The 110,572-nt window shown below is 70.3% G+C and carries 105 protein-coding genes and 1 other RNA gene (2 of these 106 running past the window's edge); 26 read left to right on the forward strand and 80 right to left on the reverse strand.

The window, feature by feature from the left end; all coding sequences use genetic code 11:
- The 4 genes from AC1RN5_RS11270 to AC1RN5_RS11285 all read right to left on the reverse strand — a co-directional run.
- On the reverse strand, positions 1-457 hold the 5' portion of the coding sequence (locus AC1RN5_RS11270) for a cell division protein FtsQ/DivIB (protein WP_421930943.1). It extends 455 nt beyond the left edge of the window; the window shows 457 of its 912 coding nt (coding positions 1-457); its start codon is at positions 455-457; its stop codon lies beyond the left edge, outside the window.
- Positions 405-1,370 (reverse strand): D-alanine--D-alanine ligase, encoded by a 966-nt coding sequence (locus AC1RN5_RS11275; protein WP_421930942.1) that lies wholly within the window; start codon positions 1,368-1,370, stop codon positions 405-407. The genes AC1RN5_RS11270 and AC1RN5_RS11275 overlap by 53 nt, the downstream gene beginning before the upstream one ends.
- Positions 1,367-2,746: a M20/M25/M40 family metallo-hydrolase gene (locus AC1RN5_RS11280; RefSeq protein WP_493041236.1), complete on the reverse strand. Its 1,380-nt coding sequence runs from the start codon at positions 2,744-2,746 to the stop codon at positions 1,367-1,369. Before AC1RN5_RS11280 ends, AC1RN5_RS11275 begins: the two co-directional genes overlap by 4 nt.
- 189 nt (positions 2,747-2,935) lie before the next feature.
- Positions 2,936-4,096 carry a hypothetical protein gene (locus tag AC1RN5_RS11285; protein WP_493041237.1) on the reverse strand — a complete coding sequence of 387 codons (1,161 nt, stop codon included), beginning with the start codon at positions 4,094-4,096 and terminating at the stop codon, positions 2,936-2,938.
- A 199-nt stretch (positions 4,097-4,295) separates the two neighbouring features.
- On the opposite strand from AC1RN5_RS11285, the gene AC1RN5_RS11290 reads away from it, so the two are divergent.
- Complete coding sequence (locus tag AC1RN5_RS11290) at positions 4,296-5,690, forward strand: FkbM family methyltransferase (RefSeq protein ID WP_493041238.1); 1,395 nt, start codon at positions 4,296-4,298, stop codon at positions 5,688-5,690.
- 53 nt (positions 5,691-5,743) lie between these two features.
- Here the strand turns inward: AC1RN5_RS11290 and AC1RN5_RS11295 are convergent, their stop codons facing one another.
- From AC1RN5_RS11295 to AC1RN5_RS11430, 28 genes are all read right to left on the reverse strand, one after another.
- Positions 5,744-7,138, reverse strand: a complete 1,395-nt coding sequence (locus AC1RN5_RS11295) for an FkbM family methyltransferase (protein WP_493041239.1) — start codon at positions 7,136-7,138, stop codon at positions 5,744-5,746.
- A gap of 267 nt (positions 7,139-7,405) precedes the next feature.
- Positions 7,406-8,179, reverse strand: a complete 774-nt coding sequence (locus AC1RN5_RS11300) for an SDR family NAD(P)-dependent oxidoreductase (RefSeq protein ID WP_493041240.1) — start codon at positions 8,177-8,179, stop codon at positions 7,406-7,408.
- Between the two features lie 50 nt (positions 8,180-8,229).
- Positions 8,230-9,012, reverse strand: coding sequence for an SDR family NAD(P)-dependent oxidoreductase (locus AC1RN5_RS11305; protein ID WP_493041241.1), 783 nt, complete (start codon positions 9,010-9,012; stop codon positions 8,230-8,232).
- Between the two features lie 340 nt (positions 9,013-9,352).
- Positions 9,353-11,158: an acyclic terpene utilization AtuA family protein gene (locus AC1RN5_RS11310; protein ID WP_493041242.1), complete on the reverse strand. Its 1,806-nt coding sequence runs from the start codon at positions 11,156-11,158 to the stop codon at positions 9,353-9,355.
- A gap of 85 nt (positions 11,159-11,243) precedes the next feature.
- On the reverse strand, positions 11,244-11,807 hold the full coding sequence (locus AC1RN5_RS11315; RefSeq protein ID WP_493041243.1) for a histidine phosphatase family protein: 564 nt from the start codon (positions 11,805-11,807) through the stop codon (positions 11,244-11,246).
- Entirely contained in the window at positions 11,777-12,682 is a 906-nt protein-coding gene (murB, locus tag AC1RN5_RS11320; RefSeq protein ID WP_493041244.1) for a UDP-N-acetylmuramate dehydrogenase, read from the reverse strand. Before murB ends, AC1RN5_RS11315 begins: the two co-directional genes overlap by 31 nt.
- On the reverse strand, positions 12,679-14,094 hold the full coding sequence (gene murC, locus AC1RN5_RS11325) for a UDP-N-acetylmuramate--L-alanine ligase (RefSeq protein WP_493041245.1): 1,416 nt from the start codon (positions 14,092-14,094) through the stop codon (positions 12,679-12,681). Before murC ends, murB begins: the two co-directional genes overlap by 4 nt.
- A gap of 9 nt (positions 14,095-14,103) precedes the next feature.
- Complete coding sequence (gene murG, locus AC1RN5_RS11330) at positions 14,104-15,201, reverse strand: undecaprenyldiphospho-muramoylpentapeptide beta-N-acetylglucosaminyltransferase (protein WP_493041246.1); 1,098 nt, start codon at positions 15,199-15,201, stop codon at positions 14,104-14,106.
- 9 nt (positions 15,202-15,210) lie between these two features.
- A complete protein-coding gene (gene ftsW / locus AC1RN5_RS11335) occupies positions 15,211-16,383 on the reverse strand; it encodes a putative lipid II flippase FtsW (protein ID WP_493041247.1) in 1,173 nt (390 codons plus the stop codon).
- On the reverse strand, positions 16,380-17,795 hold the full coding sequence (murD, locus tag AC1RN5_RS11340; protein WP_493041248.1) for a UDP-N-acetylmuramoyl-L-alanine--D-glutamate ligase: 1,416 nt from the start codon (positions 17,793-17,795) through the stop codon (positions 16,380-16,382). The genes ftsW and murD overlap by 4 nt, the downstream gene beginning before the upstream one ends.
- An 18-nt stretch (positions 17,796-17,813) precedes the next feature.
- Positions 17,814-18,923 (reverse strand): phospho-N-acetylmuramoyl-pentapeptide-transferase, encoded by a 1,110-nt coding sequence (gene mraY / locus AC1RN5_RS11345; protein ID WP_493041249.1) that lies wholly within the window; start codon positions 18,921-18,923, stop codon positions 17,814-17,816.
- On the reverse strand, positions 18,923-20,311 hold the full coding sequence (locus tag AC1RN5_RS11350; RefSeq protein WP_493041250.1) for a UDP-N-acetylmuramoyl-tripeptide--D-alanyl-D-alanine ligase: 1,389 nt from the start codon (positions 20,309-20,311) through the stop codon (positions 18,923-18,925). The genes mraY and AC1RN5_RS11350 overlap by 1 nt, the downstream gene beginning before the upstream one ends.
- On the reverse strand, positions 20,308-21,762 hold the full coding sequence (locus tag AC1RN5_RS11355; RefSeq protein WP_493041251.1) for a UDP-N-acetylmuramoyl-L-alanyl-D-glutamate--2,6-diaminopimelate ligase: 1,455 nt from the start codon (positions 21,760-21,762) through the stop codon (positions 20,308-20,310). The genes AC1RN5_RS11350 and AC1RN5_RS11355 overlap by 4 nt, the downstream gene beginning before the upstream one ends.
- The gene (locus AC1RN5_RS11360; RefSeq protein WP_493041252.1) at positions 21,762-23,504 is read right to left on the reverse strand and encodes a peptidoglycan D,D-transpeptidase FtsI family protein; all 1,743 of its coding nucleotides are present in this window, start codon (positions 23,502-23,504) and stop codon (positions 21,762-21,764) included. The genes AC1RN5_RS11355 and AC1RN5_RS11360 overlap by 1 nt, the downstream gene beginning before the upstream one ends.
- On the reverse strand, positions 23,501-23,824 hold the full coding sequence (gene ftsL / locus AC1RN5_RS11365; RefSeq protein ID WP_421930925.1) for a cell division protein FtsL: 324 nt from the start codon (positions 23,822-23,824) through the stop codon (positions 23,501-23,503). The genes AC1RN5_RS11360 and ftsL overlap by 4 nt, the downstream gene beginning before the upstream one ends.
- Positions 23,821-24,750 (reverse strand): 16S rRNA (cytosine(1402)-N(4))-methyltransferase RsmH, encoded by a 930-nt coding sequence (gene rsmH, locus AC1RN5_RS11370; RefSeq protein ID WP_493041253.1) that lies wholly within the window; start codon positions 24,748-24,750, stop codon positions 23,821-23,823. Before rsmH ends, ftsL begins: the two co-directional genes overlap by 4 nt.
- Positions 24,747-25,214, reverse strand: a complete 468-nt coding sequence (locus AC1RN5_RS11375) for a division/cell wall cluster transcriptional repressor MraZ (protein ID WP_421930923.1) — start codon at positions 25,212-25,214, stop codon at positions 24,747-24,749. The genes rsmH and AC1RN5_RS11375 overlap by 4 nt, the downstream gene beginning before the upstream one ends.
- 323 nt (positions 25,215-25,537) lie before the next feature.
- Positions 25,538-25,958, reverse strand: an RNA gene (rnpB, locus tag AC1RN5_RS11380) — RNase P RNA component class A.
- Positions 25,959-25,992: 34 nt separating this feature from the next.
- Entirely contained in the window at positions 25,993-26,538 is a 546-nt protein-coding gene (locus AC1RN5_RS11385) for a GNAT family N-acetyltransferase (RefSeq protein ID WP_493041254.1), read from the reverse strand.
- A 19-nt stretch (positions 26,539-26,557) separates the two neighbouring features.
- The gene (locus tag AC1RN5_RS11390; protein WP_493041255.1) at positions 26,558-27,277 is read right to left on the reverse strand and encodes an N-acetylmuramoyl-L-alanine amidase; all 720 of its coding nucleotides are present in this window, start codon (positions 27,275-27,277) and stop codon (positions 26,558-26,560) included.
- A 10-nt stretch (positions 27,278-27,287) separates the two neighbouring features.
- Complete coding sequence (locus tag AC1RN5_RS11395; RefSeq protein ID WP_493041256.1) at positions 27,288-28,181, reverse strand: DMT family transporter; 894 nt, start codon at positions 28,179-28,181, stop codon at positions 27,288-27,290.
- Positions 28,182-28,229: 48 nt separating this feature from the next.
- Positions 28,230-28,856 carry a glutathione S-transferase family protein gene (locus tag AC1RN5_RS11400; protein ID WP_493041257.1) on the reverse strand — a complete coding sequence of 209 codons (627 nt, stop codon included), beginning with the start codon at positions 28,854-28,856 and terminating at the stop codon, positions 28,230-28,232.
- Positions 28,857-28,859: 3 nt separating this feature from the next.
- Positions 28,860-29,453: a DUF3052 family protein gene (locus tag AC1RN5_RS11405; protein ID WP_493041258.1), complete on the reverse strand. Its 594-nt coding sequence runs from the start codon at positions 29,451-29,453 to the stop codon at positions 28,860-28,862.
- A 54-nt stretch (positions 29,454-29,507) separates the two neighbouring features.
- The gene (locus tag AC1RN5_RS11410) at positions 29,508-29,636 is read right to left on the reverse strand and encodes a hypothetical protein (RefSeq protein WP_493041259.1); all 129 of its coding nucleotides are present in this window, start codon (positions 29,634-29,636) and stop codon (positions 29,508-29,510) included.
- Between the two features lie 378 nt (positions 29,637-30,014).
- The gene (locus AC1RN5_RS11415; RefSeq protein WP_493041260.1) at positions 30,015-31,160 is read right to left on the reverse strand and encodes an acyl-CoA dehydrogenase family protein; all 1,146 of its coding nucleotides are present in this window, start codon (positions 31,158-31,160) and stop codon (positions 30,015-30,017) included.
- 69 nt (positions 31,161-31,229) lie between these two features.
- Positions 31,230-32,432, reverse strand: coding sequence for an acyl-CoA dehydrogenase family protein (locus AC1RN5_RS11420; RefSeq protein ID WP_493041261.1), 1,203 nt, complete (start codon positions 32,430-32,432; stop codon positions 31,230-31,232).
- Between the two features lie 142 nt (positions 32,433-32,574).
- Positions 32,575-33,588 carry an adenosine deaminase gene (locus tag AC1RN5_RS11425; protein WP_493041262.1) on the reverse strand — a complete coding sequence of 338 codons (1,014 nt, stop codon included), beginning with the start codon at positions 33,586-33,588 and terminating at the stop codon, positions 32,575-32,577.
- Positions 33,589-33,620: 32 nt separating this feature from the next.
- Entirely contained in the window at positions 33,621-33,875 is a 255-nt protein-coding gene (locus tag AC1RN5_RS11430) for a hypothetical protein (RefSeq protein WP_493041263.1), read from the reverse strand.
- A gap of 213 nt (positions 33,876-34,088) precedes the next feature.
- Between AC1RN5_RS11430 and AC1RN5_RS11435 the strand changes: the two genes are divergently transcribed.
- Positions 34,089-34,847: an endonuclease/exonuclease/phosphatase family protein gene (locus AC1RN5_RS11435; protein ID WP_493041264.1), complete on the forward strand. Its 759-nt coding sequence runs from the start codon at positions 34,089-34,091 to the stop codon at positions 34,845-34,847.
- On the opposite strand, the gene AC1RN5_RS11440 is transcribed toward AC1RN5_RS11435, so the two are convergent.
- Complete coding sequence (locus AC1RN5_RS11440) at positions 34,798-36,300, reverse strand: phospholipase D-like domain-containing protein (protein WP_493041265.1); 1,503 nt, start codon at positions 36,298-36,300, stop codon at positions 34,798-34,800. The genes AC1RN5_RS11435 and AC1RN5_RS11440 overlap by 50 nt on opposite strands.
- Positions 36,301-36,467: 167 nt before the next feature.
- Positions 36,468-36,782 carry a hypothetical protein gene (locus AC1RN5_RS11445; protein ID WP_493041266.1) on the reverse strand — a complete coding sequence of 105 codons (315 nt, stop codon included), beginning with the start codon at positions 36,780-36,782 and terminating at the stop codon, positions 36,468-36,470.
- Positions 36,783-36,957: 175 nt separating this feature from the next.
- Between AC1RN5_RS11445 and AC1RN5_RS11450 the strand changes: the two genes are divergently transcribed.
- The 3 genes from AC1RN5_RS11450 to AC1RN5_RS11460 all read left to right on the forward strand — a co-directional run bounded on the left by AC1RN5_RS11450 (position 36,958) and on the right by AC1RN5_RS11460 (position 38,240).
- A complete protein-coding gene (locus AC1RN5_RS11450) occupies positions 36,958-37,386 on the forward strand; it encodes a PaaI family thioesterase (protein WP_493041267.1) in 429 nt (142 codons plus the stop codon).
- Positions 37,383-37,604, forward strand: a complete 222-nt coding sequence (locus tag AC1RN5_RS11455; RefSeq protein ID WP_493041268.1) for a DUF1289 domain-containing protein — start codon at positions 37,383-37,385, stop codon at positions 37,602-37,604. The genes AC1RN5_RS11450 and AC1RN5_RS11455 overlap by 4 nt, the downstream gene beginning before the upstream one ends.
- Before the next feature lie 114 nt (positions 37,605-37,718).
- A complete protein-coding gene (locus AC1RN5_RS11460) occupies positions 37,719-38,240 on the forward strand; it encodes a TIGR02281 family clan AA aspartic protease (RefSeq protein WP_493041269.1) in 522 nt (173 codons plus the stop codon).
- Here the strand turns inward: AC1RN5_RS11460 and dusA are convergent.
- The 8 genes from dusA to AC1RN5_RS11500 form a co-directional block, all read right to left on the reverse strand.
- Positions 38,184-39,203: a tRNA dihydrouridine(20/20a) synthase DusA gene (gene dusA, locus AC1RN5_RS11465; protein WP_493041270.1), complete on the reverse strand. Its 1,020-nt coding sequence runs from the start codon at positions 39,201-39,203 to the stop codon at positions 38,184-38,186. The two genes, AC1RN5_RS11460 and dusA, sit on opposite strands and share 57 nt — an antisense overlap.
- Positions 39,204-39,285: 82 nt before the next feature.
- The gene (locus AC1RN5_RS11470; RefSeq protein WP_493041271.1) at positions 39,286-41,061 is read right to left on the reverse strand and encodes an aspartyl protease family protein; all 1,776 of its coding nucleotides are present in this window, start codon (positions 41,059-41,061) and stop codon (positions 39,286-39,288) included.
- Between the two features lie 62 nt (positions 41,062-41,123).
- A complete protein-coding gene (locus AC1RN5_RS11475; RefSeq protein ID WP_493041272.1) occupies positions 41,124-42,194 on the reverse strand; it encodes an alkene reductase in 1,071 nt (356 codons plus the stop codon).
- 111 nt (positions 42,195-42,305) lie between these two features.
- On the reverse strand, positions 42,306-43,280 hold the full coding sequence (locus AC1RN5_RS11480) for a TerC family protein (protein ID WP_493041273.1): 975 nt from the start codon (positions 43,278-43,280) through the stop codon (positions 42,306-42,308).
- 176 nt (positions 43,281-43,456) lie between these two features.
- Entirely contained in the window at positions 43,457-43,648 is a 192-nt protein-coding gene (locus tag AC1RN5_RS11485) for a hypothetical protein (protein WP_493041274.1), read from the reverse strand.
- Entirely contained in the window at positions 43,645-44,112 is a 468-nt protein-coding gene (locus AC1RN5_RS11490) for a tellurite resistance TerB family protein (RefSeq protein WP_493041275.1), read from the reverse strand. The genes AC1RN5_RS11485 and AC1RN5_RS11490 overlap by 4 nt, the downstream gene beginning before the upstream one ends.
- Positions 44,113-44,328: 216 nt before the next feature.
- Positions 44,329-44,811: an SRPBCC family protein gene (locus AC1RN5_RS11495; protein WP_493041276.1), complete on the reverse strand. Its 483-nt coding sequence runs from the start codon at positions 44,809-44,811 to the stop codon at positions 44,329-44,331.
- On the reverse strand, positions 44,808-45,131 hold the full coding sequence (locus tag AC1RN5_RS11500; RefSeq protein WP_493041277.1) for an ArsR/SmtB family transcription factor: 324 nt from the start codon (positions 45,129-45,131) through the stop codon (positions 44,808-44,810). The genes AC1RN5_RS11495 and AC1RN5_RS11500 overlap by 4 nt, the downstream gene beginning before the upstream one ends.
- A gap of 219 nt (positions 45,132-45,350) precedes the next feature.
- Between AC1RN5_RS11500 and AC1RN5_RS11505 the strand changes: the two genes are divergently transcribed.
- Positions 45,351-46,499, forward strand: a complete 1,149-nt coding sequence (locus AC1RN5_RS11505) for a pyridoxal phosphate-dependent aminotransferase (RefSeq protein ID WP_493041278.1) — start codon at positions 45,351-45,353, stop codon at positions 46,497-46,499.
- Here the strand turns inward: AC1RN5_RS11505 and AC1RN5_RS11510 are convergent.
- From AC1RN5_RS11510 to AC1RN5_RS11550, 9 genes are all read right to left on the reverse strand, one after another.
- Positions 46,496-47,107: a TetR/AcrR family transcriptional regulator gene (locus AC1RN5_RS11510; RefSeq protein ID WP_493041279.1), complete on the reverse strand. Its 612-nt coding sequence runs from the start codon at positions 47,105-47,107 to the stop codon at positions 46,496-46,498. The two genes, AC1RN5_RS11505 and AC1RN5_RS11510, sit on opposite strands and share 4 nt — an antisense overlap.
- A 2-nt stretch (positions 47,108-47,109) precedes the next feature.
- Positions 47,110-47,532, reverse strand: a complete 423-nt coding sequence (locus AC1RN5_RS11515; protein ID WP_493041280.1) for an ester cyclase — start codon at positions 47,530-47,532, stop codon at positions 47,110-47,112.
- Between the two features lie 125 nt (positions 47,533-47,657).
- Complete coding sequence (locus AC1RN5_RS11520; RefSeq protein WP_493041281.1) at positions 47,658-48,680, reverse strand: fatty acid desaturase; 1,023 nt, start codon at positions 48,678-48,680, stop codon at positions 47,658-47,660.
- 244 nt (positions 48,681-48,924) lie between these two features.
- Positions 48,925-50,130: an acyl-CoA dehydrogenase family protein gene (locus AC1RN5_RS11525; protein ID WP_493041282.1), complete on the reverse strand. Its 1,206-nt coding sequence runs from the start codon at positions 50,128-50,130 to the stop codon at positions 48,925-48,927.
- A gap of 150 nt (positions 50,131-50,280) precedes the next feature.
- Complete coding sequence (locus AC1RN5_RS11530; RefSeq protein WP_493041283.1) at positions 50,281-50,793, reverse strand: hypothetical protein; 513 nt, start codon at positions 50,791-50,793, stop codon at positions 50,281-50,283.
- A 339-nt stretch (positions 50,794-51,132) separates the two neighbouring features.
- Positions 51,133-51,735, reverse strand: coding sequence for a carbonic anhydrase (locus AC1RN5_RS11535; RefSeq protein ID WP_493041284.1), 603 nt, complete (start codon positions 51,733-51,735; stop codon positions 51,133-51,135).
- 42 nt (positions 51,736-51,777) lie between these two features.
- Positions 51,778-52,173 carry a GFA family protein gene (locus AC1RN5_RS11540; RefSeq protein ID WP_493041285.1) on the reverse strand — a complete coding sequence of 132 codons (396 nt, stop codon included), beginning with the start codon at positions 52,171-52,173 and terminating at the stop codon, positions 51,778-51,780.
- A gap of 51 nt (positions 52,174-52,224) precedes the next feature.
- A complete protein-coding gene (locus tag AC1RN5_RS11545; RefSeq protein WP_493041286.1) occupies positions 52,225-52,623 on the reverse strand; it encodes an MAPEG family protein in 399 nt (132 codons plus the stop codon).
- A gap of 70 nt (positions 52,624-52,693) precedes the next feature.
- Positions 52,694-53,464 carry a polysaccharide deacetylase family protein gene (locus AC1RN5_RS11550; protein ID WP_493041287.1) on the reverse strand — a complete coding sequence of 257 codons (771 nt, stop codon included), beginning with the start codon at positions 53,462-53,464 and terminating at the stop codon, positions 52,694-52,696.
- 156 nt (positions 53,465-53,620) lie between these two features.
- On the opposite strand from AC1RN5_RS11550, the gene AC1RN5_RS11555 reads away from it, so the two are divergent.
- The 5 genes from AC1RN5_RS11555 (at position 53,621) to AC1RN5_RS11575 (ending at position 60,117) form a co-directional block, all read left to right on the forward strand.
- The gene (locus tag AC1RN5_RS11555) at positions 53,621-54,169 is read left to right on the forward strand and encodes an RNA polymerase sigma factor (protein WP_493041288.1); all 549 of its coding nucleotides are present in this window, start codon (positions 53,621-53,623) and stop codon (positions 54,167-54,169) included.
- Positions 54,170-54,281: 112 nt separating this feature from the next.
- Positions 54,282-55,271, forward strand: coding sequence for a FecR family protein (locus AC1RN5_RS11560; RefSeq protein WP_493041289.1), 990 nt, complete (start codon positions 54,282-54,284; stop codon positions 55,269-55,271).
- A complete protein-coding gene (locus AC1RN5_RS11565) occupies positions 55,207-57,714 on the forward strand; it encodes a TonB-dependent receptor (RefSeq protein ID WP_493041290.1) in 2,508 nt (835 codons plus the stop codon). Before AC1RN5_RS11560 ends, AC1RN5_RS11565 begins: the two co-directional genes overlap by 65 nt.
- Before the next feature lie 156 nt (positions 57,715-57,870).
- On the forward strand, positions 57,871-58,719 hold the full coding sequence (locus AC1RN5_RS11570) for a glycosyltransferase family 2 protein (RefSeq protein ID WP_493041291.1): 849 nt from the start codon (positions 57,871-57,873) through the stop codon (positions 58,717-58,719).
- Between the two features lie 72 nt (positions 58,720-58,791).
- Complete coding sequence (locus AC1RN5_RS11575) at positions 58,792-60,117, forward strand: PQQ-dependent sugar dehydrogenase (protein WP_493041292.1); 1,326 nt, start codon at positions 58,792-58,794, stop codon at positions 60,115-60,117.
- On the opposite strand, the gene AC1RN5_RS11580 is transcribed toward AC1RN5_RS11575, so the two are convergent.
- The 3 genes from AC1RN5_RS11580 to AC1RN5_RS11590 form a co-directional block, all read right to left on the reverse strand.
- A complete protein-coding gene (locus AC1RN5_RS11580; RefSeq protein ID WP_493041293.1) occupies positions 60,114-62,183 on the reverse strand; it encodes a TonB-dependent receptor plug domain-containing protein in 2,070 nt (689 codons plus the stop codon). The genes AC1RN5_RS11575 and AC1RN5_RS11580 overlap by 4 nt on opposite strands.
- A 121-nt stretch (positions 62,184-62,304) precedes the next feature.
- Positions 62,305-63,003 carry an SDR family NAD(P)-dependent oxidoreductase gene (locus tag AC1RN5_RS11585; protein WP_493041294.1) on the reverse strand — a complete coding sequence of 233 codons (699 nt, stop codon included), beginning with the start codon at positions 63,001-63,003 and terminating at the stop codon, positions 62,305-62,307.
- 69 nt (positions 63,004-63,072) lie between these two features.
- A complete protein-coding gene (locus tag AC1RN5_RS11590; RefSeq protein WP_493041295.1) occupies positions 63,073-64,245 on the reverse strand; it encodes an acetyl-CoA C-acetyltransferase in 1,173 nt (390 codons plus the stop codon).
- A 153-nt stretch (positions 64,246-64,398) separates the two neighbouring features.
- On the opposite strand from AC1RN5_RS11590, the gene AC1RN5_RS11595 reads away from it, so the two are divergent.
- Complete coding sequence (locus tag AC1RN5_RS11595; RefSeq protein WP_493041296.1) at positions 64,399-65,103, forward strand: FkbM family methyltransferase; 705 nt, start codon at positions 64,399-64,401, stop codon at positions 65,101-65,103.
- On the opposite strand, the gene AC1RN5_RS11600 is transcribed toward AC1RN5_RS11595, so the two are convergent.
- From AC1RN5_RS11600 to AC1RN5_RS11630, 7 genes are all read right to left on the reverse strand, one after another.
- Positions 65,100-66,017, reverse strand: a complete 918-nt coding sequence (locus tag AC1RN5_RS11600; RefSeq protein ID WP_493041297.1) for a hypothetical protein — start codon at positions 66,015-66,017, stop codon at positions 65,100-65,102. The genes AC1RN5_RS11595 and AC1RN5_RS11600 overlap by 4 nt on opposite strands.
- Complete coding sequence (locus AC1RN5_RS11605; RefSeq protein WP_493041298.1) at positions 66,014-66,949, reverse strand: glycosyltransferase family 2 protein; 936 nt, start codon at positions 66,947-66,949, stop codon at positions 66,014-66,016. Before AC1RN5_RS11605 ends, AC1RN5_RS11600 begins: the two co-directional genes overlap by 4 nt.
- Before the next feature lie 4 nt (positions 66,950-66,953).
- A complete protein-coding gene (locus AC1RN5_RS11610) occupies positions 66,954-68,096 on the reverse strand; it encodes a GNAT family N-acetyltransferase (protein ID WP_493041299.1) in 1,143 nt (380 codons plus the stop codon).
- A gap of 96 nt (positions 68,097-68,192) precedes the next feature.
- Positions 68,193-68,687, reverse strand: coding sequence for a GAF domain-containing protein (locus tag AC1RN5_RS11615; protein ID WP_493041300.1), 495 nt, complete (start codon positions 68,685-68,687; stop codon positions 68,193-68,195).
- A 19-nt stretch (positions 68,688-68,706) separates the two neighbouring features.
- Positions 68,707-69,636, reverse strand: a complete 930-nt coding sequence (locus AC1RN5_RS11620; RefSeq protein ID WP_493041301.1) for a response regulator — start codon at positions 69,634-69,636, stop codon at positions 68,707-68,709.
- 74 nt (positions 69,637-69,710) lie between these two features.
- Entirely contained in the window at positions 69,711-70,448 is a 738-nt protein-coding gene (locus AC1RN5_RS11625; RefSeq protein WP_493041302.1) for a sulfotransferase-like domain-containing protein, read from the reverse strand.
- A complete protein-coding gene (locus tag AC1RN5_RS11630; protein WP_493041303.1) occupies positions 70,445-71,353 on the reverse strand; it encodes an aminotransferase class IV in 909 nt (302 codons plus the stop codon). The genes AC1RN5_RS11625 and AC1RN5_RS11630 overlap by 4 nt, the downstream gene beginning before the upstream one ends.
- Positions 71,354-71,405: 52 nt before the next feature.
- On the opposite strand from AC1RN5_RS11630, the gene AC1RN5_RS11635 reads away from it, so the two are divergent.
- Positions 71,406-72,608, forward strand: a complete 1,203-nt coding sequence (locus AC1RN5_RS11635; RefSeq protein ID WP_493041304.1) for a M24 family metallopeptidase — start codon at positions 71,406-71,408, stop codon at positions 72,606-72,608.
- On the opposite strand, the gene AC1RN5_RS11640 is transcribed toward AC1RN5_RS11635, so the two are convergent.
- The 4 genes from AC1RN5_RS11640 to AC1RN5_RS11655 all read right to left on the reverse strand — a co-directional run bounded on the left by AC1RN5_RS11640 (position 72,605) and on the right by AC1RN5_RS11655 (position 80,023).
- Positions 72,605-73,330, reverse strand: coding sequence for a winged helix-turn-helix transcriptional regulator (locus AC1RN5_RS11640; protein WP_493041305.1), 726 nt, complete (start codon positions 73,328-73,330; stop codon positions 72,605-72,607). The genes AC1RN5_RS11635 and AC1RN5_RS11640 overlap by 4 nt on opposite strands.
- 130 nt (positions 73,331-73,460) lie before the next feature.
- Complete coding sequence (locus tag AC1RN5_RS11645; RefSeq protein WP_493041306.1) at positions 73,461-76,364, reverse strand: TonB-dependent receptor plug domain-containing protein; 2,904 nt, start codon at positions 76,362-76,364, stop codon at positions 73,461-73,463.
- A 336-nt stretch (positions 76,365-76,700) separates the two neighbouring features.
- On the reverse strand, positions 76,701-78,335 hold the full coding sequence (locus AC1RN5_RS11650; protein ID WP_493041307.1) for a carboxylesterase/lipase family protein: 1,635 nt from the start codon (positions 78,333-78,335) through the stop codon (positions 76,701-76,703).
- Between the two features lie 29 nt (positions 78,336-78,364).
- Positions 78,365-80,023, reverse strand: coding sequence for a carboxylesterase/lipase family protein (locus AC1RN5_RS11655; RefSeq protein WP_493041308.1), 1,659 nt, complete (start codon positions 80,021-80,023; stop codon positions 78,365-78,367).
- A gap of 147 nt (positions 80,024-80,170) precedes the next feature.
- Between AC1RN5_RS11655 and AC1RN5_RS11660 the strand changes: the two genes are divergently transcribed.
- Together AC1RN5_RS11660 and AC1RN5_RS11665 are read left to right on the forward strand one after the other, a co-directional pair.
- Complete coding sequence (locus AC1RN5_RS11660; protein ID WP_493041309.1) at positions 80,171-80,707, forward strand: GNAT family N-acetyltransferase; 537 nt, start codon at positions 80,171-80,173, stop codon at positions 80,705-80,707.
- Between the two features lie 106 nt (positions 80,708-80,813).
- Positions 80,814-82,763, forward strand: coding sequence for an MATE family efflux transporter (locus AC1RN5_RS11665; protein ID WP_493041310.1), 1,950 nt, complete (start codon positions 80,814-80,816; stop codon positions 82,761-82,763).
- On the opposite strand, the gene AC1RN5_RS11670 is transcribed toward AC1RN5_RS11665, so the two are convergent.
- Positions 82,705-83,613 (reverse strand): ThuA domain-containing protein, encoded by a 909-nt coding sequence (locus AC1RN5_RS11670; protein WP_493041311.1) that lies wholly within the window; start codon positions 83,611-83,613, stop codon positions 82,705-82,707. The genes AC1RN5_RS11665 and AC1RN5_RS11670 overlap by 59 nt on opposite strands.
- Before the next feature lie 13 nt (positions 83,614-83,626).
- A complete protein-coding gene (locus AC1RN5_RS11675; protein WP_493041312.1) occupies positions 83,627-85,585 on the reverse strand; it encodes a pyrroloquinoline quinone-dependent dehydrogenase in 1,959 nt (652 codons plus the stop codon).
- 131 nt (positions 85,586-85,716) lie between these two features.
- Between AC1RN5_RS11675 and AC1RN5_RS11680 the strand changes: the two genes are divergently transcribed.
- Together AC1RN5_RS11680 and AC1RN5_RS11685 are read left to right on the forward strand one after the other, a co-directional pair.
- Positions 85,717-86,163, forward strand: coding sequence for a type II 3-dehydroquinate dehydratase (locus AC1RN5_RS11680; protein ID WP_493041313.1), 447 nt, complete (start codon positions 85,717-85,719; stop codon positions 86,161-86,163).
- A 4-nt stretch (positions 86,164-86,167) separates the two neighbouring features.
- Entirely contained in the window at positions 86,168-87,469 is a 1,302-nt protein-coding gene (locus AC1RN5_RS11685) for an MFS transporter (RefSeq protein WP_493041314.1), read from the forward strand.
- Positions 87,470-87,510: 41 nt separating this feature from the next.
- On the opposite strand, the gene AC1RN5_RS11690 is transcribed toward AC1RN5_RS11685, so the two are convergent.
- Entirely contained in the window at positions 87,511-88,386 is an 876-nt protein-coding gene (locus AC1RN5_RS11690) for a shikimate dehydrogenase (protein WP_493041315.1), read from the reverse strand.
- 268 nt (positions 88,387-88,654) lie between these two features.
- On the opposite strand from AC1RN5_RS11690, the gene AC1RN5_RS11695 reads away from it, so the two are divergent.
- The gene (locus AC1RN5_RS11695; protein WP_421930732.1) at positions 88,655-89,350 is read left to right on the forward strand and encodes a TetR/AcrR family transcriptional regulator; all 696 of its coding nucleotides are present in this window, start codon (positions 88,655-88,657) and stop codon (positions 89,348-89,350) included.
- Between the two features lie 89 nt (positions 89,351-89,439).
- On the forward strand, positions 89,440-91,329 hold the full coding sequence (locus tag AC1RN5_RS11700; protein ID WP_493041316.1) for a bifunctional sugar phosphate isomerase/epimerase/4-hydroxyphenylpyruvate dioxygenase family protein: 1,890 nt from the start codon (positions 89,440-89,442) through the stop codon (positions 91,327-91,329).
- Here AC1RN5_RS11700 and AC1RN5_RS11705 read toward each other — a convergent pair.
- Positions 91,326-91,610, reverse strand: a complete 285-nt coding sequence (locus AC1RN5_RS11705) for a helix-turn-helix domain-containing protein (protein WP_493041317.1) — start codon at positions 91,608-91,610, stop codon at positions 91,326-91,328. The genes AC1RN5_RS11700 and AC1RN5_RS11705 overlap by 4 nt on opposite strands.
- Before the next feature lie 136 nt (positions 91,611-91,746).
- On the opposite strand from AC1RN5_RS11705, the gene AC1RN5_RS11710 reads away from it, so the two are divergent.
- A complete protein-coding gene (locus AC1RN5_RS11710; protein ID WP_493041318.1) occupies positions 91,747-92,757 on the forward strand; it encodes an alpha/beta fold hydrolase in 1,011 nt (336 codons plus the stop codon).
- Positions 92,758-92,761: 4 nt separating this feature from the next.
- Here the strand turns inward: AC1RN5_RS11710 and AC1RN5_RS11715 are convergent, their stop codons facing one another.
- From AC1RN5_RS11715 to AC1RN5_RS11725, 3 genes are all read right to left on the reverse strand, one after another.
- Positions 92,762-93,706: a retroviral-like aspartic protease family protein gene (locus tag AC1RN5_RS11715; protein ID WP_493041319.1), complete on the reverse strand. Its 945-nt coding sequence runs from the start codon at positions 93,704-93,706 to the stop codon at positions 92,762-92,764.
- A 2-nt stretch (positions 93,707-93,708) separates the two neighbouring features.
- Entirely contained in the window at positions 93,709-94,842 is a 1,134-nt protein-coding gene (locus AC1RN5_RS11720; RefSeq protein WP_493041320.1) for a zinc-binding dehydrogenase, read from the reverse strand.
- A gap of 79 nt (positions 94,843-94,921) precedes the next feature.
- The gene (locus AC1RN5_RS11725; protein ID WP_493041321.1) at positions 94,922-96,523 is read right to left on the reverse strand and encodes a GMC family oxidoreductase; all 1,602 of its coding nucleotides are present in this window, start codon (positions 96,521-96,523) and stop codon (positions 94,922-94,924) included.
- Positions 96,524-96,695: 172 nt separating this feature from the next.
- Here AC1RN5_RS11725 and AC1RN5_RS11730 point away from each other — a divergent pair, with 172 nt between their 5' ends.
- The gene (locus AC1RN5_RS11730) at positions 96,696-97,397 is read left to right on the forward strand and encodes an alternative oxidase (protein WP_493041322.1); all 702 of its coding nucleotides are present in this window, start codon (positions 96,696-96,698) and stop codon (positions 97,395-97,397) included.
- A gap of 35 nt (positions 97,398-97,432) precedes the next feature.
- On the opposite strand, the gene AC1RN5_RS11735 is transcribed toward AC1RN5_RS11730, so the two are convergent.
- The 5 genes from AC1RN5_RS11735 to AC1RN5_RS11755 form a co-directional block, all read right to left on the reverse strand.
- Positions 97,433-97,849, reverse strand: a complete 417-nt coding sequence (locus tag AC1RN5_RS11735; protein ID WP_493041323.1) for a group III truncated hemoglobin — start codon at positions 97,847-97,849, stop codon at positions 97,433-97,435.
- Entirely contained in the window at positions 97,846-98,853 is a 1,008-nt protein-coding gene (locus AC1RN5_RS11740) for a zinc-dependent alcohol dehydrogenase family protein (protein ID WP_493041324.1), read from the reverse strand. Before AC1RN5_RS11740 ends, AC1RN5_RS11735 begins: the two co-directional genes overlap by 4 nt.
- A 9-nt stretch (positions 98,854-98,862) precedes the next feature.
- Positions 98,863-101,391 (reverse strand): cation-translocating P-type ATPase, encoded by a 2,529-nt coding sequence (locus tag AC1RN5_RS11745; RefSeq protein WP_493041325.1) that lies wholly within the window; start codon positions 101,389-101,391, stop codon positions 98,863-98,865.
- Positions 101,392-101,394: 3 nt separating this feature from the next.
- Positions 101,395-102,549 carry a site-2 protease family protein gene (locus AC1RN5_RS11750; protein WP_493041326.1) on the reverse strand — a complete coding sequence of 385 codons (1,155 nt, stop codon included), beginning with the start codon at positions 102,547-102,549 and terminating at the stop codon, positions 101,395-101,397.
- 82 nt (positions 102,550-102,631) lie between these two features.
- Positions 102,632-103,948: an erythromycin esterase family protein gene (locus AC1RN5_RS11755; protein WP_493041327.1), complete on the reverse strand. Its 1,317-nt coding sequence runs from the start codon at positions 103,946-103,948 to the stop codon at positions 102,632-102,634.
- A gap of 135 nt (positions 103,949-104,083) precedes the next feature.
- Between AC1RN5_RS11755 and AC1RN5_RS11760 the strand changes: the two genes are divergently transcribed.
- On the forward strand, positions 104,084-104,743 hold the full coding sequence (locus AC1RN5_RS11760) for a dienelactone hydrolase family protein (protein WP_493041328.1): 660 nt from the start codon (positions 104,084-104,086) through the stop codon (positions 104,741-104,743).
- Here AC1RN5_RS11760 and AC1RN5_RS11765 read toward each other — a convergent pair.
- Positions 104,740-105,402, reverse strand: a complete 663-nt coding sequence (locus AC1RN5_RS11765) for a phosphoribosyltransferase (protein WP_493041329.1) — start codon at positions 105,400-105,402, stop codon at positions 104,740-104,742. The two genes, AC1RN5_RS11760 and AC1RN5_RS11765, sit on opposite strands and share 4 nt — an antisense overlap.
- 101 nt (positions 105,403-105,503) lie before the next feature.
- Here AC1RN5_RS11765 and AC1RN5_RS11770 point away from each other — a divergent pair, with 101 nt between their 5' ends.
- A complete protein-coding gene (locus AC1RN5_RS11770; protein WP_493041330.1) occupies positions 105,504-107,000 on the forward strand; it encodes a bifunctional aminoglycoside phosphotransferase/ATP-binding protein in 1,497 nt (498 codons plus the stop codon).
- 1 nt (position 107,001) lies between these two features.
- Here AC1RN5_RS11770 and AC1RN5_RS11775 read toward each other — a convergent pair whose 3' ends face one another.
- On the reverse strand, positions 107,002-107,613 hold the full coding sequence (locus AC1RN5_RS11775; protein WP_493041331.1) for a TetR/AcrR family transcriptional regulator: 612 nt from the start codon (positions 107,611-107,613) through the stop codon (positions 107,002-107,004).
- 147 nt (positions 107,614-107,760) lie between these two features.
- Positions 107,761-108,150 carry a hypothetical protein gene (locus AC1RN5_RS11780; protein WP_493041332.1) on the reverse strand — a complete coding sequence of 130 codons (390 nt, stop codon included), beginning with the start codon at positions 108,148-108,150 and terminating at the stop codon, positions 107,761-107,763.
- Between the two features lie 227 nt (positions 108,151-108,377).
- On the opposite strand from AC1RN5_RS11780, the gene AC1RN5_RS11785 reads away from it, so the two are divergent.
- The 3 genes from AC1RN5_RS11785 to ubiU form a co-directional block, all read left to right on the forward strand.
- Complete coding sequence (locus tag AC1RN5_RS11785) at positions 108,378-109,748, forward strand: FAD-binding oxidoreductase (RefSeq protein ID WP_493041333.1); 1,371 nt, start codon at positions 108,378-108,380, stop codon at positions 109,746-109,748.
- Positions 109,749-109,855: 107 nt separating this feature from the next.
- Positions 109,856-110,380 carry a ubiquinone anaerobic biosynthesis accessory factor UbiT gene (gene ubiT, locus AC1RN5_RS11790; protein WP_493041334.1) on the forward strand — a complete coding sequence of 175 codons (525 nt, stop codon included), beginning with the start codon at positions 109,856-109,858 and terminating at the stop codon, positions 110,378-110,380.
- Position 110,381: 1 nt separating this feature from the next.
- A protein-coding gene (gene ubiU / locus AC1RN5_RS11795) for a ubiquinone anaerobic biosynthesis protein UbiU (RefSeq protein WP_493041335.1) crosses the window boundary here: on the forward strand, positions 110,382-110,572 show its 5' end (the start). The gene runs 802 nt beyond the window's last position; only the first 191 of its 993 coding nucleotides appear in the window; its start codon is at positions 110,382-110,384; the stop codon falls past the right edge of the window.

Raw genomic sequence — 110,572 nt, forward strand, 5'->3', positions numbered from 1 at the left:
GCAGCAGGCGGATGACGCGGGCTTCCTTGACCCAGCCCACGGCCTCGATGCGCTGGCGCAGCTGCTCCAGGTCCAGGCCCAGCATCGGCTGGTCCTTGTAGACCCCGGCGGCGGCCAGAATGTCGGCGGTGGCCATGGGCGAGGCCCCCTGGACGTGCACCGCGTTGAGGCGGAAGCCGAGATGGGCGAACTGGCCGCCCACCGCGCCATTGATGGCCTGGGACAGCTTGTGGGCGCGGTCGCCGGTGGCCAGGGTCGCGATCAGGGCGATGGCCAGGACGCCGCCGGCGCCGATCAGCGCATGTTGCGGGGAGAGGCCGACGCCGCGGGCGGCGCCCAGCTTCGCGGGGGCGTACCCCGCAGGCGCCTTGGCCTGGGAGCGAGACTTGGAGCCAGCGGGCTTTCTAGCCCGGGGTTTCGCCGAAACTCGCGATCCCCCCCGCAGCGCCGCGGGCATAAGCGTCCTCCGTGATCCAAAGCACCAGGTTGTCAAAGTCCACGCCCTTCAGCGCCGCTTGCTCGGGGACGAGCGAAGTCGGCGTCATGCCGGGCTGGGTGTTGACCTCTAGAAGGACCAGAATGTCGTTAATGTCGTCATAACGAAGGTCGGATCTGGTAACCCCGCGACAACCAAGCGCAGCATGGGCGCGCTCGGCGAGCGCCATGGCTTTTTCCAAGACGGGCAAGGGAATTTGCGCCGGCAGGATGTGTTCGGAGCCCCCCTCCCCGTACTTGGCCTCGTAGTCATAAAAACCCGATCTGGGGACAATGTCGGTGACGGTCAGGGCCTTGCCGTCCATCACCGCCACGGCGAGCTCCTTGCCGCGGATATAGGGCTCGATCATCACCTCTTCGCCGAAGGTCCATTCGGGCGCGACGATCTCCTGCGGCGGCCGGTTGGCGCCGTCCAGAACGATATAGACCCCGACGGAGGACCCCTCAGCGTTGGGTTTCACCACATAGGGTGGCGCCATCACGTGGCCGGCGGCGGCCTCGAAGCGGTTGAACAGCCCCCCGCCCGGCACCGTCACCCCGGCGGCGGCCAGGACGGCCTTGGACTTGGCCTTGTCCATGGCGAGCGCCGAGGCCAGGACGCCCGAGTGGGTGTAGGGCAGGTCCAGGGTCTCCAGAACCCCCTGGACGCAGCCGTCCTCCCCCCACTCCCCGTGCAGGGCGTTGAAGCAGACGTCGGGCTTCAGCTTGGCCAGGACCTGGGCCAGGTCGCGGCCGGCGTCGACGCGGGTGACCTTGGCGCCGAGGCGCTCCAGGGCGTCGCCGCATTCCCGACCCGAGACCAGGCTGACATCGCGTTCGGAGGAGAGGCCGCCCAGCAGCAGGGCGACGTGGTGGCCGGAAAGGGGTTGGCTCACTTGGCCTCCGAGGCGAGCTTGCGGAAATCGATGTCGCTGTCGGCGACGGTGTAGAGGAAGGCGGTCCAGACCGCGACGTTCTGGGCCAGCTCCTTGGGATCGACCTTGTCCAGGGTGTCGTCGGCCGAGTGGTGCAGGTCGAAATAGCGGCTGGCGTCCTGGTGCAGGTCCACGACCGGCGCACCCAGGCGGACCATGGGGCCAACGTCGGAGCCGCCGAAGCGGCTGGGGTCGCCGGTGACGATCACCTTCAGGGGCGCGACCACCTTGGCGAAGGCCTTCATCTCGGGCGCGGCGGCGGCCCCCTTGGGCAGGTCGGCCTGCCAGATCAGGCCGGCCCCCTCGTCGCTCTCGCCCACCAGGACGATCTTGCCGATCTCGTCCTTGTGGGCCGCGGCGTAGGCCGTGCCGCTGCCGCCCTGCTCCTCGGAGCCGAACATCACCACGCGCAGGGTGCGGCGCGGGCCCTTGGGCAGGCTGGCGATGACCTTGGCGGCGCCGGTCATGATGGCGACGCCCGCCCCATCGTCGACGGCCCCGGTGCCGGGGTCCCAGCTGTCCAGGTGGCCGCCGATCACCAGCACCTCGTCGGGCTTCTCGCGGCCGACGATCTCGCCGGAGATGTTCCAGGCCGTCGCCTTGGGATCGAAGCTGGAGGCCATGTCCAGCCGGATGCGGATCGGCCGGCCGCGGGCGGCCATGTGGTCCAGCAGCTCGGCGTCGACGGTCGACAGCGCCGCGGCCGGAATGCCTGCGGGCGCGGCCCCGCCGGTGTGCGGCAGGCGGGTGTCGTCGGTGGAGAGGGAACGGGTCAGATAGGCCACGGCCCCGCGCTTGGCGGCCTCGACGGGGCCAGAGGTGCGCTGGGCGTTGATGGCGCCGTAGCCCGAGCCGTCCTGGGTGCGGGTCATCTTCTGGGTGACCACGGCGATCTTGCCGTTCAGGGCGCCGGGGGGCTGGGCCAGCAGGTCGGCATAGGCGGAGAAGACCACGATCTCGGCCTCAAGCCCGCCCGCCGGGGTGGGCGAGGAGCCGCCCAGACCCAGGATGTGCAGGGGCTGGGGATAGGGGGAGACGATGGCGGCGCTCTCGGCCCCGCGGGACCAGGCGCCGGTCTGGAAGGTCTCCACCTTCACGTTGGAAAAGCCCAGGCGCTTGAAGGTGGCGACGCTCCAGTCCTTGGCCCGGGCCATGGCCGGCGAGCCGACCGGGCGGCCGCCGACCTCGGTGGTCAGGCTCTCCAGGACCTCCCAGGCGGTGGGGTCGGTCAGCGCCTTGTCGCGCAGGCTCGCGGCGGTGGCGGCGAGGTCGGCGGCCTGGGCCGGGAGGGCCGTGAGCAGGGCGGCGCAGGCGGCCGCGGTCAGCAGGGTTTTCATGTCTCGGCGGTGCGACAGGTGGGGCGGAGAGTCAAGCCGGACGCCCCGTTTCACCTGTCGGTGGGCGTGGATGGAAGACAAGGCCCTTTGACGACCCCGCATGGGCCGCGAGGTGTTGCGGCGCAAGGGGTTGCGGGCTTGGCGGCCGGCCGACGGGGGCCGACATGTGACCGTCGAGGTCTCGCGGGGTCAGGCGTCGAACTCCAGGATCACCGCGTCCTCCCCGCGACCCGGAGCCGTCCGGCGAACCTCGGTCTCGGGGCGCCCGCCCCGGGTGCGGTAGACGAAGGTGGTGCGTTCGCCGTTGCGGCCGGTGACGGCGATCACCCGGCCCTCGGCGTCATAGGCGAAGCGGCGATGGGTGGTGTCGATGAAGCCGATGTCGGTGAGGGCGCCCGCCGCGTCATAGGCGAAGTCGTAGGTGTCGCCGGTGGGGCTGCTGACCCGGGTGTTGAGGCCCTGGCGGTCGAAGGCGTAGGTGACGGTCTCGCCGGCCTGGCTGGTGACGATCATCGTGCGGACCTCGCCGGAGAGGGTGTGACGGAAGGTGAGGGTCCGGTCGGTGGCATGCCCCCAGGGCTTGCGGGTGTCGTGTTGGGTGAAGGACTCCAGCAGCCCCGTCTTCGGCTCCCAAGACACCACCTGGGCGCTCTGGGCGTCGGACAGGTGGCGGACGTCGAGGCGGCCCTCGTCGTCGAAGCGCTCGGTCACCCCATCGCACCGGCGCCGCTCGTACCGGCTGGTCCTCTGGGTCTTGTCGCCGTTCCAGTCCAGCTGGGCCTGGGCGCAGACCGGTTCCGGCGACGGGGACCGCGGATCGATGGGCAGGGCGCCGGCCATGCCGAGGGTTCCGGCGACGCCATGGCGGGCGGTGAAGGCCACCCGGGCCGGCAGCGACGACATCAGGCCGGCGATGATCTCGGCCCGCTCGGCGGCGGGGAGATCCTTGGCCGCGATGGCGACGTCGGCGAGGGCCGTGGCGCCGCGCAGGGCCTGGGCCTGGGAGGGGACGCCGTAGATCGTGATCCCGCCGTACCCTTCCTCCATCACCACGATGGTGTTGTCGGGCAGGGGCAGGGCCGTGGTGTCGAAGATCGAGCCCCAACCCTCCCCGAACACCCCGTGGCCGGGGAAGACCTGCGCGGCCGGCGAGCGGTAGGTCCGGCGATAGCCGACGCCCGAGCTGGAGAAGGCCTCGTAGCTGAGGCTGAGGCCGCCGGTGCGGGCGTCGACATTGTCGAACTCGGCGGCGGTGTCGGCGGCGACGCGCTGACGGCGGGCCGGCTCGGCGGCGGCGGTCGAGGCGGCGAGGAGGCCGGCGAGCGCCAGCGCCGTGAACAGGGTTTTCATGCCTCCGGCGTGGGGCGACGCCCCGCCAAAGTCAAGCTTGCGCCCCTGGCGCGGGCCCGCAACCGAGGTGCAGCTTCCCGACCGAGCACCACCCAATGCGGCGGGCGGCCAGGCCTAGGCAGCCGGTGAGAGGCGTCAACGCATTGAGCATGCCGAAGCGCCGCTCTAAGAAGCACGTCATACGTGCGAAGGATGGATCATGGATTTTGCCGCGCTCGTCCGCGCCGGACGCCAGGCGGAGATCTTCGCTGCGCTTGAGCCGCAGTCCAACGCGGGGAGTCACGCGGCGTCGGGCAACCTGGCGATCGTTCATCGCTGGCTTGGCGACAAGGCCCAGCAACAATTCTACGCCCTGCGCGCCTATCAGCAGGATCCCTCGTCCGTCGACGGCGTGTCGACGCTGTTCACGGCCCTGATGGCCGGCGACCAACCGCGCCTGCTGACCGACATCTACGCGGCCTTTCCCAACAAGGGGCGGCTCGGGCGCGATCAGCACCTCTATGCGACCCTGGCCTATTGCCGGATCAACCGCATCGCCGAGGCGCAGGCCGCCCTCGACCGCATTTGCGATTTTCCCAGGGACCAGCCCGGAGACCTCCGGGTCGCGATGCGGCACGCCGCCGCGGCGGGTGAGCACGCCGAGGTTCTGCGCTTGCTGGATCGCCTGGGGGCCCTCGGACAGGATGTGGAGGGTCAGCGGGTGGTGGAGCTATTCGCAGCCAGCGACTTTCCCGCTACCGTTCGGTGCTTCGAGACCCACGCGGACTCGCACCCGTCCGTCGCGGCCAAAGCGGCTTTAGCGATGTTCTCCGCGATCATCCTGGGCGACCGCGAAAAGGTGTCGCGGCTGATGCCGGCGACTGCCGGAGACGCCTTCGCGCTGGCGCGTCTTTATCTCGACAAAGCCGAGGATGTGGAGGTGCGCGGTGACGTACGCAGATACCGGTTCCCCTTCGAACCGACCAACCTGACCGTCGCCATGTCCCACGCCCAGGGCCAGTTCTACGAGGCGCGCACCCTACGGCGGCTGAAGGGCCTGTTGACCCCCGGGGATCAGGTGATCGATGTCGGCGCCAACATCGGCAACCACACGATCTACTTCGCCGGAGAAGCGGGATGTCGGGTGCTGCCCCTTGAGTGCAACTCCAGGCTCGTTCCACGGCTCATGGCCGCTGTGGAGACGGCGGAGCTGACCGACCTCGTGGACTTGGCTCACCTCGGCAAGGCCGTCTCCGATGCGCTGGGCGAGATCACCTTCAACCTGCTGCGCGACGACTTTTCCAGCATCTCTCGCGCGCCGATCGAGGGGGCGACCAAGGTTCCGTCGATCACCCTCGACAGCCTGGCGGTCGACTCCTGCAAGCTTCTGAAGATCGATGTCGACGGCGGCGAGGTGTTGGTGCTCAGGGGCGCCGAAGGGCTGCTCTCAACGCATCGACCGATCGTGGCCATCGAGGTCAGCAACTTCAATACGGTCGAGATACTCGCCTTCATGGAGAGGCAGGGCTACGGAGTCGTACGTGAGGATTTCAGCCCCGCGACCTATAGCGACTTCCTCTTCGCGCCCTTGGAGAGCGAGTTTCCCTCTCGCTAGGCGCCACCGGACTGACCGAACCCAGAATGCTAGACTACTACTCCGTTAGCCGGTCAGTACTCCGGCAGGGTCATTTCCCGAGGCGCGAAGACGATATCGCTGTAGGTTTCCGGGTCGCTATCCTCCCGGTAGATGTCGTAATCCAGGCTTGAGAACAGCTCCAAGACGTGGGTCATGTTGTAGTTCATGACCTCGATGGCCACGATCGGTCGGCAGGTGGTCAGAAGCTGGCGAGCGCCGGCCAGGACAGGACGTTCGCCGCCATCGACGTCGATCTTGAGCAGTCGGCACGCGCTGAAGCCCAGGCTGTCGAGGGTGATCGCCGGGACCTCCTCGGTGTGGTCGCTGGCCGCCTGCGAGACATTAGAGAAGTCGTCGCGGATGAAATTGAAGTGCGCGGTGCCAACCGTGTCGGAGATCGCCGCGCCCAGATGTGTGAGATTCACCCGGTCTTCCAGCCCCGCCAAGCTCACCGCCGCGCGCAGGCGGGGAAGCAGCTTCGGATTACATTCAAAGGCGACGACCCGGCATCCCGCCTCGCCGGCGAAATAGATGGTGTGGTTGCCGATGTTGGCGCCGACGTCGAGCACCAGGTCGCCCGGCGTGAGCAGCCGCCGCAGGTTCTCCAGCGCGACCATCTCATAGAAGTTGCCGCGTGCGTGCTGCAGAGAGATGGACAGGTTCTCGGGGCTGAAGGGGAAGCGGTAGGTTCGCGTCCGACCCTGAATTTCCACCTCCTGGGCGCCGGCCAGGTAGTCGGCCGCGACCTTTGCCACCCCCTTGGGCATGCCGACATTCAGCGATGCGATTCGGGCGCGATCGCCGAGGGTTACAGCGCACAGCAAGGCGGTCTTACTAAGGGCCGCGACCTCCGGGGTCGTGTCGCGATGCGCCTCGAAGATGGCTAGGGCCGCCGCCATGTCGCCGGCCGCGAAGTACTGGGAGATGCGCCGCGCCTGAACGTTCAGTCCAGCGGCTTCAAGCCGGTCGAGGCAAGCCAGGGCCTGCCCATAATCTGACAGGGCCGACGCCAGCATGTACTTCACCTCGACATCGGCCGTCGTGGCGCTTGGGAAGCCCGGCGCGCGCGCGAGGGTCTGCATGGCGGCGTCGGTCCGGTTGACGCGGATGAGGGCCAGGGCCGCCAGCATGTGGTGGTGGTGATTGAGACGCGTCGGCCCCACGTGTGCGGCGTAAATGTCGGCCAACATGCGAAACTGGCCGGCGGAATAGAGGGCCCGGAACAGTGTGTTGAGGGCGGCCAGGGAATTCGGGGCCTGCTGGTAGGCGATGCCGGCGTAGGCGAGTTCCGAGCGACTGTCGCCGATCAGACGATAAACGACCGCAAGGTTGTTCGATGACGAGGCATCGCCGCCTCGGGATTTCGGCTCCAATTCCCGAATGACCTCCGCATGCCGACCGGCGCGGACGAGAGCGAGAACATCCATGATTTTGCGCCTTCCTGAGATCCGAACTCGCGGGTTTTCGGCGGAACCAACCCACCCCACAGTCGTGGCAGGTAACACGGGTTCGAGGTGTGATCCCAGCGGCTGGTTGGATTCTGCAAATGGCCAGCGACATCCCGCGCGCAGTGATCCGGGCGACGTGGCGGCGACGGTGTGGGGCGGGCCTGCGAGCGAGATATGCGGGCCGCGCTGATCGTCGCTGGCCGCCTTTCACCCGACCATGTTCCGCTGATCGAGAGGCCCCCTGCCCTACCGGGTCTGGCCGCCGTCCACCGGCACGACGGCGCCGGTGACGAAGCTGGCGAGGGGGCTCATCAGGAAGGCGGCGACGGCGCCGATCTCGGCCGGGGTTCCGAAGCGCTGAAGGGGGACCTCGCGGTCGATCCAGCGTTTCCAGGCCGCGGCGCGGGGACCGTTGGCGCGGTTCTCCCAGTCGCCGCCGGGGAAGACGATGTTGCCGGGCGCGATGGCGTTGACCCGCACGCCGCTGGCGCCGGCGATGCGGGCCAGCTCCTTGGTGAGGTGGTTCATGGCCGCCTTGGAGGTCCCGTAGGTGAGCGGGGTGCCCAGGGCGCCCAGGCCGGCGATGGAGCTGATCAGCAGCACCGACCCCTCCCCGCGCGGCGTCATCCGCCGCAGGGCCGCCCGCGAGAGGCGCCAGGCGGAGTCCAGGTTCTGGCTGAACCCCGCGTCCCAGGTCTCGTCGTCCACCTCGAAGCCGGGGGGACAGGGGTGCAGGCCGACATTGGCCACGGCGCCGAAGATCGGGCCGAACTCGTCCTCGGCGCGAGCCACGGCGGCCTCGATCACCGCGGTGTCGCGCATGTCGCCACTGATGGCGATCAGGCGGTCCTGGCCGTGGATCGCCGCCAGGCGGGCGCGGGTGGCCTCCAGCTCGTCGGCCCCGCGGGCGGTGATCACCAGCTTGGCGCCGTCGGCCAGGCAGGCCTCGACGATGCCCAGGCCGATGCCGCGGCTGCCGCCGGCGATGAAGATGACCTTGCCGTCCAGTCCGAGATTCATGTCGCGGGGTTCCTTGTTGTTCGCCTGTCCGATGGGGTCTTAGACCCGTTTCAGCGCGGGGCCATGCGGATGGCGCCGTCCAAGCGGACGTCCTCGCCGTTGAAGTAGCCGTTGACGATCATGGTCTCGGCCAGATGGGCGTATTCCTCCGGCTGTCCCAGGCGCTTGGGGAACGGGACCTGGGCGGCCAGGCCCGCCTTCACCGCCTCGCTGGCCCGCTGCAGCAGCGGGGTGTCGAAGATGCCGGGCAGGATGGTGTTGACCCGGATGGCCTCGCTGGAGAGATCGCGGGCGATGGTCAGGGTCATGCCGACGATGCCGGCCTTCGACGCGGTATAGGCCGCCTGGCCGATCTGTCCGTCCTCGGCGGCGACAGAGGCGGTGTTGACGATGGCGCCGCGGTCGCCGTCGGGCAGGACGTCGAGGGTCAGCATGCCGGCCGCCGACTTGGTGATGCAGCGGAAGGTCCCGATCAGGTTGATCTGGACGATGCGCTCGAAGTTCTCCAGCGGGTACTCCTTGATCGCCCCGGTCTCGCGGTCGCGGGAGACGGTCTTCACCGAGCCGCCGACCCCGGCGCAGTTGACCAGGATGCGCTCCTGGCCGATGGCGGCGCGGGCCTTGGCGAAGGCGGCGTCGACCTCCTCGCTGGAGGTGACATTGACCTTGCAGAAGACGCCGCCGAGTTCCTTGGCCAGGGCCTCGCCGAGCTCCTCGTTGAGGTCGAAGAGGGCCACCTTGACCCCGTGAGCGGCCAGGCGCCGCGCCGTGGCCGCGCCGAGGCCCGAGGCGCCGCCGGTGATGACGGCGGAGATGCTGGAGTCGAGTTTCATGGCGTGGGCCTTTCGCAAACGATGGATCGAGATGGCTGTCCTTCTCCCCTTGCGGGAGAAGGTGGCGGGCGAGGAGCACGCTGGATGAGGGCGCGCGCTCCGCTGCCCGAAACAAACTCCGTCATCCCGGGCGACCGCAGGGAGACCCGGGAGCCAGGTGACTGGGCTGGGCTCCTGGGTCCCGGCTCTCCGCTTCGCTGCGGCCGGGATGACGTGGAGGGTAGATGTGCGGGCCCCGTGCGACCCCTCATCCGACCCTGTTGCGCAGGGCCACCTTCTCCCGCAAGGGGAGAAGGACAGCTGAGCCGCCGCCGCACGTTCATCCTGACCAATCCTGGCATCACCGCGCCAGCAGGCGGGCGGGGATGGGGATGGGCATGTCGAGGAGCTGCTGGGCCTTGCCCTTGGCGAGCGGGTCGAGACGCAGGCTGGAGAACTGGCCGCCGCCCAGGGCCTGGATGCAGTGCAGGTTCAGGGCCTGGAGGCCCGGCAGGTCGTAGGCGATCACCTGGGGCGCCTTGGCCCCCTCGAACTCGTGGGCGAAGAAGGCCTTCACCGCCGGGGGGGAGAGCGCCTTGCGGATCCAGGGCAGGTAGTCGGGGCGCCGGGCGATGACCCCGATATTGAAGGCGTCGCCCTTGTCGCCCGACCGGGCCCACGCGACCTCGATCAGGGGAACCTGGACCACCGCCTCGTCGGCGGGGGCGGCGGGCGCCGGCGGACGGACGACCATGGCGGGATCGAAGGGCCTGGCCGGGGGCGGCGCCTCGACGGTGAAGGTTCGATCGCCCACCGACACCGTGGCCGGGACCTCGGCGCGGGGCAGCAAGACGGAATAGACCCGCGCCACCGGGGTGATGGTCGGCGCGCCGCCGAACCAGCCGGTGGAGCCGACGCTCATCGAGGTGGTGGGCGAGGCGAATTCGCGGGCCAGCAGGGCGAGCGCCTCGGCGCTCTCGTGCTCGGCGCCGACCCGGGCGACCACCTCGCGGACGGCCATCGCCTCGGGACGGGCCTGGGCGCCGTAGGAGGATTCCGCCCCCAAGAGCTCGATGCGGCTGTCGCGAAGGGGCGGCAGGTTGCGGTCGCGCAGCATGTCGCCGAGCCGTTCCAGCAGGGCCTCGGCCTGGCGCTGAGCCTTGCGCGCGGCGTCGCGGCCCACAACCGGCATGGCGCCGATGAAGCGGTAGCCGTCCTCGAAGGTGATGCAGACCTTGTAGGCGCCGCTGGCGGGATAGCCCCTGGCCCCCGTCACCCGGACCCGGTCGGGGCCGAGCGCCTCCACCCGCACCTGGGTGAAGTCGCAGACCACGTCAGGCAGGGCGTAGCCCTGGGGATCGCCCACCTCGTAGAGGATCTGCTCGGCCACGGCGGCCGGTGAGACCAGGCCGCCGGTGCCGGGGGGCTTGGTGACCACGAAGCTGCCGTCGGCCTGGCACTCGATCACCGGATAGCCGATGTGGGCCCAGTCGGGGACCTCCTCCCAGTCGGTGAACAGGCCGCCGGTGGCCTGGGCGCCGCACTCGATGACGTGGCCGGCGAGGGAGCCCGCCGAGAGCCGGTCGTGGTCGCCGTCGGTCCAGCCGAACTCGTGCATCAGGGGACCGAGGGCCAGGGCTGAGTCCACCACCCGGCCGGTGATCACCATGTCGGCGCCGGCGGCCAGCGCCTCTGCGATCGGCCGGCCGCCGAAATAGGCGTTGGCGGTGAAGACGCGGGCGGGGTCCGGGAAGGCCGCGCCGGTGAACATCTCCGTCAGGCCGCGGGACGACAGATCGTCCAGGCGGTCCATCAGGTCGTCGCCCTCGACGACGGCGATCTTGAAGGTGAGACCGGCGGCCGCGGCCAGCTCCTCCATGCGCGCGCGGCAGGCGTGGGGATTGAGGCCGCCGGCGTTGGTGACGATCTTCACCCCCTGGGCCTTGAGCTCCTGGAGATTGTCCTTCCAGACCCATTCGGTGAAGTCGCGGGCGAAGCCCTGGTCGGGGCGGGCGGCCTTGAGCTGGCCCAGGGCCGACATGGTGGCCTCGGCGAGGTAGTCGAGGATCATGTAGTCGAGCTTGCCGCCCTTGAGCAGCTGCGGCGCGGCCACCGAGGAATCCCCCAGGAAGCCGCCGGCCCCGCCGATTCTGACCACCTTGCCCATGACCGGCGCCTCCCAACGCGGATGTCGGGCGACAGCTAGTCCCCTGCCGTAGGGGGCGCCAAGGGGCGATCGGCGGCGGGGCGGGTCAGACGCCGACCCGCGCGATCAGCCGGTTCCCGGCGTCCAGCAGCAGGGCCTCGGGCAGGCGCAGGGTCTTCCAGAGCTCGGCGTCGCACCGCCCGCTCTCCCGGCCCAGGTAGGCGGCCAGGATCGTGCCGTGACTGCCCACCATCAGCGGTCGCGCGGGATGGCGCAACAGCCCCCCGCCGAACCGCGCCGCCGCCTCCCCCGCAGGCTCCGCGCCCTCAATGCCAAGGCGGGGGTTCTCCAGCAGCCGGGCCACCCGGGCCTCGAAGGTCGCGGTGTCGGTGAACGGCCAGGTCGGGCGGTGCAGTTCGGCGAAGGCGGCGTCGGTCTCCACCGTCAGGCCCAGGCCTTCGATGAGGATGCGCACGGTCTCCAGCGCCTTGATCTCAGGGCTCGATACGGCCGCGGCCGGCTTCAGATGCTTCAGCTTGGCGGCCAGGGCCTTCGCCGCGGCCCGGCCCTCGTCGGACAGCGACCACTGGGGCGGTGGAACATCCGGGTCCTGGGCCGGCGCGGCGTGCCGGATCAGGATCAGGGCCGGCCGATGCGCTTGATTTCCCATTCGAGCTCGATCCCGGTCTTGGCCTTCACGTCGGCGCGCACCGCCTCCCCCAGCCCTTCCAGGTCCGCGGCGGTGGCCTCGCCGGTGTTGATCAGGAAGTTGGCGTGCAGGGGCGAGAACATCGCCCCGCCGAAGGGCTTGCCGCGCCAGCCGGCCTCGTCCACCAGCTTCCAGGAGGAATGGCCGGGGGGGTTCTTGAAGGTGGAGCCACCGGTCTTCTCGCGGATCGGCTGGGTGGTCTCGCGCCGCGCGGTGATCTCGGCCATGCGGGCCTCGACGGCGGCGGGGTCGTCGGGCGTTCCTTCGAAGAGGGCGCCGGTGAAGATCAGCCCGCCCTCCGCGGCCTTGGCGGATTTGCGGTAGGAGAAGCCCATCTCGGCGTTGGAGAGCGTCACCCGCTCCCCGCTCCGGGTCACGGCATAGGCCTCCACCAGGACGTCCTTGGTCTCGGCGCCGTAGCAGCCGGCGTTCATCATGGCCGCGCCGCCGATGGAGCCTGGCACGCCGCGATAGAATTCCAGGCCGGCGATCCCGGCCTTGGCCGCCTCGCGGGCCACCAGGGCGTCCAGGGCCGCGGCCCCGGCATAGATGCGGTTGTCGCCGCGCGGCTCGATCTTGCCGAAACTTCGGCCGGCCAGGCGGATCACCACGCCGGCGACCCCGCCGTCGCGCACCAGGGTGTTGGAGCCGACGCCCAGCACCGTCACCGGCACGGCGGGATCCAGGCCCTTCAGGAAGTCGGCGAGGTCGTCCTCGTCCTGCGGCAGGAACAGAACCTCGGCGGGACCGCCGACCCGGAACCAGGTGAAGGGCGCCAGGGGCTCGTCGCGCAGCAGCTTGCCGCGGACCTTGGGAAGGCGATCGCGCCAGCTCACTTGGGCGCCAGGGCCTCGAGCTGCGCCGGCAGGGCGTAGGCCCAGCTGGTGATGTCGCCGGCCCCCAGGCAGACCACCAGATCGCCCGGCTTGGCCTCGTCGGCGATGACGCGGGCCAGGGCGGCGGGGCTCTCCAGGGCCACGGCGCGGCGGTGGCCGAAGCGGCGCAGACCCGCCACCAGGCCGTCGCGATTGGCGCCCTCGATGGGGCTCTCGCCGGCGGTGTAGACGTCCGACACGATCACCACGTCGGCGTCGTTGAAGCAGCCGCAGAACTCGGAAAACAGGTCGTGCAGGCGCGAATAACGGTGCGGCTGGACGACGGCGATCACCCGGCCGCCGGTGACCGCGCGGGCGGCCTTCAGCACCGCGGAGATCTCCACCGGGTGGTGGCCGTAGTCGTCGATGATGCGGATGCCGCCCGCCACGCCGACGGTGGTGAAGCGCCGCCCCACCCCGCCGAAAGTGGTCAGGCCCTTGCGGATGTCGGCCTCCGACACCCCCAGCTCGCGGGCGATGGCGATGGCGCCCAGCGCATTCATGACGTTGTGGTGGCCCGCCATGGGCAGGTGCAGATCCTCCCAGCGCATCGCCTCGGCGTCGCGCGGCGCGATGACGGCGTCGAAGCGCGAGCCGTCGGGACCCATGGTGATCTTCTCGGCGCGGACCTCGGCCTGGGGATTGGTCCCGTAGGCGATCAGGCGGCGGTTGACGACCTTGGCGGCCATGGCCTGGACGTCGGGGTGGTCGGTGCAGACGGCGGCGAAGCCGTAGAAGGGCACGTTCTCCACGAAGTCCTGGAAGGCCTTCTTCACCGCGTCGAAGTCGCCGTAATAGTCCAGGTGCTCGGGGTCGATATTGGTGACGATGGCGCAGGTGGACTTCAGCTTCAAGAAGGTGCCGTCGCTCTCGTCGGCCTCCACCACGATCCACTCGCCCTCGCCGACCTTGGCGTTGGTGCCGTAGGCGTTGATGATGCCGCCATTGACCACGGTGGGGTCCATGCCGCCCGCGTCCAGCAGGGCGGCCACCAGGGAGGTGGTGGTGGTCTTGCCGTGGGTGCCGCCGACGGCCACGGAAAACTGAAGGCGCGTCAGCTCGGCCAGCATCTCGCCGCGATGCACCAGGGGCAGGCGCCGTTCGCGGGCGGCCAGCATCTCGGGATTGTCGGCCTTGATGGCGGTGGAATAGACGATGGCCGAGGCGCCCTCGATATTGGCCGCCCCCTGGCCGATGAACACCTTGATCCCCAGCTTCTCCAGCCGCTCGGTGTTGGCGCCGGCCTTGGCGTCGGAGCCCTGCACCGAATAGCCGATGCGCAACATGATCTCGGCGATGCCGCTCATGCCGATCCCGCCGATGCCGATGAAGTGCACGGGGCCGACGGGAAACGGGACAGGACGGCGGTTCATGGGATCGGCCTACTGTCGGGCTGCGGTCTTTTCGACCAGGTCGGCCAGGCGCTCGGCGGCGTCGGGCTTGGCGATGGAGCGGGCGCCGGCGGCCATGCGGGCCAGGCGGTCGGGGTTGGTCAGCAGCTTTTCCAGGGCGTTGGCCATGGAGTCGACGGTGAGCTGGTGCTCGCGCGCCACCTGGGCGCCGCCGGCGTCGGCCATGACCTTGGCGTTCTGGCCCTGGTCGTCGTCCAGCGCGATGGCGAGCGGGATGAGGATGGCGGGTTTGCCGGCGATGGCGAACTCGCAGACCGTGCCGGCGCCGGAGCGGCCGATCACCAGGTGGGCGTCCTTCAGGCGGCCGGCCATGTCGCGGAAGAAGGGGGCGATCTCGGCCTCCACCATGGCGTCGGCATAGATCTTCCGGGCGTTGTCCATGCTCTCGGCGCGGGTCTGCTGCTGCACCTTCAGGCGGGCGCGCAGGGACTCGGGCAGCATCCGGATGGCCTCGGGCATCAGCTCCGACAGCAGGCGAGCGCCCTGGCTGCCGCCGGTGATCAGGATGCGGATGGGCCCGTCGGCGGTGGGCGGCTCATAGGGCAGGTCGTAGAGGGCGCGGATCTCCGGGCGCACCGGATTGCCCACCACCACGGCGGCGTCGGCCACCTTGGGCGGGGCCTTCTGCAGCATGGGGAAGGCGCAGGCCACGGCCTTCACGTGGCTGACCAGCCGGCGGTTGGCGCGGCCCATGACCGCGTTCTGCTCGTGCATCACGGTGGGCAGGTTCAGCGTGATCCCGGCCAGCAGGCCCGGCACGGAGGGATAGCCGCCGAAGCCCACCACCACGTCGGGCTGGATGCGCCGGAAGGCGGCGCGGGCCTGCATGACCCCGCGCAGGATGGAGAGGCCGGCCAGCGCCATGCCGACCGGGTCGCGGGGCTTGTAGGTGCGGGCCGAGAGCCCAATGCGCTCCTCGGCCGGGAAGCTCTCGGCGAAGGCGGCCACCCGCTCGTCGCTGGCCAGCACGATGCGCCAGCCCCGGGCGATCAGGGCCTCGGAAAGGGCCTGGGCGGGGAAGAGGTGCCCACCGGTGCCTCCGGCGGCGACGACGGCGATCTTGCGCATGGGTGCGCTTTAGGCGAACGCCGCCGACTTGGCGAGGCCCTCGCCCTGGGAATAGGCCCCGGGACGGCGCCGGGTGAGCGCCAGCGCCAGGCCGAGCGTCAGGCAGATGGCCAGCATGGAGGAGCCCCCATAGGAGATGAACGGCAGGGTCATGCCCTTGGTGGGGATCATGTTGAGGTTCACCGCCACATTGATGAAGACCTGCTCGCCCACCAGGACGAACAGGCCGGCCGCGGCCACCTGCTGGAAGGGATCGCTGAGCTTCATGGCCTTGTAGAGGCCGCGGATCACCACGAAGGCGAACAGCGAGATCAGCATCAGGGAGAAGATCAGGCCGTATTCCTCGGCCGCCACCGAATAGATGAAGTCGGTGTGCAGGTCGGGGACGTGGCGCTTCATCACCCCCTCCCCCGGACCGCGGCCGAAGAAGCCGCCGGCGGCGATGGCCTCGGCCGCGCGGTCCACCTGGTGGGTGTCGGCGCGGTCGGGGCTGAGGAAGCGGTCGACGCGGCTGGCCACGTGGGGGAACAGGAAATAGGTCGAGGACAGGCCCGCCAGCGCGGTTCCCCCCAGCAGCATGACCCAGGAGAGCGGCACGCCGGCCATCCAGAAGGCCGCGCCGAAGGCCACGGTGATCAGCACCGTCTGGCCGACGTCGGGCTGGATCAGCAGCAGGCCCACCGACAGCAGGTAGAGGCCAAAGGCGATGGTGACGCCGGGCACGCCCTGGCCCTTCTGCCCCTCGGCGAACATCCAGGAGACCAGGATGATCAGGGCCGGCTTCATGAACTCCGACGGCTGCAGGGTGAAGCCGGCGAACTCCAGCCAGCGGGTCGCCCCCTTGGCGTTGTGGCCGATGAAGGGCAGCACCGCCATGATGGCGATGGCGGCGATGTAGATGAAGAAGGCCGCCCGCCGCACGCCCTTGGTGTCCAGCATCGAGGTGGAGATCAGGATCACCGAGCCGACGGCGGCGAACAGGCACTGGCGCACGGCGAAGTGGAAGGGGTCGCCGACATTCATCCGCGCCGCGGCCGACGGGCTGGCGGCGAAGGACATCATCACCCCCAGGATGATCAGGACCCCAAGCGCGCCCAGCATCCAGCGGTCGATGGTCCACCACCAGACCCCCACCGGCGTGCGGTCGCTGCGCGCGAAGGCGTGAGCCTGGGTGGGGTTCATGCGCGGGCTCCCTTGGCCGCCGGCGCGGTCAGGGCCTGGACGGCGGCGCGGAACGCCTCGCCCCGGGCCTCGAAGTCGGCGAACTGGTCGAAGGAGGCGCAGGCCGGCGAGAGCAGGACGACGGCGTCCTGGCCCTTGGCGGCGGCGTCGGCATAGGCCTTGGCCACGGCGACCTCCATGGTCCCGCAGGCGACGGTCGGGGCCTTGCCCTTCAGGGTCTCGGCGAAGGCCTCGGAGGCCTCGCCGATCAGGTAGGCGGTCTCGATCTTGGGGAACAGGTCGGCCAGGGCGTCGATGCCGCCGGTCTTCGGCTGGCCGCCGGCGATCCAGTAGAACTTCGGATAGCTCGACATGGCCTGGCGGGCGGCGTCGGTGTTGGTGGCCTTGCTGTCGTTGACGAAGCGGACGCGGCCGAGCTGGCCGACGGTCTCCATGCGGTGGGCCAGGCCCGGGAAGCTCATCAGGCCCTCGGCGGCGTCCTCGGGCGAGATGCCCAGGCCGCGGGCGGCGGAATAGGCCGCGGCCGCGTTCTGCCAGTTGTGGCGGCCCGGCAGGGAGCGGGCCCGCAGCAGGTCGGCCACCTCGACGGCGCGCTCGCCGGTGGCGTCGTAGAGCAGGCCCTGCAGGGCGTAGACGCCGCGGCCCATGGCCTTGGAGGCCGAGATCGGCACGATGGTGCGGCGGTTGGCGGCGGTGATCTCGGTGCAGATCCGCTGGCCCCAGGGATCATCCACCCCGATGACGGCGGTGTCGCCCTTGCCCTGGTTGAGCAGGATGCGGCGCTTGGCGGCGACATAGCCCTCCATGCCGCCGTGGCGCTCCAGGTGGTCGGGGGAGACGTTGAGCAGGATGGCGACGTCGGGCTTCAGGCTGGTGGTCAGGTCGAGCTGGTAGGAGCTCATCTCCAGGACGTATACGGCGCCGCCGTGCATGTCCTCGAGGTCCAGGACCCCGACGCCGATATTGCCGCCGACGCGGGTGTCGCGGCCGGCCGTGGCGCAGATGTGGCCGATCAGGGCGGTGGTGGTGGACTTGCCGTTGGTGCCGGTGATGGCGACGATCTTCGGGCGCTTGTGCTCGGGAGCGGCGTTCACGGTGCGGGCGAACAGCTCCATGTCGCCGACGATCTCGACCCCGGTCTCGCGGGCCTTGGTGACGGTCCAGTGCGGCTCGGGATGGGTGAGCGGCACGCCCGGGGACAGCATCAGGGCGGCGAACTGGCTCCAGTCGGCGGTGGACAGGTCCACCAGGGGCAGGCCCTCGGCCTCCGCGGCGGCGCGGCCCTCGGGCCGCTCATCCCACAACGCCACCTGGGCGCCGCCGGCCACCAGGGCGCGCGCGGCGGCGAGACCCGTGCGGGCCAGGCCGAACACGGCGACCGTCCTGCCTTCGAAGCCGCGGACCGGGATCATGATCTGCTCACGCCCTCCCTACCGCAGCTTCAGGGTGGCGAGGCCCAGGATGGCCAGGACCACGGCGATGATCCAGAAGCGGATCACCACGGTGGATTCCGACCAGCCGAGCTTCTCGAAATGGTGGTGGATCGGGGCCATGCGGAACACCCGCTTGCCCGTCAGCTTGAAGGAGGCGACCTGGATCATCACCGACAGGGTCTCCAGCACGAAGAGACCGCCGATGATGCCGAGCACGATCTCGTGCTTGGTGGCCACGGCCACGGCGCCAATGGAGCCGCCCAGGGCGAGTGAACCGGTGTCGCCCATGAAGATCTTGGCCGGGGGGGCGTTGTACCAGAGGAAGCCCAGGCCGGCCCCGATCATGGCCCCGCAGAACACGCCCACCTCCCCCACGCCGGGGACGAAGTGGAGTTGCAGATAGCGGGCGAAGACATAGTTGCCGACGAGATAGGTGATCAGGCCGAAGGCGGCGGCGGCGATCATCACCGGCACGGTGGCCAGGCCGTCCAGGCCGTCGGTGAAGTTCACGGCGTTGGCCGCGCCGACGATGATGAAGGCGCCGAAGGCCAGGTAGAACCAGCCCATGTTCAGCAGCAGGCCCTTGAAGATCGGGAAGGCCACCGAGGTGGCGAGCTCCGGGGCTTCCGGCGGGCGGCCGCCATAGATGACGATGAGGGCCACGGCGGCGACCGCGATGGCGGCCTCCAGCAGCAGGCGGACCTTGCCCGACACGCCTTCGGTCGTCTGCTTGGTGACCTTGGCGTAGTCGTCGGTGAAGCCGAGGATCCCGTAGCCCACGGTCACCAGCAGGACCGCCCAGACATAGACGTTGGACAGGTCGCTCCACAGCAGGGTGCCCACCAGCAGGCCGGCCAGGATCATGACGCCGCCCATGGTGGGGGTGCCGGCCTTCTCCACCACGTGACGGGCGATGCCGTCGGCGCGGATCGGCTGGCCCTTGCCCTGCTTGGCCTGCATCCAGCGGATGAAGCGCGAGCCCATCAGGACCACCACGATCTGGGCGGTGAACAGCGCCATGCCGGTGCGGAAGGTCAGGTATTTCAGCAGGTTGAGGACCGGCACATGGCCGCCCGCCGACATCTGCTCATACAGCCAATAGAGCATCAGCCCGCCTCCCCGGAACGCGCATCGAGGGCGACCAGCGCGGCTGTCACCGCGCCCGCCTTCGAGCCGTTGGACCCCTTCACCATCACCAGGTCGCCAGGCTCTACGGCCCGGGTGACCTGCGGCGCCAGCTCTGCCGCAGACTCGGCGTACCCCCCGCGCCGAGTCGGCGGAAGGGCGTCCCAGAGGGATTTCATCAGGGGACCGGCGCAGAACACCAGGTCGATGGCCGCCTTTTCGAGCGGCTCGGCCAGGCCGGCATGGAAGGCGGGGCCGCCCTCCCCCAGCTCCAGCATGTCGGTCAGCGCGACGATCCGCCGCCCCGAGGCCTTGCGGGCGCCGAGGGTCGCGAAGGCCGCGGTCATGGAGATCGGGTTGGCGTTGTAGCTCTCGTCGATCAGGGTGAAGGCCCCACCCGGCAGGCGGATGATCTTCTCGGCGCCGCGACCCTCCAGGGGTTCGAAGGACCCGAGCGCCGCCAGGCTGTCGCCGAGGGAGACGTCGAGGGCCTCCAGCATCAGCAGCACCGCCATGCTGTTGGGGCCCCAGTGGAAACCGGTCTGCAGGATCGGGAAGTCCAGCGCCTTGCCGTGCAGCCGGGCCTGGACCACGGCGTGGCCGGCCTGGGGCTGGAAGTCGATCAGACGGGCGTCGCAGGCCTCGCCGGCGCCGAAGCTCAGCACCTTGCCGCCGGCGGCGCGGGCCGCGTCGCTCAGCAGGTCGAACCACTTGTTGTCCGCGTTGAGGATGGCCACGCCGCCCGGCTCCAGGCCGTCGAAGATCTCGGCCTTGGCGCGGGCCACCCCGATCTCGCCGTCCGGGAAGTTCTCCACATGGACTGGGCCCACGGTGGTGATGGCCACGGCGTGGGGCCGCACGAAGCGGGTGAGCGGGGTGATCTCGTCGGCGTGGTTCATGCCGATCTCGAACACGGCGCGCTCGGTGTCGCGGGGCATGCGGGCCAGCGTCAGGGGCACGCCGATGTGGTTGTTGTAGCTCTTCACCGAGGAATGGGCCTTGCCCGCCAGCATCAGGCCGGCGCGGACCGCCTGGGTGACGCTGGTCTTGCCCACCGAGCCGGTGACCGCCCCGCGGCGCACCTGAGGCGCGCGAACCCGGGACGCTTCCCCCAGCAATTCCAAGGCCTTGAAGGTGTCTTTCACCAGGACGTGGGGGCCATCCACCGCCTGGCTGACCAGGGACCCGGCCGCGCCCTTGGCCAGGGCCGGGGCGACGAACTCGTGACCGTCGCGGACCCCGGCCAGGGCCACGAACAGGTCGCCGGTCTCGATGGAGCGGGTGTCGATGGAGACGCCGTCCACGGCGAAGTCGCCGACCACCTGGCCGCCGGTCGCCCGGGCGATTTCGTCTGCGGTCCAGAGGCTCATGGCTCGCCTCGCAGGGCCTGCTCGGTCTCGACCACGTCGTCGAAGTGATGCACCACGCCGGCGATGGTCTGGGTCTGCTCATGGCCCTTGCCGGCCACCACGAGGATGTCGCCGGCCCCCAACAGGGCCACGCCCGCGCGGATCGCCGACCGGCGGTCACCGATGTTCTGCAGGCCGGTCGTCCCGGCCATGACCTCGGCGCGGATGGCGGCGGGGTCCTCGCTGCGGGGATTGTCGTCGGTGACGATGCCGACGTCGGCGTACTGGGCGCCGATGGCCCCCATCAGCGGACGCTTGGTGCGGTCGCGGTCACCGCCGGCCCCGAACACCACGATCAGCTTGCCTTCGACGTGCGGCCGCAGGGCCTTGAGCACCGTCTCCAGGCCGTCCGGCGTATGGGCGTAGTCCACATAGGCGACGCCGCCCTTCGGACTCGTCCCGATCAGCTGCAGCCGGCCCGGCGCGCCCTCCAGGGTCTCCAGGGCCTTCATGACGCCGGCCACGGGCTCGCCCGCGGCGATGCAGAGGCCGGCCGCCACCAGGGCGTTTGAGGCCTGGTAGCCGCCCACCAGGGGCAGGTTGACCTCATAGGTCCGGCCCTGGGCGGCGATGGTCAGGCGCTGGCCCTCCGGGGTCGGGATGCGGGAGACCAGGGTCAGGCCCTGCCCCGCCTCGCCCACCGACATGACGCTCTGGCCGTGGGTCACGGCGGCGGCGGCGAAGGCGTCATAGGCGTCGGAATCGGCGTTCAGCACGGCGGTCCCGCCGCGCGGCAGCAGGTCGTTGAAGAGGCGCAGCTTGGCGTCGCGATAGGCCTCCATCGTGACGTGATAGTCGAGGTGGTCCTGGGTCAGGTTCAGGAAGCCGGCGGCGGAGATCCGCGCCCCATCCAGGCGGCGCTGGTCCACCCCGTGGGAGGAGGCCTCCAGGGCCAGGTGGGTGACGCCCAGGTCCACCAGCTTGCTCATCAGCTCGGCGACGTCGGCGGCGTCCGGGGTGGTGAGGCCGGGGGGCGTCAGTTGCGCCTCGAAGCCGTCCGGGCCGGTGGCGTAGACGCCCAGGGTGCCCATGCTGGCGGCGCGATGGCCGCCGGCGTTGAAGATCTGGCGGCAGAAGGCGGCCACCGAGGTCTTGCCGTTGGTGCCGGTCACCGCCACCACCGTGGCCGGCTGCACCTTCCAGAAGGCGGCGGCGGCGAGCGCATAGGCGCGGCGCGGATCGGGCGTCACGATGAAGGGCGCATCGACGCCGGGCGCCTCGGCGGTGGCGATCACGGCGGCGGCGCCAGCGGCCACGGCGCTGGGCACGAAGGCCAGGCCGTCGGCCTTGGTCCCCGGCAGGGCGGCGAACAGGAAGCCCGGCTTCACCTTGCGGCTGTCGGCGGTCACGCCCTCGATCATGGGATCGACGGCGAGGTCGCGGGCCACCAGCTCTGACAGCCGCACGCCCATCAGTGTTCGCTCTCGATGGGGACGACGGCGTCCGTGGGCGTCGCGGCCACCAGGTCGGGACGGCGGGCCACGCCCAGGAAGGGGGCGACGCGGTCGATCACCCGGCCCGCGGCCGGGGCGGCGGTCCAGCCACCCGTGGCGAAGCCGAAGGTCTCCGGCGTGCCCTTGGGCTCGTCCATCAGGATCAGCACGAAATAGCGGTCGGCCTCCAGGGGACCGTCGGTGGGGAAGACCGCGGCGAAGGAGGAGACCAGGATGTTGCTGGAATAGCGGCCACCGATCACCTTGTTGGCCGAGCCGGTCTTGCCGCCGACCCGCAGGCCCGGCGCATTGGCCTTGCCGCCGGTGCCGCGCACGACGTTGACCCGCATCAGGTCCAGCATGGCCCGGGAGGTCTCCTCGGAGACCGCGCGGGTCCCCTCGGGCCGGGTTCCCGGCTTCATCGGCCGGATGGTCAGGGGCACATAGGTCCCGCCATTGAGGATCGCCCCCATGCCGGCGGCGACCGCCAGGGGCGAGACGGAGATGGCGTGGCCGAAGGAGGTGGAGGCGACGTCGTTCTCGTTCCAGTGCCGCGGCACGATGGGCCTGGCGCTCTCCGACAGCTCCACCGGGGCCGCCCGGGTCAGGCCGAAGGCCTTGAAGTACTTCTGCACCGTGGCCGAGCCGGCCTGCAGGGCCAGCTTGGTGGTGCCGATGTTCGACGAGTGGATGAAGATGTCGGCCACCGACATGATCTTGTTCTCGGCGTGGTAGTCGTGGATCACCTGGTTGCCGATCTTCACCGGCTGGCGGGCGTCGAAGGTGGAGGCGAGCGTCGCGGTGCCGGAGTCCAGCCCCATGGCCACGGTGAAGACCTTGAAGGTCGAGCCCATCTCATAGACCGAGGCCGCGGCGTGGTTGATCAGCTGCTCGGGCGTGGCCTTGCCGGCCAGGTTGGGGTCGAAGGTCGGATAGGAGGCGATGCCGAGGATCTCGCCGGTGTGGACATTGGTGATGATCCCCACCGCGCCCTTGGCCTGGTGCGCGGCGGCGGCCTTGTAGAGTTCGTCCTCCAGGGCGGCCTGCACCCGCAGGTCGATGGAGAGCGGCGTGGCCTGATGGCTGGGGGCGCCGCCGCGGATGGCGTCGTTGAGGGCCAGTTCGGCGCCCGAGAGCCCCTCCCCGCCGGTGTCGGCGAAGCCGATCAGGTGGGCCGCCGTCGTGCCCAGGGGATAGAGCCGGCGCTGTTCGGGCTCGAAGGTGACGCCAGGCAGGCCCAGCTCGTGGATGCGGCCGCGGACCTCCGGGGTCAGGCCGCCCACCAGGAAGCTGCGGCGCTCGCCGCGCAGGGCGCGTTCCAGCCGCGCCGGGGACAGGCCCGGCAGGGCGGCGTGCAGGGCGCGGCGAGTCTCGGCGGTGTCCCAGATCTCGCGCGGATCGACATAGAGGCCGTAGTGCAGCAGGTCGGCGGCCAGCATGGCGCCGTTGCGGTCGGTGAGATCGGCGCGGGCGGCGCCCACCGGGCCGGCCAGGCCATTGCCGCGGCCGGCGTCGGAGAACAGGGCCATGCGGGTGGCGCCGACGCCGAGGGTGACGAACCCGGCGGCGAACATGGCGGCCACGAAGAAGATGCGGATGCGGGTGTCGTCTTCGGCCTTGCCGGCCGCCTTGGCGCGCTCGAAGGCGTGCTCCAGGCCCCAGAGCCGCGCCTTCAGCCAGCCCCAGCCGGGGGCCTGGAAGTTGGGATGGGCCAGGCTCACGACGCCGGCTCCTTGCGCGCGATCTCGGCCAGGGCGTCGGGGGTGACCTCACGCTTGGCGGAGATGGGCGCCAGGCCGAGATAGCCGGTGGAGAGCTGCTCGATGCGCGAGGGCTGCTCCAGGTGGCTGACCTCGGCCTTCAGCAGGCGGATGCGGTCGTGCTCGGCGGCGATCTGGCGCTCCACCAGGGCGATCTCGGAGCGCTCGCGCCCGGCGATGGTCTTGGCCAGATAGACCGACATCACCAGGGCCATCAGCAGGGCCAGGGCCACGACGTCGACGAGGCGGAAGCCCCGGACCCGGCGATCCAGCAGGCTCATGCGGCCTCCTTCCAGACCGGCGCGGCGGTGCGGACCGCGGCGCGGAGCTTGGCCGAACGGGCGCGGGGATTGGCCGCGATCTCGGCCTCGGACGGGGCGCGGGCCCCCTTGAAGATCATCTCGAAGCTGGGGGCGGCGCCGGCCTGGGCCGGCGGCAGGTGGCGCGAGCCGGCCGGGGTCTGGCCCGCCCGGGGGATGAAGAAGGACTTCACAATGCGATCCTCCAGCGAGTGGAAGGTCACCACCGCCAGGCGGCCGCCCGGCTTGAGGACGCGCTCGGCGGCGACCAGGCCCGCCTCCAGCTCGCCCAGCTCGTCGTTCACCGCGATGCGCAGCCCCTGGAAGGTGCGGGTGGCGGGGTGAACCTTGGCGCCCCGGCGGCCGCCCAGGACGCGCTCGACGAAGTCGGCGAACTCCAGGGTGCGCGCGAAGGGCTGCTCCTCGCGGCGGCGCGCGATGGCGCCGGCGATGCGGCGGGCCTTCTTCTCCTCGCCGTAGACCCAGAAGATCCGCGACAGTTCGGCGGGTTCGGCGGTGTTGATCAGATCGGCGGCGGTGGGCCCCTCGGCGCCCATCCGCATGTCCAGCGGGCCGTCGCGCATGAAGGAGAAGCCGCGGTCGGCCTCGTCCAGCTGCATGGAGGAGACCCCCAGGTCCAGGGCGACGCCGTCGACGGAGCCCTCCCCCAGCCGGTCGTCCATCTCGGAGAAGCAGGCCTCGATGAGCTGGAAGCGGTCGCCCAGCCCCTCGGCGAACCGGCGGGCGGTGGGGTCGCGGTCGAAGGCGATGACCTCAGCCCCGGTGGCCAGCAGGGCCCGCGAATAGCCCCCGGCCCCGAAGGTGCCGTCGACGATGCGCTGGCCGGGACCCGGTTTGAGCGCCTCGATCACCTCGGCCATCAGGACGGGGACGTGGGGGGCGCTCATGAACCGGCCCCGGCGCGGGCGGCGCGCTGGGCGCCGCGCAGCTGGGCCAGGCCCTCGCGGGCGATCTCGCGCTGGGCGGCGCGGTGGGCCTGGAACGCCTCGCGCTCCCAGATCTGGAACCGGTCGCCGAGGCCGACGACCACGACCCAGTCGCTGAGGCCGAACATGTCGCAGAGCCCCTCGGGCAGGGTCACCCGGCCGGCGGTGTCGAAGCTCATCTTGGCCAGGCCGCCGAGGATCGAGGTCTCCAGGGCCGAACGCAGGGGGTCGCCGAAATCCATCTCGTCGATCACGCCTAGGTAACGGTCCAACAGGGCTTTGCCGCCACCTTCGATGCAGTCGGCCTCGATGGAAGGGAAGCAGATGATTCCGTCGAAGGGGCCAGAGGCGAGAGCGCGGAATTCCTGCGGCACAACGATGCGCCGCTTTGCGTCCAGCTGCTTCTCGAACGTCGAGACGAACATCCCGCCGCGCCCCAGTTTCTCGCCCCCGATCGGGCCGCCCTCACTCCGCCTAGAGGACCCAAACCGACGCGGCCCCAGCACTCAGCGAACAAGAATTGGGTTAACACGGGCTCAACTGGGCGACAATGCCTCTGAATGACTATTTGGCGCGGATTCAAAGATGTCGCAGACAAGTATGGTTAACGCCGGTAAACACTCCACAGAACATACAGAGAACTCGTTAAATATAGCGGCGGAACGTCGCATAGGTTGTGGAGAATTAGAGTCGCGCGCGAAGGCTGAGCCAGCGCCCTTGCTCTACGCGTCTCGCCGGCGGGAAATGATGGACCAGACGGCCTGTAAGCCGGGTTCTGTGCCGCCCGCCGAGGCGGGCATTGGCGATCATTCCTCTGGACCGCCCATCGCTGGACGGTTCTCGCGACCTACCCGGGTGTCTCGGGCCTACGACAGCCCTACCGGCGAACCGGCGCGACACCCCTATTCGGTCTTGCTCCTGGCGGGGCTTGCCATGCCGTCCCCATTGCTGGGTCCGCGGTGCGCTCTTACCGCACCCTTTCACCCTTCCCCTCCTGCGCTTTCAGCTTCGGAGGGCAAGCCCTGCGGAGCCTTGGCGGAGCAGGGAGGTCTGCTCTCTGTGGCGCTATCCCTAGGGTCACCCCCGGTGGGCGTTACCCACCGCCATGTCGTCGTGGAGCCCGGACTTTCCTCGCCTGCCGAAGCAGGCGCGACCGCCCAGCCATCTGGTCCGCGCGTTAGATGGGCGCAGACGCCCTCGGGGTCAATCGGCCAGCCGGCCGTAGACCAACTGGTCCCAGTAGCGCCCCTTCCAGTGGGCGTGGTCGCGCAGGGTCCCCTCCAGCGAGAAGCCGTGCCGTTCCAGCAGGGCGCAGGAGCGGGCGTTGCCGAGGGTGACCATGGCCTCGATGCGCCGCAGGGCGAGGTCGCGGAAGCCGAAGGCCAGCACGTGGGGCAGGATCTGGCTCATCACCCCCCGCCCCCAGTCGGCGCGGCGCAGGTCGTAGGCCACCTCGCCGCGGCGGGCGCGGTCGAACACCAGGTTGTTGAAGCCCACCGTGCCGATCAGGGCCGGGTCGCCGGCCCGCCGGATCGTCCAGCGCACCCCGCCGTCGCCGGCCGCCAGCTCCGTCCCCCAGTCGATGATCTCGTGGGCCTGGGCCAGGCTGGTGAGGGGGGCGATGTCCATGTACTCGGCCACGAAAGGGTCACCGAACAACTCCAACAGCCCCGCGGCGTCGTCGCGTTGCAGGGGGGCGAGCCGGTAGTCGCCGACGATCAGGGCGCAGCTGGCCAGCCCCAGGCTCACGGCCGCCGCGTCCCGGCCATCAGGCGCCGATCCGCAGCAGGGCGATCAGCCGGGCCCGGGTCTCCCCGTCGGCGATCCCGTCCACCCTCTCCGGCCGCCAGTGGCGCTGGAAGGCGGTGACCACGGCGGTGGTGTGGGCGTCGAAGCTCCCGGACGGGGCGCAGTCATAGCCCAGCCGCGTGAAGCCGGCCTGCAGGGCGAAGACCGCGGCCCCCTCCTCCCCCTCGGCCAGGGGCAGGCCCGGGGCGGCGGCGGGCTCGGCCCACAGGCCGTGGCCGGCCTCGGCGAGCCGCTTCCAGGGGAACAGTTCGCCGGGGTCCTGCTTGCGGTCCGGCGCGACGTCGGAATGGCCGACGATGGCGCCGTCCTCGATGGTCCAGCGGGTGCGGATCTCGCTCACCAGCTCGATCACCGCGGCGATCTGCGCCTCCGGGAAGGGGCGGTAGCCGAACTCGTGGCCGGGATTGACGATCTCGATCCCCACCGAGCGGCCGTTGATGTCGCGCTCGCCCTTCCAGGAGGAGACCCCGGCGTGCCAGGCCCGCCGCTCCTCGGCCACCAGGGTGAAGACCCGGCCGTCCTCCTCCACCACATAGTGGGCCGAGACCTTGGCCTCGGGATCGCGCAGGCGCGCGATGGCCCCCTCCCCGGTCTGCATGCCGGTATAGTGGAGGACGATCATGTCCGGCGGGGTCTTGCGAACGTCGAAATTGGGCGAGGGCGCCGGGATCGGAGTCATGGGCGCGAGGTTATTGCGACCGGTTGCGCAAGGCCACCAGCAAAGCCACGGCCTGGCTGGGTCGCAGGGCGATCACCAGCACCCCGGCCAGGGCGATGGCGGTGCCGAAGGCCATCCGCAGGTCGAAGACGTCGTGGGTGAAGATCACCCCCATGCCGATGGTGGCCAGGGGCGTCATCAGGGTGAGCGGCGAGATCAGGTTGGCCTCATACTTCTGGATCAGGCTGTAATAGAGGGTGTGGGCCAGGACCGAGACCACGAGCCCTGAGAACAGGGCCGAGGCCACGAAGGGCCAGCCGGCGGTGATGCCTGCCTGGACTTGGCCGGGCTCCAGGGCCGCGCTCAGGGCCACCATGGGTATGAGCGATGACAGTCCCACCCAGGCCTGCAGGCGCAGGGGCTTCACGCCCTCCATCTGCTTCATCATCACCGCCCCCAGCCCGCCCAGGAAGGAGGCCGCGACGATGAACAACAGGCCGCCCGAGATCTTGAAGCCGTGGGGATCCCACATCACCGCCAGCACGCCGGTGAGGGTCAGCAGCATGCCGGCGATCCGCCGCCCGGTGAGCCGCTCCCCCAGGATCAGGAAGGACAGCAGGGTGGTGATCGGCACGCCGACCTGGCTGACGATGGCCACGGCCGAGGGGCTGGCGGTCTTCAGGCCGATGAACACCAGGGCGAAGGTGCCCGCCCCCATCAGCACGCCCACCACCAGCATCCGCCAGCGCGGACGGGGCATGGGCAACAGCCAGGGGAAGACCGCGATCAGCACCACGGCGAAGCGCACGGCGGCATAGAACATCGGCGGCACGCCCAGATGGGCCACCACGAACTTCGACACGATGTTGTTGGCCGCCCAGACGACGCAGACGAAGGCCAGCAGGGCGAAATCCCGAAGCGACATGATCCGGGCTTAGAGCGTGTTTGCGACAGGGCGCCAATGTTTGTCGGCTCACGCCGCTGGAAACATATCGGGCGGCCAATTCAAGGCGCCGGCCCTCTGGTTGGCGGGCCGCGCCTCCAGACGCCGAACATAGGCGTCCAGCACGAGATCGGCGGGGATTTCCCCGGTGTGTCGCCCCATGGCGAGGGTCGCGCCGACCATGATGTCGGCGGCCGTGAAGGTGTCGCCTAGCAGGTAGGGGCCGTGCGCCAAGGCTTCGGCCAGAATGCGCATCGCCTCGGGAAGAGGCCGCCAGCCGGCGCCCCAGCCTCCAGGCTTCTGCGGCAGGGTGACCCCGGCCGTCGCCCGCGCGGGGTCCAGGGCCGCCGTCGACCACACCATCCAGCTCAGATAGGCGCCCCGGCGCGGATCCTCGATCCTGGGCGCCAGGGTCCCGTAGCCGTGGCGATCGCCGAGATAGAGGCAGATGGCCGGTGTCTCTCGGACCACCGCCTCGCCGTCTGTCAGGGTCGGGACCTCGCCAGTGGGATTGAGCCGCAGATAGGCTTCGGGGCGCGGCTTACCGGACCGCCGGTCGATCAGTTCGGTGCGGTAGGCGACCCGTAGTTCCTCCAGCATCCACAAGGCCGTGAAGGACCGCGTGGCGACGCCGCGATAGAGGACAAGGTCGGACATGACCTAGCTCCGCCGTCGCGTGAACCGCAGCGCCGTGAGGGTGTCGGAGAAGCCGACGACCTTGGAGTCCACGAGGCCGTGAGCCTTGGCCGCCGCCATCACCTCGACGTCCTTGAGCGCCGCCGCCTTGCCCTTGCGCGAGACGATCCACAGGGCGCCCTTGTCGGCCAGGGCCGGGATCAGGTCGGGGATGCGGTCCAGCTCGGCGGCGCTGTCGGCGGCGTAGAACAGGATGTCGATGTCGGCGAGGTCGCCGACGGGGGCGGCGTCCCGCTCGGTGAGTTCGTCGGCCAGGGCGTCGTCGGCGACGTTCAGCACGGCCACCCTCATGCCGGCCTTCACCCCCAGTTTGTCCAGCCGGCCCTTGGGATTGAGGATGGCGTCGGCCCAGCTCGCGGCGGCCTTCTCGCCCAGGGTGAAGCGCGAGCCGTCGGCCAGGACCAGGTCGCCGGCCTCGGCGCGGACGCCGGTCAGGTCGTCGCCCTGGAACACCCGGCGCTGGGCGCCGCGGAACAGGAGCTTGGGCGCTTCATATTGCAGGCGGCCGGCGTCCTCGCCGTCGGCGAACCTCGCGCGAACCTGAGCGTCCTTGCCCATGGCGTCCCTCCCCATCCGCGCCAAGCTTGGCCAAGCGGACGGGGCCGCGCAAGTCTAGCGCTTGGGTGTCTTGGCATCCCTGGGCGCGGGCGGCGGCTTGCCCTGATTGCGCCGGGCCGGCGCCGAGAGATTGCCCAGGAAGGCGAAGGACAACAGGGCGTGGTCCATCTTCGTCACAGTCATTTGGCGTCTCCTTGACCAGCTGGTCGAGCCAGAAAGAGACGCGAAGCGGCTTCCAGGGGCTTGCACCCTCCTAGTCGTCAGCGCGTCGGAGTCTCAGGGTCCGCCGACGCTCGAAAAATGCAAGAAAAAGATCCGCTCACGGACTAAATCAGCCTACGGAATATCCCATAGGTCTTTGATTTTATGCGATTTGAATTCACGTTCGCATAGCCGATCGCGGCGAGGTGTCGCGCCCAGGACACACCGCTCGGGGAGCCCAATTCGACACGGAATCGCACCGGAAGAACTCTGTCTGGAATAATTCGTGTACGGCCTATATTCGCGGGCGCGGCGCGAGCGGCTCCTTCCCCCCGAACGGGGAGAAGGAGCGCTTGAGTCCTAGGCCGCCTTGCCGAGCGACAGGGTCTCGTAGCGGGCCAGGTGATGGTCGGTGGAGCCGAAGGCGCCCTCGATCATGGTGGCGCGCTTGAAGTAGTGGCCGATGGCCATCTCGTCGGTCATGCCCATGCCGCCGTGGATCTGGATGGCGTTCTGGCCGACGAACTTGCAGGCCTTGCCGATCTGCACCTTGGCGCCCGACACGCCCTTGGCGCGCTCGATGGCCGGTTCGCTGAGCTTGATGTCGGCCATGTAGGTCATGGAGATCGACTGTTCGAGCTGGATGAACATGTCCACCATCCGGTGCTGCAGCACCTGGAAGCTGGAGATCGGCTGGCCGAACTGCTTGCGCTGGCGGGCGTATTCCACCGTGCCCTCGTGCAGTTGGCGCAGCACGCCGCAGGCCTCAGCGCAGGTGGCGGCGATGGCCTCGTCGATCACCTGCTCCACCAGCGGCAGGGCCTGGCCCTCGGGGCCGACGATGGCGTCGGCGCCGACGGCCACGTTCTCGAAATAGACCTCCGAGGCGCGGAAGCCGTCCACGGTGGGATAGTCCCGGGTGGTGACGCCCTTGGCGGTCTTCGGCACGACGAACACCGACACGCCCTGGGCCTCGCGCTGGCCGCCGCCGGTGCGGGCCGTCACGATCAGATGGGTGGCGTAGGGGGCGCCGATCACCACGGCCTTGTGGCCATTGATGACATAGCCCGCGCCGTCCTTCTTGGCCGTGGTCTTCAGGTCGCTCCAGGTGTAGCGGCCCTGGGGCTCGGCATAGGCGAAGGCGAAGATGGCGTCGCCGGCGATGATCTTGCCGATCAGGTCGTCGGCCCCGGCCGGCTTGCCGTGCTTGAGGAAGCCGCCGCCGATCACCACGGTGGGCAGGTAGGGCTCCACCACCAGGGCCTTACCCAGCTCCTCCATGATGACCATGTTGTCGGTGGTCCCGCCGCCCAGGCCGCCCTGGGCCTCGGAGAACGACGCCCCCAAGATGCCGAGCTCGTCGGCGAAGGCCTTCCAGACCTGCGGCCGCCAGCCGGCCTCGGTCTTCAGCGCCGCGCGGCGCTGGTCGAAGCTGTAGTTGTCGGCCAGGTAGCTGGCGACGGTGTCGCGCAGCATCGACTGTTCTTCGGTGAAGCTGAAATCCATCGTTCGTCCCCAAGGGTAGGGGCCGCCGGCGTCCTCCCTGGCGGCCCGTCAGTGTTCTTACGTCGGTGGTTAGAGGCCCAGCACCATCTTGGCGATGATGTTGCGCTGGATCTCGTTGGAGCCGCCATAGATCGAGGTCTTGCGGCCGTTGAAGTAGTCGCCGGCGGTGTCGATGGCATGCAGGGGGCCGACGCCGGAGTTGTGGCCGCCCTCCCCCAGGAACGGCGCGCCGTAGTGACCCGCGGCCTCCAGGGCCAGTTCCTGCAGGCGCTGCTGGATCTCGGTGCCCTTGATCTTGAGGATCGAGCTCTCGGTGCCCGGGCCCTTGCCGCTGCTCTCGCCGGCCAGGGTCCGCAGTTCGGTGAATTCCAGCGCCGTCAGGTCGATCTCCAGCTCGGCCACCTTGCGCTTGAAAAAGGGGTCGGCGATCAGGGCGCCGCCGGCGTCCGACAGCTCGGTCGACGCCATCTCGCGGACCCGTTCCAGGCCGCGCTTGGAGCGCGCCACCCCGGCGATGCCGGAGCGTTCGTGGGCCAGCAGGGCCTTGGCGCAGGTCCAGCCCTGGTTCTCGTGGAAGACGCGGTTCTCGACGGGCACCTTCACATTGTCGAGGAAGACGTCGTTGACCTCGTGGCCGCCCTCCAGGGTGATGATCGGCCGCACGGTGATGCCCGGGGTCTTCATGTCGATCAGCAGGAAGCTGATGCCGGCCTGGGGCTTGGCGTCGGGATCGGTGCGGACCAGGAAGAAGCCCCAATCGGCGTGCTGACCCAGCGTCGTCCACGTCTTCTGGCCGTTGACCAGGTAGTATTCCTTGCCGTCGTCACCGGTGATCCGCTCGGCGCGGGTCTTCAGGGAGGCGAGGTCGGAGCCGGCGCCGGGCTCGGAATAGCCCTGGCACCACCAGATCTTGCCGTCGCGGATGTCGGGCAGGAACTTCGCCTTCTGCTCCGGGGTGCCGAAGGTGTAGAGCACCGGCGCCAGCATGGCGACGCCGAAGGGCAGGATGCCGATGGTGTCGGCCCGGGCCTGTTCCTCGGACCAGATGTACTTCTGGGTGGGGGTCCAATCGGTCCCGCCGAGCTCCTTGGGCCAGGACGGCGTCGACCAGCCCTTCTTGGCCAGGATGCGGTGCCAGGACAGGTAGTCCTCACGACCCAGGGTCTCGCCGCGGTCCTGCTTCTCGCGCAGCGCCTTGGGATAGTTCTCGGCGATGAAGGCGCGAGCCTCCTCGCGGAAGGCGTTGTCTTCAGGCGAAAAATCGAGGTTCATCACAAGGCTCCCTGGCGCTTCCGCTTACAGCGTATTGCGTGCGGCCGGACCATACGCAAACGCCCCTGGCTTGGGAAGATGACGTTGACGTCAGCGTCATCCAAAACTTCGCCGAACCGCTCGTGCCCGGCGAAGCGAGGGGTCAGGCCTTGGCCACGTAGGCGTCCACCTGCGCCACCCTGGCGGCGATCTCGTCGGGCGCAAGGAACGACCCCGTGAAGCTGTTGCGGGCGAGGATCGCGAGCTGGTCGCGGGTGAGGTCCAGGGCCCGGGTGGTGTCGATCCAGTTCTGGGCCAGATAGCCGCCGAAATAGGCCGGGTCGTCGGAATTGATGGTGGCCTTCAACCCCAGGTCCAGCATGCGCTTGAGCGGGTGGTTCCTCAGGTCGTCGACGACGCAGAGCTTCAGGTTCGACAACGGGCAGACGGTGAGCGTCATGCGCTCGGCCACCAGGCGCTTGACCAGGGCCGGATCCTCCAGGGAGCGGTTGCCGTGGTCGATGCGGTCGACGGCCAGGCCATCGAGCGCCTCCCAGACATATTCCGGCGGCCCCTCCTCGCCCGCATGGGCCGACAGCTTCAGCCCCCGTTCGCGGGAGGCCTTGAAGACCTTGGCGAACTTGCTGGGCGGATGTCCCAGTTCCGAGGAATCCAGTCCCACCCCCACCATGCGGTCCAGATAGGGCTCGGCCTGTTTCAGGGTCTCGAAGGCGGCCTCCTCCGACAGGTGCCGCAGATAGCTGAGGATCAGCTTGGAGGTGATCCCCAGTTCGGCCTGGGCCTGGGCCATGCCCGCCAGCAGCCCCTCGGCGGCCACGGCGAAGGGGATGCCGCGGTCGGTATGGGTCTGGGGATCGAAGAAGATCTCGGCGTGGACCGCCCCGTCGGCCGCCACCCGGCGGAAATAGGCCAGGGCCAGGTCGCGGAAGTCCTCCTCCGTCTGCAGCACGCCGGCCCCCTGGTAGTAGATGTCCAGGAAGTCCTGCAGGTTGGAGAAGGCGTAGGCGGCCCGGACCGCCTCGACGCTCTTGAACGGCAGGTCGATGCGGTTGCGGCGGGCGAACTCGAACATCTGCTCGGGCTCGAGGCTGCCTTCGATATGCAGGTGAAGCTCGGCCTTGGGCAGGCCGCGGATGAAGTCGACGGTGGGTTGCATGGGCCCTATCTCCGGGCGCGGGCCGCCCCGCGTCAAGGCAGCTTGAACTTCATCTGGATGACGATGGCGCCGTTCTTCACCCGGCGGTCGCGGGGCTGGATGCGGTAGGCCTTCACCAGCTTGAGGGCGAAGGCGCCGACATTGGCGCCGGCCGGGGTTTCGGAGACCACCACGCAGGCGCGCAGGGCGCCGGCCGCGCTCACCTGGCAGCGCACCACCGCCAGGCCCTGCCGCTCGGGCGCTTGGGGCGCAGCGCTCAAGGCCGCGGCCAGGGCGATCCAGATCATGGGCGGTCTCCAGGCGATTGGCGGTCCGCGGCGAGAACCATCGCCGCGCTAGAGCGTGACAGCCTGACGTCGACACCGGTTCAGGCGCCCGTCACGCTCTAACTCAAAGGAACGAGCCTGTTTATCCGTTCCAGATGAGTCCATCTGAAACGGACAGGCTCTACGGCCGTTGCTCATCTTGCCTCGGCCGCGCGAGGCGCGCATCCCTGGGCCATGCCACGAATCCTTACCTACAACGTCCACCGCTGCGTCGGCGCCGACCGCCGACTGGATGTGGGCCGGATCGCCGACGTCATCGCCGCCCTGAAGCCCGACATCGTGGCCCTGCAGGAACTGGACGTCGGCCGCCTGCGCACCAACAATGTGGACCAGGCCCACGAGATCGCCCAGCGCCTGGACATGGCCTTCCACTTCCACGCCGCCATGCAGGTGGAGGAGGAGCTCTATGGCGACGCCATCCTCACCACCTATCCCGAGCACCTGGTCCAGGTCGGGCCCCTGCCCGGCTATGGCCGCATCCCGCAGCTGGAGCCTCGCGGCGCCCTTTGGATCCAGGTGGAAATCGACGGCGCGCCGGTGCAGATCATCAACACCCACCTGGGCCTGGTGCCCCGGGAGCAGCAGCTCCAGGCCACCTGCATCGCCGGACCCGCCTGGCTGAGCCACCCCCTCTGCAAGGGACCGGTGATCCTGCTGGGGGACTTCAACGCCACCGCGACCTCGGTGGTCTATCGCACCCTGACGGCCAAGCTCGCCCCGGTGCGCCCGCTGTCGCCGCGCAAGTCGCCGACGGCGACCTTCCCCTCGGCCCTGCCGGTGCTGCGGATCGACCATCTGTTCGTCAGTCCGCAGATCCGGGTGACCGACGTCTTCGCCCCCTTCAACCCGCTGACCCGGGCGGCGTCCGATCACCTGCCCCTGGTCATGGACTTCGAGGTTTCGCCGGCGGCGGAGGTTGCCCCCCCGCCGTGAACAGGCCCCGCTGGCCCAGCGACCTAGCCTCGGCGTAGAGGCGCTCGCGCCGGCGTCCCGGCCGCCAGGAGTCGCTGACATTGACCGGGTCGCCCAGGTGATAGGCGGCGATGAACTCGCCGAACTTGGTCATCTTCATGGGCAGGATCGGCGACAGCCGCCCCTCGCGGTTCAGGGCGTCGATGGCGGCGATGAAGCCGCCGCGCTCCTGGCGCGCCTTGCCCACCGCGTCTCCCGTATAGCCCAGGAAGTGGCCGATGGCGCGGTCGCGGAAGGCCGCGATGTTCAGCCGGGCCCGGTCGGTGGTGGCCTCGATGGCCAGCTCCAGCTCGGTGTCGAACCCCCCGGAGCGGTTGTTCAGGTTGGCCGAGCCGACCCGGGCCAGGGTGTCGTCGATCACCGTGGTCTTGGAGTGGACGATGATCTTGGTCCCGGCCGGGGTCACCGGATAATAGGCCCGGAAGCGGCCGAAGACGTCGGCCGACCGCAGGCGCCACAGCATGTTGGACCGGGCGCGGTCCATGGTCAGCTGGTCGAACCAGCTGGGGCTGGCCCCGGTGGAGACCAGCACGATCTCCGGCCCGTCCGGCTCGGCCAGACGCGCGGCCAGGGCCTCGGCGACCAGGGGCGAGGTGAAGTACTGGTTCTCCAGGTAGATGATGTCCCGCGCCGAGGCGATCGAGACCTGGGTCAGGTGGCGGATCTCCTCCACCGGCGCGGCGTGACGCCAGTTGGGCAGGGTCCGCGCGATGCCGACGTCCATGTCCAGGATGTGGGCCGGGACGTGGGCCGGCCAGGGATCACCCTCCACCTCGGCCGGGGGCGACAGGGCCTGCTTGGTGGCCCGCAGCCAGCGTTCCCGCGCCAGGTCCCCCAGGTCCCGGGCCACCGGCCCGTCCACCATCAGCATCACCTCGTGGCGCGGCGCGTGGCACTCCTGGTCGGGCATGATCCGGCGAGGTTCATGGTCGCGGTGGCCCGGCGTGTCCCAGCGGTCGACGCAGATGTCGCCGCTCGCGCAGATCGCCAGCTTGTCGTCCACCACCAGCAGCTTCTGGTGATGGCAGGCGCCCAGGGGGACGGAGTCGTCCAGGCGGAAATGCACGCCGGTGCCCTCGAACCACTTGCGGGCCTTGTGGGGAAAGAACTCCTGGCTGGCGGCGATCGGCAGGGCCGACTTCCAGATCAGCAGGCGGATGTCGAGGTCGGGACGGGCGCGCGACAGCTCCACCAAGATGCGGCCGGCCTCGTCGGGATCGTCGGGGGTTTCCTGGCCGTCCGGGAACAGCCGGGTGCGCGGATCGAAGCCCCAGCCCAGCAGCAGGACCGAGCGTTTGGCCTTGCGCAGCGCCTCGAACACCGCGGCGTAATAGGCCTCGGTGTCCACCAGGAAGGCCGCGCGGTTGGCGCGCGCGACGCGCCAGACCGTGTCGTCGGGGATCAGTACGCTCATCGCCCGTTCGAAACCCCACTACGCGGCACGCTGCAAGAAAGCCTGCGCCTTGGTCGGGTTCCCGTCGAGTCCGTGCAAGGCCCACCGCGCGCCGGCTGCAAAAAAGAAAGCGCGCCCGGACTGGGGGGCCGGACGCGCTCCAACATCAAGGACCGGTGGGGTCGGGATTAGCCCTTGAAGGCTTGGCAGGGGCCGCTCAGCTCGGCGGCCAGGCGGGCCTTGCGTTCGGGGTTGGTGGTCTTGGCCTCGCGGCGAGCGGCGTCCTGGGTGTTGGCGCCCTTGGCCAGGACCGAGGAGTCGCGGGTCTTGCTGGCGGCCTTCAGCCAGGCGTCGAGGGCGGTGGTGTCGGGCGCGGTGACGCCGGCGATGCCGCGGCAGCGGCTGGCCTTCAGATAGTCGACATCGGTCACCGAACCGGCGGCCAGGGCGGAGCCGGCGGTCATCACGGTGACGGCGGCGAGCGTGAGAGTGGCGAGACGCATGGAGTTTTTCCCTCGAACTAAGATGACGGGAAACTGCTCTCGGGGCGGTGACGCTTCAAATGAATTCGCAGCAACATTGAGTATTGATAGATTACGGATTCTTAATCGACGAACGACGTTACTTAAGTAACATAAACATCTTGTAATGTTACGCGGCCTTCGGCAGAACATGGATATGGCCCAGCCCGACCTCAAGCTCGACGTCGCCGGCGTGAACGCCCTGATGGCGCGCGCCTTTCCCGAAGCCTCGCCCCAGGCCCTGCCCCAGGTGACCGAGCTGGCGCCCGGCCGCGCCCACATCGTGCGGCCCTACGGCCCCGGCATGCTGCGCCCCGGCGGGGTGATCGCCGGCCCCAACCTGATGAGCCTGGCCGACACCGCCGCCTACGCCCTGATCCTGGCCCATATCGGCGACCAGCTGATGGCGGTGACCAGTTCGTTGCTGATGAACTTCCTGCGCGGCGCGGTCCCCGGCGACCTGCACGCCGAGGCCAGCTTCCTGCGCCTGGGCCGCCGCATCGCCGTCTGCGACGTACGCCTCTGGACCGAGAGCGAGGACCGACTGGCGGCCCAGGCCACGGTGACCTACGCTATCCCCTCATGAGCGACACACCCCCCCGCCCCCCGGCCCCGATCAAGACCCCCTGCATCAAGGTCTGCGTCATCGACGGCGAGACCGGCCTGTGCATGGGCTGCTATCGCGAACTGACCGAGGTCGCCGCCTGGCAAAAGCTCAGCGAGGCGGACCGCGCGCGGATCATGGCCGAATTGCCGACGCGACGGTCACGAATCCGCCCCGAGAAGCTGGCCATCTTCAGCTAGCCCAAGGCGGAATTAAGCGTCCGGATTCACCGGTTGCAAACACCCGCCCTTGTAACCTGCCCGTTCAACAGGGCCGGGAACGGTCGCGAACGCCGGGTGGCGAGGGTGTCTGGTATGATCAAGTTGGCCGCCATGGCCCTGATCGGCGCGGTGTCGGCCGTGGGCGCGGCCCAGGCGGTGGTCAGTCTCGACCCGACGACCCGTTCCGACGGCCTGCGCGCCGCGGTCGCCTCGTTCAACCCGCAACCGCAGCCGGCGCCCGCCGTGGGCGGCGCGGCCTCCATCGCCAAGGCCAGCGACGGCCACTACTGGGCCCAGGCCGACGTCAACGGCTCCAGCGTCCGCTTCCTGGTGGACACCGGCGCCAGCGCCGTGGCGCTAACCGCCGCCGACGCCCAGCGACTGGGCTTCGATCCCGACAAGCTGAACTACGCCTACAAGGTGATGACCGCCAACGGCGAGGCCAAGGCCGCCGCCGTCAAGCTGGCCTCGGTCTCGGTGGCCGGCGCCAAGCTGGCCGATGTCGACGCCCTCGTCCTGGACAAGGGGCTCGACGCCTCCCTGCTGGGCATGACCTATCTAGGCCGCCTCTCCAGCTTCCAGGCGACCCGCACCGCGCTGATCCTTCAGCCCTGATACGGCCGCCAGGGCTGCATCGACCACACTGAGGTCCGCGCCCGGCTTCACGCTCTCGACGGTGAGAATCCGCCGCCAGGTCCGCGCCCCCGGCGCGCCGTGGAACAGGCCCAGCATGTGGCGGGTGATCGCCGCCAGGTGGACGCCGCGGGCCAGCTGGCCGGCGATATAGGGCTTGTAGAGCTCGACGGCCTCGAAGGGGTCGACGTCCGCCGCCGCTCCGAAGATCCGCCGGTCGGCCTGCCCCAGGATGCCGGGCGTATGATAGGCCGCCCGGCCCAGCATCACCCCGTCGGTATGGGCCAGTTGCGCCTGCGCCTCGTCCAGGGAGCCGATCCCGCCATTGATCTCGATGCTCAGGTCCGGCCGTTCCCGCTTCAGCCGGTGGACCAGGCCGTAGTCCAGGGGCGGCACGTCGCGGTTTTCCTTGGGCGACAGGCCCTTCAGCCAGGCCTTGCGGGCGTGGACGATGAAGGTGGTGACGCCGGCCTGGGCGCAGAGGTCCACCAGGGTGAACAGGCTCTCCTCCGGGTCCTGGTCGTCCACCCCGATGCGGCACTTCACCGTCGCCGGGATCGACACCGCCGCACCGATCGCCGCCATGCCCTGCGCCACCAGTTCCGGCTCGCGCATCAGGCAGGCGCCGAACCGGCCGCTCTGCACGCGGTCGGAGGGGCAGCCGACATTGAGGTTGATCTCGTCATAGCCGAGGTCGGCGCCGATGCGCGCCGCCGCCGCCAGGTCCGCCGGCTCCGAGCCCCCCAGCTGCAGGGCGACGGGATGCTCGACGTCATCGAACCCCAGCAGCCGCTCGCGGTCGCCGTGCAGCACCGCCCCGGTGGTGACCATCTCGGTATAGAGCAGGGCCTGCCGCGTCAGCACCCGGTGGAACGCCCGGCAGTGCCGGTCGGTCCAGTCCATCATGGGGGCCACGGACAGGCGGTGGGAGGACGAAGACGGCAAGGGGTGTCGGGCTCTGGGGTTGGGACGGCGCAGGCGGGCTCTTACGCGATCGCGACGGATTTTTCCCGGTTTTTCGGCGCCCTCAGCCGCCGGAGGCCACCACCGGATCGGTCAGGCCGTAGCGCTTGCCCGCCTTGGCGAGGTCCGGCGACAGGGCCAGGGCCGCGGCGATGTCGCCGGCGCCCGCCGCCGTCGCCCCGGCCTTCTGCTTGGCCAGGCCCCGGCCATAGAGCGACCAGGCCGACTTCGGCTGCAGCTTCAGCGCCGCGTCATAGTCGGCGATGGCCTCCTGCAACTCGCCGCGCCGCAGATGCACCAGGCCGCGGCTGTCGAGCACCGCGGAGTTGCGCAGGCCCTGCTTGATCGCCGCGTTGCAGTCGCTCAGGGCCAGGTCCAGCTGCCGGCCCCACAGGGCGCGGGTCCAGCAGCGGGCGTTATAGGCCTCCGCCAGCCGGTCGTGCTTGGGCAGGGCCGCGGCGATCCAGGCGTCGAGGTGGACCAGGGCGGGCTCGAACATGTCGGCGCGTTGATAGACGCCGGCCACCCGCAGGCGGATGGCGTCCTTCGGGGCGGCCTTGGCGGCGGCCTCCAGGTCGGCCCGGGCCCGCTCGGTGTCGCCGCTCGCCAGCAGCAGCTCGCCCCGCAGCACCCGGCTTGGTCCGTCCTCGGGCTTCAGCTTCAGGGCCTGGTCCAGGTCGCCCATGGCCGGGATCGGCTGCTGGGCGCCCAATCGGGCGACGGCGCGGTCGTAGTAGTGCTGCGCCACCGTCGGCTCCAGCTTGATGGCCGCCGTCAGGTCGGCGATCGCGGCGGGGAAGTCGCGCCGCGCGCTGTAGGCGGCCGCGCGGCGGCCGAGCTCGGCGGCGTCGGCGGGGGCGGGGTCCCCGGCCTTGGCCGATGGGGCCGCCGCCGCGGCGACCACCGGCGTCTCCCGGTCCAGCTTGAACACCGGACCGCCGTTGTAGGTGAAGTAGAGCCGCCGGCGGGTCCGCGAGATGTAGATGCGGTGGGAGAGGAAGAAGTCGGCCCCGATCAGCATGTCGGCGCCGTCCAGGGTGATGTCGCCGACCCGCAGCCGCGTGTTGTTGACCTGCTCCTGCCCGATCGCGAAGCTGTCCACCGGAGAGATCCAGGATTCCACCCCCCGCCGTCCCAGGCCGTAGCCGATCCCCGCCCCGCGCACCGCCTCGTCGTCCCGCGAAATCCCCACCCGCTCGGCCGCCGAGAGCTTGAGGACGGAGGTGGAGGCCCCGGTGTCGAACAACACCCGGATCGGCTTGCCGTTGACGCTGGCCGAGGCTGTGATGTGCGGCTCGGCCAGGGTCGTGGGCGCGAGGACCAGGGCCGAGGCCACCTTGCCGCCGGCCCAATAGGCCAGGTTGGCCTTGTCGGGGCAGTCCTTGGGCTTGAACAGCCGGATGACCCCGTTGGCCAGGTCATATTCCACGTCGGCGGCGCCCAGGATGTTCTGGCCCAGCAGGCCAGCGGCCTCGTCGGACACCTCGCGGCCGCCCACCAGGAAGTCGACATTCTTCAAGGGCACGTCGGCCAGGGTGAAATCCTTGGCCGTGTAGATCTGGACCGAGGCGGCGCCGTTGACGCCGCGCACCAGCAGGCCGGGCGGCGTCGTGCCGCGCTTCAGGCCGAACCGCGCCGCGGCGCTCTCGCTCATCAGGCTGTAGAAGGCCCCGCTGTCGGCCAGGAACAGGGCGTCCTGGCCGTTGACCTTGGCCGGCACCATGGGCCGCAGCCCGCTCATCTTGACCGGCAGCTCTGCGATCTTCATCAGCGAACAGCCCGGCGCGGCCTGCGCGCCCGTCCCCACGCCCCAGAGGGCCACCGCAAGCAGCAAGATCACTCTACCCATGGCGGCAGAGTAGACCGAAGCTTCGCCACACGGGAAGCCCCCGGAACGGCGCCTCAGCCGACGGGGGCCAGCTCCGCCAGGGACGGGTAGTCGGTATAGCCCTCCGCGCCGGGCGAATAGAAGGTCTCGGGGATCCACTTGTTCAGGGGCGCGTCGATGCGCAGGCGTTCCACCAGGTCGGGATTGGCCAGATAGGCCTTGCCCCAGGCCACGGCGTCGGCCCAGCCGGCGTCCAGGGCCGCCTGGGCGCTCTGCTTGGTGAACTTCTCGTTGGCGATATAGACCCCGCCGAAGGCCTTCTTGAGTTGCGGCCCCAGGCTGTCGGGGCCCTCGGCCTCGCGGGCGCAGAGGAAGGCCAGCTTGCGCTTGCCCAGCTCCGTGGCGACGTGGGTGAAGGTGGCCGCCAGGTCGCTGTCGCCGACGCTGTGGGCGTCGCCGCGCGGCGCCAGGTGCATGCCCACGCGATCGGCGCCCCAGACGGAGATGGCCGCGTCGGCGCAGTCCAGCATGAGGCGCGCCCGGTTCTCGATGGAGCCGCCGTACTGGTCGGTGCGCTGGTTGGCGCTGTCCTGCAGGAACTGGTCGAGCAGGTAGCCATTGGCGCCGTGCAGCTCCACCCCGTCGAAGCCGGCCTTCTGGGCGTTCTGGGCGCCCAGGCGGAAGGCCTCCACCACGTCCTGGACCTCTCGGGTCTCCAGGGCGCGCGGGGTCGGATAGGGCCGCTCGGGACGGAGCAGGCTGACATGGCCCTTGGCGGCGATGGCGCTGGGACCGACCGGGGCGCGGCCGTCGAGGAAGATCGGATCGGAGATGCGGCCGACGTGCCAGATCTGCATGAAGATGCGGCCGCCGGCCGCCTTCACCCGGGCGGTGACCTGCTTCCAGCCTTCCGTCTGCTCATCGGACCAGATTCCCGGCACGCCGGCGTAGCCCACCCCCATGGGATCGACCGGCACACCCTCGGAGATGATCAGGCCGGCGGTGGCGCGCTGCTCGTAATAGGTCGCCATCAGGGCGTTGGGGATGCGGCTGTCGCCCGCCCGGCTGCGGGTCAGGGGCGCCATGATCACCCGGTTGGGCAGGGTCAGGTCGCCGATGACGAGCGGATCGAAGAGCGAGGGCATGGGCGGTCCTTGGACTGGGCGCGCCGGTCCAGCGCCGGGCGTCCCCGCACATAGGGGGGCCGACGCGGTCTGCCCAGGGGACGAGGCCGCTTTCGCCGCGCGCCCCTCGCATCAGCCGGCGGCCGCCGGCCGCCGGGTGCGCCAGACGGAGTAGCCGATCCCCCCCGCCAGCAGGGCGGCGGTGACCCCCAGGGACACCGGCGCCGGGAACTTCTCCCAGCCCATGGCCTCGGCCACGAAGACCTTGCCGCCGATGAACACCAGCAACGCCGCCAGGGCCTGCTTCAGATAGGCGAAGCGATCCACCACCGCGGCCAGGGCGAAGTAGAGCGCCCGCAGGCCCAGGATGGCGAAGATGTTGGAGGTGTAGACGAGGTAGGGGTCGGTGGTGATGGCGAAGATCGCCGGCACGGAGTCGACGGCGAAGATCAGGTCCGCCAGTTCGATGATCACCAGCACCATCAGCATCGGGGTGGCGAACAGCACCTGCCGCCCGCCCGGCCCCGGCTCGCGCACCATGAAACGTGAGCCACGGAAGCCGTCGGTCAGCCGCAGATGGGAGGCGGCCCAGCGATAGACGACATTGTCGCGCGGATCCTTGGCCTCTCCCTTGGCCAGGAACATCTTGGCGCCCATCAGGATCAGGAAGCCCGCGAACACCAGCAGGGCCCAGTCGAACCGCGCCACCAGGGCCGCGCCGAACCCGATCATCAGGCCCCGCAGCAGGATCACCCCCAGCACGCCCCAGAACAGCACCCGATGCTGGTAGGCCGTGGGCACGGCGAAGGCGGCGAAGATGCTGGCGATGACGAACACATTGTCCAGGGCCAGGCTCTTCTCCACGAGGAAGCCGGTCAGGTATTCGACCCCGGCCTGGGCCCCCAGTTCGCCCCAGACCCAGACCCCGAAGCCCAGGCCCATCAAGAGGTAGCCTGCCGACAGGGCGAGGCTCTCGCGCACCCCGATGGTCCTCTGCTTCCGGTGCAGCACCCCCAGGTCCAGCACCAGCAGGATAATCACCACGGCGGCGAAGATCAGCCACATCCAGAGTGGCTTGCCCAGCAAGGGCGAGAGAAGTGTGTCCAAGATCTTGTTCCCCGAAACAGGGGCGCGCATCACGCCCCGGGGCGGTCCGACATCACGATCAGCACGATCGTCAGAGGGGCCCGGTCCGCTGAAGGATTGATGGGTCGCCGGCGCGCGTCGCCACGCGCCGGCGAAAGGAAATCAGGTCGGCCCGCGGTGGCCCTAGCCCGTCCGCCTCAGACGCGGATGTCCAGGGTGTGGCCGGTGGCCCGGCGCGGCGCCAGGTTGGAGGCCACCGGCGCGGGCCCCTCCACCGGCCGATCGGTGGGGGAGCTGGCGTGGGAGGCCGCCAGGGTGCTGGCCTGGGCCAGGACCAGGGGCTCAAGCCGCCGCCAGGTCACCGGAGTCGCGGAGGCCGAGACTCTCATCGCCGGCCCCTGGCGGCCACCAGGTCGAAGGCGTCGGCCTCCAGGTCCAGGAGATCGCAGATCCGCAGGATCGCCGCCCGCTCCTCGGCGTCGAAGCCCCCGTCGGCGGCGGCGATCGAGCACGCCGCGGCCACCAGCAGGTAGGCGGGACCGGGCCGCCCGCGCAGCCGCAGGATCGCCGCCTCGGCCACCGCCTCGCCGTCGTCGGGGTCTTTGTCGAAGCGATCGATCAGGGCCTCGAAGGCCTGCACCGCCTCATCCACCCCGAACAATCCGAGGGCCGGAAGGCCCTGGACCCGGGCCACCAGGCGCCGCCGCTCCTCGGCGGTCACCCAGCCGTCGGCATGGGCCACGAGGGCGCAGGCCCCCACCAGGGCGTCCAGTTGCAGCTTGTCGCCGGGGGTCCAGGCCTCGGTCTTCAGGCTGGCGCTCGTGGGCCGCCTGTTGGAGAGTTTGTGGGACATGTCGCATACCTCCTCTGTTGGGAGGATGCGCCCGGCGCCGGGGGCTGGAGATGGACCCGGCATCGGGCGCACCCGATGCGGTCCGACATCACGATCACGGCGATCGTCAGAGGGGCCCGGCCCGCCCCACCGATATGGGGCGGACCGCGACGGCCTCAAGACCGCGAGCGATAATTTCGCCGCATGGCCATGATCAGATTCGCAAGTCGGCGCCCGTCAGCCGCCGCCGATCCGCGAGGCGAGGTCGGCGACCAGATCCTCCAGCTGATCCAGGCCGGAATTGGTCCCCGCCTCGAACCCGCCGCCGATATGCATCTTCGCCATCTCGTCGCTGGCGAACACCGTGTGCATCGTCAGCCTGGTCTTCCCGCCCTCCAGCTCGTCGAAGGTGACGGTGACCACCATCATCTTCTCGAAGTTGAAGCCGTTGTCGTAGACGATCTTCCTGTCCGGAACGATCTCCAGATAGGTCCCGCCGAAGGGCTCGTTCTGAACCCCACTGGGGCCGGTCATGGCGAACTTGAACATGCCCCCGACCCGGAAGTCGATCTCGGCCAGGGTCACGGGCCAACCCACGGGACCGAACCACTTCATGATGTGCTCGGGCCGGGAATAGGCCTCGAACAGCAGGGACGCCGGGACGTCGATGACGCGGGTGAGGGTCAGTTCGCGCGCGGCGGCGGGTTCGGATTGGCTCATGACGGCTCTCCCTTGGCCTGCAGGCCCTTCACATAGACTTCGAGCTGGTCGAGGCTCTCGTCCCAGAACCGGCGGTAGTCGCCGATCCAGCGGGCGGCCTCGGCCAGGGGCTTGGCGTTCAGCCGCACCGGCCGGAACTGGGCGTTGCGGCCCCGCGAGACGAGACCCGCGCCCTCCAGGACCTTGAGATGCTTGGAGATGGTCGGCTGCGCCAGGCCGAAGGGCGCGACGAGCTCGTTCACCGTCGCCTCCCCGTCCGCCAGCCGCGCCAGGATCGCCCGCCGCGTCGGATCGGCGAGCGCGCCGAACACGAGATCCATCTGGGCCGCCTGCATATATCGCCATCTCTCTATATTGCCGACCAGCTATAAACTGATGACCGGAGAGGTCAAGGGCGCCGCACCCTCCCCTTCACGGGCAGGGAGAAGCTCAACAAACGTGCAGTCGCGCCCTTCCCTCCTCAGGCGCCTCTCAGGCCGTTGCCGGCGCCGGGCTCGCGCCTAAGCTCCCACCAGGGCTACGCCTTGGGGGACTTCCACATGACCGCGCGCACCGAGCTTTCCGACGAGGCCCTCTCCGACCTCACCAGCCGCGGCTATTCGCGGCGCAGCATCGGCAAGGTGCTGAGCCTGTTCGCCGCCGCCCCGGCTCTCGGCTCGGCCCTCGCCGCGCCCGCCGTCGCCCAGGAGGCCAAGGGCATGGTGATGATCGGCGCCAACGAGTGCTGGACCGGCCCGCTCGCGCCCGGCGCGGCGGCGGCGGCGGCGGCCATCGCCACCGGCAACCGCTACACCGGCGCCCAGCGCGACGCCTTCGCCAAGGCGGTGGCCTCGGTGGAGGGCGTGCCCCCCGGCCACGTCATGGCCTGGCCGGGCTCCAGCGATCCCATGGCCCGGATCATCGTCACCTATTGCTCGCCGACCCGGGGCCTGGTGACCGCCGACCCCACCTTCGAGCTGGCCGAAAGCGTCGCCCGCTACATGGGGGTGAAGGTGGCCAAGGTCCCGCTGAAGGCCGACTACGGCCACGACGTGAGGGCCATGCTGGCCGCCGACCCCAACGCGGGCGTCTACTACATCTGCACCCCCAACAATCCGAGCGCGACCACCACCAGCCTGCCCGACGTGGAGTGGCTGATCGCCAACAAGCCGGCCGGCTCCGTCGTCCTGCTGGACGAGGCCTATATCCACTTCTCGGAGGCCAGGCCCGGCGCCTATCTGGCGGCCCAGGACAAGGAGGTGATCGTCCTTCGCACCTTCTCCAAGCTGTTCGGCATGGCCGGCATGCGGCTGGGGGCGACCATCGCGCGGCCCGACCTGATGGCCAAGACCCTGCGCTATGACGGGCTGATGGCCAGCTACGCCCTGCCCAACCCCTCCCTGGTCTGCGGCACGGCCAGCCTCACCGAGGCCAAGCTGATCAAGGCCCGGCGCGACGAGATGATCGCCGTGCGCTCCAAGACCCTGGCCCTGCTGGACAAGCGCGGGATCGAGCATCTGCCCGCCGACGCCAACTTCTTCATGGTGGACTGGAAGAAGCCGGCCAAGGAGGTCCAGGCCGCCTTCGCCAAGGAGAATATCGCCATCGGCCGCTCCTGGCCCATCTGGCCCACCCGCTCGCGCATCACCGTCGGCTCCGCCGCCGAGATGGCCGCCTTCGACGCCGCGGTGGTGAAGCTGAACCTCTAGGCGTCCCTCCGCCGCGCCGCGGACACCAGGGCCTCGATGGCCCAGGACTTCACGGCCTGGGCCTCGGCGTCGTCGACCCGCAGGACGTCCTTGAACACCACCATGGCCTCGGTGCCGACGATGAGGGCGAGCGCCGCCTCCAGCCGGGCCAGGGCCACAGGGTCGAACTGATCCCGGGCCGGCGCCAGGGCGGCCTGGATCAGGGGGGTGCGGCGGTTCTGGCGGGCGGGGGTGTCGGCGTCTTCCGCCTTCAGGGACTGCTCCAGGGCGTTGATCAGCATCATCCGCAGCGGCCCCTCATTGGCCGCCATCATCTGGTGCAGAGCCTGGTTGACCCGCTCGACGCGGGCGACGGGCCCCTCCCCCTCCGCGCCCTGGAACAGGACCTCCGGCTCGGGGGTGACGACGTCGAGGGACGCCTCCACCAGCAGGGCCTCCACCCCGGGGAAATAGCGGTAGGCCGTGGCCCGCGAGACCTGGGCCTCGGCGGCGATCTCCTCCAGGTCGGGCTTGCGGCCGGCCGCCATCAGGCGGGCGGCCGCCTGCAGCAGGTCCTTGCGGGTGCGGTTGCGCTGGTTGGGGCGGCCGGTCTTGACGGGGACGGCCATGCTCAGTCCTGCGGCAGCTGCTGGAGGATGGCGCCCATGTCGAGCCACGCGTTCTCGCGCTTGATGTCGCCGCTCCCGGCGAACTCGATCACGTGCAGCAGGCGGAAGGCCAGGGGCCGGCCGCGCCCCTCCAGGCCGAAGGGCCGCCCCACCGCGCGTCCGGACCAAAGGGATTCGTCCACCAGGAAGTCCTCTCCGTAAAGCCGCTTGAGGACCTTGACCTGACCGTCGGCCAGGTCGCCGAACAGGCCCTCATAGAAGGGCCGCGCCCCCTCCGGCCCGTGGGTCGGGCCGGTCGGGGAGCCGACGATGTCGTGCTCGACGTCGGACGCCAGGGTGGAGAGCACCCCCTCCACGTCGTCGGCCGCCTCGAAGGCGAAGTGTTCGTCGATCTTCCGATCCATCTCCTGACGGGTCAGCGCCATCTCTCGTGCTCCTTGCTTGCGATGTCGCGGCGACCCTTAATGAGACTCTCGTCTCATTGCAAGATTACAATCTCGAAAGCCGGCGCGAAGAGGTCGGCGCCGTCCGCTCAGCAGGGCGCGATGGATTAGGCGGCGCGCGCGGCGCGGTCGGCGCGGGCCAGTTGACGGAAGGAGATCAGCCGCTCGCTGGTCTCGTCCCACAGCGACAGGGGGATGGCCCGCAGGCTCTGGGGCACGCTCAGGCGGCTGACCGCGCTGAGCTCCGGATGGTCCCGTAGCACGGCGGGCAGCCGGTAGAACGGAATGCGGCTGGCGATATGGTGCACGTGATGCACCCCGATATTGGCGGTCATCCAGCGCAGGGGCGCGGGCAGGTGATAGTGCGAGGCGCCCCTCAGCGCCGCCTCGGTCAGGTCCCAGTCGCCGCGGCGGGCCCAGTAGGTGCCCTCGAACTGGTGCTGCACATAGAACAGCCACACCCCGATGGAGGCGGCGATCACCAGGGTGGGCAGGTTCACCAGCAGCAGGGCCTGCCAGCCGGCCAGCAGACCCACCACCAGCAGGAAGGCGGCGATTGCCAGGTTGGTGCCCATGGCGCTGAGCCAGGGCCGCCAGCCGCCCTTCATCAGGCCGCTGGGCAGGCGCTGCTCCAGCAGGAAGACATAGGCCGGCCCGACCCCGAACAGCACCACCGGGTGGCGATAGAGGCGATAGCCCAGCCGGCGCCAGAATGGCAGGGCGCGGTACTCGGCCACGGTCAGGGTCAAGATATCCCCCAGGCCCCGGCGGTCGAGGTCGCCGGAGGTGGCGTGGTGGATGGCGTGGGTCTGACGCCAGCAGTCGTAGGGGGTCACGGTCAGCACCCCGATCACCCGGCCGATCCAGTCGTTGGCCGCCCGGTTTCGGAAGAAGGACCGGTGGCTGCAGTCATGCTGCACCATGAACAGCCGCACCAGGAACGCCGCCGCCGGGGCGGCCAGCAACAGGGCCAGCCACCAGAGCCCGAAGGCCGCCGCCACCCAGGCGCCGCCCCAGATCGCCGCCAGGGGCACGGCGCTCAGGAGGATTTCGAGGATGGAGCGGGCTGCGCTGGGCTGCTGGTAGGCCGCCAGGCGCTTGCGCCAAGGGCGCGTGTCGGGGGTCGGCAAGGGGTGCGATCTCGCAATGTATGAGCCCCGACATAGCACGCCGATTAAGTCGGAATGACGAACGACCTCGTGATCAGGCGCCGTCCGCCGCCGCGCGCATCGCCACCAGGTCCAGCTTCGTCATCTGCAGCATGGCCTGGGTGGCCCGCTGCGCCCGGCCGGGATCGGGATCGCCGAGCAGGGCGTGCAGCTCCGCCTTGGGGGCCTTTCCCCAAGGCGAACCGAATTCCCCGCGCGAAAATCGTCAGGTCGACTGGGTGGTGTCGGGCAGGTTGAGGATGCGCTTGGAGATGATGTTGTTCTGGATCTCGAAGGAGCCGCCATAGATCGACATGGCCTTGCCCGACAGCCAGCCGCGCACGGTCTCGATCTCCTCGCTGGTGAAGTCGTCGCCGGCCCAGCCGAGGCCCTGGTGGCCCATGATCTCCAGGGTCAGCTCGGCCCGCGTCTGGGAGACCGCGGTGGCGGAGTTCTTCAGCACCGAGGCGCCGTTGGTGGCTCCCGAGGCCTCCTTGGACTCCGCCATCACCCGGGCCAGGGTCAGGCCGTGGATCTTGGTGTCCATCAGGTGGCGGGTCAGGCGGGTGCGCAGGTCGCTGTCGGCCAGGCGGCCTGCGGCGTCGACGCCGACATAGCGCTTGGCGATGTCCTGCAGGGGCGTGGCCCGGCCGCCGTTGGAGGCGCCGGTCTGGCTGGCCCGCTCGTGCTGCAGCAGACGCTTGCCCACGGTCCAGCCGCCGTTCAGCGGCCCCAGCAGCCCGTCCTTCTCGGCTCGCGCGTCGGTGAAAAAGGTCTCGCAGAAGGGCGAGGCCCCGGCGATCAGGGCGATGGGCCGCGGATCAATGGCCTTCTGGTGCATGTCGATCAGCATGAAGCTGATCCCCTCATGCTTCTTGGCCGAGAAGTCGGTGCGCACCAGGGCGCCGCACCAGTCGGAGTACTGGGCCCCGCTCGTCCACGTCTTCTGGCCGTTGATGACGTAGTGGTCGCCGACGTCCTCGCACTTCATCTGCAGGGAGGCCAGATCCGACCCGGCGCCGGGCTCGGAATAGCCGACGCACCACTGGACCTCTCCGCGCACGATGGGCGGGATGTGCTGCTTCTTCTGGGCCTCCGTGCCGTAGTCCAGGATCGTCGGGCCGATCATGGTCACGCCCATGCCGAACATCAGCGGGTTGAAGGCGCCGATCTTGCCCATCTCCTGGGTCAGGACCCGGGCCTGCTGGGGCGTCAGACCGCCGCCGCCGTATTCCACCGGCCAGGTGGGCGTGGCCCAACCCTTCAGGCCGATGGCCTTACGCCAAGCCTTGAGTTCGGCGTTGGTGGTGGTCACCTCGGTCGCCGCAAGAAAGGCCTTGCCCTTCAGCGAGGCGGGGAAGTTGGCCTCCAGCCAGGCGCGCGCCTGGCCGCGGAATTCCTCGAGCTCAAGGTCGCTTCCGAAATCGGCCATGTCGGTTCCTCCCGCGGGTCTCAGTTGACCCCAGTCTAAGCCTCGTGGCGCACAGGCCAAGTGTGACGTGGCGGCAGGCGCGCGCCCAAACGAAAACCGCCGGCGCTGAAGGACAGCGCCGGCGGTTCGAAGGCTTGGAGGTGTCTGGTCCTAACGCGAGGCGACCTGGGTCGGACGCTCGGCCTGGGCCAGCTGGCGCAGCTGGAACTTCGCCGAGCGCACCGCGCCGGAGACGCAGGCGCGATAGTCGGGGGCCGAGTCGTTGGTGGCCTTGCAGACGGTGTCGGCCGCGGCGTTGATGTCGGCCTCGATCTGGGCGGGCGAGCGGCCCACCAGGGCGACGCGGACGCTGGCGACGGCGGCGCGGCCGTCTTCCAGCTTGGCGGTGCGGGTCGGGGTCTCGGCCGCAGCGCGCTTGCGGGTGATGGCGTTGAACTGGGCGTTGGCCTTGCGCATCGAGGTCGTCACGCAGTCGCCGGCGGTCTCGCCGCACACCGTGGCGGCGGCGTCGCGGATCTCGGCGCGGACCTGGGCGTCGGTCTTGCCCACCAGCGAGATGCGGACGGTCTGGACGTCCACATGCGAGGCGTCGGCGGCCAGGGCGGGGGAGATGCCGAAGGCGGAGACGGTGGCGGCGAGGGCGAGAGCGGCGAACTTGTTCATGAGAATTCTTCCCGACTGAATTTGTGTTTTGTTTAGGTTGAAACTTGCGAGGCGGGTTTTCTCACCTCGGACTTAAAGTCGAGTTCATCTTCACGGTGAATAAGGGCTTAATTGTATCTGTATTTCGTTATACTCTAATTAGACTTTGGACAGCGGCGGAATTGACCTGAGGTCGCTCAGGACGAGGCGGGCTGAGCTCCGACGTCCTTAATCCTGCCCCAGGCGTGAAGGCGCCCGCCGGCCATCGGCGCGATGATGTCAGGAATGGGCGGGCGCGGGCGGATCGGCCTGCTCGGCCCCGCCCAGCTGGAATTGGCCGACGCGGCGCCTAGGCCGCCGCTAGTCTTCGCAGTGATCGCCCACCGACACATTGAGGTCGGTCAACAGGCCGTTTTCCAGGGAATAGACCAGGCCGTGCACGCACAGGCTCTGGCCGCGGGCCCAGGCGTCCTGGACGAAGACGTCGGTGGCCACGTTCTGGACCTGACGGATGACGTTCAGCTCGCACAGGCGGTCCAGCCGCGCCGTGCCGCCGACCAGGGCGTCCAGTTCGCAGCGGTGCTCCTCGTGGACTTCACGTATCGGGTGCAGCCAGTGGTCCACCAAGCCGCGCCTTTGACCGTCCACCGCCGCGGCCACGCCGCCGCAGCCATAGTGGCCCACCACCATGATGTGCTTGACCTTCAGCACATCGACCGCGAACTGCAGCACCGAGAGATAGTTGGCGTCCTGCGGCGGGGCGAGGTTGGCGACGTTGCGGTGGACGAAGAGTTCGCCGGGATCGAGATCGACGATCTCGTTGGCCGGGACCCGGCTGTCGGAACATCCGATCCACAGATAGTCCGGCGCCTGCTGGCCCTTGAGCCGCTTGAAGAAGCCCGGATCGGCCGCAACCTTGCGGGCGGCCCAAGCCTTGTTGTTCGCCTTCAGGTCATCGAGCATGGCCGCGCCATACCCCCGCGCGGCGAAGGCCGCAACCCCGACTCAGCCCCCCCGGGGTCCCGGCCAGACATCCCGCGCGCCCTCCGCCACCACCGACATCCCCACGCCTTCGCTGGCCCGCACCGGCAGGCCCGAGGGATCAAAGCCGTCCAGGCAGAAGACATTGACCTCGTAGAGGTCGGGCGCCGACCGCTTGCGGTGGAAGACGTAGATGCCGCAGGTCCGGCAGAAGTGGTGCCGCGCCCGGTGGGTGTTCCACTCATAGGCGCCGAGCTGGTCCTCGCCGGACAGGATCGTCAGGGCCTGCGCCGCGACACGCACCATCCGCGCGTTCTTCTTCACGCACAGGGAACAGTCGCAAGCCGTCAGGTGATCGATCTCCGCCTCGAGGACGAAGGTCACCGCGCCGCAATGGCAGGAACCGGGATGGCGGGTCATGCCGCCTTCTCGGCCGCGGCCGCCCGCCCCGTCAAGGGCGGGCGAGACCCGCTAGGTCGCCCAACCCACCAGGGCGGCGAACACCATCACCGTGCCCACCACGCCGACCGCCCAGGCCAGGGGCCGCACCATCGGCACGCCGAGCACGTAGAGGACCGCGTGCGCCACGCGCGAATAGAAGAACAGCTGGGCGCCCAGGATCGTGGTCCCGTTCGACACCCCGACCACCGCGGCGGTCAGGACCAGCGGCGCGAAGATCGTCAGCCCCTCGCGATGGTTGTCCACCACCCGCTTCATGCGGGCGTGGAAGCCACTGGGCGGCGGCAGGTCGTCGCGGGAATTGGAGAGCGGCACCGCCCCCTGGGCCCGGACGCCCGCCAGGGTCTGAATGAAGACCAGTACGAAAAGCAGGCCGACCGCATAGGTCAGCATCGTCAGTTCAACGCTCATGTCTCGCCCCCCGATTCCGGCTTCCTGTCGAAGCTTCACCTTGGAAGCTTCCGCTCCACGGCTCGGAGCGTCAACCTTCGACGATCGCCGGCGCCGCGTGGGCGGCGCCGGCCAGGATGTCCGGCAGGCTGCGCCAGGCCAGGTCGCCATTGGCCGCCGACCAGGCGAGGAACCGGTCCAGGAACCGCCAGGCCGCCTCGTCATGGTCGAGGTGGTGGGTCAGCAAACCGATGGGCGCCGACCACAGCCCCGCCTGCCGCCGCTCGACCAGCAGCTCGCGCAGGCGTTCGAGCACCCGGCCCTCCCCCCGGAACCGCGCCCCGCCCCGCCAGCGCAGCAGGTCCACATGGGCGTCGACTCGCGGAACCCTGGCCATCGGCGCGGTCTCGTCCCAGGCCGACCAGCCGAGATAGCCGCAATCGGCCAGGACGGCCGGCAGCTCGGGATGGATGTCGTTCCACGGCGGCACGAAGATCTGCGCCGCGCCCGGCAGGGCCGCCAGCTTCGTCCATCCCGCCCGCATCTGGGTGGCCACCCGGATCCGCATCCAGGCGTGCGGAAACTCCCCCGCGGCCGGGCCGTCGCGCCGGTTCTGATGATCGACCCCGTGCTGGACGACGGTGACCAGGGTCTCGCGCCTCAGCCGCGCGGCCAGGGCCGCCAGGTCTCCATCGGGGATGACCGCCAGGGCCAGGGGCGTGCGGTTGGCGTTGGCGATCGCCAGCAGCCGGTCGAGTTCGGGGGTCGGGGCCCGCGCGTCGTCATCGCGCCACCAGAGCGTCGGCTTGCGCCCGGCCTTTCGCCAGCGGCCCAATTCCTGTTGCAGCAGCATCCAGCGCATGTCGGTCCGAAACCATCTCCCCGACCTCGCCTCGCGATGTCGGCTCAAGGCAAAGACGTCGCCCGCCCCGCCATCCCTCACAGATCGCGGCCGATTGGCCGCAAGGCGTCTTGTCGCCCCGGACCGAACCATGCATCTGAAGCAGGATCATCGGCCATGCCGACCGTCTTGGGACAAATCCCGCTGGAAGACCCGAACGCGCCAGACCTCCTGACCGTCTACCTGGAGAAGCGGGCCAATCTGGTGCGCTTCTTCGCCGCGCGCCTCGGCTCCGCGGCCCTGGCCGAGGACCTGGCGCAGGACCTCTATCTGAAGGTGGCCGCCCTGGAGCCGGGCGAGCCCATCGCGAGCCCTTCGGCCATGCTGTTCCGCATGGGGTCCAACCTCATGCTCGACCGTCTGCGCAAGGAGCGCCGGACAGTGGTGCGCGACGACGCCTGGATCCGGGCGGGCCGGACCTCGATCGGCGGCGAGGACGTGGTGGACGAGCCCGCCGCCGACGAGGCGCTCGCCGCCCGCCAGCGGTTGGCCCAACTCGTCCGCGCCCTGGAGGAACTGCCCCCTCGGATGCGGCGCGCGTTCCAACTTCACAAGCTGGACGGGCTCAGCCAGTCTGACACCGCACGCGCCATGGGGATTTCCACCAGCGCGGTGGAAAAACACATCAGCGGGGCTCTCAAGGCCCTGCTCGCGAGACTGGGATGAGCGGAAAGATTCGCCTGATGCGCTTTTTTCGCCCGTTGAACGGGGGGCGACTCCCGCCGGTGACGTCAGGATGTCAGGAAGGCGGTTCTACCCGCAGAAGCTGTACGGATCGATGAACCAGTCGCCGCACGAGAATCTGGACGCCGTCCGCGACGCAGCCGCCGACTGGCTGATGCGCATGCGTCGGCCCGAGGTCGACGAGGCCGACTGGCTGGGCTTCGAAGCCTGGCTGGAGGCCTCGCCCGCCCATCCGGCCGCCTATGACGCCGTCCTGGCCCTCTGGGAAGACCTCGACGCCGCCGCGCCGGCCCTGAAGACCGCCCTCGATCCCGCCGGCCCGAGCGCCCGATCGCGACGTCCGCCCCCGCCCATGGGCCCGTCGCGGCGCTGGACCCTGGCCGCCGGCCTGGCCGCCGCGGCCCTGGTGGTGACCATCGTCCCCTGGCGCGACCTCACCACCCCCACCACCATCTACGCCACCGGCAAGGGCGAGCGCCGCACCATCCTCCTGGCCGACGGGACACGCATCGACCTGAACGCGGGCTCCCGGCTCAGCGTCAGGCTCGGCGCCCGCGAGCGGCGGGTGGTCATGGAGGACGCCGAGGCGGTGTTCGACGTGGCCAAGGATCCCCAGCGCCCCTTCCTGATCGCCAGCGGCGACCGGACGGTCCGGGTGGTGGGCACCCAGTTCGACGTCCGCCGGCGCGAGGGCCATCTGGCCGTCACCGTGGCCCGCGGCGTCGTGGAGGTTCGCCCCGCCGCCGACGCGGTCGGCGACACCGTCCGCCTGACTCCCGGCCGCCGGCTGGACCATGTGGAGGGCTCCGCCGAGTCCCAGGTCAGCGCCGCCGCCGCCGAGGAGGTGTTCAGCTGGCGCAGCGGACGCCTGATCTATCGCGACCGCCCATTGCGCGAGGTGGTGGCCGATCTCAACCGCTACGTCGCCACGCCGCTGAAGCTGGCCGACGAGCGCACCGCCCAGCTCAAGTTCTCCGGCGTCCTGATGGTCGACGACGAGGACAGGGTGGTGCAGCGTCTTGTCCTGCTCGCGCCCATCGCTTCCGTTCCAGCCAAAGACGTCATACTGCTTCGCGCGCAGTAACGCGGGTCTCTGGTCGGGGAAGTTCGTCATTTCGGGTCGACGTCGCGGAATTCGTTTCGCTCTGACGGGCCTCGTCCTCGCCTCCACCCTGGCGGCGGGGGCGGCCGAAGCCGCGCCGACGCGCTACCGACTCTCCATCGCCGCCAAGCCCGCCTCCGAGGCGCTCATCGACCTCGCGCTCCAGGCCGGGATCTCCATCGGCGGCGTCTCGGCCTGCGGCGGACACGCGCCGCGAATATCCGGACGGCTGACCCTGCGCGAAGCCCTGATCCGCCTCACCGCGGGCGGACACTGCAGCTTCGACATCATCGACGCCCAGACGGTGCGCATCCGCCCGGCGGTCACCCGGCCGGCGCGTGAGACTCCGCCGCCCCCCGCCCCGCCGATCCGCGCCGCGCAGGGCGCCCAGGTCTCCGAACTCCTGGTCACCGCCACCAAGCGGGCGGCGCCCCTCGATCGCCTGCCGGCCTCCCTCAGCCTGGTCTCAGCGGGTCAGCTCGAGACCACCGGCGCGATCGACGCGGCCGGCGCCATGCGGCAGGTGGCCGGGGTCACCATGACCAACCTGGGGGCCGGGCGGGACAAGATCCTGCTGCGGGGCCTCTCGGACGGGGCCTTCACCGGCCGCACGCGCTCCACGGTCGGCACCTTCCTCGACAACGTGCCGATCACCTACAACGCCCCGGACCCGGACCTGCGCCTTGCCGACGTCGAGGGCGTCGAGGTGCTGCGGGGGCCCCAGGGCGCGCTCTACGGCGCGGGCTCGCTCAGCGGCGTCTATCGCATCGTCACCCGCCAGCCGGAGCTGGACCGGTTCGAGGGCGGCCTCAGCCTGCTGGGCGCCTGGACCCAGTCCGGCTCCCCCAGCCGCGAGGCGGAGGGCGTGATCAACCTGCCGTTGGTCAAGGAGCGGCTGGCCCTGCGCGTCGTGGCCTATCACGAGCTCCAGGGCGGCTATCTGGACGACGTCAACCTGCGCCTGTCGAACGTGGACGAGACGCTGCGGGTCGGGGGCCGGGCGGCCCTGCGCGCCCAGGTCACCCCCGACTGGACGGTGACGGTGAGCGGCGCGATCCAGCAACTCGACTCCAACGACACCCAGTACACCACCCCGGGCATGGGCCTGCGCCGGGCCAACCGGGTTCGCGAGACCCACAAGAACGACTTCGGCGAGGCCGCCGTGCGCGTCACGGGCGCCGGCGCCTGGGGTCAGTTCGAGTCCTCCACCGCCTATGTGCGCCACAGCTTCTCCAGCCTCTACGACGCCTCGGCGGCCCTCTCCCTCTACGGCTCCAGCGCCACGGACCTGGGGGTCTTCGAGGAGGCCACCAAGATCGACATGCTGGTCGAGGACGCGGTCCTCACCTCCCCCGACGAAGGGCGGTTGCGGTGGCTCGCGGGCGCCTACGCCGCCTGGAGCCTGGAACGGAGCCCTTCGGTCCTGCAGGTGCGGGGCGCCACCGGGCCGCCTCGGCCCATCTATCTGGAAAGGCGAACCGACCGCGTCACCACCCTGGCTGTCTACGGCCAGGCCTCGCTGGCGCTTGGCGGCGGCTGGACGGTGGCGGCCGGGGCGCGGGTGTTCGACATCGACCTGCGCACCAGCTCCAACGTGCAGTCGCCCCTGGTGGGTCAGACCCGGGCCTTCACCCGCAAGGACCAGTTCCGCGGCTGGTCACCGCAGGTCACCCTGCAATACGACCTGCCGTCCGGCGGACTGCTCTACGCCCTGATGTCGGAGGGCAACCGCGCGGGCGGCTTCAACTCCGGCGGCATCACCGCCCCGTCGCCATCGCGGCGGACCTACCAGCCCGATCGACTGCAGAACTTCGAGGCCGGCGCCAAGCTGCGCCTGCTGGATCGCCGCCTCGATGTGCGATCGGCGGTGTTCTACGATCTCTGGAGCGACATCCAGACCGACCAGTACCTGGGCTCGGGCCTGCCCTTCACCGCCAATGTCGGGGATGGCCGCAACATCGGCCTGGAGATCGAAGCGACCCTGAAGGTCACCCCGCGCCTCACGGTCCTGGCCAACGCCCTGCTGAACGCGCCCAAGGTGACACGGGTCAATCGCGCCTTCGCCACCCGGGTCCAGGACCGGCTTCCCGGGGTTCCCGACGCCTCCATCGGCGCCCTGGCGCTCTATGAGCGGCCGCTGCGCGGTGGCCTGTCCCTCCTGCTCACCGGCGAGGGCGGCTATGTCGGCCGTTCGCGCCTGACCTTCGACCCGGCCCTGTCGCCGGTCATGGGGGGCTACTTCACCGGCAGGGTCTCGATCCAGCTCAAGGGTCGCGATTGGCGGATCGCGGCCTTCGTCAGTAATCCCAACAACACCGAGGGCGACACCTTCGCCTACGGCAATCCTTTCAGCTTCGGGCAGGTTCGCCAGGTCACGCCGCAGAGGCCGCGGACCCTCAGCATCCTCCTTTCAAAGAGTTTCTGACCCCTCCCATCGCCGGGGGTGAGGGCGTTCGTTGCTGGCGTCGTCATGCCTAGGACAAGGGGTGTTGGAACCGCCTGCGCAGCCCTCCCCAAGGGACCGCCCAAGCGCCATCCCCCGTCTCGTTTTCTGTCACGCCGGGGGGCGGAGAGGTTCGTGATGACCAGACTGTCGGCGCTGGTGTGCGTCCACGATGAAGAGGCGCGGCTCGCCGATTGCCTCGGTCGGCTGGGCTTCTGCGACGAGATCGTCGTGGTGGCCGACCGTTGCTCCGACCGGTCCGAAGCGATCGCCCTGGAATACGGCGCGCGCCTGGTGAGCGGCAGTTTCCCCCTCGAGGGGCCCCGCAAGGAGGCCGGCGTCGCGGCCTGCTCGGGCCAGTGGATCATCGAGATCGACGCCGACGAATGGGTGAGCCCTCAGCTGGCGCAGGAGATTCGCGCCAGCGTGGAGACCATCGTCGCCGGCGACTACTTCCAGATCCCGGTGGACAACTATGTCGGCCATCGCCTGGTGCGTCAGGGCTGGGGCGGGTCCTTCGGCACCTCCTCGGTCGCGCGGCTCTATCGGAACGGCGTCAAGCACTGGAAGAGCCAGCGGGTCCATCCCGGCGTCACCTTCACCGGCACGCTCGCCGGGTCGCTGAAGACCCCGATCAAGCACGTGGTGGACGACGACATCGGCGACATGATCGATCGCCTGAACCGCTACACCGCGCTGCGCGCCCAGGACCTGGCCGATCTGGGCGAGCCCGGCGGCGTCGGCGACAACGTGTTCCGAGGCTTCCGGCGCTTCTACAAGTGCTACATCTCCCGAAAGGGCTATCGCGAGGGCGAACTCGGCTTCCTGATCGCCCTGATGGCGGGGGTCTATCCCGTGCTGTCCTGCCTGCGGGCGCGCGAGATTCTCGCCGTCCGCGCCCTGGCTGGCGACGATTCCCTGGTGGAGCTGCGCCCCGGCGACCTGCGCCGCGCCGTGCCCAGGGCCCAGCACGAAGCCGCGGCCTAGGCTGGCGGCGTGCTAGACTGAACCCGGTTCCCCGCCGCGCATTAGGGCAGCGTGGGGATTTGGGAGACGTCCATGCGTTCGGTTCTATTGGCTTCCGCGATCGCGGCGCTTGGCCTGACGGCCTGCAGCCAAGGCGCGGCCGGCCCCTTCGCGGGCTTCGGGCCCAAGCCTGACCTGCCGACCCCGACCAAGAGCGTCCTGCCCACAGTCCATGTCGCCAAGTTCGTCGGCTGGCCCAAGGGCGCGGCGCCGGTCGCGCCTCCCGGCTTCGTGGTCACCAAGTTCGCCGACGGCCTCGATCATCCCCGCTGGCTGCTGGTCCTGCCCAATGGCGATGTGCTGGCCGCGGAGTCGGCGTCGGAGCCCGCCAAGCCCCAGGGGTTCCGCGACTGGGTCGCCCAGATGATCCAGAAGCGCGCCGGCGCCCTGGCGGAAAGTCCCAACAAGATCATGCTGCTGCGGGATTCCGACGGCGACGGCGTGGCCGACACCAAGGCGATCTTCGCCCAGGGGCTGAAGCGACCGTTCGGCATGGCCCTGGTGGGGAACATCCTCTACGTGGCCAACGACGACTCCATCGTCAGCTTCCCCTATGCCGACGGCCAGACCCAGGTCTCGGGCCCCGGCGTGAAGGTCTTCGATCTGCCCGGCGGACCAATCAATCACCACTGGACCAAGACCATCATCGCCAGTCCCGACGGCCAGAAGCTCTACGCCACTGTCGGCTCCAATTCGAACGTCGGCGAGAACGGCATGGCCGCCGAGGCCGGACGCGCCCAGATCGTCGAGTTCACCCTGCCGGAGGGGCCGAGCCGCCCCTACGCCACCGGCCTGCGCAACCCCAACGGCATGGACTGGGAGCCGGTGACCGGCAAGCTGTGGACCGCGGTCAACGAGCGCGACGAGATCGGCAATGACTTGGTCCCCGACTACATGACCAGCGTCACCCCCGGCGCCTTCTACGGCTGGCCCTACAGCTATTACGGCCAGCACGTCGATGTCCGGGTCAGTCCGCAGCAGCCGGCCCTGGTGGCCAAGGCCATCGCGCCCGACTATGCGCTCGGCCCCCATACCGCCTCCCTGGGCCTGGCCTTCTACAAGGCCGACGCCTTCCCGGCCGCCTACAAGGGCGGGGTCTTCATCGGCCAGCACGGCTCCTGGAACCGCCGGCCCCTGAACGGCTACCGGGTGGTCTTCATCCCCTTCAAGGACGGCAAGCCCGCGGGCCCGCCCCAGGCCTTCCTGACCGGCTTCCTCAACGCCAAGGAGGAGGCCCAGGGCCGCCCCGTGGGCGTGGCGGTGGACAAGACCGGCGCCCTGCTGGTGGCCGACGACAGCGGCGACGCCGTCTGGCGGGTGGCCTATGCGACCCCGCCGCCGGCCGCGCCGAAGCCCTAGAAGCTCTTGCGCAACCGGATGTTCCAGATCCGGCCCCAGCGCAGATCGCGCACGTCGGTATAGGCCAGCGCGCTGCGGTCGCGCGGTCCGGCATAGACCTCGCGGATGCGCTGGACGCTGCGCTCGGTGAGGTTCAGCAGCTCCACCCTCAGGCTGAGGTCGGGCCTTGGCTTGTACTCCCCAAACAGGGTCACCCAGGTGTCGAGCTTGCGGGTCTCGATCTCCGACAGGCGATAGGCGCGGTCGCGCCAGCCATAGGCGTCATTGGCGTTGGAGCCGCCCTTGTTGACGTCGATCCCCCAATTGGATCTCAGGCGCGGCAGGTCCTGGCTGAAGTGCAGGTCCCACTCCATGTGGCGCAGCCCTGAGATCTCGCGCGGCTTGAGGGTCAGGGGATCGGTCACCTCCGAGCGCCGCCAGACGGCCTGGGCCTTGAGCTGGGCGGCGGGAATGTGGAAGCGCTCCAGGGGCACGCTGAGGCTGGCCTGGACCTCGTCCTTGGTCCCCTCGCCGATATTGCCGGGCGCGTCGGCGACGCTGCCGCCGGGGCCGAAGATGGGCGCCCGGTCGATGACGTCGGTGAGCGCGTAGTGGCGCAGGGTCAGGACGACGGCGCCGCTCTTCCAGAACCGCTGCTCCACCGCGGCCTCGGTCACCCAGGCCTGCTGCGGCGAGAGGTCCGGGTTGCCGGCGATCACCGTGCCGGTGTTGGCCACCGAGGACGGGGCCACGAAGTCGTCGAAGTTGAGCTGCCCCACCTCCCGCTCGAAGCGGAAGCGCAGCTGGGTCGTGGGGCTGGCCGACCAGGTCACCGCCAGGCGCGGCTTGGTGAAGGACAGCGACTTCTCCAGGATCACGTCGCCCTCCGACGTGATGGTGGAGCCCTCCTGCCGCAGGCCGGCCTCCACAGAGAGCTGGGCGGTGGGCCGCCAGGTGGCGGTGGCGAAGACCTCGCCGCGCTTCTCCGTCACCAGGACGCTGGCGGCGGGCACCCGCACCTTCACCCCGTTCTGGAAAAGCGAGGTGGTGTTGTCGAGCTTGTTGTAGGCGCCCTCCCCGCCGACCTCCCAGGTGATCCTCGCGCTCTGACTGAAGCGCAGATGGCCGCGGCCGACGCTCTCGGTAGTCTTGCGGTCGCCCTCGAACTGGCGCGTCAGGTTGGCGGCCTCAAAGCGGGACTTGGTGTCGTTATTGTTCCACTGCTGGAAGGCCACCGCCTCCAGCGCCAGGCGCGGCGACAGGTTGCGTGTGTAGCGGCCGCCCACCTCGGCCTGCAGGCGGTCCTGGGTGTCGTACTGATATTCCTTGCCGCCCGGATAGCGGATGCGGTCGGTGATTTCGGAGGAATAGGGACTGAGCATGTAGGCCGCGTTGAGCCGCAGCTTGCCCCCCGCCAGGGGGGTCTCGAAGGCGCCGGTGGTCCAGGTCTTCAGGCCCTTCCCGTCGGCGTCCACGTCGGAGAGGATCAGGACCGAGCCGTTGGGCGCGTAGCGGATGCGGCGGCCGTCGCCGAGTTGGTCGTCGGGGCCGTAACCCAGGATGATCGAGGCCTCCGCCGCGCGTCCCCCCGCCCAGCGCCACTGGCCCTCGGCCCGGGTTCCGCCCAGGACCCGCCCGTCATAGACCAGGTAGCCGCCGGCCGTCGTGGCGCCGCGGAACCCCGCCGTCGACTTGCGCACCACGTTGACCATCACGGTGCGCCCCTGCATGTCGATGCCCGGCGCGCCGCCGCGGATCAGGTCGACATGGGCCACGGCCGCGGCGGGAATGCGCTTGAGGATCTCGTCCAGGGCGTCGTTCTTGGCCACCGCCGGCTCGCCGTCGATCAGGACGTTGCCGCCTGCTCCCGCCAGGCCGCGGACCACCGTCCCCTTGTCGAAGGAGAAGCCCGGCACCCGGATGACCATGTCATAGGCGGTGGAGGGCGAGGCCTCGGCGAAGAAGCTGGCGGGATAGGCCAGCACCCCGCTCTCGGCGGCGGCGCGCCCGGGCGCGGGCGACGCGGGGGCCGAGGGCTCCCCCGCGGCCAGCGCGGCCGCCGCCGCGGCGATCATCAGCATACCCATCGAACCGCCCCTCCCCAGGAACCAGACGGTTCTGGCTTACTTCGTAAGCCCTCGCCAGCCGCCTTGATGTGGATGGCGCGATTCGATCCGGCGTGCGGCTTTGACGTAACGCGCGCGGCGGTCAGACGCGGCCGGTGACCGGAATGAGCGCGCCGGTGACGGCGCTGGCGGCGTCGGAGGCCAGGAACAGGATCACGGCGGCCAGTTCGCCCGGCGTCACCCAGGTGGCGAAGTCGGCCTTGGGCATGTCGGCCCGGTTGGTGGGGGTGTCGATGATCGACGGCAGGACGGCGTTCACCGTCACCTGGCCCTTGAGCTCCTCGGCGAGGCTTTCCGTCAGGCGATGGACGCCGGCCTTGGAGGCGGCGTAGGCGCCCATGCCGGCTCCGGCCTTCACCGCGCCATTGGCGCCGATATTGACGATGCGCCCGGCCGTGCTGGCCTTCAGGTGGGGAATGGCCGCGCGGCTGGCGTTGGCGGCGGTCTTGACGTTCATGGCGTAGAGCCGGTCCCAGACCGCCGGATCGCCCTCGGCCAGGGTCTGCCAGGCGAAGCCGCCGGCGACATTGATCAGGGCGTCCAGGCCGCCGAACCGGGCGGCGGCCGCGTCGATGGCGGCGCCGGCCGCCGCGGGATCGGTGAGGTCGACGCCGGAGAGTTCCAGCGCGTCCGGCCCGCAGGCCTCCACCAGACCCTCGGGGGCGCGCGGGGCGTGGTCGATCAGGACGACCTTCGCCCCCTGCCGGGCCGCGGCCTTGGCCACCGCCGAGCCGAGGATTCCGTGCGCGCCGGTGACGGCGACGATGCGTGGCGTGCTCAAGTCAGTCCCCAATTCCGCTTAGCTCCCTTCTCCCGCAGGGGGCGAAGGAAGCCAAGCGAAGAGAGAGGTCTAGAGGCGTTCGACGATGGTCACATTGGCCATGCCGCCGCCTTCGCACATGGTCTGCAGGCCGTACTTGCCGCCGGTGGATTCCAGGGCGTTCAGCAGGGTGGCCATCAGCTTGGTGCCCGAGGCGCCCAGCGGGTGGCCGAGCGCGATGGCGCCGCCGTTGACGTTGATCTTCTCGCGCGGCACGCCCAGCGACTTCATGTAGGCGACGGGCACGGAGGCGAAGGCTTCGTTGACCTCGAACAGATCGATGTCGTCGACCTTCATGCCGGCGCGCTTCAGGGCGCGTTCGGTGGCCGGCAGCGGGGCTTCCAGCATGATCACCGGGTCATGACCCAGCAGGCTCATGTGATGGATGCGGGCCAGCGGCTTCACGCCCAGGTCCTTCAGACCCTTTTCCGAGACGATCATCACGCCCGAGGCGCCGTCGCAGATCTGGCTGGAGGAGGCCGCGGTCAGGACGCCGTCCTCGCGCAGGAGCTTCACGCCCTTGATGCCCTCGAGGCTAGCTTCGAAGCGGATCCCCTCGTCGACGGTGTGAAGGGTCTTGTTGCCCTCGGCGTCGGTCACCTCGATGGCGACGATCTCGTTCTTGAAGGCGCCGGCCTGGGTGGCGGCGATGGCGCGCTGGTGGGACTGGAAGCTGAACTCGTCCATCTGATCGCGGCTCAGGCCGTACTTCTTGGCCACCATCTCGGCGCCGACGAACTGCGAGAACTGGATGTTGGGGTACTGCGCCTGGATGCCCGGGCTCATATAGGTGCCAAAGCCGTTCTGGGCCGGCAGGGCGGCCGACAGGCCCATGGGCACGCGGGTCATGCTCTCGACGCCGGCGGCGATGACGATGTCCATGGTGCCGCTCATCACGGCCTGGGCCGCGAACTGCAGGGCCTGCTGCGAGGAGCCGCACTGGCGGTCGACGCTGGTGCCGGGGACGCTCTCGGGGAGACGCGAGGCCAGCACGGCGTTGCGGCCGACATTGATCCCCTGCTCGCCCACCTGGCCGACGCAGCCCATGATCACGTCCTCCACCAGGGCCGGGTCGGCCTTGGTGCGGTCGATGAGGTCATTGAGGACATTGGCGGCCAGATCGACCGGATGCCAGTCCTTCAGTTTGCCACCCTTGCGGCCGCCGGCCGTGCGTGAGGCCGCGACGATATAGGCTTCGCCCATGGTTCCGCTCCCTTTGGAATTGCGCGTCTAACGCGTCGACGGGCACTCTAGGCGGGCGCCGTCACGGAAGCCAACCGGGCCCCCGACACGGCTAGATTACAGCGTCGGCGAAATAGGCCACAAGCACCACCACAAGCCCGCGGAGCCGACCCGATGACCTTGAAGCGCCGTGTCGATTTCCTGGCCCACCTGCTGAAGGCCACGCTCCGCCAGCATCATCGGGAGCTGGTCCCGGTCTTCGGCCCGCACATCCCGGCCGAGGGGGTGGTGATCGATGTCGGCGCCCATGCCGGCCAGTTCTCCAAGCTGTTCGCCCGCATGGCGTCCCGGGGCCAGGTCTACGCCTTCGAGCCCTCGGCCTACGCCCGCTCGATCCTGACCCGATCCCTGGCCTTCAACCGGCTGGCCCATGTGAAGGTGATCCCCATGGGCCTGTCCGACGCCCCCGGTGAGCTGATCCTGCACACCCCAATCAAAGCCCGGGGCGGCCTCGGCTTCGGCATCGCCCACTTCGGCGAGGACGGACAGGATGCGCGCGACACCATGGATCAGGTCGTGCCCCTGACCACCCTGGACGCCTTCGCCCAGGCCGAGGGCCTGACACGCCTGGACTTCCTGAAGGCCGACGTCGAGGGCTGGGAGGTCAATGTCCTGAAGGGCGGCCTGAAGACCTTGGCGAAGTACAGGCCCGCCCTCTTCCTGGAGGTCTCCGACGCCTCCCTGGCGCGGGCCGGCGCCCGCCCCACCGACATCTGGGACATCCTTCGGCCCCTGGGCTACCGCGCCCTCAAGGCCCCGGACTTCGTGGCGGTCGACGGCTATGCCGGGGTCGAGGACTACCTGTTCGTGGCGGGCTAGACGGGCAGCAAGGCCCCCGGCCGCTCGCCGTCCAGCTTGAAGCTGGTGGGCAGGACGCGCGGGTTGGGCTTCTGCAGCTTCAGCGCCTTGGCGCCGCGCGCCACCGCCAGCTTGCCCAGCGCCCCGGGGGTGAACCCCTGCTGGATGCGCGGGCGCCGCGCCCCGAGCCGGCGGCGCAGGACGCCGTTGGCGTAGATGACATTGGCCCGCATCAGGGCCTCGGGCGTCATGAATTCGATGGACAGCGACACGTTCAGCATCGGGCCGTTCTCGATCCGGTGCGGGGCGTTCTGGGCCCAGGTGACCATCTTGCCCGGCGTCAGGTCATGGACCTCCGCGCCCTGGTCCCAGGCGGGATCGAAGGCGAACTGCTCGGCGGTCTCCCGCAGGACGATCTTCTCCAGGGCCTCGTCGCCCACATAGGGGTCGGCCACCGGATAGACCCAGACCCGCTTCTGTCCGCGAAGCTGCCAGAGCGACACCAGGGGCACGTCCAGATGGTAGAAGACCTGGGCGTTGGCCGAGGAGATCAGCATGCCCAGGTCGTGCTTGAAGGTCCGCAGGCCCGGCACGTGGGCGTGCTTCTCGGCGAAGATCTCGTCGCCCAGAGCGGCATATTCCGGCAGGTGCAGGTTGGTCTGCCGCAGGTTCAGCCAGATGCGCCCCGACTGGGCGGCCTCCAGCAGCCGCGAGCCCGACAGGTTTCCCGCCGTGCCGCGCCGCCAGGTGGTCCAGGCCACGGGATCCTCGCCCATGGTGAAGACCCCCATCTGGTCGCGTGGATAGCGGTCCAGCAGTTCCTCGAGACCTTCGTCCTTGAACATCGGCCGCTCGTGCAGGCCGTGCTCGAAGGCCAGGTTCGCCTTGGTGAAGGCGGCGCCCTTCTCGGGCGTCCAGTCGGTGATGATGCTCATGTCGGAGCCCTCAGGCCGTAGAAGTGAATCTTGAAGGGACCCCACCACAGGGTCTTGCCCAGGCCGCGGGCCGCGCGGTCCAGGGTGAAGGCGAAGCGCGGGCTGCGGACCAGCCATTGCAGGCCCGCCAGCAGGCCGTAGACGCCGGCCTGGGCCACGCCGATGGCCATCCAGCGGGCCACGCCCAGGCGGTCGGGCGGGGTGCTGATGGCGCAGTGGGCCGAGGGCCCCTGCCCGTAGGCGAAGGCGCGCGCGATCGTGTAGTCCAGGGTCAGGCGGCTGGGCACCGGATCTTCCCAGACCCAGGCCTCCGGGGCCCAGGCGAACCGCGCGCCCCTGGCCTTCATGCCGCCGAAGAGCAGGTCGTCCTCGCCGCCGATATGGTTGCGGATGGCCGAGAACGGGGCCTTGGGATCGGGCAGGCTGGCGCGCTTCAGCAGGGAGCAGCCGCAGCCGTAATAGTGGTCGATGGGCCCCTCGGCCGGCCCGTCGCCGAGCCGCGAGAAGAACCATTCCAGATAGGCGCGGTGCTTGCCGACCCCGGCCGGGGCGCGGCCTCGGACCGGGCCGAACACGACATCGGCCTGATGCCTGGCCTGGACCGTCAGCAGGGCGGCCAGCCAGCCGGCCGGCGCCTCCTCGTCGTCGTCCAGGAAGGCGATGAAGTCGCCGCGGGCCCGGGCCATGGCGGCGTTGCGGGCGTTGGCGACGCCGGGTTCGGGCTCGTGGACATAGACCACCGGGAACGGGGCTTCGGCCGCCAGGCTCTCCACCAGGGCCTGGGCCGAGGGAACCTGGTCGTTGTCCACCACCACCAGCTCCAGGGCCGCGGGGTCGACCCCGACCTGGGCGAAGGTCGAGCGCGCGGCCGTGGCCAGTCCGTCCAGGCGACGCTGGGTGGGAATGATCAGGCTGACGCGCGGCGCGGGCATGGGATCAGGCGACTTCCATCTCGCCCGAGGCGCGACGGGTGCGGCTGCCGATGGCCTGGACCACGCCGCGGGCGCGACCGGCGAAGGACAGTTCCGTGCTGGCGATGATGTCCAGGCGGCGGCGGAGCTTGCCCACCGCGCCCTGACCATGGGCGCCGGCCAGGCTCCAGGCCTGCTCCGACATCTGGGCCGCGCGGCCGCCGAGGTTGGCGGCGGTGGCCACGCCCTCGCCAATGGTGCGGATGGAGAGCGCATAGGGCCGCTTGTAGTGCTCGTGGCCGGGGCCCAAGTCGTAGGTCGTCAGACCCATCTCGGTCATGGCCGCGATGGCCCGGCCCAGGAACACCTGGCCCGGCGACCAGGCGGCCAGCTCCGGGTCGGTCGAGGCGATCCACGGATGGTAGACCCCGCCCTGGCGGATGCCGAAGTGGCCCGCCACCAGCCGGTCGCCGGCGTAGAGGGTGACCATCAGGCCCTGGAACGCGCCGTCCTGGCGCTCGAACAGCGCCTGCAGCAGGTCCCGCGTCCAGACCGGGCTGAGGAAGTCGTGGGCGCCGGTGCGGGCCAGTTGCTCGCGCTTCCAGCGGAGCAGCGTGTCGAAGGCGGCCTGGTCGTGGTCGGCGCCCTTGATGGTCAGGGTCCCGACCTCGCGGTCCAGCTTGTGGTCCAGGCGGCGATAGTTCTTGAAGCGCTTGGGACTGGCGGCGCGCAGGGCCTCCAGATAGGCCTCGGCGGTGGACTCCAGCTCGATGACGAAGCTCTCGCGCTCCGAGGCCACGAAACCCGCGAAGGCGCGGTTGGGATCGGTCAGGCCGGTGAAGCGGTAGACCGACAGCCCGGCCTGCGCCAAGGCCTCGTCGGCGTCCAGGCCCTGCTCGGAGACCAGGCCGTGATAGTCCGACAGCGGCGCGCCAATGGGCCGCGCGAAGCTGCCGGGGCGGCGGTGATAGGCCAGGAAGCCGGCGGTCCGGCCCGGCCAGCGCCAGACGGTCACCCGGGCGTCGGGGCGCACGGCGCCGACCGCGAGAGCGAAATCGGGCCCCATCAGGGGATTGGCGAATTCGGGACGGCTGGCGCACAGGGCGCGCCAGGTCGCGATATCGGCCTGCGGCAACGCGCTCGGATGGAAGGTCTCGGCGGTCAGCATGGTCTCAAGCCCTAGCTCATCCCGGTTAGGGAAAGGTGGACCGCGCGCTGCAATCCACGTGCCTTGGGACGTGTGCCGTTTCGCGTCAGGCGCGATCTAGCTGAAGGCGGCCTTCAGAATCGTCTCCAGCCAGGCGGCGTCGACCTCGTCGAAGGCGGCCGGCTCGGTGGCGTCGACGTCGAAGACCGCGATCAGCTCGCCCTGCGCATCGAACACGGGGACCACCACCTCGCTGGCCGAGCGGCCGTCGCAGGCGATGTGACCCGGGAAGGCGTGGACGTCGGGTACAAGCTGGGTCTGGCCGGTCGCCGCCGCGGCCCCGCAGACCCCGCGTCCATAGGCGATGCGCAGGCACCCCAGGGTGCCCTGGTACGGGCCCACCACCAGTTCGCGATCCTTGTCCGGGTCGACCACGTAGAAGCCGGTCCAGAAATAGTGGTCGAAGCTGGCGGCCAGCATGGAGGCGATGGTCGCCATCCGCGCGGTGCGGTTGGGCTCGCCGTCCAGCACCGAGGCGATCTCCTGCGCCACCGTCGCGTAGCGCGCGGCCTTGTCGTCGGGCAGGGTCAGGTCGTTGAAGGCTTCGGCCATGGCGGCCTTATATAGCCAGCTAGCCGATCGCCACCAGCCGCCGCGCGCTCTTGCGGCTGACCACGGCTTCCAGGTTGCGGCCGATGCGGTCGGCCTCGGTCGGATCCATCTCGGTCTGAGACAGCAGGTTGCGGATGGCGTCGAAGTGGATCTCGATCACCGCCGGATCGCAGGCGTCGGGCCCGCCCATGGCGTCCACATAGGCGATCATGGACTGCGAAGCCCGCTCGACGGTCTTGTCGCGCACCTGGCGGGCGCGGAAGGTGGTGTGCTGCATGACCCGGTAGATCATCTGCAGGGTGGAGCGATCCACCCCGCCCCGGGCCGAGATCAGACGGCGCATGGCCTCCAGCTCGACGCTGATGGTCTCGCGGGCCACCTCGCGCTCGACCTCGTCGGCCACCTCGTCAGGATCGCAGGTGCGGCGCAGGGGCCCCGAATAGTTCAGCTCCACCTTCCGGCGGCGGTCGGGGCCGACATAGGCCTCGCTGACGATGAAGGGCCGCGGCCGGCGCAGGACCAGCTGGATGCGCGACAGGATGGCCGCCGGGGTGAAGGGCTTGATCACGAACTCATTGACCCCGGCCAGTCGGGCGATCTGCACGTCGCGCTCGCTGCGCTGACCGGTCACCATGATCACCGGGACTTCCGGATTGGGCACCAGGGGGTCGGGATAGATGGCCGCGCGGCGGATCGAGCGGACCAGTTCCAACCCGTCCATCACCGGCATCTTGCAGTCGGTGAAGATCATGTGCGGGCAGCGGTGGCGCAGCAGTTCGCGGGCCCGTTGGCCGTCCGTGGCGGTATAGACCTCCCCCACCCCGCCCGCCCGCAGCACGTCGGTGATCAGGCGCAGGGTGTTGGAGTGGTCGTCCACGACCAAGACCTTGAGGCCCGACAGATCGTCAGGCGTCAGGTTCGAACTTGGCAGCAGTCGTTGAGAGCTCATTCGCCCCGAAATCCCCACACCTTCGGCGAACATGATCGCTGAGCGTTGAGATCAGGTTTATGGCCAAGCCGATTTCAGAAGGTGAGACGATAGGCCGCCAGGGCCTCGTAATGGGGCCGCGCCTGGTCGGCGAGACGCCGCAGATCGTCGCCGAGGGCGCGTGGCGGCGCCGCGCCGGGGGGCTCGAAGCCCGTGGAACGCTCCACCGCGTCGTACCAGGCCGGCGCCCAGACCCCATCGGTGTCGCGCGGACCGGCCGGCCAGGCCAGCATCTCGGTCCGGAAGGCGATCCCCAGCGCCGCGCAGAGGGTCGACAGCCCCCGCTCCGGCGCCGCCAGGATGTCGGACCCCTCCACCACGGGCGGGGCGCGGCCAAGCCGGTCGGCCTCGCGCTCGAACAGCTCGCGCTGCCGCACCACCCCGATGTCGGCGAGGGTCACCTCGGCGCGCTTGACGGTGTAGGAGGCCAGGACGGCGGCGGGGTCGCGGATCAGGAAGGCGCTGACGCAGGCGGCCGTCCAGTCCAGGCCGAAGCCCTCCGCCATGTGGTGGGTCATGTGCTTCTGGTAGAAGACCGCCGCGCCGCCCGGCGCTGGCCCGGCCATGGCGGCGGCCACCTCGCGCCAGTCCTGGGGCTGGGACGCCAGGACCTCTTCGCGCATCGGGTGGTCCAGGCCGGTGACTGCCAGGTAGGCCGCGTAGAAGGGCTCATCCACGACAGCGGTGTCGGGACGGTTCTCGAAGCTGCGCATCATGGCCGTGGAGATGTTGCGCGGCCCCGACCACATGGCGATGCGCACGGGATCGCTCATGCCGCCTGCGCGTCCTTCAGCTCCTCATAGGCCGCCCGCAGCAACCTGGTCACCGGCCCCGGCAGGGCGGCTGGCAGGACATGGCCGTCGATCTCCCGGACCGGGGTCAGGCCGCCGAAGGTGCCGGTGACGAAGGCCTCGTCGGCGTCATAGACATCGTCCAGGACGAAGTCCCCCAGGGTGATGGGAATCCCCTTGGCGCGGCACAGGGCGATGACATTGGCCCGGGTCACGCCGTTGAAGCAGAAGTCGCCAGTCGACGTCATCACCCGCCCGTCGCGGACGAAGAAGAAGTTGGTGGCGTTGCAGCTGGAGACGAAGCCGCCGGGGTCCAGCATCAGGGCCTCGTCGCAGCCGGCCTCGATGGCCTGCAGCAGGGCGGTGATCAGGTTGAGGCGGCTGTGGGAGTTCAGCCGCATGTCGAACATCTGGGCCGGCGTGCACAGGATGCTCGAGGTGAACAGCGACAGGCCGCGGGTGACGATCTCGGGGCTGGGCGCCTTGTATTCCGCCGTGATCACGATGGTGGGCCTGCCCAGCCAGTTGCGCGGGTCCTGGTTGGCGGCGGCCTTCTCGCCCCGGGTGATCATCAGGCGCAGGTGGGCGCCGTCGGTCATGCCGTTGGCGTCCAGCAGCTTCCAGATCTCGGCGGTGAGCTGGTCGCGGGTCATGCCGATATCGAGCGCGATGGCCTTGAGACCCGCATAGAGCCGGTCCAGGTGAGCCTCCAGGAACAGCAGGGCGCCCTTGTGCAGGCGCAAGCCCTCCCAGACTCCGTCGCCCAGCACGAAGCCCGCGTCGAACACCGAGACCTTGGCGTCCTCGCGCTTGACGAGATCGCCGTTGAGATAGAGCCGCGCCGCCGCGTTGCGCGGATCGACGGCGAAATCCTGACTGCCTGCCATGGCGTGCAGTTGTATGGAGGCGGAACGGCTGCGGCTAGACCAGGAGCATCAGATGACCCACGGGATCGGCGGATCGACGGCGGAGGAACAGCTGGCAGACCTCAAGCCCTGGCCCAAGGCGCCGTCCATCGGCGCGGAGGAGCGCGCCGCCCGCATCGCCCGGGCCCGCGAGCTGATGGGCCAGATCGGCGCCGACGCCCTGATCATCGGGGCGGGGCCCTCCCTGCGCTACTTCACCGGCGTCGCCTGGAACGCCACCGAGCGCCTGGTGGCCCTGGTCCTGCCTCTGAGCGGCCCCCTGAAGATGATCTGCCCCCGGTTCGAGCTGGGCTCGCTTCAGGCGTCCCTGCTGGTGGAGGCCGAGGACCTGCTCTGGGAAGAGCATGAAAGCCCTTACACCCTGGCCGCCAAGGCCCTCGCCGAGCTGGGCGCGAGGTCCCTGGCCATCGACCCCGCCCTGCCCTTCTTCGTCTTCAATGGCCTGCGCCTGGCCGCCCCGGACCTCGCCCTGCTGGACGGGACGCCCGTGGTGGACGGCTGCCGGATGATCAAGTCGCCGGCGGAGCTGGCCCTGATGTCCCAGGCCAAGGCCATGACCCTGGAGGTCCACCGCCGCGCCGCCCGCATCCTGGCGCCGGGGATCACCACCACACAGGTCCGCCGCTTCATCGACCAGGCGCACCGGGCGCTGGGCGCCGACGACGGCTCGTCCTTCTGCGCGGTGCAGTTCGGGGTGGCCAGCGCCTATCCCCACGGCCTGCCGGGCGACCAGAGCCTGGCGCAGGACGAGCTCGTGCTCATCGACACCGGCTGCAGGGTCCAGGGCTACAACTCCGACATCACCCGCACCTATGTCTTCGGCCAGGCCACCCCCGAACAGGCCCGCGTCTGGGCGGTCGAGAAGCGCGCCCAGGCCGCCGCCTTCGCCGCGGTGAAGCCCGGCGTCCCCTGCGAGGAGATCGACGCCGTCGCCCGCCGCGTCCTGGCCGCCGAAGGCTTCAGCCCCGACTACGACCTGCCGGGCCTGCCCCACCGCACCGGCCACGGCATCGGTCTCTCGATCCATGAGGCGCCCTATCTGGTGCGCGGCGACAAGACCCCGCTGGCGCCGGGCATGTGCTTTTCCAACGAGCCGATGATCGTCATCCCCGAGACCTTCGGCGTGCGGCTGGAGGACCACTTCCACGTCACTCAGGACGGGGCGGCCTGGTTCACCCAGCCGCAGGACAGCCTCGACGCCCCGTTCGGGCGCTAGCCGCCGAAGGGCCTCTCCACCTGCGCGTCCAGCATGTAGCCGCTGCCGCGCAGGGTGCGGATCACGTCGGCCGCGCCGGCGTCCAGCAGCCTCTGGCGCAGGCGGCTGACATGGACATCCACGGCGCGGTCGAAGACCTGGGCCTCGTCCCCCTGGGTCAGGCGCACCAGTTCGTCGCGGGTCAGCACCGCCCCGGGATGCTCCAGGAAGGCCCGCAACAGCACGAACTGGCCGCTGGTGAGCAGGATGCGCCGCCCTCGGGCGTCGAACAGGGTCTGGCTGGCGACCTCCAGCCGACAGCCGGCGAACAGGTAGCGCCGCGCGCCCTCGCCCCGCGCGGCCCGCGACCGGGCCCGGCGGCGCAGGATCGCCCGCACCCGGGCCAGCATCTCCCGCGGCGTGCAGGTCTCCTCCACGCAGTCGTCGAAGCCCAGCTCCAGCACCTCGACCCGGCTGAGCGCGGCGTCGGGCCGGCGGCGCAAGATCACCGCCGGGCCGTCGGGATGGACGCACCATCCCGCCCGCCCCTCGAGTTCCGCCACGGAGTCGCTGATCACCAGGTCGCAGGCGCTCGCCCGCCAGCGCGGCGCGGTCTCCACCCGGTAGCCCTTGCCCGCCAGGTAGTCGGCGAGACCCGATGGCGCCGCGGTCTCGACGATCAGCAGGCGGCCGGCGTCGGCGCGCCGGGGCGGTCTCAGATGCGGCGCCTCGTGCGGGGTCATGGGGGCTCCAAACAGAAAAGGGCGGACCGAAGCCCGCCCAGTCCTAGGGGTGACGACCCCCTTTGGGGGATGGGCCGTCGGGAGTTCCCGAAGACGCGGCGGCCGAGAGCGCCGGCGCGTCTTCGGGGGATCAGTACTTCAGGCGCGCGCCCACCGTGATCACGCGACCGATCGGGCTGGAGACGAAGTTGTCGTAGCCGGCCGTGGCGTTGAAGAAGGGCGGGTCCTTGTCGAACAGGTTGGAGGCGTCGACGAAAACCTCGGTCTTGCCCATCCAGTTGTCGCCGGGGATGTCGTACTGGACGTGCAGGTCGAAGGTGTTGTTGGCGTCCACCTTGTCGCCGCCGCCGGTGGGCACGCCAGAGGCGTTGCGGGTCAGCGGGGTGACGGTCGTGCCGCTGTAGTTGCGGTAGGAGCCGGTGTGGTTCCAGTAGACGTTGGCCGACAGGTCGCCGTGCTCCCAACCCAGGCCGACGCGTGTCTCCAGCTTCACCGAGGGGAAGGTGGTGTTGAAGCCGGTGGTGTTGAGCACGTCGAACTTGGCGCCGCCCGTGCCCACCTGCTGGCGGAAGCGGGTCTTGTAGGAGCCGATAGCGTCGATGGAGAAGCCGCCCATCGGGGTGTCGAAGTTGTAGCTGGCCGAGACGTCGACGCCGGCCACCCACAGGTTCAGGGCGTTCTGCTGCTGGAAGTTGTAGGTGAAGTAGACCACCGGCGGCAGGGAGCTGGTCTGGGGCAGGCCGGCCGTGGCCGCGGCGATTTGGGCCGGGGTCGCGCCGGCCGGATAGATGGTGAGCAGGTTGTTCAGGCCCGCGGCGTTGACCGCCAGGGCGGCGCTCGGCGCGGTGATCCCGCCCTCGATCTGGGTGTTCCAGTAGGTCACCGACAGGCGCAGGCCGGGGACGAAGGCGGGCTGGAAGTCGGCGCCCACGCTCCAGCTCTTGCCGGTCTGGGGTTTGAGGTTCTTGTTGCCGCCGGTGATCTGGACCCCGGTGATGGTGCTGCCCAGTTGGCAGGTGGTGGCGCCGGCCGTGCAGCCGGGGACCCCGGCCAGGGACGGATAGGCCGCCAGCGGCACATTGACCGTCCCCAGGGCGTAGTTGCCGAAGCCGGACTCCCCGGTGATCCCGTTGGCGTCGCCGCGGCTGGTGAGGGCCGGGGCCACGAAGGATTCGGCGTAGTTGGCGCGGAACTTCAGGCCGTCGATGACTTCCCAGTTCACCCCGATCTTGGGGTTCGAGGTCTCGCCGAAGTCGCTGTACTTATCGTAGCGGCCCGACAGGTTCACATCCAGGCGACGCACCAGGGGGACGTTCATCTCCGGCCCCACCAGCGGGACCAGGGCCTCCACGAAGGCCGAGTTCACCGAGCGCTCATAGGTGAGGTTGGTGGTGGCCGAACCGGCGGTGGCCGGGCCGATGCCCAGGGGCCGGGTGTTGTCCTGCTTCATGGTGTAGCGGATCGTCTCGGCGCCCACCGCCACCCGCAGCGGGCCGGCCGGCATGTCGAACAGGGTCCCATCCAGCTTGAAGGTGGCGTCCTTGATGGTCTGCTTGGCCAGCGAGGTCTGGGTGGAGTCCGTCAGCGCCGCGCGGACCGCCGCCGATGTCAGGTTGGAGCCCAGCGGATGGAAGGGGTCCAAGGCGTTGGTCGCCGTCAGGGGCGAGTTCAAGATGATGGTGGAGGTGCCCGGGATCGACGGGGTCGTCTGATTGCCGCCGCCGTTGGTCGTGCCGTTCAGGGCCAGCAGGGCGCAGCTGGTGCACAGGGCGCCGAGGATCTGCTGCCGCGACTGGCTGTTGCCGACGACGCCGCCGAGGGTGGCGCGCCAGTTGTCGTTGATGCGGAATTCCGCGCCGCCGGAGACGTAGAAGGTCTCCTCGCCGGAGTCGGTGTGGGCGCCGGGGCCCAGCAGATCGTCACCCTGGAAGCGCACGGTCTCGGTGGTCGCGGTGCTGCCGGTGGGGAAGACATAGAAGGGGTTGATCTGGCCGCCCTTGCCGCTGCCCGGGCCGAAGATGGTGGCGGTGACGTTGCCCCGCGTGGTCTTGGCCTGGTTGTCGCGCTTGGAATAGACCACGTCGCCGGTCAGGCTGAGGCGGTCGCCGACGTCCTGCTGGATCTTCACCAGCATGCTGTGGCGCGTCTCGGCCGGGATCAGATCGGCGATGCCGGTGTAGTCGCAGAAGGCGTTGGCCGCCGCGTTGCTGACGCCCGACGTATAGGGATAGCCGTAGATCGTGCTGGAGCCGGCGGGCTGGATGCTGGCCGGGGCGCAGACGAAGCTGGCCAGGTTGCTGCCGCCCTGGCTGCGGTGATCGGCGTGGGTGTAGTCCCGGTCGCCGGCGCTCAGCGCCGCGCGGTCCGAATAGCCGTAGCTGGCCAGGACCGAGCCGCCGTCCCAGGTCTTGCCGGCCACGAAGGCCGCGCTGGTGGTGTGGTAGTCCTGGCCGAAGCCGTACTGGGCCGAGGCCTCGAAGCCGTCGAAGTCACGGCGGGTGATGAAGTTGATGACCCCGGCCACGGCGTCGGAGCCGTAGACCGACGAGGCGCCGTCCGACAGCACCTCGACCCGCTCCAGGGCCAGGGGCGCGATGATGTTGGGGTCGGCCAGGGCGTGGTTGATGCCCGAGAGCGGCAGGCGGTGGCCGTCGATCAGGATCAGGGTGGAGTTGGAGGCGCTGGCGCCGAGGCCGTGGATGGTGGGGGCGTTGGTGCCCGCGCCGTCGGCGCTGCCGAAGGCGCCCTGGCCCGCGGCGCCGAGGCCGACGACCGACGGCACCGACTTCAGGACCTGCTGGATGGTCTGGGCGCCGGTGGACTGGATCTGGTCCTGGCCGACGGCCACGACGCTCGACCCCACCGGGGCCACGCCGCGGATGCTGGTGCCGGTGACCACGATCTCCTCGACCTGGGTCGGGGCGTCGGCGGCGAAGGCGACAGGCGCCGCCAGCACCGAGACGACGCTCAGCGCCGTGCCGCACATCCACTTCGTCGCGCGGCCGATCCGGCCGTCCTGGCGTTCCATAAGCATACCTGCCTCCCCGTTTTGGCGGCCGTCCCGAGTGTCCGGGACTGGCCTTATGATTACGAACTGTCTGGTTCGTTCATTTCTCGGGCGCGGTTCTGCGCGGGCGCGGCCGGACCCTGGCGGATCAGGCCTCACACGCGCGGTGACGCGCTGATTTCGAAAGTCCGTTCGTTTCCCCTGAGGCGCCCCTATGCCCGCCGACGGCGACCCATGGGGTCCCCGTCACCGGAGCGTGCGAGCCGCTCATCTCTAGTTGTCGGCATGGTACTAACCGGATGGTACATGTCAATAAAAAGACACTCGTTTCGGCCGCGACACACCGGCAGGGACGCCGCGATCCTAATCCCGGGCCCGGTTCGCAGGGGGCGCGGCGGGGGCCCCCGACTGGGCCGGATGCGCCGCGAAGAAGCCCAGCCTGTCCCGATTGGGCCAGGCGCGGACCGCCACCGAGTCGCCGAACTCCACCAGCTTCTCGCCGCGGGGCTCGTAGCGCGGCCATGCCAGGCCCCCGCCGCTGGGATCGCCGGTGCGCGCGAACGTCACCAGGGCGTTGGACATCTGCTCGGCGAGCTGCCGGTCATAGGGGGTCCAGACCCGCGTCTGGCGGAAGATGTTCAGGGCGTCCTGGGTCTGCAGCCAGTAGGGCACATCGCCGGTGTGATAGGCGCCGACGCTCGCCGGGTCATGGTCGGCGAAGGTGATCCCCGGCGCGTAGGGGTGAACCCGGGAGAACAGGAAGACATAGGCCGGGGCCTTGCCGCTCCCCTGCCCCCGCGCCCAGCTCCATTGGGCCAGGCCCACCGAGGAGTCGCGGCCGGCCTCGGTGGCCACGGCGCGCACCTGGGCCTCGGTCTTCGCCGGATAGAGCTTGAGGAAGGCCTGGGCCTGGTCGCCATAGGACCGGGCGGCCTCGGCCCGGTAGTCGGCCAGGGTGCGGGGCCGGCCGATGGCGCTGAACACCTCGTCACGGGTGAAGCCGATCAGGATCGGCACGTCGTTCTGCTGACCCTTGGCGAACAGGGCGGCCGGCTGGTCGGGCAGGACATGGCCGTCGACGATGGGGGCGAAGGCCTGGCCCGGAAGCTGGCGGGCGGCCTGCAGGATGCGGTCGGAGGGCAGGTCGCGCATCTCGGCCAGGGAGCCGACGCCGAGCGCCTTCTGCAGGGCCAGGCCGCTGGCCTCCCCCTGGACCCTGTCCCCTACGGACCCGAAGCCGGAGGGGGCGAGCTGGCTGCCGCTCATCCCCACCGCCCGGTGGAACAGACCCTTGCCCATCGGGCTGGCCTGCAGGTCGGAGACCGACATGGCCCCGGCCGACTGGCCCATGATGGTGACGTTGCCCGGGTCGCCGCCGAACCTGGCGATGTTGCGCTGGATCCATTGCAGGGCCGCGACCTGGTCCATCAGGCCGTAGTCGCCCGAGTGGCCCTGCTCGGCGCTCAGCGCCGGATGGGCCATGAAGCCCAGGGCGCCCAGGCGATAGGCCAGGCTGACATAGACCACACCCTTCCGCGCCAGGCTCTCGCCGGCGTAGTTGGCCATGCTGGCCGAGCCGCCGGAGAAGCCGCCGCCATAGATCCAGACCATCACCGGCAGCTTCTCGGCCTTCTGCGGCGGGGCCCAGATGTTGAGATAGAGGCAGTCCTCGCTGGTGGCCTCCTCCCCGAAGTAGTGGTTGATATTGTGGGCGCGCAGGCCCTGCGGGCACTCCGGCGCGAAGCGGTCGGCGTTGAACACCCCGGCCCAGGGCTTGACCGGCGCCGGCGCCCGCCAGCGCAGCTCGCGCACCGGCGGGGCGGCGAAGGGCACGCCGAACCAGGCGCGCACGCTGGAGTCCAGGACCTTGCCGGCCAACCGGCCGCTGTCGATGGCCACGGGTCCTTCCGGGACCTCGCGCTCCACCACCTGGGCCTGGGCGGAGGCGGCGAAGGCCAGGGCGGCGAGCGCCCCGCAAAGACGTGTCGCGAGACGCATGGGGCGCTCCGGTTCGGGGGTTCGAGGGATCAGTCGCGCGGGCGGCCGGGGACCGGCGCGGGCGGGGCCGGCTGTGGCAGGGTGGCGGCGAAATCCAGACGCTTGGTGTTCATCGGCAGGACGCGGACGCTGTCGCCGAACTCCATCAGCTTCTCGGACTTCGGCGTCCACTTCGGCCAGGCCATGTCCGGGGCGCTGGGATCGCCCGAGGTGGCGAAGGCGATGATGGCGTTGGACATCCGGTCCGACAGGGCCCGGTCATAGTCGGTCCAGGTGCGGGTCTGGCGGAACAGGTTGAGGCTGTCCTGGGTCTGGAACCAGTAGGGCACGTCGGCGGTGTGATAGGCGCCAACGGTCTTGGGATCATGGTCGGCGAAGACCACGCCCGGCGTATAGGGATGCACCCGGGAGAACATGTAGATGTAGACCGGCGCCTTGCCGGTGCGGGCCTGCAGGAGGGCCCAGTTGCGCATGGCCGCCTCCACGGCGGTCTCGCGGGCGGCGTCCCCGCCCACGGCGCGGATCTGGTCGTCGCTCTTCACCGGATAGGCCTTCAGGAAGGCGTCGGCCTTGTCCTTGTAGAGGTCGCGGGCGGCCGCCTCGTAGGCCGCCACCGTCTTGGCCGCCTTCAGCGGGCCGCCGCTCTCGTCATGGGTGAAGCCCACCATGATCGGCACATCGTTCTGGGTCCCGTCGACGAAGATCTCGCGCGGCGACTTGGGCAGGAAATAGCCATCGACGATCGGTCCCACCCGGATCGAGCCGGCGCAGCCCAGCTGGCAGTCGGCCTGCAGGCTGAGGATGCGGTCGGCGGGAAGCTGGCGCATGGCGTCCAGGGAGGCCGCCCCGAGCGCCTTCTGATAGGCCAGGCCCGTCGCCTCCCCGGCCGCCAGGTCGGAGGTGCGGTTGGAGCCGACGGCGCTGCCGCTCATGGCCACCACGTGCTGGAACAGGCCCTTCCCCAGCGGGCTGGCCTGCAGATAGGAGACCGAGGCCGCCCCGGCCGACTGGCCCATGATGGTGACGTTGTCGGGGTCGCCGCCGAACCTGGCGATATTGGCCCTGATCCACTTCAGCGCCGCCACCTGGTCCAGCAGGGCGTAGTTCCCCGAGGCGTGATGCGGCGATTCCGCGGTCAGCTCCGGATGGGCCAGGAAGCCCAGGGCGCCGACCCGGTAGTTGAGGTTGACGAAGACCACGCCCTTCCTGGCCATCGCCTCCCCGTCATAGTTGGCCATGCCGGCCGAGCCGATCGTGAAGCCGCCGCCATAGATCCAGACCAGCACCGGGGCCTTGGCCGGCGCCTTGGCGGCCGGCGGCGTCCAGATATTCAGATAGAGGCAGTCCTCGCTCGTGGCCTCCTCCCCGAAGTAGTGGTTCAGGTTGTGGGCGCGCAGGACCTGGATGCACTCCGGGCTCTTGCGGTCGGCGTTGTAGATCCCCTTCCAGGGCGCCACGGGCTGGGGCTCGCGCCAGCGCAGCTCGCGCACCGGGGGCTTGGCGTAGGGCACGCCCAGATAGGCCCGGACGTCGGAGGCCAGGGTCTTGCCCGCCACCAGGCCGCTCTCGGTGGCCACAGGCTCGCCGGCCGGCCGCTCCACCACCTGGGCGCTCGCCGCCCCGCCGAGGGCCAGGACCGCAAGGGCGCCCAGGGTCACGCGGCGCGCACGGCCGATCATGGATGTCATCTTCGTTTCCTCACCGCGCGGCGCGTCTTCCTGGCGCCGTCATCTCCGGACTCACATTTCAAACTAACCAGTTCGTTAGTCAACGGCGAAGACGCCCTGCCGAGCTTGGACTTGCGAGGGCGCGCGACCCGTGACTTTAGGGTTCGCATGCCGCTCCAGCCCGCCGCCGAACAAGACCTGCCCGCCATCGTCGCCCTGGTGAACTCCGCCTATCGCGGCGAGACCTCCCGCCAGGGCTGGACCACCGAGGCCGACTATCTGGCCGGCCAGCGAACCGATCTGGAGACCCTGACCCGCGACCTGGCCGTCCAGCCGCAGGCCGCCCTGATGGTCTGGCGCGATGATCCCGAGGCCCCGATCCTGGGCACGGTCTGGCTGGAGCCCGCCGAGCCCGGGGTCTGGTACCTCGGCATGCTCACCGTCCGACCCGACCTCCAGGCCCGGCGCCTGGGCCGCACCCTGCTGCACGCCGCCGAGGCCTTCGCCGAGCGCCGTGGCGCCCGCCGCATCCGGATGACCGTGGTCAATATCCGCGACACCCTCATCGCCTGGTACGCCCGCCGCGGCTATGACCCCACCGGCGAGACCCGGCCCTTCCCCTATGGCGACCAGAGGTTCGGCCAGCCCCTGCGGGACGATCTCGAATTCGTGGTGCTGGAAAAGGCCCTGCCGCCGCCGACTTGAATGAATCTGCATTCACTGTTGCACTGATATCATTCGTTCGTGGGGAGATGGCGTCCGATGCTGGCGTTCAGGGCCACCGTGGCCCGAAGCGCAGGAGCTCGCAGCCATGTCCTTCCCCCCTCCCCCCGGCCGCGCCGTATCGGTCGTTCGTCTCGCCGCGCCGCTGACGGCGCTCTTCCTCATCCAGAACGCGGTGCAGCTGTTCGCCGTGGCCCGGGTGGGGCAGCAGGGCGACGGCGCCCTCGCGGGCCTGGGGGTTGGGAGCGCGGTCTTCGGCCTGCTCCTGGCCCTGCTGTTCGGCTTCGACACCGGGGTCCAGGCGGTGGTGGCCCGCAAGACCGGCGCGGGCCAGGCCACCCAGGCGGGGCAGGCCCTGACCGACGGCCTGGCGCTCTCGGCGCCGATCGGCCTGCTGCTGGCCCTGGTGGCCGCCGCGCTGGGTCCCCACGCCGTCGCCCTGCTGCTGCAGGATCCGGCGGCCGCATCTGCGGGCGCCGCCTATCTGCGCGCCGCCGCCCCCTCGATCCTGTTCCTCAGCCTGACGATTCCGGCGAACGCCTACTGGATCGCCTCGGGCCGGCCGGCCATCGCCTTCCTGGTGACCTGCCTCGTCGCCCCTCTGCAGATCGCCATCACCTGGCCGCTGGTCTCGGCCGGCGGCGCCGGGGGCGCGGGCCTGGCCAGTTCGCTGGCCGCCCTGGCGGGCCTGGCGATCCAGGCCGCCCTGGTCCTGCGCCTGAGGCCGGCGCCCGGCTTCCTGCGGCGGGGCCCGGACGCCGCCGGCGTCGCCACCATCCTGCGGATCGGCTGGCCGGTGAGCGCCCAGCAGAGCCTGCTGCAATTCGGCCTGATGCTGGCCTTCGCCATCGTCTCCCAGCTGGGCGTCGCCCAGGCGGCGGTGCTGAACGTGCTGGCCTCCCTGACGCTCGTGCCGATCCAGATGGCGACGGGGCTGGGGGTCGCCGCCGGCGCCCTGGTGGGCCAGGCGCTCGGCCGGGGCGATCCTCAGGACGCCCGGCGCTGGGGTTGGCAGGTCTCCATCGGCGGCGCGCTGGTGATGCTCCCCCTGGGCCTGCTGGCCGCCCTGGCGCCGCGCGCCGTGCTGGGCTTCTTCCTGACCGAGCCCGCGACCCTGGAGCTGGCGGTCTGGCCGGTCCAGGTGCTGGGGCTGGGGGTCGCGATCGACGCCGTCGGCCGCATCCTGGGCTTCGCCCTGCGCGGCGCCGGGGCCACCAAGTCGGCCACCATCATTCCCTTCGTCGTCCAGTGGCTGGCCCAGCTGCCGCTGATGTGGTGGGTCGGCGTCAAGCTGGGCTACGGGCTGAACGGCGTGGTGGCCGTGCAGTTCAGCCTGGCCCTGGTGGAAGCCGTCGCCCTGGCGCTGATCTGGCGCGGCGGAGGATGGACGCGGGTGCGCATCGCGAGCCTGCCGGCCGGAGACGTCCCCCCCGCCAGGCCGCGGGCCGGCGGCCCGATGACGCGCATCGCCATCCTGGGGGGCGCGGGCTCGGGCAAGTCGACCCTGGCGCGCGGGCTCGGCGAACGGACGGGCCTGCCGGTGATCCACCTGGACCGGCTGGTCTATGGCCCCGACTGGACGCTGCGCGAGACCGGCGAAGTCCGGGCCGACCTGGCGCGCGCCCTGGCCTCCGGCCGCTGGATCGTGGACGGCGCCTATCCCGAACTCGGCGACCTGATCCTGCCGCAGGCCGACCTGGTGCTGTGGATCGACCAGCCGGCCTGGCGGCGGCTGTTCCGGGCCTGGCGAAAGACCGTGGTCCATCGGGGCCGGAGCCGGAGCGACCGCCCGGACGGCTGCGAGGAGGCCTTTGGCCTGGACTACGCGCTGGCCATCCTGCGCGTCGGGCGCTGGACGCCTCAGGTGTCGCAGGCCCTGCACAGCCTCGCGCGGGGCCCGGTGGTCCGGCTGAAGGGGGACCGCGACGTGGCCGACTTCCTCGCCGCCATCGCCCCGTCCCGGCCCGTCGCGCGCGGGCCTATTTCGGCAGCGGGTGCGGCCTCACTGGGGCGTCGGTCTCCCGCAGCACCCATTTGATGGCTTCCAGGTACATGGTCTGGGCGCGGGGGTCGTCCCAGGCCGCGTCCGGATGCCCGATCGTCGAGGAGAACACCCGCCCCTTGCCGTAGGTCTTGACCCAGGCGATCGGGAAATCGCCGTCCGTGCGGTGGACCCGCTTGTTGGTCAGGTCGAGCTTGCTGGCGTCGAGGCGGGCCAGGACATCGACCTTCTCCCGCGAATAGGGGGTCATGTACTGGTACATCTCGTCCCTGAAGGTGAAGCTCTTGGGCAGGTGCTTCATGGCCGGGAAGTCGGGCTCCTCGACGATCACCGGGGCGTCGAAGATCCCCCAGGGATGGTCGTCGAAATAGCCCCCCACCATCTCCCCGTACTCCGGCCACTTGCTGGCCGTCGCGGTGGCGGTGTGGACGGCGACGAAGCCCTTGCCGTCCTCGTGGACGAAGGCCAGCAGATCGGCCTTCTGGCTGTCGGAGAGGTCGAGATCGCCGTTGGTGTAGAAGACCACGGCGTCGAAATAGTCGAGGTTGCGGCCCGGCGCCTGGCGCCGGCCGCCCTTGGCGTAGTCGCCGGTCCCCCAGGTCTCGCCCTTGGTGACCCACTGGGTGTCCGTGCGCAGGAAGGCCACATAGGCCCCGCTCTTGCGGCCCAGCTGCTCCAGGGTGGCCATGGCGTGGCTGACGGAGTCGTGGGCGATCTGGTTGCCGGTGTGCAGGTCCCCGATGATCAGGACCTTCTTCTGCCCGGCATAGGGGTCGCGCCACGGCGGGCGGACGCCCGGGGCGGCGGCGGCCGGCGCCTGGGCCGCGGCCGGCAGGGCCAGTCCGAGGAGGGCGATGGCGGCGAGCGCCGCGAACCGGAGGGTCATGGCGTTTCTCGCTCTAGGGCAGGACGAAGACATTGAGGGCGTCGCTGGTGATCGGGCTGTCGAGGAAGCTGCCCCCGGTGGCCACCACCGCCACGTACTGGCGGCCATCCTTGCCCTGATAGGTGATGGGGGTGGCGTGGGCCGAGGCGTCCAGCTTGACGGTCCACAGCTCGGCGCCGGTTTTGGCGTCGAAGGCGCGGAAGCGGCTGTCGTCGGTGGCGCCGATGAACACCAGGCCCGAGGCGGTGGCGATGGCGCCGCCGATATTGGGTCGGCCGGTCTTGGCCACCTCGGGCGGCAGGTTGTCGCTGACCCCGAGCGTGCTCTGCCAGGCGATCTCGCCGGTGTTGACGTTGATGGCGGTGAGCGTCCCCCACGGCGGCTTCTGGCACATCAGCTTCTTGTCGCGGTCGGAGAAGCGGCCGGAGCTGTCGCCCTGGGTGCTCAGGGTCCCGTCAGGGTTCTTGGTGAGCTGCTCCACCTGGCCCAGGTTGTTGGCGTTGACGAAGAAGTAGCCCAGGGCCGGGTTGAAGGCGCCCCCGCCCCAGTTGGCGCCGCCCTGGCGGCCGGGGAAGTTGATGGTGGGGGTGTTGAAGCCGAGCGGCAGGTAGGGCCCGCCGAACCGCATCTTGTTGGAGACCACGAAGTCGCGGCAGAAGGCCTCCAGCTCCGGGGTCACCGTGGCGATGTCGTCGAGGGAGAAGGATTGCCGCGCGAAGGGCGGCGGCTTCACCGGGAAGGGCTGGGTCGGCGAGGCGACCTCGCCCGGCACGTCGCTCTTGGGAACCGGGCGCTCCTCCACGTCGTAGAGCGGCCTGCCGGTCAGGCGGTCGAGCAGGAAGAACATCCCCGACTTCGACACCACGCCGACGGCCGGGATGGTCTTGCCGCCGCGCTTCAGCTCGATCAGGGCCGGCGGGGCCTGGCTGTCCAGGTCCCAGATGTCGTGGTGCACCACCTGGAAGTGCCACAGGCGCTTGCCGGTGTTGGCGTCCACCGCCACGATGGTGCTGGAGAACAGGTTGGCCCCCAGCCGGTCGCCGCCGAAGCGGTCCCAGGTCGGCGCGGCCACCGGCATGAACAGCATGCCCCGGGCGACATCGACAGTCATGAAGCCCCAGACATTGGCCCCCGAGCGGCCGTCGCCGCTGTCGCCGGCCCAGGTGTCGCGGCCGAACTCGCCCTTGCGTGGGATGGTGTGGAAGGTCCAGGCCAGCTTGCCGGTGCGGACGTCCCAGGCGCGCACGTCGCCCGCCGCCCCCATGGCCGGGAACTCCTGGGTCGCCGAGCCGGTGATCACCAGGTTCCTGTAGACGATGGGGGGCGAGGTCAGGCCGTACTGGCCGCCGGTGTAGCCCTGCATGACCTCGGGGGTCTTGAGGTCCACCACCCCCTTGTCGCCGAAGCCCGCCACGGGCTGGCCCGTCGCCGCGTCCAGGGCCAGCAGCCGGCCGTCGCGGGTGGCGAACAGGATCTCCGGCGCAGCCTTGCCGTCCCCGGGCCAGTACTCGACCCCGCGCTGGGACGGCTGGCCGGGACCGGTCACGTCATAGGACCAGATCTGCCGTCCGGTTTCCGGCTCCAGGGCCACCACCTTGCCGTAGGGGTTGGTGAGGTACATGACCCCGCCCACCACCAGGGGCGTGGCCTGGGACGAGGGCTGGCGGTTGAACCGGCCCCGGCCCCGGGGCGCGCCGGCGCCCTCGGCCGCGCGCTGGGCGTCGGAGGCGCCGGCCGGGGGCGGCGCGGCGGCCGGCGTCGCCGGCTTCATGTGATAGGTCCAGGCCGGCGTCAGCTTGGCCACATTGGCGGGAGTGATCTGGGTCAGGGGCGAATAGCGCATCCCCCCGGCGTCATGGCCGTAGGTGGGCCAGTCGGTCTGGGCCCGGGCTCCCTGCCCGCTCAGGCCGGCCGCGGCGAACGCCAGGGCGGCGAGCGCGGCGCGGGCTTTGACAAGGCTCGTTGCGCCCATGATGTTTCTCCCCAGGCCTTCGACGACGCTTGGAATCATATTGTACGAACTGGTATGTTCATACAACAGCGAAGCGGCTATCAAGGTCGCGCAAGCCGCGCATAAGCTGCGGCGGCCGGGGAGCGAAACAAATGTCGAAGACCGTCCATGTCCTCAACGGGCCCAATCTCGACCTGCTGGGCGAGCGGGAGCCGGCGATCTACGGGCATGAGACCCTGGCCGACGTCGAGGCCCAGTGCCGCGCCGCCGCCGCCCGCCACGGCCTGGAGTTGGTCTTCGCCCAGACCAACGCCGAGCACGTGATGATCGAGCAGCTCCACGCGGCCCGGAAATCGGCGGGCGTGGTCTATAACCCCGCCGCGTTCTGCTACAATTCGGTGCCCGTCCTGGACGCCCTGAAGATGTGCGACTGCCCCCTGGTGGAGGTCCACATCAGCAACATCCACCGCCGGGAGGCCGAGTGGCGGTCCAAGTCGATCATGACCGCGGTCTCCACCGGCATGATCACCGGCCTGGGCGTCCACGGCTACGTCCTGGGGGTCGAGCACATCGCCCATCTGATCGCCAGGAAGGGCTGAGACCATGACCGCCTCGAGCCCCTCGGCGACCCGGCCGCGCGCCAGCCGCGCCCGCCTGGTGATCCTGCTCCTGCTGACCCTGGGCACCATGATCAACTACCTGGATCGCACGGTGATCAGCGTGGCCGCGCCCCTGATGACCAAGGAGCTGGGCCTGAGCGCCGCGGTCATGGGGATCGTCTTCTCGGCCTTCTCCTGGACCTACGCCGCGGCCCAGATTCCCGGCGGGGTCTTCCTCGACCGGGTCGGCGTGCGCCTGACCTATTTCCTGTCCATCACCCTGTGGTCGGGCTTCACCATGCTGCAGGGCCTGGTCACCGGCCTGCCCAGCCTGATCCTCTACCGCCTGGGCCTGGGGGTCGCCGAGGCGCCCTGCTTCCCCTCCAACAGCCGCATCCTCTCCACCTGGTTCCCGCAGCAGGAGCGGGCGCGGGCCACGGGGGTCTATTCGGTGGGCCAGTATTTCGGCCTGGCCTTCCTCAGCCCCGTGCTCTTCTGGATCAGCGGCGCCTTCGGCTGGCGGGCCCTGTTCCTGATCGTCGGCGCCATCGGCATCGTCTTCGGCCTGATCTGGTTCGTCACCTATCGCGACCCCCACGACAGCAAGTCGGCCAACCAGGCGGAGCTGGACTACATCGCCGCCGGCGGCGGCCTGGCCCCCAAGGGCGAGAAGACCAAGTTCGCCTGGAGCCACATCGGCTTCCTGCTCAAGCAGCGCCAGATCGTCGGCGCCTCCATCGGCCAGTTCGCCGGCAACTCGACCCTGGTCTTCTTCCTCACCTGGTTCCCCACCTACCTGGCCACCGAGCGGCACATGGGCTGGCTGAAGGTGGGGATCTACGCGGTCCTGCCCTTCATCGCCGCCTCGGTGGGCGTGGTGGTGGGCGGCCTGATCTCCGACATCCTGCTGAAGCGGACGGGATCGGCCAACCTGGCGCGCAAGCTGCCGATCATCTCGGGGCTGCTGCTGGCCTCGACCATCGTGGTGGCCAACTTCGTCTCCTCCGACAAGCTGGTGATCGCGGTGATGAGCGTGGCCTTCTTCGGCCAGGGCATGGTCAATCTGGGCTGGACCCTGATCACCGACGTGGCGCCCAAGAAGCTGATCGGCCTGACCGGCGGGGTCTTCAACCTCTGCGCCAACCTGGCCGGGATCATCACCCCTATCGTGGTGGGTTTCATCGTCGCGGCCACCGGCTCGTTCTTCTACGCCCTGGCCTTCATCGGCGTGATCGCCCTGATCGGGGCGCTGTCCTACATCTTCGTGGTGGGAGACGTGCGCCGGGTCGAGTTCGAGGGGGAATAGGCGGTGCCCTCTCCTTCGTGATGGCCGGCCTTGGGGAGATTCTAGTCCGCCACCGCCGACAGCGGCCGGGCGCGGGCGAAGCTGGCCAGCATGCGTTCGGCGTCCGGGGTCACCCCGGTGAACAGGCGGAAGGCCTCGGCGGCCTGGAACACCACCATGCCGCCGCCGTCGCAGGTGCGGCAGCCGATGGCCCGGGCGGCCTTCAGGAGTTCGGTCTCCAGGGGCACATAGACCACCTCGGAGACCCACATCTCCGGGCGCAGCAGGCTCTTGGAGAGCGGCAGGCCGGGATACTGCGCCATGCCGATGGGGGTGGCGTTGATCAGGCCCGTGGCCTGGGCGACGGCGGCGGCGACATCCTCCACCACCGACACACGGCCACCGCCGAAGCTACGCCCCAGGGCCTCGGCCAGATGGCCCGCGCGGTCGCGGTCCAGGTCGAAGATGGCCAGGGTCTCGGCGCCCAGGGTCAGGGTGGCGTAGGCCACCGCCGCCCCGGCCCCGCCGGCGCCCAGCTGCACGACGCGGCCCATGTCGGCGCCGGGCAGGCCGCGGCGGAAGCTCTCGGCGAACCCCCACCAGTCGGTGTTGTGGCCGATGCGCTCACCGTCGCGGAACACCACCGTGTTCACCGCGCCGAGGGCCTGGGTCTCGGCCGGCAGGCGGTCCAGCAGGGCGATGACGTCCTGCTTGCAGGGGTGGGTGACATTGACCCCCAGGAAGCCGCGGCCCTGGGCGTGGTCGAGCAGGGCGGCCAGGCCTCCCTCCACCGGCGGCCGGTCCAGGTCGAGGATTTCGTAGGTCAGGTCGAGCCCAAGCGCGCGCGCCTCTTCCATGTGCAGGAAGGGGCTCTTGGAGCCCTGGATCCCCTGGCCGATCAGGCCGGTCAGCAGTTTCGTGGGCTGGGCGTCCGCCATTCCATCAATCCGTTCGGACCGGACCACGGCGGACGCGGCGTCGCGCGCCGGCCTGTTTCCCGTCCCCGAGCCCTTCCTCCGAAGCTCTCGCGTAAACTATTATACGATCCAGTTCGTACAACAAGCGTGTAGGATGTTTCCTCTCGCCATCGGGCGCCTGGCCCCCGGGCTCCGGGAGGTGGGGCCGCGGATTGGGGAAGCTCCCGGTTGCGTGATCCGACCGGCGCGATAAGTAGACGGGGATCACTGGGATCTGGGAATGGACGACATGGCGCGTGATTCGGTGAAACGCCGCGGCGAGAGCGCCAAGCCCGCCCCGCCCAAAGCCGAGGCTCCGCGGGAGAAGACCCGCACCAACGATCCCGACCGCACCCGCGCCAACATCATCGCCGTGGCCACCCACGAGTTCTCGGAAAAGGGGCTCTCCGGCGCGCGGATCGACGAGATCGCCGAACGGACCCACACCTCCAAGCGGATGATCTACTACTACTTCGAGAGCAAGGAGGGCCTGTACCGGGCCGTGCTCGAGGACTGCTACCGCCGGATCCGCACCATCGAGAGCACCCTGGACCTCAAGACCAAGCCGCCCCTTGAGGCGCTGGCCCAACTGGTGCGCTTCACCTTCGACTACCAGCTCGCCAACCCGGACTTCATCCGCATGGTGATGGTGGAGAACATCCACCACGGCGAGCACATCGCCCAGTTGCCCAGCCTGCAGACCACCAATCTCGACGCCATCGACTCCCTGCGCGACATCGTCGCCCGGGGCGTGGCGGAGGGCGTGATGCGCAAGGACATCGACCCCATCGACCTGCACATGTCGATCAGCGCCCTGTGCTTCTTCAATGTCGGCAACCGCCACACCTTCTCGACCATCTTCAAGGTGGACATGACCACCCCCGCCGCATCCGCCGCCCGGCGGGAGTCGGTGACGGACATGATCCTCCGCTCGGTGGCCCCCTAACGTCGCCTCGGTTTGACGTACTAACTGGTTAGTTTTAGCCTGACGCCTTCATCCGTGCGCGGCCCGCGCCGGAGTCGGAGGCCTGCGTCTTGCGCCATTCCATCGCCACCGTGTCCATGAGCGGCGGCCTGCAGGAAAAGCTGCTGGCCATCGCCGCGGCCAAGTTCGACGCCGTCGAGATCTTCGAGAACGACCTGCTGTTCTTCGACGGCGAGGCCCGTGACGTTCGCCGCCTGGCCGACCAGCTGGGCCTGAAGATCGCCCTCTTCCAGCCCTTCCGCGACTTCGAGGCGGTGCCCGACGACATCTTCAAGCGCAACCTCGATCGGGCCGAGCGCAAGTTCGACCTGATGGGCGAGCTCGACACCCAGCTCATGCTGGTCTGCTCCAACGTCTCGCCCGCCGCGGTGGACGACGACGCGCGGGCCGCGGCCCAGCTCGCCGAACTGGCCGAGCGCGCCGCCCGGCGCGGCCTGCGGATCGGCTACGAGGCCCTGGCCTGGGGCGCCCACGTAAAGACCTATGGCGATGTCTGGCGCATCGTGAAGCAGGCCGACCACTCCCACCTCGGCGTCATCCTCGACAGCTTCCACACCCTGGCCCTGGGGGACGATCCCGCCGGCATCGCCGACATCCCCGGCGAGAAGATCTTCTTCGTCCAGCTGGCCGACGCGCCAAAGCTGAACATGGACGTCCTGTCCTGGAGCCGGCACTTCCGCTGCTTCCCCGGCCAGGGAGAGTTCGACGTCGCCGGCTTCACCGCCCAGGCCATCGCGGCGGGCTATACCGGCCCCCTCTCCCTGGAGATCTTCAACGACGAGTTCCGCGCCTCTCCGGCCTCCCAGACCGCCCGCGACGGCATGCGCTCGCTGCTCTATCTGGAGGAACAGATCCGCGGGCGGCGGGCGGCGCTGGAACCCGCCCAGGTCCGCGGCCTGAAGCGCGTCGACCTCATCGATCCCCCCGCCCCGCCGGTCATCTCCGGCGTCGCCTTCCTGGAATTCGCCGTCGACCATGGGGCCCGCGACGACCTGGCCGTCTGGCTGACCGGACTGGGCTTCTCCAAGGTCGGCCGCCACCGCACCAAGGACGTCACCCTCTATCACCAGGGGGAGATGGCCATCGCGCTCAACGCCGAGAGCGAGAGCTTCGCCCACGCCTACTACCTGCTGCACGGCGCCAGCGTCTGCGCCATCGGCTTGCGGGTGGAGGACCGCGAGAGCCTGCTGACCCGCGCCGAACTGTTCGGCTGCAAGCGCTTCGAGGAGCGCGTGGGCCCGCACGAGATTCCCATGCCGGCGGTCCGGGCGCCCGACGGCAGCCTGGTCTATCTGGTGGAGCCCGACTTCGACCCCGCCGCCGACTTCGTGCGCGATCGGGAGGATGGCGTCGGCCAGGGCAATATCTCGGTGGTCGATCACGTGGCCCAGGCGGTGCCCGCAGACCAGTTCGACTCCTGGCTGCTCTACTACCGCGCGGTCTTCGGCCTGCAGCCCCAGGAGAGCTGGGTGCTGCCCGACCCCTACGGCCTGGTGCGCAGCCGCGCGCTCACCAATCCCGGCCGCACCGTGCGCCTGCCGCTGAGCTTCTCCGAGAGCAGCCGCACCATCGTCGCCCGCGCGCTCACCACCTTCGCCGGCGCCGGGGTGAACCAGGTGGCCTTCCTGACGGAGGACATCTTCGCCGCCGTCGCCAACATGCGCGCCAAGGGGGTGGCCCTGCTGCCGATCCCCGCCAACTATTATGACGATCTGGCCGCGCGCCTGGGTCTCGACGACGACCTGATCCACAAGCTGCGCGCTCACGACGTGCTCTATGACCGCGACGCCAGGGGCGCGGAGTTCCTGCACGTCTACACCCAGATGTTCCAGGACCGCTTCTTCTTCGAGGTGGTGCAGCGGGTCGGCGCCTATGACGACTACGGCGCGGTCAACGCCCCGGTGCGCATGGCCGCCCAGGGCCGCGCCAGCGCGCGCTAGGCGCCCTCAGCCTTGGCCAGGTCGTCCAGCCGGGCCGAGAGCCGTTCGAACAGCTCCACCGGCTCCACCCCCACCGAGCGGGCGACCTTGTAGAATTCCAGGGTGTCGATGCGCCGCTGGCCGGTCTCGATCATGCAGACGTGGCTGGCGGTCTTGCCGATCCTCGCCCCCAGGCCGCGCTGGCTGACGCCAGCCGCCTGCCGGGCCTCAACCAGGATCTCCCGCAGCAGCTGGTACTCCTCGCTGAACACAGGATTGGCCCGCCGACTGCTGAATCCCATGACCGTGTCCTCACCCTACGTCGCGCTATTCGTTTGTATTACATACGAATAGCGCCGCCACGCCAAGACTGCCATGATTGACATGTACGAACTAGTACGTTTTAGCTGAAGGCAAGAAGACGAGGGGATGGAAACCATGGGCCGCCAAGGTCTCGCGACGATCCTGGGCGGGCTCGCCCTCAGCCTCACCCTGGTCGGTTCGGCCCTGTCTCAGGTGGTGCCCCGCACCGAGGTCTATCCGCCGCACAACGCCGCCTTCCCGGCCGGCGTCGTGGGCGTGCCCGACCTGATGTACCAGACCATTCCCGGCTACCGGCCGATGAAGCTGGACCTCTACCTGCCCGCCACGCCGGGGCCCAAGCCCCTGGTGATCTATGTCCACGGCGGCGGCTGGACCGGGGGAACCCAGCGGCTGGCGGGCACCTTCGACTCCTGGCCGGCCATCCTGGCCAGGCTCGCGGCCCGTGGCTACGTGGTGGCCAGCGTCAGCTACCGGCTGAGCGGCGAGGCCCGCTTCCCCGCCGCCATCCAGGACGTGAAGGCCTCGATCCGCTGGCTGCGCGCCAACGCCGCCAAGTACGACATCGACGCGAGCCGCGTGCTGCTCTGGGGCGGCTCGGCCGGCGGCCAGCTCGTGGCGCTGGCGGGAACCTCCTGCGGCGTTGCGACCCTCGGCCCCCTGCCCAACGAGGGCGCGGTGGAGGCCGGCACGGTGCGCGGCGGCGCGACCTCCGACTGCGTCCAGGGCGTGGTGGACTTCTACGGAATCTCCGACCTGGCGGCCATGGACGCCAGCGTGCCCGTCAACGCCCCGCTGACCACCGCGGGCCAGTATCTCGGTTGCCAGACCGCCCTGTGCGCCCCCGGCCTCGTGGCCTCAGCCAGCCCCATCACCTATGTCGACGCCAAGGACCCGCCGTTCCTGCTGGTGCACGGGACCAAGGACCGCACGGTGCCCTACGGCCAGTCGGAATTGCTGGCCGCGGCCCTGAAGGCCAAGGGCGTGCCGGTGGAATTGATGCCTATCCCCGAGGCCGACCACAGCTTCGTCATGGGCTCGCCCGAGAAGAACGCCGCGGTGAACGACCAGGTCCTGGCCAAGGTCTTCGCCTTCATCGACGCCACCATCGGCAAGCCCGCGAAATAGCCGCTCAGCCGATCTCGAAGGTCACGGTCGAGCGGCCGAAGTCCAGGGACACCACCGTGAAGGCGGCCAGCAGGTCCATGCCCAGCACCAGGGCCGGCTTGTTGGCCAGGCCCCACAGCCCGAACACCGGCAGGTCGGCGAACACCACCGGGACATTGCCCAGCTGAACGCCCCCCAGCCGCAGGAACGGCAGGTAGAGCATGTCTCCGACGAAGGTCTCCCCGGTCACCGAGACCATGGTGACCTTCTCCAGCTTTCCTTCGAGGCGCTTGTCCAGCATGGCCCTCAGGGTCGGATTGCCGATGGAGAGCTGAGCCCCGGAATCGATCATCGCATTGATGGACTTCTGGCCGAGATCGGCGTCGACGATGGTCAGCTGACCGATGCGCTTGCGGGCGGCCACCACCACCCGGTCCGGCGTGCTGGTGTCGCGGCGCGAGGCGGTGATCGAGACCTGCTTGCGCTTCATGTCCAGGATCAGCCTCTGGCCCTTCAGCCAGTCCACCGCCAGCAGGCCGTCGATGTCGGTGCCCACGAAGGGCAGGACCGGGATCTTCACCCGCCGCTGGGCGCGGCTGCCCACCTGCAGGCGGTCCACCAGCACGCTGTTGCGCGAGCGGCGGCCCATGATGGTGTTGACCACCACCTTGCCCCCGTCCGGCAGGGCCAGGACCTTGGCCAGCTCGGTGGAGATGCAGGAGCGGTTGGCGCCGGTGTCCACCATGAAGGCGAAGGGGCCCTGGCCGTTGATGGTCACCGGAACGGTGATCCGCGCGAAGGCGTCCTTGCCGCTCGCCACCTGGGTCGGCTCGACGCTGGCCTGGTCGTCGTCGACGACCGGGGCCTCCGGCGGCGTCTGGGCGGCCGCCAGGCCGCCCGTCAGCAGCAAGGCCCCCGCCCCGCCGATCGCCGAGGCGGCGTCGCGTCGGGTCAGGCGGGGCGTCCCCAAGGCTAGAGGCCCTTGCTCGGATTGATCAGGTACTTCTCGCCGGTGGCGCGGCGGTTGTAGGCGGCGATGATCTCGGGGTTCAGGGCCTCGGCGAGCGAGATCTCGTGGGAGTAGTGGCTGGCGAAGGTGGTCTTCAGTTCGTCCAGGACCCGCTGGCGCAGCTTGGCGCCCGCCTCGGCCCCGATCTTCATCAGGAACGGGGTCAGCAGCCAGCCCCCCAGGCCCCAGGACATGCCGAAGGCGCGGCTGAGTTCGGTGGGCGCCGTGTTGAGCCCGCCATAGATGTAGACCTGCTTGTAGGTCGTTGAACCGTAACGGCTATAGGTCTTGGCGGTCATGTTGGCCGCCACCTCCATGCCGTTCAGGATCTGCCCGGCCAGCTTGCCGCCGCCGATGGCGTCGAAGGCGAGCGTCGCGCCGGTGGCCACCAGCGCCTTGACCAGCTCCTCCTGGAAATCGGGCCGGCTGGAGTCGACGATGTGCTTGGCGCCGATGTCCTTGAGGATCTTCACCTGTTCGGGGCTGCGGACGATGTTCACCAGCTCCACCCCGTCCTTGAGGCAGACCTTGTTGAGCATCTGGCCAAGGTTGGAGGCCGCCGCGGTGTGGACCAGCGCGGTGTGCCCCTCCCGGCGCATGGTCTCCACCATGCCCAGCGCCGTGAGCGGATTGACGAAACAGGAGGCGCCGTCGGCGGCCGTCGCGCCGGGCGGCAGGACCAGGACATCGGCCGCCTTCAACAGGCGATACTGGGCGTACATGGCCCCGCCCAGCATGGCGACCGTCTTGCCCAACAGGTGCTGCGCATTGGCGCCGGCCTTGATCACCTCGCCCGCGCCCTCGTTGCCCACCGGCATGGATTCGTCGGCCCGGGCCGCCATGGCCCGCATGAAGGCCGGCGGGATGGGGGCGGTCACCACCGGGCGGTCCGGCGCGCCGGCCACCTTGGCCTGGCTGATGTCGGCCGGACCGAGCAGCAGGCCGAGGTCCGACGGGTTGATCGGCGAGGCCTGGACGCGGACCAGGATCTCGTCGGGACCAGGATCGGGGATGGAGACGGTCGCAAGGGACAGCTCCAGTTCGCCGCTGGACTTCACCAGGGAGCGCAGCTCCAGGCCTTGAGTTTCGTTCGCCATCCGGCGTCTCCCTAATGCTTGCGTCTCGTTGGCGGCCAAAAGAGCGCGTCACGGCGCGCGCCGCAATGGCCGAGCTGGTTCAAGCGTCCTCAACCATCATCCGGGCGGCCTTCTCGGCGATCATCATGGTGGGGGAGTTGGTGTTGCCCGAGGTGATCGTCGGCATCGCCGAGGCGTCGGCGACCCGCAGGTCCGCCACGCCGCGCACCCGCAGCCGCGCGTCCACCACAGCGACGGGATCGCTCTCCAGGCCCATCTTCGCCGTCCCCACCGGATGGAAGATGGTGGTTCCCAAGGCGCGCGCCGCGGCCAGCAGGTCGGCGTCGGAGCTGGCCTCCGCCCCCGGCCGCCGCTCGACCGGCGAGAACCGCGCCAGGGGCGGCTGGGCCATGATCCGGCGCACCAGCTTCATGGCGTCGACCGCCACCCGCTCGTCCTGCGGGGAGGAGAGATAGTTGGGCTGGATCAGCGGCGCGGCGCGGGGATCGGCGCTGGCGGCATGGATCGAGCCCCGGCTGGCGGGACGCAGGTTGCAGACGCTGACCGTGATCGCCGGGGCCACGTGCAGGGCCTCGCCGAACCGGTCGAGGGAGAGAGGCTGAACATGGAATTGCAGGTTCGGCGTCGCCTGGTCCGGCGAGGACCGGGCGAAGGCGCCGAGCTGGGAGGGCGCCATGGACATCGGCCCCTTGCGGAACAGGGCGTATTCCGCCGCCATCAGCGGCCTGCGCCACCAGGAGGCGTAGAGCTCGTTCATGGTCGGCACGCCGGTGACGCCGTAATAGGGCCGGATCTGCAGGTGGTCCTGCAGGTTCTCACCGACGCCCGGCAGGTGCGTCCGGGTCTCGATCCCCAGGGTCGACAGCCGCCCCCCGTCGCCGATCCCCGACAGCTCCAGCAACTGCGGCGTGCCCACCGCCCCGGCCGCCAGCACCACCTCGCCGTCGGCGCGGGCCTCGAAGCTCTCGGTCCCCTGCGTCCAGGCGACGCCCGCCGCCCGTCCGTTCTCGATGAGCACGCGGGTGACCTGGGCGCCGGTCACCAGCCTGATATTGGGCCGATTGAGGATCGGCTTGAGGAACCCGCTGGCCGCGCTCCACCGGCGTCCGGCCCGCTGGTTCACCTGGAAATAGCCGCAGCCGAAGTTGTCGCCGGCGTTGAAGTCGCCCACTGGCGGAATCCCCGCCATCTCTGCGGCCTGGGCGAAGGCGTCCAGCACGGCCCAGCGCATGCGCGGGTGTTCCACGCGCCATTCCCCGCCGCTGCGGTGATGGTCGCCGGACGGGGCGATGTGGTCCTCCTGGGCCAGGAACAGCGGCAGGACGTCGTCCCAGCCCCAGCCCGCCAGCCCCAGCTGCCGCCAGCCGTCATAGTCGGCGGCCTGGCCGCGCATGTAGATCATGGCGTTGATGGCCGAGGAGCCGCCGATCACCTTGCCGCGCGGATAGGCCAGCTTGCGGCCGTCCAGGCCGGGAATGGCCTGGGTCTCGAACATCCAGTCGGCGCGGGGATTGCCGATGGAGAAGAGGTAGCCCACCGGGATGTGGAACCAGATCCAGTCGTCCTTGCCCCCGGCCTCCAGCACCAGGACACGGCGGCGCGGATCGGCCGACAGCCGGTTGGCCAGGACGCATCCGGCCGATCCGCCGCCGACGATGATGTAGTCGAAATGATCGGCCATGAGGTCTCCGCCCCGGCCCGCGCCGGGCTTCGCGGTCCCAGATATCCGCCCCCGCCCGCCGCTGGCTAGGCGAAACAGGCTTGGCCTAGGTAGCAACCCTTAGGGGAAGGCGCCGAATTTCGCGGCCGGTGGGACAGGCCTATCCAGGGGCCAGTTCGAAATGGAGTTTCCGATGTCCACCCCCAATGCGCCCCTGGTCGATCTCAGCGTCCACTATCAGCCGAGCGGCCTGTCCGACCGCTTCGCCCTGGGGGTCACCAAGTTCCTGCGCCTGTTCGCCGACACCTTCTTCGCCAAGCGCTACGGCCACCGGGCCGTGGTCCTGGAGACGGTCGCCGCCGTGCCGGGCATGGTGGGCGCCACCCTCAACCACCTGAAATGCCTGCGCCGGATGGAGGACGATCGCGGCTGGATCCGCACCCTGATGGACGAGGCCGAGAACGAGCGCATGCACCTGATGACCTTCATCGAGGTCTGCAAGCCCACCGCCTTCGAGCGCTTCATGGTCCTCGCCGCCCAGTGGGTGTTCTACCTGTTCTTCTTCGGCCTCTACATCGTCGCGCCGAAGACCGCGCACCGGCTGGTGGGCTATTTCGAGGAAGAGGCGGTGATCAGCTACACCCACTACCTCGCCGAGATCGACCAGGGCCGCTCGCCCAACGTCCCGGCCCCGGCCATCGCCATCCGCTACTGGGACCTGCCGGCCGACGCCACCCTGCGCGACGTGATCCTGGTGGTCCGCGCCGACGAGGCCCATCACCGCGACGTCAATCATGGCTTCGCCAACGACCTCGTGGGTCTGCCGCTCGGCGCGGTGGCCCCCTGCCCGCCCCACGTGGAGCTGACCCCCAACTGGCGCAAGGCCGCCGCCTGACGCCCTCCTGAACCCTGACGCCGGGCCTGACGTGGTCAGGTCCGGCGTTGGGATTCCACGCCCATGAGCAGGCTCTGGGCGATGATCTCGGACTTGGCCCGGAACAGGGCCGCGGCCTGCGGCGGACAGGTCTCCTCGGCCGTCTGCTGGAAGAGGTGCAGCCAGCGCGCGAAGTGGCCGCGGCGGATGTCCGGCAGCGCCATGTGGACCGACATCGGCGTGCCCTTGAAGCGCCCGGTCATCAGCATCACCGACGACCAGAAGTCGCACAGCCGCGCCAGGTGTTCGTCCCAGCGATCGCCGATGGCGGCGTCGAAGATCGGCCCCAGCACCGCGTCCCGGCGGACCTTGGCGTAGAAGGCGTGGACCAGGCGATGGATCATCGCCTCGTCGATCCCCACCGGCGTCCCCGGCGCCAGGCGCTGGCGGCGGGCCATGTCCTCCGGAGTCATGAACCTTCCTCCCGTGGAACGAGCACGGCCGCGCCGGTGAACGCGCCGGTCCTCAGATCCTCCAACGCCCGGTTGGCCTGATCGAGCCCATAGGTGGTCACGTGCGGCCGCACGCCGGCGCGGACGGCCCAGGGCAGGTAGTCCAGTCCGTCCTGGCGGGTCAGATTGGCCACCGAGACCACCTGCCGCTCCTCCCACAGGAGGGCGTAGGGGAAGCTCGGAATGTCGCTCATGTGGATGCCGCCGCAGACCACGATCCCGCCCTTGCGCACGGCGGCCAGGGCGGCCGGAACCAGGGCGCCGATGGGGGCGAAGATGATGGCGGCGTCCAGGCGTTCGGGCGGCGGCGCCTCGGAACCTCCCGCCCAGACACAGCCGACCTCGCGCGCCAGGGCCTGGGCCGCGGCGTCGCCGGTCCGGGTGAAGGCGTAGACCGACTGCCCCTCGAACACCGCCAACTGCGCCAGCAGGTGCGCCGCCGCGCCGAAACCGTAGAGGCCGAGGGTCTTCACCGGCCGGGGGCGGCAGGCCATCCGCCAGGCCCGGAAGCCGATCAGACCGGCGCAGAGCAGCGGCGCGGCCTCGGTATCCGACAGGCCCTCGGGGATGGGGAAGCAGAAGTCGGCGCGGGCGATCATGGTGTCGGCATAGCCGCCGTCGCGGGTCCAGCCGTTGAATCCCGGCGTGTCGCAGAGGTTCTCCTGGCCCTCGCGGCAGTAGCGGCAGGCGCCGCAGGTCTCCCCCAGCCAGGCCGCCCCCATCCTCTGGCCCACCGCCACGCCGGCGACGCCGGGGCCGACGGCGTCGACGATCCCCACCACCTCGTGGCCCGGGATGATCGGCGTCCGCCGCCGCGGCAGGTCGCCGTCGACGACGTGCAGGTCGGTGCGGCACACCCCGCAGGCCTTCACCCGCAGCCGGACCTCGCCCGGCCCCGGCTCGGGATCGGGACGCGTCTCGGGCGCCAGGACGGTCCGGTCGGCGGGAAGCGACATGGCGAACATGGGAGCCTCCTAGGTCGCACCCTGGGCCGAACGGCCCCAGGGCGCCAGCCGCCGCAGGAGTCGCGTCAGACCGAACCATCCGCCCGCCACCAGGCCCGCCAGGATGGCGACGGCGAGCAGGCCGGGCCGAGGCGTCGAGATCCGGAAGATCGACTCCAGCATCGGCACGAACAGCACCGCCGCCAGCACGGCCACCGCCGTGGCGGTGATCGCCCAGAACGCCAGCCGGTGACGGTCGAACAGCCGGACCCCCACCGAGGCCGAGTCCGACAGGGCCAGGACCAGGTTGGCCAGGATCAGGGCCGCGAAGGCCGCCGCCCGGGCCTGGGGCTCGGTCGCCGCCTGCAGGGCCCAGGCATAGACCCCCAGCACGGCGGCCAGCACGATCAGGCCCTGCAGCACCGCCAGCCCGATCTCCCGGGGGCCGAACAGGGTCTCCGACGCCTTGCGCGGCCGCCGCCGCATCGCGCCGGCCTCGCTGGGCTCGGCCTCGAAGACCATGGAGCAGACCGGATCGACCACCAGCTCCAGCAGCACCACGTGCATCGGGAACAGCATGGGCGGCAGGCCCATCAGGATCGGCAGCAGGGCCAGGCCCGCGATCGGCACATGGATGGCGGTGACATAGGTCAGCGCCTTGCGCAGGTTGGCGAAGATCCGCCGGCCCAGCCGCACCCCGCCGATGATCGAGGCGAAGCTGTTGTCCAGCAGCACCAGGTCGGCGGCCTCGCGGGCCACGTCGGTGCCTCGGCGGCCCATGGCGATGCCGATATGGGCGGTCTCCAGGGCCGGGGCGTCGTTCACCCCGTCGCCGGTCATGGCGACGATCTCGCCATCGGCCTTGAAGGCCTCCACCAGCTGCAGCTTCTGTTCGGGCGCGATGCGGGCGAAGACCCGGACGTCGCGGATCCGCCGCGCCAGGTCGGTGGGGTTCAGGGCCGCGATCTCCGCCCCGGTCACCACCCCGGCCCGGGTGTCGATCCCGGCCTGGCGGGCGATCTCCAGGGCGGTGGCGGGATGGTCGCCGGTGATCATGGCCACCGAGATTCCGGCGCCCCGCGCCTCGGCCAGGGCGGCGGGAACGTCGGCGCGCAGGGGATCCTGGAAACCCAGCAGGCCCTCGAAGACCCAGGCGGCCTCTTCCGGGGTCTCGGGAAACGCCCCGGCTGAGCGGCAGGAGGCGGCGGCCAGGACCCGCAGCCCCTCGGCGGCGAGGTCGTCCAGCACCTTGTGCAGCCGCGCGCCCTGGGAGGCCGAAAGCCGGCAGAGCTTGAAGATCGCCTCAGGGGCGCCCTTGGCGGCCGCCATCTGGCCGCCCTCGCCCGGCCAGACCTGGATGACCGCCAGACGCTCCGGACGCAGGGGCCAGGTGCGCAGAGGCTCATGATGCGGCCCCACGATCGCGGGCGAATGCAGTTCCAGGATCGCCCGGTCCATGGGATCGGCGGACCGGGAGGCGGAGGCCAGGGCCGCGGCCTCCAGCAGGGCGCCGACCGCCGGGACCGATCCGCGGCCCACCTTGTGTTCCGTCCCGTCGACCCAGAGGCGGGCGAGCCGCATGCGGTTCTCGGTCAGGGTGCCGGTCTTGTCGACGCAGAGCAGGGTCGCCCCGCCGAGGGCCTCGATGACGGCGGCGCGCCGCACCAGCACATTGTGCCGCGCCAGGCGCCAGGCGCCCATGGCCAGGAACACCGCCAGCACCATCGGGAATTCTTCGGGGATCAGGGCGATCGAGACGGTGATCCCCGCCAGGGCGCCCTCCACCCAGTCGCCGCGGATCAGGCCGTAGACCACCACCAGCACGGCGCAGAAGGCCAGGGCCACCAGGCCCAGCAGGCCCACCAGCCGGCCGGCGGTGCGTTGCAGGGGCGTCGGCTCGTCGGTGATTCCGGCCAGGGAGGCGCCGATGCGTCCCAGGGCGGTCTGGGCGCCGGTGCGCGCCACCTCCGCCGCGCCGTGACCGCGAACGATCAGGGTCCCGGCGAAGAGGAAGGCCCCGCCCTCGCCCCCCGGCGCCGGATAGGGTTCGACGGCGGCCGCCGCCGCGTCGGGCGACTTGGCCGCGGGGACCGACTCCCCGGTCAGGGTGGACTCATCGACGCTCAGGATGTCGCCGCGCAGCAGCAGGGCGTCGGCCGCCAGCCGGTCCCCCTCGCCCACCAGGACCAGGTCGCCGGGAACCAGGTCGCGGGCCGGGATCTTACGCTCGACCCCGCCGCGGATGACCCGCGCCTCGGGCTCGGCCAGCTCCCGCAGCGCCGCGAGGGCCCGCTCGCTGCGGGCCTCCTGGAAGATCACCAGGCCGATGGCGATGCAGGCGCCGCCGGTGAGAAACAGGCCCTCCCCGAGGTCCCCCAGCACCAGGTAGAGGACCGAGGCGCCCAGCAGCAGCAGGAACATCGGCTCGCGCAGGGCGCCCAGCAGGATGGTGAGGATGCCGCGGCTCTTGGCCCGATAGAGCTCGTTGGGTCCGAACTGGAGCAGCCGACGGGCGGCCTCGGCCTCGTCCAGGCCTGATCGTCGCCCATCGTCCGACATGAACTAGCTTTCGCTCCGCCGGCCCGCGCCGCGTTCGAACTGCGCCGCCAATTCCAGCCGCTCCAGCAGGTCGCGCAGGGTGATGACCCCCACCACCCGGTCGTGATCGAGCACCAGGAGCCGGCTGCGGCTTTCCAGGGTCATGCGGTCCAGCACGGCGTGGGCGTCATCGATCGAGCGAGCGGTGGAGACGCAGTCCAGGGGCGTGCAAACCTCCGACAGGGTCGCCTTCGACCAGCGATCGCGGGGCGTCTTCAAGATGTTCTCCGCCTCCACCACGCCGATCGTCGCCCCGCCCTTGGCGACGGGATACATCCCGTGCTGTCCAGCATAGAGCCGCCGGGCCACATAGTCGTCCACCGTCATGTCGCCCGAGAGGGTCTCCAGGGTGTCATCCATCAATTCGCCCACCGGATAGCCCTTCAGCAGGCGCCGGGCGTGCAGGTCGAAGGCCGAGGCCTTGGCGGCGGTTCGCAGGAACATGCCGATCAGGGCCCACCAGATGCCGCCGGCCACCTGGCCGGTCAGGGCCAGGCCGACGCCCGCCAGGATCAGCAGCAGGGCCGTGCCCTCCCCCACCCGCGCGGCGATGCGCGTGGCCCGGTCGGCGTCCCGCGTGGCCATCCACAGCAGGGCGCGCAGCACCCGGCCGCCGTCCATGGGGAAGGCCGGCGCCAGGTTGAACACGGCCAGCACCAGGTTGAGGGTGGCGAGATAGCCGAGCGAGCCGGCGATCTCCGGACCGGAGTCCTTGGCCGCTTCCGCCAAGGCGCCGAACACCAGGGCCAGGAGCAGGCTGAGGGCCGGGCCCGCCAGGGCCATCAGCAGCTCGGCCCGCGGCGCGGTGGGCTCCTGGCGCAGCTCGGCGACCCCGCCGAACATGAAGAGCGTGATGCGGTCCACCGAGAGCCCGAAGGCGCGCCCGACCAGGCTGTGGGCCATCTCGTGCAGGACCAGCGACACCGCCAGGCCGACCACGACGACAACCGCCATGCTCCAGTAGGAGGCCCTGGGCAGGCCTTCATAGATCTGCGGGAACGACCCCGCCGCCAGCGACCAGGCCAGCAGCAGGGCGATGATCAGCCAGCTCGGCTGCACCCGGATCTGAATCCCGAACAGCCGCGGACCGCCGCGGCGCGCGATCTCAGCATCGGCCATGAGAGGTCTCCCCAGTTACGGGCGGCATCCTGAGGGTCCGGTTCGCCCCTGTCCTTGACAGGGCTCAAGGGACTCGAGGCGCTCAGAGGCCGAAGGGATAGATGTCAGGCGCCCCTTCCGGCGGCGCGCCTGCCAGCGGGGTCACGGCCCCGGTCTCCTCGAACCAGGCGAAGGCGTCGAACTGCCGGGAGAGCACGGCGTCGAAATAGTGGCTGCGCAGCTCGGTCTCCGGCCGGTAGATCACCCCGATCGCCCGCTCCCGGCGCGTCCGGCTCACGGCCGCCGCCAGTTCCGGGTCGGCCCGCCAGTCCGTCAGGGCGCGTCCCAGGCCGGCCTGCCGGAAGAGGTGCTCCCAGCTGTCGCCCCGAGACGGCAGGACCTCCTTGACCCGCGCCGCCCCGCCCCAGTCGTCGGCGGCCAGCACCCGGCCGCGGTCGGTTCCGAACCCGATGGACACGCAGTCGCGCCCGAAGGCCTCGCGGCAGAGCTGGCCGATGTTGTATTCCCCGGCCCGCCCCATGGCGGTGGCCGAGGCGTCTCCGATATGGGAGTTGTGGGCCCAGACGACCGCCCGCGCGTCGGGCCCGCGCGCCTGCAGCAGCCGCGAGAGGGTGTCGAACATGTGGCTGTCGCGCAGGTTCCAGCTCTCCACCGAGCCGCGATACATGGCGCGGTAATAGGCCTCGGCGGCCTTCACCACCCGGGCGTTCTGTTCGACGTCGAGATAGTCGCCGCCGTCGAAGCCCGCATAGACCTGCCGGCGCTCGATCAGGGCGACGAGCTGGGACACCACCTCGTCCTCGCAGTCGGCCGCCCCGAACCGCGCCGCCGCCCCATAGCGCTGCGGCTCGTCGAGATAGGGGGTCAGGCAACCGTAGCGCTGGCGCGCCACCGCCGCGGCGGACGGATCCACGCGATCCAGGTAGGCCAGGACCTCGGCGCGGGACTCCGTCAGGCTGTAGACGTCGAGTCCCCGCAGTTCGGCCCGGTCCTCGGCGTCGCGCGCCAGGTTCCAGGTCCGCAGGTCGCGGACGAAGGCGGCGAACTCTTCGTTTCGCCACATCCAGCGGGGAAAGTTGGGGAAGCTGTCCTTCTGGCCCCAGACGCCCCGGTTGCGGGCGAACCGGTCGAGCTCGGCGATATCGGGCCAGTCGGCCTCCACCGCCACGATCCGGAAGCCGTGCCGGTCGATGAGCCGCCGCGTGATGGCGGCCCGCGCCCGGTAGAAGTCGGAGGTTCCGTGGGTCCCCTCCCCCAGCAGCACCACCCGGGCGTCGCCGAAGCGGTCGAAGGCCGCGGCGAAGGCTTCGTCACCGATCTCGGGCAAGGGATCGGAGCGCCGGCGCAGGAGGGCCACCAGATCTTCGACATCGGGGTCGGCGGGCAGGATCATCGGCATGGCTCCAGGGCGAGCGCCATGCCCAGGTCAGCGCAATCTGAACAAGTCACCTTGACCCTGGTCAACGCCATCCAACCGGCGCGGGGGCAATCTCCAATGCGCCGCCGTGTCGGCGGCCAACCTGCGAGGTGCGCCATGGCCGCGATCCGCGCGACCGTCCCGGTCGAGATTCCGCCCCTCGGGCTGGTTGGCGACCTGCACCTCCCGGGCCGGGCCAAGGGCTTGATCCTCTTCGCACACGGCAGCGGCTCCAGCCGGTTCAGTCCCCGCAACCAGCAGGTCGCCCAGGCGCTCAACGCGGCCGGATTCGCCACCCTGCTCCTGGACCTGCTGACCGAGGACGAGGCGGATGACCGCGCCAATGTCTTCGACATCGATCTGCTGGCCGAGCGCCTGACCCAGGCCATCGACTGGGCCCGCGCCGCGCCCGCCCTGGCGGCCCTGCCGATCGGCCTGTTCGGGGCCAGCACTGGCGCCGCCGCCGCCCTGACCGCCGCCGCCGCGCGGCCGCAAGGGGTGGCGGCTGTCGTCTCCCGCGGCGGACGTCCCGACCTGGCCGCCGCCGCCCTGCCTGAGGTGACCGCCCCGACCCTGCTTATCGTGGGCGGCCGCGACGAACCGGTGATCGCCTGGAACCAGCAGGCGCAGCGGCGTCTGGGCGGGCCGTCAAGGTTGGAGATCGTTCCTGGCGCGACCCACCTGTTCGAGGAGCCGGGGACCTTGGAGGCCGTGGTGGACCTGGCCCTCGCCTGGTTCTCCGAGCACCTCGTCGCGGCGGCTCGAGCTCGGGCTTAGGTCGGCCCGCCGAAGGCCTCGGCGCGGGCCAGCAGGTCGAGCACTTCCTGATCGTCCAGCTGGTGGAAGTCGGCGTAGAAGCGCCCGACGCCCCAGAACGGCGTGGGCTCGGCCAGGCAGACCAGTTCATCGACCTCCTCCCGCATCGCCGCGGCGGTGTCGGGCGGCGCCACGGGCACGGCCAGGATCACCCGCGCGGCGCCCTGGGCCCGCAGGCCCTGGATCGCCGCCCGCGCAGTGGCGCCGGTGGCCAGGCCGTCGTCGACGATGATGGCGGTCTTACCCTTGGGATCGGGCCGCGTCCGATGGCCGAAATAGAGCCTGCGGCGGCGTTCGATCTCGATCAGTTCCTTGGCCTTTTCGCAGGCCAGGTACTTGGGGGTGGCGCCGGTGACGCGCATCACCTCCTCGTTCACCACCATCCTGGGATTGTCGCCGTCCACCACCGCGGCCACCGCCAACTCCGGCTGGCCGGGGGCGCCGATCTTGCGAACCAGAGCCAGATCCAGGGGGGCGTTCAGCGCCTGGGCGATCTCGAAGGCGACCGGCGCGCCCCCGCGCGGCAGGGCGTAGACAATCACCTCGCCCAGGTGACGCACCGCCAGCTTCTCGGCGAGCCAGCGCCCGGCTTCGGCGCGATCTGTGAAAAGTGCGGTCATGAGATCAAGGTGGGCGCCGCCGTGACGCACCGCCTTGATCATGATCAAGGTTCGAGATTGGTGCGCACCTGATCTTCGCCGCGCACCGGAGCGCCGTCGCCATGCCCAAGGACATCGACCAGCAGGCGGTCGTCCGCGCCCTGGAGAGCGGCGCGGCCACCGGCCAGGGCCCGCTCAAGCGCATCGACACCCACATGTCCCACCTCTTCCTGGGGGAGAGCCGCGTCTACAAGCTCAAGCAGAGCCGCCGCCACCCCTTCGCCGACATGTCGACGGTGGAGGCTCGCCGCCAGTCCTGCGAAGCCGAGCTCGCCATCAACAAGGCCCTGGCCCCCGAGCTCTACGAGGCGGTGCTTCCCGTGGTCCGCGCCACCGACGGCGCGATCCGGGTCGGCGGCGAGGGCGAGGTGGTGGACTGGGTGGTGACCATGCGGCGGTTTCCCGACGGCGCCCTGCTCGACGAGATCGCCCGGGCCGGGCGCCTGACCCCGGCGTTGGTCCATGAGGCGGCCGAGCAGGTGGCCGCCTTCCACGCGCGCCTGCCCCATCGGACCGACGCCGGCCACGCCGCCGACTATCGCAGGATCCTCGAGGGCCTGCGCCGGACGGAGGCCGAGGGGGCGGCCGCCCTGGGCCTCCAGCCCGGATCGGAGGCCCTGTTCGCCGCCCTGGAGCAGGAGCTCGCCCGACAGTCGCCCCTGATCGAGGCGCGACGCAGGGCCGGCTGGGTGCGGCGCGGCCACGGCGACCTCCACCTGCGCAACATCTGCGTCTACCAGGGCCGGGTGACGCCCTTCGACGCCCTGGAGTTCGATCCGGTCCTGGCCACCGGCGATGTCCTCTATGACGTGGCCTTCCTGTTCATGGACCTGCGGGCCAGGGGCCTGGACGACCTCGCCAACGCCGCCATGAACCGCTACTGGGACGCCGCCGGCCAGGCGGAGGACGCGCTGGCGCTGCTGCCGCTGTTCATGGCCCTGCGCGCCGCCATCCGCATGGCCGTGGCGGTGGAGGCCGGCGACCTCACGGAGTCCGCGCGCTATCGCCAGCTGGGGTTGGGGCTTCTGACGCCAGCCCCCGCGCGGCTGATGGCCATAGGCGGGCTCTCGGGAACCGGGAAGTCGACCCTGGCCCGCGCGCTCGCCCCGCGCCTGCCCGGTCCCTGCGGCGCGCGCCTGCTGCGCACCGATCTGCTGCGCAAGGCCCTGGCCGGGGTGGAGCCCAACGAACGGCTGTCCGACGACGCCTACCGCCAGGTGGGCCGGGCCAATGTCTATCAGGTGCTGGCGGGGCGGGCTCGCGAGGCCCTGGCCGCCGGCGGCTCGGTGATCGCCGACGCCACCTACCGCGAGGACGCGCCCCGCGCCGAGATCGAGGCGGCCGCGGCTGGCCATCCCTTCACCGGCCTCTGGCTCCAGGCGCCGACCGCGGTGCGGGTGGCCCGCGTGGCCGGCCGCCGAGGCGACGCCTCCGACGCCACCCCCGAGATCGCCGCGGCCCAGGTCGAGCCCCAGCATCTGAGCCCCGCCTGGCGGGTGCTGGACGCCAGCCCGGGGGTCGAGGCCCTGGTCGCGGAAATCCTGGCCGCCCAGCTCTAGGCTAGGCCGCCGACAGCAGGCCGTCCGGCGCCAGCACGGCGCGCTTCAGCAGGTCCAGCAGGCGATGGGCGCCGTCATGCTGGGTTCCGCCCCGGGCCATGTCCTCCAACAGGCGCAGGCTGACGCCATAGAGCCCGTCACCCTCGACGGCCGGCGGCGGGCGGCGCTCCCTGGCCGCGGCGAGCCGGCCGCGCAGGGCGGCGTCGGTGCGCGCGCAGCACTCGAGCTCGGCGATGGCGACGAAGGGGGTTTCCTGCAGCAGGGCCCAGTAGGCCTCGATGGCCAGGGCGGGGTGGTCGTCGAGGGACCGGCCGATCGCCGCCATCACCCGCTCGGCCTTCAGCCGATGGAGATGATCGACAAGGGCGTCGGCCAGGGAGTCCTGGTCGGGGAAATGATAGTTGATCGCCGTGCGGACCAGGCCCGCGGCCTGGGCGATCCGCTGGTGGGTCGCGGCGTGATAGCCCTCGTCGGCGACGACGGTCATGGCCGCGTCCAAGATCCGCCGGCGGGTGGCGTCCCCCTTGGTGGAGCGCCGGACGGCCCTGACCGCGCGTCTCGGCTGTGCGGTCAGGGTCGCGCGCGGTCGCGGGCGTTGCTGTTCGATCCACATCCTGTTTCAGGCTCCGAGATGTGCGCCGAGGCGACCGTGGCTAAGAGAACCGCGGGGCCCTCAGTGGGGCCGAAGACTCCGCGGCCCGAACCCGGCCGATCGGCGCGCGCAACCCTCGCCGACCAGCCGGGTGGCCCCCGGTGAGGATTATCGCGCCGAGAGCACGATCCTCGTCGAAAGTTGGGCGAAGTCGCCGCCGGCCAGGCGGTTCTGTTTCACGATGGCGCGGTAGCGCGTCATGGCCTTGTCGGCCGAGGCGGTGCTGCACCAGTCGACGTAGAAGGCCTCCAGCTCGTGATTGAGGAAGGCGTTGCGGCAGACGCGGCCGGCGGCTTGCCGGACCTCGTGGCGGACGACGACGACGTCCTTGCCGCGAATGTTGATGGCCTCGCTGGTGGGCGCGCGGCTGACGTTGACGCTCGACAGTTCCTGGGCCTGGGCGGCGGGCGCCGTGGCGAGGATGGCGGCGCCGGCCAGGAAGCTGGACGCCAGGGCGGCGAGACGGCGGGTGGGGGTGGTGGTGCGGTTGGCAGGCATGTGGGCCTCCTTTGATGACACCCCGAAGCTAGACCAGACTTCGCCCAGCACCTTTGCCGGCCATCAACGGCGCCCTTGATGTCTGCCGGGGGGTGCGACACCCCTCGACCGATATGCGCCGCCGCATGTCGCACCCCCACCCGAGGACGAGGCGCGCCGGTTTGATCCCGATCATTCGGACCTGGCCCAGGCGGGTCGAGACTGCCGCCCAAACCCCCGGAGGCGGAATGGATAGCTTGCTGGCCGACCTTGAGGCGCTGCTGGGCGCCGACCACGTGCTGACCGGCGCGGCGGCGACCGCCTGGGCCTTCAGCCCCTGGACCCGGCTGGGGACGCCGCGGGCGATCCTGCGGCCTGCGAGCACCCGGGAGGTGTCGGGAATCCTGCGCCTGGCCCACGCCGCCGGCGCGGCGGTGGTTCCCTGGGGCGGGCGCACCGGCCTGGTGGACGGCGCCTTCGCCGAGGGCGCCCTGGCCCTCAGCCTCGACCGCATGGCCGCCATCGAGGAGATCGACCCGGTCGGCGCCACCATGACCGTCCAGGCCGGCTGCGTGCTCGAGACCGCCTGCGAGGCGGCGACGGCGCAGGACCTGTTCCTGCCGGTGGATCTCGGCGCGCGGGGCTCGGCCACCATCGGCGGGGTGATCTCCACCAACGCCGGCGGCAACCGCGTGCTGCGCTACGGCATGACCCGGGAGTCGGTCCTGGGGCTGGAGGCGGTGCTGGCGGACGGGACCGTGATCTCCGCCCTCAACCACCTGATCAAGAACAACGCCGGCTATGATCTCAAACAGCTCTTCATCGGCTCGGAGGGCACCCTGGGGATCGTGACCCGGGCGGTGTTCCGCCTGCGGCCCCGGCCGGTGTCGCAGGACACCGCCTGGCTGGCGGTGGACCGGTTCGAGGCCCTGTCGCCCCTGCTGCGGTCCCTGGAATCCTCCCTCGCCGGTTCTCTGTCGGCCTTCGAGGTGATGTGGCCGGCCTTCTACGACCTGGTCACCACGCCGCCGGCGGCGGGCCGTCCCATCCTGCCCGCCGGCCATGCCTACTATGTGCTGGTGGAGGCCTTGGGCCCGGACCTGGCCCACGACGCCGCGCGGTTCGAACAGGTGCTGACCCACGCCCTGGAGAGCGGGCTGGTCTCCGACGCGGCCATCGCCAAGTCCCAGGCCGAGCGGGACAGCATGTGGGCCCTGCGCGACGACGTGGCCCAGACCGCGCGCAACGGCCCGATCATCACCTTCGACGTCAGCCTGCCGATCGCGGCGATGGAGGCCTATGTCGCCGAGGTGCGCGGAGCCCTGGCCGCCCGCTGGCCCCGGGCCGGGATGACCGTCTTCGGCCACCTGGGCGACGGCAACCTGCACCTGATCATCGGCGTCGCCGAGCCAGGCGCCCGCTCGGAGATCGAGGAGATGGTCTATGGGCCGCTGCGCGCCCGGGCCGGGTCGATCTCCGCCGAGCACGGCGTCGGACTGCAGAAGCGCCCCTACCTCGCCTATTCCCGCAATCCCGAGGAACTGGCCCTGATGCGGACGCTGAAGACGGCCCTGGATCCGAAGGGCGTCCTAAATCCCGGCAAGATCATCCCGGCTTGATGATCGGCAAAGCCTGACTTGAGCAAGTTCTCCGGGTGCGGCGGCGATCGCCCCGTTCCCCACGCCGCAGGGCGTGACGCAGGTTGGCGCCTGAAGAGGTTCCAGTCATGCGTACGAGACATAGGCCCCGGGCCCCGCGCCCGGGCGACCCCGGCGAGGTGCTGATGGCCCTGCGGCCGCCGGCCGAGTGGATGCTGAGCGCGGCCCTGCGGCGGCTGGCGCGGCGGCGGCCCGAGGTGTTCGAGCGGCTGGGCGCCTTTGGCGACGCCGCCTTCCTGATCGCCCCCGACGGTTCGCCGGTGGCCTTCCGGCTGGCGCCGCAGGGCGCCTGCGCCGGCGTCCAGGTGCGCCGGCGCGACGACCGCTCGCCCTGCGCCGCCCGGATCGAGGGGCCGCTCGGCGCCCTGCTCGGCCTGTTCGACGGCTCCCTGGACGCCGACTCCGCCTTCTTCTCGCGGGCCATCCGGGTGAGCGGCGACATCGAGGCGGTGATGGCCCTGCACAACACCCTGGAGGCCGCCGAACTGACCCTGGCCGACCTGCTGGGCCTGACGGGGTCGGCCAGCGACCTGGCCAACGCCGCCGTCCGCTTCGTCCGCCAGGCGGCCGCCGCCAAAGCCGCGTGGGCCTGAGATGGGCACGATCGAACTCGTCTGTCCCGCCGGCTCGCCGGCCATGCTGCACGCGGCCATCGAGGCCGGCGCCGACAGCGTCTATTGCGGCCTGCGCGACGAGACCAACGCGCGCAACTTCCCCGGCCTGAACTTCTCCCCCGCCGAGCTGAAGGACGCCGTCCTCTGGGCGCGCGAGCGCGGCGCCAAGGT

The organism is Phenylobacterium sp. GW821-FHT12F10 (assembly GCF_058806695.1).

Coding starts and splice junctions, on each gene's coding strand:
- AC1RN5_RS11280 (WP_493041236.1), bottom strand. CDS start 2,746: ATGAAAACCCTGCTGACCGCGGCCGCCTGCGCCGCCCTGCTCACGGCC.
- AC1RN5_RS11285 (WP_493041237.1), bottom strand. CDS start 4,096: ATGAAAACCCTGTTCACGGCGCTGGCGCTCGCCGGCCTCCTCGCCGCC.
- AC1RN5_RS11290 (WP_493041238.1), top strand. CDS start 4,296: ATGGATTTTGCCGCGCTCGTCCGCGCCGGACGCCAGGCGGAGATCTTC.
- AC1RN5_RS11295 (WP_493041239.1), bottom strand. CDS start 7,138: ATGGATGTTCTCGCTCTCGTCCGCGCCGGTCGGCATGCGGAGGTCATT.
- AC1RN5_RS11300 (WP_493041240.1), bottom strand. CDS start 8,179: ATGAATCTCGGACTGGACGGCAAGGTCATCTTCATCGCCGGCGGCAGC.
- AC1RN5_RS11305 (WP_493041241.1), bottom strand. CDS start 9,012: ATGAAACTCGACTCCAGCATCTCCGCCGTCATCACCGGCGGCGCCTCG.
- AC1RN5_RS11310 (WP_493041242.1), bottom strand. CDS start 11,158: ATGGGCAAGGTGGTCAGAATCGGCGGGGCCGGCGGCTTCCTGGGGGAT.
- AC1RN5_RS11315 (WP_493041243.1), bottom strand. CDS start 11,807: ATGGGAAATCAAGCGCATCGGCCGGCCCTGATCCTGATCCGGCACGCC.
- murC (WP_493041245.1), bottom strand. CDS start 14,094: ATGAACCGCCGTCCTGTCCCGTTTCCCGTCGGCCCCGTGCACTTCATC.
- murG (WP_493041246.1), bottom strand. CDS start 15,201: ATGCGCAAGATCGCCGTCGTCGCCGCCGGAGGCACCGGTGGGCACCTC.
- ftsW (WP_493041247.1), bottom strand. CDS start 16,383: ATGAACCCCACCCAGGCTCACGCCTTCGCGCGCAGCGACCGCACGCCG.
- murD (WP_493041248.1), bottom strand. CDS start 17,795: ATGATCCCGGTCCGCGGCTTCGAAGGCAGGACGGTCGCCGTGTTCGGC.
- mraY (WP_493041249.1), bottom strand. CDS start 18,923: ATGCTCTATTGGCTGTATGAGCAGATGTCGGCGGGCGGCCATGTGCCG.
- AC1RN5_RS11350 (WP_493041250.1), bottom strand. CDS start 20,311: ATGAGCCTCTGGACCGCAGACGAAATCGCCCGGGCGACCGGCGGCCAG.
- AC1RN5_RS11355 (WP_493041251.1), bottom strand. CDS start 21,762: ATGGGCGTGCGGCTGTCAGAGCTGGTGGCCCGCGACCTCGCCGTCGAT.
- ftsL (WP_421930925.1), bottom strand. CDS start 23,824: ATGAGCCTGCTGGATCGCCGGGTCCGGGGCTTCCGCCTCGTCGACGTC.
- rsmH (WP_493041253.1), bottom strand. CDS start 24,750: ATGAGCGCCCCCCACGTCCCCGTCCTGATGGCCGAGGTGATCGAGGCG.
- AC1RN5_RS11375 (WP_421930923.1), bottom strand. CDS start 25,214: ATGTTCGTCTCGACGTTCGAGAAGCAGCTGGACGCAAAGCGGCGCATC.
- AC1RN5_RS11390 (WP_493041255.1), bottom strand. CDS start 27,277: ATGACTCCGATCCCGGCGCCCTCGCCCAATTTCGACGTTCGCAAGACC.
- AC1RN5_RS11395 (WP_493041256.1), bottom strand. CDS start 28,181: ATGTCGCTTCGGGATTTCGCCCTGCTGGCCTTCGTCTGCGTCGTCTGG.
- AC1RN5_RS11400 (WP_493041257.1), bottom strand. CDS start 28,856: ATGTCCGACCTTGTCCTCTATCGCGGCGTCGCCACGCGGTCCTTCACG.
- AC1RN5_RS11405 (WP_493041258.1), bottom strand. CDS start 29,453: ATGGGCAAGGACGCTCAGGTTCGCGCGAGGTTCGCCGACGGCGAGGAC.
- AC1RN5_RS11410 (WP_493041259.1), bottom strand. CDS start 29,636: ATGACTGTGACGAAGATGGACCACGCCCTGTTGTCCTTCGCCTTCCTG.
- AC1RN5_RS11415 (WP_493041260.1), bottom strand. CDS start 31,160: ATGGATTTCAGCTTCACCGAAGAACAGTCGATGCTGCGCGACACCGTC.
- AC1RN5_RS11420 (WP_493041261.1), bottom strand. CDS start 32,432: ATGAACCTCGATTTTTCGCCTGAAGACAACGCCTTCCGCGAGGAGGCT.
- AC1RN5_RS11425 (WP_493041262.1), bottom strand. CDS start 33,588: ATGCAACCCACCGTCGACTTCATCCGCGGCCTGCCCAAGGCCGAGCTT.
- AC1RN5_RS11430 (WP_493041263.1), bottom strand. CDS start 33,875: ATGATCTGGATCGCCCTGGCCGCGGCCTTGAGCGCTGCGCCCCAAGCG.
- AC1RN5_RS11435 (WP_493041264.1), top strand. CDS start 34,089: ATGCCACGAATCCTTACCTACAACGTCCACCGCTGCGTCGGCGCCGAC.
- AC1RN5_RS11440 (WP_493041265.1), bottom strand. CDS start 36,300: ATGAGCGTACTGATCCCCGACGACACGGTCTGGCGCGTCGCGCGCGCC.
- AC1RN5_RS11445 (WP_493041266.1), bottom strand. CDS start 36,782: ATGCGTCTCGCCACTCTCACGCTCGCCGCCGTCACCGTGATGACCGCC.
- AC1RN5_RS11450 (WP_493041267.1), top strand. CDS start 36,958: ATGGCCCAGCCCGACCTCAAGCTCGACGTCGCCGGCGTGAACGCCCTG.
- AC1RN5_RS11455 (WP_493041268.1), top strand. CDS start 37,383: ATGAGCGACACACCCCCCCGCCCCCCGGCCCCGATCAAGACCCCCTGC.
- AC1RN5_RS11460 (WP_493041269.1), top strand. CDS start 37,719: ATGATCAAGTTGGCCGCCATGGCCCTGATCGGCGCGGTGTCGGCCGTG.
- AC1RN5_RS11475 (WP_493041272.1), bottom strand. CDS start 42,194: ATGCCCTCGCTCTTCGATCCGCTCGTCATCGGCGACCTGACCCTGCCC.
- AC1RN5_RS11485 (WP_493041274.1), bottom strand. CDS start 43,648: ATGAGAGTCTCGGCCTCCGCGACTCCGGTGACCTGGCGGCGGCTTGAG.
- AC1RN5_RS11490 (WP_493041275.1), bottom strand. CDS start 44,112: ATGTCCCACAAACTCTCCAACAGGCGGCCCACGAGCGCCAGCCTGAAG.
- AC1RN5_RS11495 (WP_493041276.1), bottom strand. CDS start 44,811: ATGAGCCAATCCGAACCCGCCGCCGCGCGCGAACTGACCCTCACCCGC.
- AC1RN5_RS11500 (WP_493041277.1), bottom strand. CDS start 45,131: ATGGATCTCGTGTTCGGCGCGCTCGCCGATCCGACGCGGCGGGCGATC.
- AC1RN5_RS11505 (WP_493041278.1), top strand. CDS start 45,351: ATGACCGCGCGCACCGAGCTTTCCGACGAGGCCCTCTCCGACCTCACC.
- AC1RN5_RS11510 (WP_493041279.1), bottom strand. CDS start 47,107: ATGGCCGTCCCCGTCAAGACCGGCCGCCCCAACCAGCGCAACCGCACC.
- AC1RN5_RS11515 (WP_493041280.1), bottom strand. CDS start 47,532: ATGGCGCTGACCCGTCAGGAGATGGATCGGAAGATCGACGAACACTTC.
- AC1RN5_RS11525 (WP_493041282.1), bottom strand. CDS start 50,130: ATGGCCGATTTCGGAAGCGACCTTGAGCTCGAGGAATTCCGCGGCCAG.
- AC1RN5_RS11530 (WP_493041283.1), bottom strand. CDS start 50,793: ATGAACAAGTTCGCCGCTCTCGCCCTCGCCGCCACCGTCTCCGCCTTC.
- AC1RN5_RS11535 (WP_493041284.1), bottom strand. CDS start 51,735: ATGCTCGATGACCTGAAGGCGAACAACAAGGCTTGGGCCGCCCGCAAG.
- AC1RN5_RS11540 (WP_493041285.1), bottom strand. CDS start 52,173: ATGACCCGCCATCCCGGTTCCTGCCATTGCGGCGCGGTGACCTTCGTC.
- AC1RN5_RS11545 (WP_493041286.1), bottom strand. CDS start 52,623: ATGAGCGTTGAACTGACGATGCTGACCTATGCGGTCGGCCTGCTTTTC.
- AC1RN5_RS11550 (WP_493041287.1), bottom strand. CDS start 53,464: ATGCGCTGGATGCTGCTGCAACAGGAATTGGGCCGCTGGCGAAAGGCC.
- AC1RN5_RS11555 (WP_493041288.1), top strand. CDS start 53,621: ATGCCGACCGTCTTGGGACAAATCCCGCTGGAAGACCCGAACGCGCCA.
- AC1RN5_RS11560 (WP_493041289.1), top strand. CDS start 54,282: ATGAACCAGTCGCCGCACGAGAATCTGGACGCCGTCCGCGACGCAGCC.
- AC1RN5_RS11570 (WP_493041291.1), top strand. CDS start 57,871: ATGACCAGACTGTCGGCGCTGGTGTGCGTCCACGATGAAGAGGCGCGG.
- AC1RN5_RS11575 (WP_493041292.1), top strand. CDS start 58,792: ATGCGTTCGGTTCTATTGGCTTCCGCGATCGCGGCGCTTGGCCTGACG.
- AC1RN5_RS11580 (WP_493041293.1), bottom strand. CDS start 62,183: ATGGGTATGCTGATGATCGCCGCGGCGGCGGCCGCGCTGGCCGCGGGG.
- AC1RN5_RS11590 (WP_493041295.1), bottom strand. CDS start 64,245: ATGGGCGAAGCCTATATCGTCGCGGCCTCACGCACGGCCGGCGGCCGC.
- AC1RN5_RS11595 (WP_493041296.1), top strand. CDS start 64,399: ATGACCTTGAAGCGCCGTGTCGATTTCCTGGCCCACCTGCTGAAGGCC.
- AC1RN5_RS11600 (WP_493041297.1), bottom strand. CDS start 66,017: ATGAGCATCATCACCGACTGGACGCCCGAGAAGGGCGCCGCCTTCACC.
- AC1RN5_RS11605 (WP_493041298.1), bottom strand. CDS start 66,949: ATGCCCGCGCCGCGCGTCAGCCTGATCATTCCCACCCAGCGTCGCCTG.
- AC1RN5_RS11610 (WP_493041299.1), bottom strand. CDS start 68,096: ATGCTGACCGCCGAGACCTTCCATCCGAGCGCGTTGCCGCAGGCCGAT.
- AC1RN5_RS11615 (WP_493041300.1), bottom strand. CDS start 68,687: ATGGCCGAAGCCTTCAACGACCTGACCCTGCCCGACGACAAGGCCGCG.
- AC1RN5_RS11620 (WP_493041301.1), bottom strand. CDS start 69,636: ATGAGCTCTCAACGACTGCTGCCAAGTTCGAACCTGACGCCTGACGAT.
- AC1RN5_RS11625 (WP_493041302.1), bottom strand. CDS start 70,448: ATGAGCGATCCCGTGCGCATCGCCATGTGGTCGGGGCCGCGCAACATC.
- AC1RN5_RS11630 (WP_493041303.1), bottom strand. CDS start 71,353: ATGGCAGGCAGTCAGGATTTCGCCGTCGATCCGCGCAACGCGGCGGCG.
- AC1RN5_RS11635 (WP_493041304.1), top strand. CDS start 71,406: ATGACCCACGGGATCGGCGGATCGACGGCGGAGGAACAGCTGGCAGAC.
- AC1RN5_RS11640 (WP_493041305.1), bottom strand. CDS start 73,330: ATGACCCCGCACGAGGCGCCGCATCTGAGACCGCCCCGGCGCGCCGAC.
- AC1RN5_RS11645 (WP_493041306.1), bottom strand. CDS start 76,364: ATGCTTATGGAACGCCAGGACGGCCGGATCGGCCGCGCGACGAAGTGG.
- AC1RN5_RS11650 (WP_493041307.1), bottom strand. CDS start 78,335: ATGCGTCTCGCGACACGTCTTTGCGGGGCGCTCGCCGCCCTGGCCTTC.
- AC1RN5_RS11655 (WP_493041308.1), bottom strand. CDS start 80,023: ATGACATCCATGATCGGCCGTGCGCGCCGCGTGACCCTGGGCGCCCTT.
- AC1RN5_RS11660 (WP_493041309.1), top strand. CDS start 80,171: ATGCCGCTCCAGCCCGCCGCCGAACAAGACCTGCCCGCCATCGTCGCC.
- AC1RN5_RS11665 (WP_493041310.1), top strand. CDS start 80,814: ATGTCCTTCCCCCCTCCCCCCGGCCGCGCCGTATCGGTCGTTCGTCTC.
- AC1RN5_RS11670 (WP_493041311.1), bottom strand. CDS start 83,613: ATGACCCTCCGGTTCGCGGCGCTCGCCGCCATCGCCCTCCTCGGACTG.
- AC1RN5_RS11675 (WP_493041312.1), bottom strand. CDS start 85,585: ATGGGCGCAACGAGCCTTGTCAAAGCCCGCGCCGCGCTCGCCGCCCTG.
- AC1RN5_RS11680 (WP_493041313.1), top strand. CDS start 85,717: ATGTCGAAGACCGTCCATGTCCTCAACGGGCCCAATCTCGACCTGCTG.
- AC1RN5_RS11685 (WP_493041314.1), top strand. CDS start 86,168: ATGACCGCCTCGAGCCCCTCGGCGACCCGGCCGCGCGCCAGCCGCGCC.
- AC1RN5_RS11690 (WP_493041315.1), bottom strand. CDS start 88,386: ATGGCGGACGCCCAGCCCACGAAACTGCTGACCGGCCTGATCGGCCAG.
- AC1RN5_RS11695 (WP_421930732.1), top strand. CDS start 88,655: ATGGCGCGTGATTCGGTGAAACGCCGCGGCGAGAGCGCCAAGCCCGCC.
- AC1RN5_RS11705 (WP_493041317.1), bottom strand. CDS start 91,610: ATGGGATTCAGCAGTCGGCGGGCCAATCCTGTGTTCAGCGAGGAGTAC.
- AC1RN5_RS11710 (WP_493041318.1), top strand. CDS start 91,747: ATGGGCCGCCAAGGTCTCGCGACGATCCTGGGCGGGCTCGCCCTCAGC.
- AC1RN5_RS11720 (WP_493041320.1), bottom strand. CDS start 94,842: ATGGCGAACGAAACTCAAGGCCTGGAGCTGCGCTCCCTGGTGAAGTCC.
- AC1RN5_RS11725 (WP_493041321.1), bottom strand. CDS start 96,523: ATGGCCGATCATTTCGACTACATCATCGTCGGCGGCGGATCGGCCGGA.
- AC1RN5_RS11730 (WP_493041322.1), top strand. CDS start 96,696: ATGTCCACCCCCAATGCGCCCCTGGTCGATCTCAGCGTCCACTATCAG.
- AC1RN5_RS11735 (WP_493041323.1), bottom strand. CDS start 97,849: ATGACTCCGGAGGACATGGCCCGCCGCCAGCGCCTGGCGCCGGGGACG.
- AC1RN5_RS11740 (WP_493041324.1), bottom strand. CDS start 98,853: ATGTTCGCCATGTCGCTTCCCGCCGACCGGACCGTCCTGGCGCCCGAG.
- AC1RN5_RS11745 (WP_493041325.1), bottom strand. CDS start 101,391: ATGTCGGACGATGGGCGACGATCAGGCCTGGACGAGGCCGAGGCCGCC.
- AC1RN5_RS11750 (WP_493041326.1), bottom strand. CDS start 102,549: ATGGCCGATGCTGAGATCGCGCGCCGCGGCGGTCCGCGGCTGTTCGGG.
- AC1RN5_RS11755 (WP_493041327.1), bottom strand. CDS start 103,948: ATGCCGATGATCCTGCCCGCCGACCCCGATGTCGAAGATCTGGTGGCC.
- AC1RN5_RS11760 (WP_493041328.1), top strand. CDS start 104,084: ATGGCCGCGATCCGCGCGACCGTCCCGGTCGAGATTCCGCCCCTCGGG.
- AC1RN5_RS11765 (WP_493041329.1), bottom strand. CDS start 105,402: ATGACCGCACTTTTCACAGATCGCGCCGAAGCCGGGCGCTGGCTCGCC.
- AC1RN5_RS11770 (WP_493041330.1), top strand. CDS start 105,504: ATGCCCAAGGACATCGACCAGCAGGCGGTCGTCCGCGCCCTGGAGAGC.
- AC1RN5_RS11775 (WP_493041331.1), bottom strand. CDS start 107,613: ATGTGGATCGAACAGCAACGCCCGCGACCGCGCGCGACCCTGACCGCA.
- AC1RN5_RS11780 (WP_493041332.1), bottom strand. CDS start 108,150: ATGCCTGCCAACCGCACCACCACCCCCACCCGCCGTCTCGCCGCCCTG.
- AC1RN5_RS11785 (WP_493041333.1), top strand. CDS start 108,378: ATGGATAGCTTGCTGGCCGACCTTGAGGCGCTGCTGGGCGCCGACCAC.
- ubiT (WP_493041334.1), top strand. CDS start 109,856: ATGCGTACGAGACATAGGCCCCGGGCCCCGCGCCCGGGCGACCCCGGC.